The organism is Brevundimonas sp. Root1423, from assembly GCF_001426805.1.
Map to the genome: position 1 here is coordinate 1 of NZ_LMFL01000045.1, position 111,182 is coordinate 111,182.

A 111,182-nucleotide genomic window follows, 5' to 3' on the forward strand; every position below is an offset into this window, starting at 1 on the left:
TCCTTCATCAGCCGGGCCTTGTCGCGCTGCCAGTCGCGCTGGGCCGTGGCCTCGCGCTTGTCGTGCAGCTTCTTGCCCTTGGCCAGGGCGATCTCGATCTTCGCCTTGCCCGCCTCGTTCAGGTACAGCTTGACCGGGATGATGGTCTGGCCGTCGCGCTGGACGGCGCCGATCAGCTTGTCGATCTGCTTGCGGTGCAGCAGCAGCTTCCGGTGCCGGCGCGGCTCGTGGTTGAAGCGGTTGGCCTGTTTGTAGGGCGGGATGTCGGCGTTCACGAGCANGCGCCGATCAGCTTGTCGATCTGCTTGCGGTGCAGCAGCAGCTTCCGGTGCCGGCGCGGCTCGTGGTTGAAGCGGTTGGCCTGTTTGTAGGGCGGGATGTCGGCGTTCACGAGCATGATCTCGCGCCCCTCCACCGCCGCATAGCTCTCGGCGATATTGGCCCGGCCGTCGCGCAGGGCCTTGATCTCGGTGCCCAGCAGCATGATGCCGGCTTCGATGAAGTCCTCGAGGAAATAGTCGAAGCGAGCCCGCCGGTTCTCGGCGATCACCTTCATCTTCGGCGCTGTCGAAGCCATCAGACCAGACCCGCATCCGCCATGGCGCGGTCGATGGCCGGCTTCACGGCCTCGGCGGTGGGAGCCAGCGGCAGACGCACCTCCTCGGTGCATAGCTGGAGGCGCGACAGGGCGTATTTGGTCGGCGACGGAGAGTTGTCGAGGAACAGGCCCTTGTGCAGACCGATCAGCCGGTCCTGCCAGTCGCGCGCGGTGGCGTAGTCGCCGGCGGCGGCGGCCTCGTGCAGGGCGACCATGCCTTCCGGGGCCACGTTGGAGGTCACCGAGATGACCCCGACGCCACCCTGCGCGTGATAGCCGAGGTAGCTGGGGTCGTCGCCCGAGATCAGGTCGAACTGGCCGCCGATATTGGCGCGCATCCAGCTGACGCGGGCGAGGTCGCCCGTCGCATCCTTGATGCCGACGACGTTCGGGTGCGCCGCAAGTCGCGCGACGGTGTCATTGGACATGTCCACGCCGGTGCGGCCGGGCACGTTGTACAGCAGGATCGGCAGCTGGACCGCGTCGGCGACGGCCTCGAAATGCAGCGCCAGACCCTCCTGCGAGGGCCGGTTGTAATAGGGGGTGACGACCAGGGCGCCGTCAGCGCCCGCGGTCTTGGCGAAGCGCGCCAGCTCGATGGTCTTGTCGGTCGCCGACGACCCCGCGCCGGCGATGACGCGGACGCGGCCGGCGGCGACGCGCACGCACAGATCGACCACGCGTTTGTGCTCGTCGAGATGCAGGGACGCGCTCTCGCCCGTCGTGCCCATGGGGACGACGCCGTGAATTCCCGCGGCGATCTGGCGTTCCAGAAGCCGGGTGAAGGCGGCTTCGTCCACCTTTCCGTCACGAAGTGGTGTGATCAGGGCGGTGATCACGCCCTTGAACAAGGGGGCGGTCATTGAGAGAGATGGTCCCCGACCGCAACCGCGACGCATGGAGTTCGGACACGTAATGATCGCTGCCAGCCTCGCGGGCGCTATCGCCCTGCTCGCCCCGCCGCTCGAGACGATGGCGCCCGATGGTCTGTTCGCCCAGGAGCGGCCGTACAGCGCGGTCGCCTCCGGGCCCGTCAGCAACCAGCCACGAACCCTCAATGATCAGGATACGGCCCTCTTCCGCCAGGGTCTGGCCGCGGCCCGGAACCGCGACGTGAGCGGCGCCCGCAACGCCGCGGCGCAGATCGGCGACCCGACCGCGCGCAAGCTGGTCGAATGGGCCCTGCTGGACACCTCTGGCGAGCAACTGCCGTACAGCGATCTGGCCGTCGCCCAAACCAGCTTCGCGGGATGGCCGCGCGCAGACAGCCGGCGCATCGCCGCCGAGAAGGCGCTGGACCTGGCGTCCCCGGGCGCCGAAGCGGTCATGAACCTGTTTTCCGCCGCTCCGCCTGTGACGGTTCAGGGCGCCATCGCCCTGGCCGACGCCATGGAGCAGCGTGGGCGACGGAATGAGGCGCAGGCTCTGATCACCGACTGGTGGCGGACGAAGTCCTTCGACGACGCGGCCCAGACCCGCATTCTCAACCGCTGGGGCGGCGCGCTGACCCAGGACGATCACGAAGCGCGGCTGAACATGCTGCTGCTGGGGCCGCACGGTCCGGCGACGCGGTCGATGGTTTCACGCGTATCTTCGGATCGTCAGGCTGTCGCCAACGCCGTCATGGCCCTCCGTAGCGCCTACAGCCCCGACGCCATCGTGGCGGGCCTGAGCCAGTCGCAGGCACGGGATCCGGCCGTCGCGCTGGAGCGGGTGCGCATCCTGCGGTCGCAGAACCGCCAGTCCGAGGCCTTCCCTCTGCTCAGCGCCCTGCCCGCCGCGCCCTCGCACACCGAGGGCCAGAACACGCTGTGGAGCGAGCGCCGCAACTACTTCCTCGACGCCCTGCAGCAGCGAAACTGGCAGGCGGCCTATGACGCCATGGCCGGTCACGGCTTCCCCTCGGGCGACCGCAAGGTGGACGCCGAGTTCTTCGCCGGCTGGGTCGCGCTGGTGAAGCTGAACGATCCGGCACGCGCCACGACCCATTTCGAAGCCCTGCGCCAGACCTCATCGACCCCGATCACCCAGGGTCGCGCGCTCTACTGGCTGGGCCGCGCCGCCGAGGCGCAAGGCTCCACCCCGGCCGCCGTCCAGTACTACCAGGCCGGTTCACGTCACATCCAGACCTTCTACGGCCAGCTGGCCGCGGAGAAGGCCGGGATGACCTCGATCACCCTGCCCGGCGATCCCGTGCCCTCCGGCGCCGATGTCGCGGCCTTTGAAGACAACCAGATCGTCCGCGCCATGCGCATCCTCGGCGAGACAGGCGAGACCAGCCTGTTCCGGGTCTTCGCCTACCAGCTCGACGACGACCTGCCCGGCGCGGCGCAACTGGCCCTGCTGATGGACATGTCGCGCAACTACGGCGAGGGCTTCACCGCCATGATGGTCGGCCGCGCCGCCAGCCAGCGCGGCTTCCTGATGCCCGAGCGCCAGTACCCCATCCGTATCCCGCCGCAGGTCGCCGGCGCGGCGCCGCTTGAGTTCACCATGGCCATCACGCGCCAGGAATCCAGCTTCGACCCGCGCGCCCGCTCCGGCGCCGACGCACGGGGCATGATGCAGTTCCTGCCGGCGACCGGCGCGGCGGTGGCCCGGCAACTGGGCATGCCCTTCTCGGCCGAGCGGCTGTGGGACCCTGACTTCAACATGACGTTGGGCAGCTATCACCTCGCCGACCTGACCGGGAATTTCGGCGGCTCGATGCTGCTGGCGACGGTCGGCTACAACGCCGGCCCCGCGCGACCGCCCCAGTGGATCGCCCGCTGCGGGGATCCACGCGCCGGAACCGTCGATCCGGTCGACTTCATCGAATGCGCGCCCTTCACTGAAACTCGCAACTACATGATGCGAGTGATGGAAAACATGCAGATTTATCGCGCTCGGCTGAATGGCGGGTCAGGCCAGCTGAGGCTGTCCGAGGACCTGCGGCGCGGCGTACCTGTCGGGGCCGCTCCGTACACCGCCTATGCGCCCGAAACGGACACGACCGCGACGCCCTATCCGGCCAACTGACGTCGGTCGGCCGCCAGCAGCGGTCCGTCGGGTCCATCGACCCAGCGGGCCGTGAGTTCGAACACGCGCGCCATCGTCTCCGGCGACAGGGCGGCCATTGGCGAGGCGTCGGCAGCGACTCCGGCCTGATGCATGACCACGACCCGGTCGGCGAACCGCGCCGCCAGTGTGAGGTCGTGCAGGCTGACCAGAACCGCCTGCCCGCGTCGGGCGCGCGCCTGGAGCCGCTCCAGCACCATCAGCTGGGCGTCGGGATCAAGGCCGGCGGTCGGTTCGTCGACCAGCAGGCCCGGCGCATCAGCGGCGAGGGCCCGGGCCAACAATACGCGAGCGCGCTCCCCGCCCGACATCTCAGCCACGCCGCGGTCTGTCAGGTGACCGGCCTCGACCTCATCGAGAGCCGCGCGGGCGGCGGCGACCGCCTTGTCCGCGGAGAGGAAGGGTGCGCCGAGGGCGGCGATCTCGATGGCGGGCAGGTTCCAGGCGATGCGGCGTTCCTGCGGCAGATAGGCGATCCGCTCAGCCCGCTTCCGGGCCGACAGCACGGCGACGTCGTCGCCCCGCAGACGGACGATTCCACCGGTCAGCGGCAGCAGGCCCGCGAAGGCCCGGATCAGGCTGGACTTGCCGGCCCCGTTGGGACCCACCACGGCCACCAGTTCGCCGGTTTCCACCTGAACGTCAGCGCCGTCCAGCACGGTTCGGGCGCCCAGACGGGCGTCAGCGTCCCACATGGTCAGAAACGCCGTCACAGCCGCCACTCCCGTGCCGCACGCCATGCGATCAGGGCGAAAAGCGGAGCGCCGACCAGGGCGGTGAAGACGCCGAGCTTCAGCTCCTGATCCGTCGGCGTCAGACGCGCCAGCAGGTCGGCTATCACCAGCATCAGCCCGCCTGCGAGAGCCGCCGGCGCCAGCAAGCGGCCAGGATCGCCACGGACGGCGCTGCGCACCAGATGCGGCGCAGCCAGACCGACGAAGCCGATCACCCCCGCAACCGCGACGGCCGCCCCGGTCGCCAGCGCGGCGGCAAGGAGGGCCAACAGTCTCAACCGGGCCATCGGCAGCCCCGAGGTGCGCGCCGTCTCCTCGCCGAGGCTCAGCATGCGGAGGCCGGGCGCGGCGAAGGCGGCAAGGACAGCGGAAATCAGCACCGGCGGCGTCACCCAGGCGACATCGATCCAGCTGCGGTTCTGCACCGAGCCCAGCAGCCAGCTCATCACCTCGGCGGTGGCGATCGGCGACGGCGACAGGTTGAAGATCAGGGCCGTGGCGGCGCCGGCGAAGCTGGACACCGCGACGCCGAACAGGATCAGCGCCTCGGGCGACCGGACCCGGGCCGAAAACAGGATCAGCAGCGTGCCCGCCAACCCTGCTCCGACGAGGGCCGAAAGCTCGACCGCGCCCGGAACCGCAGCCGCGCCCAGCACGATGGCGGCGGCCGCCCCCAGCGCCGCGACCGCCGAAACGCCCAGCACGCCCGGATCGGCCAGCGGGTTCCTCAGGAGACCCTGCATGACAGCGCCCGCAAGACCGAGCGCGGCGCCGACCATCAGCGCCGTGGCCGCGCGCGGAGCCCGAACCTGCCATAGAACCTCGCCGGGACCAGAGGTCGGATCGGCGAAGGCCTGCGCCCACTGGCGGCTGTCGAAGACGCTCTCGCCCAGCAGGACGGCGGCGATGACCGCAATCACGATCAGCAGCGCCAGGCCGACGGTCAGACGCGACGGCCTCACGCGCCGGCCTTCAGCATCGCGGCGGCGTCCGCCGCGAACCAGCCGGGGCAGGTCAGGGCCGCGGCGGGAAGCCGGGCGGCCACGCGCCCACGCGCCAGTCGCTGCAGTACGGGGTGGCGACCCGCCCCCCTCCAGTCGTCGCGCGACTGGTCGAAGAAGCCGAGCACGAACCGGGCCGGCGGGACCAGAACCATCCGCTCGATGCTGACCGGCGCGAAGAAGGGAGCCTCGGCAGCATTGGCGAAGCCCGCCGCAAACAGGATGGCGTCGATCAGCGTTCCCTTCCCGGCCGTAAATCCGCCGGGGGTCAGATATTGCGCCCGCGGTCTCGTTCCGCCATGCGCCGACGTTGCGGGCAGGGTCGCGTCCATGCGGGCGATCAGGGCCTCGCCGCGGTTCGCCGCGCCCAGGCCGATCGACACCTTGCGGATGTCGGCGCGGACGCCGTTGAAGTCGGTCGCATCGTCTATGGTCAGAACCCGCGCGCCGTCAGCCTCGAGACGCGACAACAGGCGGGGCTCGCCGCCCCAGTAGCGGACCACCACATCGGGCTGGAAGGCGATGGCCGCCTCCAGCGTCGGGCGCACGCGCCGCCGTCCGGCAGCAGCGTCCCGCATCCAGGCGTCCGGATCATCGGCCCGGGGCGACAGGGCCAGATCGGCATCGGGCGCGAGGGCGAGAACATACTGATCGGCGCACTGATCCAGCGACAGCACCCGCAGCGGACGCGCCTCGGCCCCGCCCGGCGCGACCAGGATCACACCGGACAGCGCCACGACCGCAAGCCTCATGGCTTCAGCAGACCCGCGAACAGCCCATCGAGCAGCGTTGTGACCAGGGTCTCGCGGTCGACCCAGTCGAAATAGGGCTTGGTGATCACCAGAGACACCACGCCGTGCACCCCGGCCCACAAGGCTTGAGCCGCAGTCCGCGCGTCGCCGCGCAGCTGACCGGCCGCCTCGACGGCCTCGACCGCTGTTTCAAACGACCTGAACAATTGGTGGCCCAGTTCCGTCGCCGCCGACTGGGCCCCTTCACGCAGTTCGATGGGGCGGGTCATATAGACCAGGCGGTAGGCGTTGGGGTTCTCGAAGCCGAAGGCCACATAGGCTTCCAGCATCAGCCGCAGCCGCGTCGCAGGCTCGCCGGGCCGGCTGGTCACGGCCTCGTTGGCCTCCAGCAGGGCTGAAAACGCGCGGCTGCAGATCTCGTGCAGGATCTCGCTCTTTTCCGAGAAATGCATGTAGAGCGCCGTCGACGACAGGCCGACGTCGTCCGCGATCTTGCGGATGGTGGCGCCCTCATAGCCGTGCTCGACAAAGATGCGCTCGGCCGCGGCGAGGATTTCCGCACGGCGCGCGTGGCCCTCGCCTTTCGGCTTTCTCTGCGAGCGGGGATTGAGGGTTACGGCGGTCAAAACGCGCACTCCGGACGAGCTCTACTGAATAGCGGCATTCCCCTGCCCGCGCCAACCGCCTTGCCCTCAGCGAATCACCGCGATAACCATGCGTTGTGGAGAACGACCAGAAAAACAATCTGGAGGTTCGCCGGCGCGAGACCCGGCGGTTCGGCCCGCCGTTCGATCGGAGCGCGGCGAGACGCAGCCTCGCGCCCGTCCAGAGCCTCACTCTTTGCGCACTCGTCGGCCTGGCCGGAGCGTTGATGTGGTTCGAGCCCCGACTGTTCTGGCACAGCCTTGTCGCCGCGGGCGCTTGGGGCTTTCTGGCCGTCGCCGTCTGGCGGCTCATACTGATCCTGCTCAGCGCCGTGCCTGCCCCGCCGACGCCCAAGCCTGCGGTATGGCCGCGCTATACGGTTGTGGCGGCGCTGTATCACGAGGCGGAGGTGGTGGGTCAGTTGATCGAGCGTCTGTCGCGGATCGACTATCCCGCCGACCGCCTGCAGGGCCTGCTGGTGCTTGAGGAGCACGATCACGAGACCATCGCCGCCGCCCTGGCGGGGCCCCGTCCGACCTGGCTGGAGGTCTTCATCGCCCCGCCCGGCCAGCCGCAGACCAAACCGCGGGCCCTGAACTGCGCCCTCGCCCACGCCACGGGCGATCTGCTGACCGTCTATGACGCCGAGGACGATCCCGACCCGCTGCAGCTGCGCGAGGCTGCGGCGCGGTTCGCCGCCGATCCGACCGGCCGGCTGGCCTGCCTGCAGGCCCCGCTGCGCATCCGGCGGCGAGGACGGGCGGCGGACCCCTCCCCATTCCTCGACCGCCAGTTCGCGGCGGAATACGCCAGCCTGTTCGAGACCACCCTGCCCGGCATCGCCCGTCTCGGCCTGCCCTTCCCGCTGGGCGGCACCAGCAACCACTTCCGCACCGATATTCTCAGCGCCGTGGAGGGCTGGGATGCGTGGAACGTCACCGAGGACGCCGATCTCGGCTTTCGCCTGTGGAGCCGGGGCTGGCGGCTGGGCGTCATCTCGCGGCCGACCTGGGAGACGCCGCCCGGCGGCCTCGACAACTGGCTGCCCCAGCGGACCCGCTGGCTGAAGGGCTATATGCAGACCTGGGGCGTGCACACGCGCGCGCCCTGGCGGCTGGGCTGGCGCGGCGCGGCGGCGCTGGTTCTGACGATCGGAGCCGGGCTGGTTTCCGCGGCCCTGCACGGACTGTCGCTGGCGTGGGTCGCCGCGACCGTTCTGGTGTCGCTGATGGCGGGCCTGCCGCCCGAGACGCCGGCCCTGGCCCTCGGCGTGCTGGCGCTGGGAGCCATGTCCGCGTGGCTGTCCTGCTCCATCGGCGCGCGGCGGGCCGGCGTGCCGTATCGGGCCGATGACATGATCGCCGCGCCTGCCTACTGGGCCCTGCTGAGCTTCGCCTTCGTCCATGCCGTGTGGCGGCTGATCCTTGATCCGTACGCTTGGGACAAGACCCGCCATCGGCGCGATGCGCCCGCTGAAACGCAAGACGTGCTGGACGAGACCGCGCCTCTCCGCCTATCAGCCGTGCATGCCGCCGCGCCTGAACCCGTCGCCTGAGACCCTGGTCACCCGCGCCTGGGCCGATTACGCCCTGCTGGATAGCGGCGACGGCCGCAAGCTGGAGCGCTATGGCCGGTTCACGGTTGTCCGTCCGGAGCCCCAGTGCTTCTGGTCGCCGCGCGATCCAACGGCCTTCGACGCCGCCGACGCCGTGTTCGATCCGACCGACGAGGATGAAAGCGGCCGCTGGCGGTTCGCGGGCCATCCGATCGACACCTTCCCCTTGGCCTGGCGCGACGTGCGCTTCACCAGCCGGTTCACGCCGTTCCGTCATCTGGCCTTCTTCCCCGAACAGGCCGCGAACTGGGAATGGCTGGACGGGCGGGTTCGTCAGCTGAAGAAGCCCAAGGTGCTGAACCTGTTCGGCTACACCGGGGTCGCCAGCCTGGCCTGCGCCGCGGCGGGCGCCGAAGTGACCCATGTCGACGCGTCGAAGAAGTCGGTGGCCTGGGCGCGCGAGAACGCCGAACTGTCGGGCCTGTCCGACAAGCCGATCCGCTGGATCGTCGAGGACTGCCGCAAATACGTGGCGCGCGAGGTTCGGCGCGGGTCGAAATACGACGGCATCATTCTCGATCCGCCGAAATACGGCCGCGGGCCCACCGGCGAGGTCTGGCGGCTGTTCGAGGACCTGCCGGGCCTGCTGAAGGATTGCGCGGCCCTGCTTTCGGACGATGCGTCCTTTCTGCTGCTGAACGCCTACGCCGCGCGCATCTCGGGCCTGTCGCTGTCGCACATGATGGCCGAGGCGACGGCGGACCGGGGCGGGACGATCGACTGGGGCGAACTGGCCCTGGCCGAGGACGGATCCGACGGGCGCTCGATCGGCCTGAGCTTCTTCGCGCGATGGTCGGCGTGACAGACCGCCTGATCACCTCCCTGACCAACGATACGGTCAAGGCCGTGCGCGCCCTGCACATGCGCAAGGAGCGCGAGGTGACGGGCCGTTTTCTGGCCGAAGGGCTGAAATTCATCGGCGAGGCGCTGGACCAGAACCGCGCCCCTCGCCTGCTGCTGGTCGGCGAGGACGCGCGGCCGCATCCGATCCTGGACCGCGCCCGCGAGGCCACCCGGGCGGGTGGCGGCGAGGTCGTGGTCGTCACCCACGCCATCCTCGAAAAGATCAGCCGCCGAGAAAATCCTCAGACCGTTCTGGGGGTGTTCGATCAGGTCTACACGCCCCTGTCTGCGATCCAGCCGGCCTCCGCGTCCGCCTGGGTGGCGCTGGAGCAGGTGCGCGATCCGGGCAATCTCGGCACAATCATCCGCACGGCGGATTCCGCCGGCTGCGGCGGCGTGATCCTGATCGGCGACTGCGTCGATCCCTATTCGGTCGAGGCCGTGCGGGCGACGATGGGCTCGGTCTTCGCCGTGGCGATCGCCCGGGCGACGCCGGCGGAGTTCCTCGCGTGGCGGCAGAGCTGGCCGGGCAGCGTCATCGGCACCCGGCTGGACGCGACCCACGGCTATCGCGACGCGGCGATCCAGCATCCAGCCCTGATCCTGATGGGCAATGAGCAGGCCGGGCTGACTGACGCCCTGGCCGCCGCCTGCGACGTCAACGTCAAGATCCCCATGCGCGGCCGGGCCGACAGCCTGAACCTGGCCGTGGCCACCGGGATCATGGTCTATGCGGTGACGGACGCAGCCTGAAAGCGGCGGAGATGACGCGGGATTCACTTGCCGGATCGTCGTGCGCGGGCGAGCGTCGACCCGCCCCCGTCGCCAAGGCTTCCTCGATGCGCGCTGTTTTGTTGCTGTTGTTCGCCGCCGCCTGCGCGTTGCCGGGCGCTGTTTCGGCGCAGGGTACGGAACCTGACGCCGCCGCCTACCGACAGGACGCCCTCTCGATCGAGCCCCTGATCAACAGCCAGTACGCCTATCTCGACCGCTTTTCCGACGGCGCCATGCCAATGAGCCCGGTTCTTCGCGCCGAGGCGGAGGCGGTATCGGACCGACGCAGCCTGTTGCGCTACGCCGAACACGCGGTGGCCGCCCTCGCCGATCATCACGCCATCACTGGCGGCTCATTCGCCGACAGTTGGGGCCTTGTCCCCAGCTATTCGGATCTGTGGGTCGAGCCGGAGGGCGACACATGGCGCATCACGGCCGTTCGCGATGGCTCTCCGGCGGCCCTTGCCGGCGTCCATCCCGGTGACGCGCTCAAAGCTATCGGAGACCTGCCGACCGGCCGCGCCGTCGCCGGTTTCTGGTCCGGGCTTGGCCTTCAGGTGGATGTCGAACGCGCTGGATACGCCGCCCGCGTTCTGGCCGCCGGCCGTCGGGATCGTCCGCGCGATCTGACCATCCGCGGGCGCGACGGTGCCGAGCGGCGGCTGAGCCTGGCCAACCTCTACGCCCTCCGGCCTGACCGCCCGCCCGTGACGGTCAGCGAAGACAGCGGCGACCTGATGATCCGCTTCAACGACTCGCTGGGCGACAGCGAGACGGTCGCCGCCTTCGACGCGGCCATGGCCGGCGCCCGTCCGGGGCAGCGTGTGGTGCTGGATCTGACCGACACGCCCGGCGGCGGAAACACTGTCGTGGCGCGCGCGGTCATGGGGTGGTTTGTCGATGGGCCGGCGGCCTACCAGATCCACAAACTGCCAGCCGAAGAGCGGGAAACGGGCGTGCCGAGGCAGTGGGTCGAACAGGTCCTGCCCCGACCCGGAAAGCGCCACCAAGGGGCCGTGGTGGTTCGAGTGGGCCGGTGGACGGGAAGCATGGGCGAGGGTCTGGCGATCGGAATGGATGCGCTGGGGGCCCAGGTCTCGGGCGGGTCGATGGCCGGCCTGCGGGGCGCAGTTTACGACCATCGGCTGGCGAACTCTGGTCTGGTCATCAAGCTGCCGACGGAACGGCTGTACGCCGTCGACGGAACGCCGCGTGAAGACTTCGCGCCCCGCCCCTAGAAGCTGCGGCCGTCGACGCGCTGGGCGATCCAGCTGAAGGGTTCGATATCGGTCAGGGTGCGGATGTTGACGGCCACCATCGGGCCGTGTGGCCCCGCGCCCCTCGCGAAGGACTGGACCCCGCAGGTGTCGCAGAACAGGTGGCGGATCTTGTGGTTGTTGAACAGATATTCGGTCTGCGGACCGTCCGCCGTCATCCGGAAGGCCTCCGGCGAAACGAAGTTCAGCACCAGCCCCTTGCGGTAGCAGTGCGAGCAGTTGCACTCGATCAGACCTTCCAGATCGGTGTCGACCTCATAGGCGACGGCGCCGCAACGGCACGATCCGGTGTGGGTTTTGACGTCAGCCATCACGCATCCTCCAGAAGCACCACCCCGGGCGCCGATTTGAGCGCGCCGCGCAGGGCGCCGTCCAGCCGGTAGCGGCCCGGCAGCTTGAGCTCGACCTCGCGGCGGCCGTCCAGCGAGGCGATCAGCGAGACCTCGCCGCCCTTGCCCGGCGATTTCGCCTTTTCAAGGCGGCTGCGCAGAGCCTCTGCGTCGGCGGATCTGGCCGAGACGTGGATGCGCAGACCCATGGCGCCGTCGTCGATCAGGTCGTCCAGCCGTGAGGCGTCGTCGCCGAAGAAACGCACCTCGCCGTCGGCCGACTTGGCCCGCACCCGGACCATGATCGAGGCCCCGACCTCCAGCACCTCGCGGCATTTGCGCAGCTGTTCGGGCGGGAACAGGCATTCGAACTCGCCTGTCGGATCGGAGAAGGTGACGAAGGCGAATTTCTCGCCGGACTTGGCGCTGGCCCGCTCCTGACGGCGGCGCACGACCCCGGCCATCTGGAAGGCCTCGTGGCCGCTTTCGGCCAGGGCGGTCGCCTCTGCGACGAAGGTGACGCGCTTGCGCTTCAGGGCGGGCGCCATGTCCTCCAGCGGGTGGCCCGACAGGTAGAAGCCGACGGCGGCCAGTTCCTGGTCCAGCTTCTCGGGCCCGACCCAGGGTTCGACCGGCTTCAGACGCGGGCGGGCGGCGCCGGCCTGATCGCCGCCGAACAGGGAGACCTGCGACGAGGCGCGCTCGGCGGCGACGCTCTGGCAATAGGCCATCAGGGTGTCGGCCTGTTCGAACAGCTGGCGGCGGTTCGAGTGGAAGCTGTCGAAGGCGCCGGCGCGGGCGAGATTTTCCAGCGCCCGCTTGTTGACGCTGCGGGGATCGACGCGTTCGAGGAAGTCGAAGATGTCGGTGAAGCGCCCGCCGGTTTCGCGCACCTCGACCAGATGCTTCATCGCCTCCAGCCCGACGTTGCGGATAGCGCCGAGGGCATAGAGGACCGAGCCGGTCCCCTCGTCCCAGGCGACGTCGAAATCGGCCGACGAACGGTTCACGTCCGGCGACTTCACCGGGACTTCGAAACGCCGACAATCCTGATAGAAGACAGCCAGTTTGTCGGTGTTGCTAAGATCGAGCGACATGGACGCGGCCATGAATTCGACCGGATGGGTCGCCTTCAGCCAGCCCGTCTGGAAGCTGATCAGCGCATAGGCGGCGGCGTGCGACTTGTTGAAGCCGTAGCCGGCGAACTTGGCTACCAGATCGAAGATGCCGCCCGACTGTTCCTCGGAAACGCCCTTTTCCGACGCGCCCGCGATGAAGCGCGCGCGCTGGAAGTCCATCTCCTCCTTCTTCTTCTTGCCCATGGCGCGGCGAAGAAGGTCGGCCTCGCCGAGGGAGTAGCCCGCCAGGACCTGGGCGATCTTCATCACCTGCTCCTGGTAGATGATGACGCCATAGGTCTCGGTCAGCACCTCGGTCAGGGAGGGGTGCAGATAGTCCACCTGCTGTCGGCCGAATTTGCGGTCAATGTAGGTGTCGATCATCTCCATCGGCCCGGGCCGGTAGAGGGAGATCAGGGCTGTGATCTCCTCGATGGAGCCACAGCGCATCTTGCGCAGGGTGTCGCGCATGCCCTGGGATTCCAGCTGGAACACCCCGACGGTCTGGCCCGAGGCCATCAGCTCATAGGTCTTGGGGTCGTCCAGCGGCAGGCCGTTCCAGTCGGGCGCGGCGCCGCGCCGTTCCAGATACTGGCGCGCGCGGTCCAGCACGGTCAGGGTCTTCAGGCCGAGGAAGTCGAACTTCACCAGACCTGCGGCCTCAACCCATTTCATGTTGAACTGGCTGGCCGGGATGGTCGAGCGCGGGTCCTGATACAGCGGCGCCAGTTCGATCAGGGGCCGGTCGCCAATCACGATGCCGGCGGCGTGGGTCGAGGCGTTGCGGTACAGCCCCTCCAGCTCCAGCGCCGTCTCCAGCAGGGTCGCCACGGCCTTGTCGTTGTCGCGGGCCTCGCGCAGGCGCGGCTCGATCTCGATGGCCTGGGCCAGGGTCACGGGGTTGGCCGGGTTGGCCGGCACCATCTTGGCGAGGCGGTCGACCTGGCCCAGCGGCATCTGCAGCACCCGGCCGACGTCGCGCAGCACGGCCCGCGCCTGAAGCGTGCCGAAGGTGATGATCTGGGCCACCCGNCGGTCGACCTGGCCCAGCGGCATCTGCAGCACCCGGCCGACGTCGCGCAGCACGGCCCGCGCCTGAAGCGTGCCGAAGGTGATGATCTGGGCCACCCGGTCCTTGCCGTAGCGGTCCTGGACGTAGTCGATCACCTCTTCSCGCCGCTCYTGGCAGAAGTCGATGTCGAAGTCGGGCATGGAGACGCGTTCGGGGTTCAGGAACCGCTCGAACAGCAGGCCGAAGCGCAGCGGGTCCAGATCGGTGATGGTCAGGGCCCAGGCGACCAGCGAACCGGCGCCCGAACCCCGGCCCGGACCCACGGGGATGCCGTGGNAGGCCGAAGCGCAGCGGGTCCAGATCGGTGATGGTCAGGGCCCAGGCGACCAGCGAACCGGCGCCCGAACCCCGGCCCGGACCCACGGGGATGCCGTGGCTCTTGGCCCATTTGATGAAGTCCGACACGATCAGGAAATAGCCGGGGAACCCCATCTGCTGGATGATGCCGACCTCCCATTCGAGGCGGGTCCAGTATTCCTCCTCGGGCGCGGCGGGGGTGACTTCCAGCAGGCGCGCCTTCAGCCCCTCACGGGCCTGATGCATCAGTTCGTCGGGTTCGGTGCGGCCCGCGCCGGCGTCGAAGCGCGGCAGGATGGGCGCACGGGTCGGCGCCATGAAGGCGCAACGGCGGGCGATCTCGATCGTCGTGTCGCAGGCCTCGGGCAGGTCGGCGAACAGCTCGCGCATGGCCGCGGCTGGCTTGAACCAGTGCTGGCCGGTGATGCGGCGACGGTCTTCCTGACCGGTGAAGGCGCCGTCCGCGATGCACAGCAGGGCGTCGTGCGAGCGCGCCTGCGCCGCCTTCGCGTAGTGGACGTCGTTGGTCGCGACCAAGGGTGCGTCGTTGGCCCAGGCCCATTCGACCAGACCGCGCTCGGCCTGACCTTCGCTGGGCAGGCCGTGGCGCTGGAGCTCGACATAGAAGCGGTCGCCGAAGACGCGCGCCATCTCGGCGAGGGCCGCGGCGGCCTCGTCCGGCCGGGACTGGACGAACAGGGGGTCGACAGGACCGTCGGGCCCGCCCGACAGCAGGATCAGCCCTTCGGACCTTTCCGCCACCATGGTCCAGGGCACGCTGGGCTCATCCGTCGAGCCGGCGTCAAGGAAGGCCGAGGACGACAGGGCGCTGAGGTTCAGCCAGCCCGCCTCGTTCTGGACCAGAAGGACCACTGTCGGGACCTTGGCCCAGCGCTCGTTGATCTTGCCGCCGATGCCCGTGACGGGAAGCGCGCAGGCGATGAGCGGCTGAACCCCGGCGCCCTTGGCCGCTTCGCTGAATTCCAGCGCGCCGAACAGATTGGCCCGGTCGGCGACGCCCACCGCGGGCATGCCTGCATCGGCCGCGAGCGTGGGGACCTTCCCCGCCTTGATCGCGCCCTCCAGCAGTGAGTAGGCCGACCGGACGCGCAGGTGGATGAAGCCCTGATCCCCTGCCCCGCTCACCGTCCGACGTCTCCGTTCATGGTTCGATCAGACCCCGACTCGCGGATGGCTCAAAGCGTCCGTGTCCGCGAAAATTCGTGCGACAGTTTCGGACAGTTCGCCCGGGAAACGCCCGCCGTCAGGCGACCGGCGCCGCGAGCGCGACCTGCCAGCACATCCAGACGAAACCACCGCACGAAGCAAGCGACAGCATATCCCTCATCCAACGCGCCATGATCTTGTCCCCAGATTGCGTGTTCTGTATCTGTTCTATGTTCTTGTTGCGTTCCGGTCAAGGGCATTTGAGGTGAACAGACTCATCCCGCCCTGTAGGGTGTGTTGAACGCCACCCACCATCCGCCCATTCCGGCGGCAGGCGTCGCAGGAGAGCGGTCATGGCCAAGGGTCAGGTACGCAGCAACAAGGAAACCCGGAAACCGAAGGCCGAGAAGCCCAAGCCGGCTGTGTCCGTCGGGAGTTCGCCGTTCACGACTCCGCCCGGGAAGAAATAGCGGACCCATATAACCGCTCATCCCCGCCCTCGCGGGATGAGCGGTTACAGGAATGGCTGCGCCTAGTGCGGCCAGACCTCCTTCAGCACCTCGGCCTGACCGTCGCGGACGCGCACTTCCAGCGCCGGAGTCGCGGGTTGACCCTCCGCGAACAGTTCGTAGATCACGGAGCCGTCGTCTGCCTGGGTGCTTTCGATCACGCGGACGGGCGTGAAACCGGCGCGGGCGCCTTCGACGGCTTCCCTGACGCGCCCCGGGACCTTGTTCCAGGGAAGGTCGCGCTGGACCTCCACAACCTTCCAGCCCGAGGGCGTCTCGAGCAGGTCGAGCTCGATGTCGGAGCCGTCGGCCATCCGGCCCTCGACGTCGTAATAGCGCCTGCCCTCCCGCTCCTTCAGCTCGGCTTCCGAGATGATCATGCCGGGCCGCGCGGTCAGGACGACGGCGCGCACAGCGCCCGGCAGGTCCGGGCCGGCGGTAGGCGTGATCGTCGTTGCAGGGGCCGCCGCAGCTGCTGGCGCAGACGCCGTCGGGGCCTGCGGCCCGGTCCGCTCGCAGGCGGCCAAGCTGATGACACCGGTAGCAACGGCGAAGATGGACAGGGCTCGCGTCATGGCGGCCTCCCGATTTGGCAATGACCACAGTCTAGGCCCGGGAGACCCGCCTGCAAGCCGGGTTTACCCTGGTGCGGTCGACCGTGGGGCTTATGCCGGGACGCAGGCTCTGGCCGCCTCGAAAATGATGGGAAGTCGGGCGTCCCATGTGTGATCGGCCGCCGCCTTTGCCTTGCCGCGCTGGATCATGGGGAAGGCCTGATCCGGATTGTCGAGCAGACCGCGGAGGCGCTCGAAGCCGGCGGGCAGGTCGGTCCAGCGGAACATGGCGATGTCCTTGCCGTCCTCGAACACCTGTTCGTAGTACCGGCTGACGTCGGTGAAGGGCAGCGCGCCTGACAGCAGAATTGTGAAGGGGCGTTCGTGGGAGCCGGCGCCGAAATTGCCGTTGTTGTTCAGGACCACCCTGCTCTGCCGCATCAGCTCGACGACCTTCGGCATCGGCTGGGGCCCCAGATACGTAACGTTTTTGAAGCGGTAGAGCTGGTTCTCCCAGTCCTCGCCGCAGATGGTGACGGGCAGGCCGGTCTTGGCCAGCGCCTTGATGAAGTTGAATCGCCGCGTTGTGCGCACGACCGTGTCGAGGAGGCGGCAGGTGGTGCGGACGTTGATCTGGGCCGGATCCGAAAGGTCGATGCCGATCTCGGCGAGCAGGCCGTCGAGGATTTCATGAGGCGGCGCCCACTCCATGGCCAGGGCCTTCTCCACCGCCCTGTCGAACAGCCTCCGCGTCGCCGGCGGCGCGTTTCTCCAGAGGATATCGGGCCGATGGCAGGTCCCGGACCACAGCAGAGGAATGGGTCGGGCCGCATAGGCCTCCAGTTCCGCATCGTCCGGCGCGGGATCGCAGGCCGCGGGATGAGGAAAGAACCGGACCGTGGGATGGCGGTCGGGCCGTAGATGGCGCGCACGCCCTCGATCTGTGTCGGATCGACCATGAGCAGCGCCGTCTCGGGCGCCGTCCTTTCCAGACGTTCGACGTGATTGAAGACGTAGTCGGTGTGCCAGAGAACATGCGGCGCGCCGAACAGCTGGGCGATGGTGCGCTGATCCCGCCGGTCGCGATATTCGCCCAGTATGTTGATTGTGAAGACGAGGTCGGGTCGTAGACGGGCAGCCAGCCTTTCGACCCGGTCCACAAGATTGGCCCCGTCCATCAGGTCGTCGACGACGACCTCATGGCCGGCGCGGCGCATCGCCTCGGCCGCCAGGTCTGCGAACGTGCGGGTTCCCTCGTACTGGGATTGCCCCTTGATGATCAGGATCAGCATGATCCCGAAGGGTCACATGCGTCACCGGGGGGCGCGGTCCGTCCTGCGACGAACTTTCGGCTAACTGGGCGGCCCTAGTAGGCGTGGCTCTCGGCCGGGCGCTCTTCCAGATGACCGTCCTTCAGGGCGAAGACGCGGTCCATGTGACCGGCCAGCTCCATGTTGTGGGTGGCGATAAGGGCGGCGACGCCGGTCTTCTTGACCAGATCGTGCAGGGCTTCGAACACCGTCTGGCTGGTGGCAGGGTCGAGGTTGCCGGTCGGCTCGTCGGCCAGCAACAGGCGCGGACGGTTGGCGAGGGCGCGGGCCACGGCGACGCGCTGCTGCTCCCCGCCTGACATCTGGGCCGGCTGGTGGGTCAGGCGTTCGCCGAGACCCAGGGCGGTCAGAACTTCGCTCGCCCGCTCCCGCGCCTGGGTCTGGCCGACGCCGGCGATGCGCAATGGCAGGGCGACATTGTCGCGCGCGTCGAACTCGGCCAGCAGATGGTGGAACTGGTAGACGAAACCGATCTTCGCCAGCCGGATGTGGGTGCGCGCCCGCTCGTCGAGGCCGCCGACATCCTCGCCGTCGATGCGGATCTCGCCCGAGGTCGGGCGCTCCAGCAGACCGGCTGCATGCAGCAGGGACGACTTGCCCGAGCCGGACGGGCCGATCAGGCCGACGACCTCGCCGGGCCGCACGTCCAGATCGACGCCCCTGAGCACGGTCAGACCGCCGGACGCCGTTTCGTAGGTGCGGCTCAGGCCGCGGACGGAGAGGACGGGGTTACTCATACCGAAGCGCCTCGACCGGATCCATTTTCGCCGCGCGCCACGAGGGCAGCAGGCTGGCGACGCAGCTCATGAACAGGGACCAGACGGCCACCCAGAAGACGTCGCCCGGATCGACGAGGGCCGGGACGGCGTCCAGCATATAGACGTCTGCGTTGAACAGCTGGACGCCCAGCAGCGCCTCGAGGAAATGCTGGATGGCGCCGATGTTCAGACAGAAGACGAGTCCGAGGAACAGGCCGGTGGCCGTGCCCGCCACGCCGATAGCGGCCCCCGCGACGAAGAAGACGCGCAGCATCGACATCTGGCTGGCCCCGACGGTGCGCAGGATGGCGACGTCGCGGGTCTTGTTCTTCACCAGCATGACGATGCCGGAGATGATGTTCAGGGCCGCGATGGCGACGACGAGGCCGAGGATGATGCTCATGGCCACGCGTTCGACCTTCAACGCGCCCCAGAAGGCGGCGAGACGGTCGCGCCAGTCGCTGGTCAGGGCGTTGGGTCCGGTGGCGGCGCGGACTGCGGGATAGAGGTCGGCGACGCGGTCGGGCTGGTCGACCTTCATTTCGATGACGTCCCAGACACCCTCCTTGCCGAAGAAGAGCTGGGCCTGCTCCAGCGGCATGAAGATGAAGGCGCGGTCGAAGTCGGCCGTGCCCGAGGTGAAGACGCCGCCGATGCGGTAGACCTTCTCCAGCCCGCCCAGATTGCCGAAGGCGCTATCGGCGCCGGTCGGGGAATACAGGGTGATGGGATCGCCGACCCGCAGGCCCATGCCATCGGCCAATGCCTTGCCGATGATGATGTTGTCGCCGCCGTATGCGCCCTGGCCGAAGGTGCGCTTCGCCTCGGCCGAAAGGCTGTCGTAGACATAGGACATGGAGTCCAGGTCCTGCGGGCGGATGCCGCGAACGACCGCTCCGGTCGTCTGGCCGGCGGCGCGGACGAGGCTCTGGTTCTCGGTGACGGGCGAGACGCTGACCACGCCGGGCACACGGCCGATGCGGGTCACAGCGGCCTCGCGGTTCGGGTCGTTCAGGATCTGCCCTTGGACCCGGAAGCCGGCCATGATGCTCATCACCACGATCAGGGCCATGACCGCGAGCGAGATTGCGACGTAGGAGATGATGGCGATCAGGGCGATGCCGCCCTCTTTCCGCCGGGCGCGCAGATAGCGCAGCGCCAGCTCGATCTCCCAGGCCGAGAACGGGCCCGCCGGTCTGGTCGGTTTCGCCGCCGCGACGTCCGTCATCCGCGCACCTTGGCCAGAGCTTCGTCCAGCGGCACGGACAGCTTCTCGCCGGTGGCGCGGCGTTTCAGCTCGACCACGCCGTCCGCCAGACCCTTGGGCCCGATGGTCAGCTGCCACGGAATGCCGATCAGGTCGGCGGTGGCGAATTTGCCGCCCGGGCGCTCGTCGGTGTCGTCGTAGAGGACGTCCTTGCCAAGCGTCTCCAGCTTGGCGACGGCCTCCTCGCAGGCGGCGCAGACGGCCTCGTCATTGGCGCGCAGGTTGATGACCACCACATCGAACGGGGCGACGGAGTCGGGCCAGATGATGCCGCTCTCGTCGTGGCTGGCCTCGATGATGGCGCCCAGCAGGCGGGACACGCCCACGCCGTAGCTGCCCATATGGACCTCGGTGTCCTTGCCGTCGGGCCCGGCGACTTTCGCCTTCATCGGCGCCGAGTATTTGGTGCCGAAATAGAAGATGTGGCCGACCTCGATGCCGCGGGCGGTCAGGCGGTCAGCCTCGGCCGTCTGGCTCTCGAACTGGCCGGCGTCGTGCATTTCCTCGGTCGCGGCGTACATCGAGATGCGCTCGTCGACGATGGCCTGCAGGTCGTCCCAGTCGACGTCCATGCCGGGGGCCGGCATCTCGACCAGCTTGCGGTCGCAGAAGACCTGGCTTTCGCCGGTGTCGGCCAGGACGATGAACTCGTGGCTAAGGTCGCCGCCGATGGGGCCGGTGTCAGCGCGCATCGGCACGGCCTTCAGGCCCATGCGGGCGAAGGTGTTCAGATAGGCATGCGGTTATAGGCCTTGCGGGCCGAGGCCTCGTCGATGTCGAACGAATAGGCGTCCTTCATCAGGAATTCGCGGCCGCGCATGACGCCGAAGCGCGGGCGGCGCTCGTCGCGGAACTTCCACTGGATGTGGAAGAGGTTCAGCGGCAGGGATTTGTAGCTCTTCACGAAGCCGCGGAAGATGTCGGTGATCATCTCCTCATTGGTCGGTCCGTACAGAAGCTCGCGCTCGTGCCGGTCGGTGATGCGCAGCATCTCTGGGCCGTAGGCATCGTAGCGGCCGCTCTCGCGCCACAGGTCGGCCAGTTGCAGGGTGGGCATCAGCAGTTCAACGGCCCCTGCCCGCTCCTGCTCTTCGCGCACGATCTGCTCGACCTTGTTCAGCACCCGCAGGCCCAGCGGCAGCCAGGCGTAGATGCCGGCGGCCTCCTGTTTGATCATCCCGGCGCGCAGCATCAGCTGGTGCGAGACGATCTGGGCGTCCGAGGGCGCCTCCTTGAGCGTGGGCAGGAAATAGCGCGACAGGCGCATGGGCAGAATCCGGGACAGAAGGTGAAGCACCGCTTTAGCCGCTCGGACGGGGCGAAAGCTAGGCGGTCGTCACAAACGCGCGGAATGGATCAGGGATGCGGCAGACCAATACCGTAGCGCGCGGCCAGATACGGGATGATCGCCTGATCCTGCAGGAAGCGTTTGCCGGTCGTTTCGCTGGTCTTCGCTTCGGGCCAGTCGAAGGTTTCGTCGAGGATGAGGATCGGGCAGCTCTGGTGGTCCTCGCCGACCTGTTCGATCACAGCCGGGCGCGGGCGCGGGAAATCGAGGCGCGTGATGTCGAGCTGCGTCGTCAGGTCGGGATAGAAGGCCAGAACGCCCTCGACGACCGAACCGGCCGGGCAGAACCACGGTCCACCGTCGTCGTCGGTCCAGTGCGGGTTGATGAGGAACAGGCGGTCGGTCATCAGGCGATCCTCAGACGGGCGGAGCCAGGTCCGGCAGCGGCATCCAGCCGATGAAGACCAGGAACATCACCAGCGCCCAGACGAGGGCCGCGACCCAGGTCGTGGTGATGAATTTGCGCTTCAGGTCAGGCTTCTCGGGCGCACCCCATTGGGCGCCATCGGTCGGGACGTCGTGCCGTTCCTTCGACGTCCCCAGCGGCAGGACGGCGAACAACACGGTCCACCAGCAGACGAGGTAGATGGCGAACATGGTGATCGGGCCAATGGGCATCAGTGCGCTCCGTCCTTGGGCGTTTCCATCAGTTCGACCAGCACCCCGCCCATGTCCTTGGGATGGACGAAGATGATCGGCGTGCCGTGGGCGCCGATGCGCGGTTCGCCCGTGCCGAGAATGGTCGCCCCTTTCGCCCGCAGGGCGTCGCGAGCGGCGAGGATGTCCTCGACCTCGAAACAAACGTGGTGCTGTCCGCCCTTGGGGTTCTTGGCGAGGAAGCCGTGGATCGGACTGTCGTCGCCCAGCGGCTCGATCAGCTCGATCTGGCTGTTGGGCAGGTCGACGAAACAGACGCGTACCCCCTGCGCCGGCAGGTCGAACGGCTCATGCGCCTTCGTGGCGCCCAGCATGTCGCGGTACAGGGCGACGCTGGCCTCGATCGAGGGAGTGGCGACGCCGACGTGATTGAGTCTTCCGATCATCCCGGTGCTTTAGCGGGTGTCGTCAGCGGGGAGAAGGCGTCGAGACTGTCGCACCGCGACGCCCTCAACGCCTACTGCTGCAGCGGGAACGGGTCCGTCGCCGTGGGCTGCGTCGGCACCGGCATGCGCGGCAGGGGCTCGTCGCTGTTGGCGGCGTTCAGCAGGAAGGCGGCCATGATGATGGCGGCCTGACGCAGGTCCTCGGCGCGCATGTGGTCGTAGCTGTCGATGGAGGTGTGGTGCAGCCGCGACCCGTAGTCGAGCGGGTCCTGGATGAACTGGAAGCCCGGGACGCCGACGGTCTGCATATAGACGTGGTCGGTCGCGCCCGAGGTGCGCATCGACACCGTCGAGGCCCCCATGGCGTTGAACGGCTCCAGCCACTCCTGGAAGATCGGAGCGGCGGCGACATTGCCCTCGGCGTTGATGCCGCGGATCTTGCCCGAGCCGTTGTCGAGGTTGAAGTAGGCGACCAGATCGCCGTGGCCGGCGCGCGGCTGGATCGGCCAGCGCTGACGCCAGGTGCGGTTGTTGGGAAGGCCGTCCAGCTGGGCGTCGTTCAGCGCGGCGCGGGTGGCGACATATTTGTCGACATAGGCCAGCGAGCCCCACAGCCCCTGCTCTTCCCCGCTCCACAGGGCGAAGCGGATGGTGCGCTTGGGACGAACGCCCAGCGCCTTCAGAATGCGCGCGGCTTCCATGACCACGGCGCTGCCGGCGGCGTTGTCGACCGCGCCGTCCGAGGCGACCCAGCTGTCCAGATGGGCGCCGGCCATGACGTATTCGCCCGTACGTGCCGTGCCAGGAATGTCGGCCAGGATGTTGTTGGCGTTGGTGTCTTCCTCATGGAACCGCACCTCGCTCATCAGTTCGAGCGTGGGTTTGGCGTCCTCGGTCAGGGCCAGACGCGCCAGCCGGCGATAGTCTTCGGCGGCCAGTTCCATGCCGGGGGTCAGCCGCTTGTCGTCCATGCGGTAGCCCGAACCGGTGCCGTGCAGCAGGCCGCCGTCACGCTGGGACATGCGGACCCAGGCCAGAGCGCCCTCCTCCTGCAGGAAGGCGTCCATCTGACGGGCGAAGTCCGGGCCCCGCAGGCTTTCCGTCGACGGCGCCGAAACATTGGGCATGTTGTAGGTGTTGGCGTTGCGCAGATCCTCTTCGGTCAGGCGACGGAATGCCGGTTCCAGGGGCTCGGAGCCGGCGGTAGGGCGCGAGACCAGAACGATCTTCCCGGCCAGCTTGCCGCGCCATTTGGCGAAGTCGCCCGCCGTCGCCATCGGGGCGACGACGACCTCGCCGCTGATGACGCCGGGCGTCGAGGGGGTCCAGGCGATCGGGATGGCGCGCAGGTCCAGCGGACGCGGCGCCGTCATGCGGGCGCTCGAGCGGACGATCGACCAGCCGCGGCCGAAGTCGAACGGATCGGCGCGGACGTTGGACAGGCCCCAGTCGCGGAACTGCTGCGCCGTCCACTGTTCGGCCTGACGCATCTGCGGTGAGTTGGTCATCCGGCCGCCGATGCGGTCGGTCAGGTAGGCCGCCGTCTGCATGACCTGGCTGTGGTTCAGCCCCTGATCGATGATGCCGTTGACGGCGACGCGGTCAACGTCCTGCGCGGCGGCGGACGTGGCGAGCGGAACGGCCGTCAAGGCAAGGGCCGTGGCGGACAGAAGAGCGGCTAGACGCATGGAAATCCCCCTGAATCACTGAGTTGCGGGGATAAGACTCCAGCCGCAGCGGCAATGCAAAGGTAGAACGGCGCTGACGTGACAGTCCGTCGCGGCGACCTCGCCGGCTCCGGCTTCGGCCACGAAAAAGGGCCGGCGACCGAAGCCGCCGACCCTCTGTTCGATCATCCCGTAAGGGAGGAGGCCTTACTGGCCGCCGGTCATCTGGGCGACTTCGGTGGCGAAGTCCGGGCCTTCGACCTTCTCGACGCCTTCACCGAGGGCGAGGCGGACGAAGCCGGCCAGGTGCAGGCCGGGGGCGCCCAGCTCCTTGCCCGTGTCGGCGACCAGCTGTTCGATGGTCACGTCCGGGTTCATCACGAACGGCTGTTTGATCAGCACCACGTCCTTCTGGAACTTGTTGATCTGGCCTTCCACGATCTTGGCGATCATGGCTTCCGGCTTGCCTTCTTCCTTGGCCTTTTCGGTCAGGACCTGACGTTCCTTCTCGNTTGATCAGCACCACGTCCTTCTGGAACTTGTTGATCTGGCCTTCCACGATCTTGGCGATCATGGCTTCCGGCTTGCCTTCTTCCTTGGCCTTTTCGGTCAGGACCTGACGTTCCTTCTCGATGGCGGCGGGGTCCAGATCGTCCGTGTTCAGCGACAGCGGAGCGGTCGCGGCCACGTGCATGGCGATCTTGCGGCCCAGTTCGCGCAGGGCGGTCTTGTCGCCGCCGCCGTGCAGGGCGACCAGCACGCCGATNGCCTTTTCGGTCAGGACCTGACGTTCCTTCTCGATCGCGGCGGGGTCCAGATCGTCGGTGTTCAGCGACAGCGGAGCGGTCGCGGCCACGTGCATGGCGATCTTGCGGCCCAGTTCGCGCAGGGCGGTCTTGTCGCCGCCGCCGTGCAGGGCGACCAGCACGCCGATACGGCCGAGGCCCGGCGAGACGGCGTTGTGGACGTAGGACGCGACGACGCCTTCATCGACCGACAGGCGGGCGGCGCGGCGCAGCTGCATGTTCTCGCCGACGGTGGCGATCAGCTGGGTCACTTCGTCTTGGACCGACTTGCCGGCTTCCAGTTCAGCGCCGTGCAGACCTTCGAGCGTGGCGTGCTCAAGGCCCAGCTGGGCGAATTTCTTGGCGGCGTTCTGGAACAGGTCGTTGCGGGCGACGAAGTCGGTCTCGGCGTTGAACTCGATGGCGGCGCCGACTTCACCGGCTCCGACTTCCTTCGAGGCCACGGCGACCAGGCCTTCGGCGGCCACGCCATGCCGACGCCGGACTTGGCGCGCAGTTCCATCACGAGGGCGGCTGTGATCTCGGCCATGGGGTATCTCCTGAAGTCTTGTTCGTAAGCGGGAACGGCCGGGGGATTACCCCGGCCGTATGTCAGTTTCGCCGTCGGTAGAAAGCGGGGTCGGATTAGACCGCGGCTTCCTCGGTTTCGACGGCGTCGTTGGCTTCCGAGGTCGCGGCCTGGGCGGCTTCGTCGGCGACGGCCGGTTCAGCAGCGGCGATCATTTCCTCGGCGACGGCTTCAGCCTCGGCCGGGGCGACCGGGGCTTCAGCGGCCTTGGCGGCCTTCGGAGCCTTGGCTTCGCGCAGCATGGGCTCGTCCGGGTTCACGGCGGCGCCCAGGTCCACGCCGGCCGAAGCCTGACCAGCGGCCAGACCGTCCAGGACGGCGTCGGCGATCAGGTCGCAGTAGGTCTGGATGGCGCGCCGAGTTGGTGTCCAGGATGGCGATGATCGGGATGTTCAGCTTGCGGGCTTCAAGGATGGCGATGGCCTCCTTGTTGGTGTCGATCACGAACATGATGTCCGGGATGGAGCCCATGTCCTTGATGCCGCCCAGCGACAGCTCGAGCTTGTCCTTCTCGCGCTGCAGGTTCAGCAGCTCYTTCTTGACGCGGCCCTCGCCGCCGSCTTCCAGMAGGCCTTCCAGCTCGCGCAGGCGGGCGATCGAGCCCGACACGGTGCGCCAGTTGGTCAGGGTGCCGCCGAGCCAGCGGTTGTTCATGTAGTACTGCGCGCAGCGCTTGGCGGCTTCGGCGACCGGGTCAGCGGCCTGACGCTTGGTGCCGACGAACAGGACGCGACCGCCCTTGGCGGCGACGTCGCGCACGGCGACCAGCGCCTGGTGCAGCAGCGGGATCGACTGCGACAGGTCGATGATGTGGATGTTCGAGCGCGAGCCGAAGATGTAGCGCTCCATCTTCGGGTTCCACCGGTGCGTCTGGTGGCCGAAGTGGGCGCCGGCTTCGAGCAGCGAACGCATGGAGAATTCAGGCAGAGCCATGAGGGGTAGTCCTTTATCCGATTGATCCGCCGCAGGCGCTGTAAAGACCGAAGTCCTCGGAACGGAGCGAGGCGGGATGGGCGCAAAAGGCAAGCGCCGTGGTCAGATCAGGGCAAGGCTCAGTCCGGCGAGACCGGCCAACACAAGGATAGCGGGCGGCGCATACCGGCTTTTGACGACATAGAGCGCAGCGAGGGCGACGCAGGCGATGACGATGGACGCCGCCGGGAGGGGCGAGCCCGTCAGGCCGATCGCCAGGTTGATCGCTGTCGCCGCGATCAGACCGACGACCGCCGCCGCCACGCCGTCCAGCGCGCTGCGGATGCGCGGGTCCGACACCACGGCTTCCAGCCGGTCGTAGAAGATCATGGAAAAAGCGAAGGCCGGGAGGAAGACGCCCGCTGTGATGGCCAGCGCTCCGGCGAGCCCGCCCACGGCGTATCCCGCGAAGGTGGCGAAGATGATCAGAGGCGCTGGCAGCACGTTGGACAGGGCGACTCCGTCCAGAAAGGTCCCGTCGCCCAGCCATCCGCGCCCGACCACGTCCTGACGCAGAAAGGGGATGGCCGTGTACGCCCCGCCGAAGGTCAGCAGTCCCGCCTTGAGTCCCGAGACGAACAGCAGCGGCCACGCGCCCTCCCCGGGGGGTGGGCTTGCCCCGGACACAGGCATCGCCGCCCCGCCCTGCCCCAGACTCCAGACGCCCAGCGCAACTACGCCCGAGGCAAGCAGGAGCGCAGCCTCTCCACGCCGGCCACTGCTGGCGCTAACATGGATCAGGGCGCTGACTGGCAGGATGACCCAGAAAGGCGCGTCCAGCAGGGTCGCGACGCAGGCCACGACCCCGATGGTCCACAGGCCCCGGTCCGTCAGCACATGCTCGCCGATCCGGTGCACGGCGCGGACGATCAGGGCCACGACAGCCGCCTGGGCGCCGACCAGGGCGGCGCCGGCCAAACCGCGGTCGACGTCGAAGCGGAAATAGGCCCAGGCGGCCAGCAGCATCAGCGCGAACCCGGGCAGCATGAACCCCAACCCGGCGAGGAGGCCTCCAATCCGGCCCCTCGCGTGAATGCCGAGATGCACGCAGAGCTCATGCGCCTCCGGTCCGGGCAGGACCTGCATGACGGCTAGCAGCCTGTTGAACCGGGCGGAGGAAACCCACCGCTCCTCCTCGACCAGTTCGCGCCGGATCATGGCGATCTGGGCCACGGGGCCGCCGAAGGCCAGCAATCCGAACCTGAGAAAGCGCAGGAACAGGGCCGGGTAAGACAGATCCGGCGGATGGGGATCGGCGGCCTCGGTCATATGAGCAGGATGCCAGCTTCAGGCTGGCTCGTCAGCCGCCGCTCCCCGATCGCACACGATTACGCCCCACGCGGCTTGGCGCGGCTGGTGGCGTCGGCCTTCGTCGGATCCTCGGGCCAGGGGTGGCGCGGATAACGGCCGCGCATCTCGGCGCGGACGGCGGCCCAGCTTCCGGCCCAGAAGCCGGGCAAGTCCTTTGTAACCTGCACCGGCCGCCGCGCCGGCGACAGCAGGGCGAGGGTCAGGTGGACGCGTCCAGCGCCGACGGTTGGATGGACCGTTACGCCGAACAGCTCCTGCACCCGGATATCCACGCGCGGCCCGCCGTGGGCCGCATAGTCGATGGACGCCGAACCCAGCGGCGTCTGCAGCCGGGCAGGAGCCAGTTCCTCCAGCGCACGCTGGCGGTCCCAGGGGATCAGGGTCTTCAGTCCGGCCTCAAGGGCGGCGTCGGAGATGGCGTCGATCGACTGAACATTATCGAGCAGCGGCCAGAGCCAGGTTTCGCGCCCGGTCCTCAGGCCTTCATCCGAAACGTCGGGCCAACCGGCCTCGAGCCCGCCGAGGAAGGCCAGCCGCGCCCGCAGGCCCGAGGCGCGATCGCCCGATTTCAGATCGGCCAGTCCATCGCGTTCGACCTCCGCCTTGAGCGCCGCCGTGATCGCGGCCCGGTCGGGGGCGCCAACAACCTTCTCGTCCACGACGATCGCGCCGATGCGGCGGATGCGGCGCATGGTCATCCGCCCGGACGGCTCGCGGGTGAGCCGGTCCTCGACCGCGATCCGTTGTTCCAACGCCGCCGGATCGACCGGGACCGCCAGTCGGATGCGGTCGCGCGCGTCGCCCCCGCCCAGTTCAGCCACGGCCAGCCAGGGCTCGCGCGCCAGCAGGTCGGTCGGCTCGACGAAGGCGCCCCGCCCGGAGGCCAGCAGAACCTCGCCCGGCTTGCCACGCGCCTTCGCGACCCGTTCGGGGAAGGCTTCAGCCAACAGGGCGCCCGGGTCGGCCTCGCCGCCCCGACCGCCCCCGGCGGCCCGGGCCCAGCGATCCGCCAGCTTCATGGCGTCGCGCGCTCTGGGCGAGCGGTCCCGATCCAGTTCCCGAAGACGCTCGCGCAGATCGACGTCATGGCCGCCCAGCCCCGGCTCGCTGAGCACAGCCGCCATCCGCGCGCCGAGCGAGGCGTCCCCTGAATCGCTGGCCGCCGCGACCATGTGCGCCAGCCGGGGCGGCAGCGGGATCCGGGTCAGTCTCTGCCCGTGCGTCGTCAGGGCGCCGCCGGCGTCCAGAGCGCCCAACCGTTCCAGCACCTTGCGGGCCTCGGCGAAGGCGCCGGCGGGCGGCTGATCCAGCAGCGCCAGCCCCTCGGTTGTCCGCGCGCCCCAACGGGCGAGATCCAGCGCAAAGGCAGTCAGGTCGGCTTCCAGAATCTCCGGCCGCTGATGCGGGACAAGCCCTCGCGTCGCCTCCTCGTCCCACAGGCGGTAGCAGACGCCAGGCTCAACCCGCCCTGCCCGTCCCCGGCGCTGCTCGGCCGACGAGCGGCTGACCCGCACTGTCGCCAGCCGGGTCAGGCCGCTGGACGCCTCGAAGCGTGGCACACGCGAAAGACCGCCGTCGATGACGACCCGCACACCCTCGATGGTCAGGCTCGTCTCGGCCACCGAAGTCGCCAGCACCACCTTGCGACGGCCGGGTTCGGCGGGACGGATCGCCCGATCCTGTTCTTTCGCATCCAGCGCGCCGTAAAGGGGCGCGATATCGACGGCCGGATCGCGCACGGCGTCCTTCAACCGCTGGGCGATGCGGTGGATTTCGCCCTGCCCCGGCAGGAAGACCAGAACCGACCCGGTCTGCTCGGTCAGGGCCAGACGGACCGCCCGCGCAGCGGCGTCCTCCAGACGCTCGGCGGCGTTGCGGCCCAGATACCGGGTCTCGACCGGAAACATCCGCCCCTCGGCCTCGATCACGGGCGCGCCGCCCAGCAGGGCCGAGACGCCGGTGATATCCAGCGTCGCCGACATGACCAGCAACCGCAGATCCTCGCGCAGCAAGCCTTGCGTCTCCCGCGCCAACGCCAGCCCGAGATCCGCATCCAGCGACCGCTCGTGGAATTCGTCGAACAGCACGGCGCCGACGCCCTCAAGTCCCGGATCATCCAGAATCATCCGGGTGAAGACGCCCTCGGTGATCACCTCGATCCGTGTTCGCGCGCCGATCCGGCTCTGTAGCCGGGTGCGATATCCGACGGTCTCTCCCGCCTGCTCGCCGAGGGAGGCCGCCATCCGTTCGGCCGCCGCGCGCGCCGCCAGTCGCCGGGGCTCCAGCACCAGAACCTTGCTCTCGCCCAGCCACGACTGGTCCAGCAAGGCCAGCGGCACGACCGTGGTCTTGCCGGCGCCTGGCGGCGCCGCAAGGACGACCGCGTTCGTCGCAAACAGCGCGGCCTTCAGGGGCTCCAGAATGGCGTGAATGGGCAGCATATGCCCGGGCATAGACGCTACACCCCCTTTCACGAAAGCGTCTCCGGGCATTCATCAATCGGAAACCGCGTTGCCAGCGCGGTCGTGCGCCGCTAGCGTCCGCGCCATTGAAGGCGGTCCGGGGAGGACTTGCCGTGTATCAGGGGGCGAGACTCGATGTCCGCAGAAGGCCTTAGGCCCAAGGGGAACCGTCTGTTCCTCAAGAAATCCGTAGCCCAGATCCAGAAGGAAGCGGCCAAGAGCGAGCTGAAGCGCTCGCTGGGCCCCATCAATCTGATGAGCCTGGGCATCGGCGCCATCATCGGCGCCGGCATCTTCGTTCTGACCGGTCAGGTCGCCGCTGCAAACGCGGGCCCGGCGATCATGATCAGCTTCATCGTCGCCGGCATTGCCTGCGGTCTGGCGGGCCTGTGCTACGCCGAATTGGCCTCGACCATGCCGGTGTCCGGCTCGGCCTATACCTATGCCTACGGCACCCTCGGCGAAGTCTTCGCCTGGATCATGGGCTGGCTGCTGGTGCTGGAATACGGCGTCGCCGCCTCGACCGTCGCGGTCGGCTGGTCCGGCTATGTCGTCTCGATCCTGCGTGACTTCGGACTGGCCGACGGCCTGTTCCCGATGATCCAGTACGCGGGCGGTGAAGGACCCTCGTGGGCCACGCCGCTGATCCAGGCCGTGACCACGGACGGCGTCGCCAGCTTCCCGATGACCGGCACCTTCAACCTCGTCGCCGCCATCGGCATCGCCGCGGTCTGCAGCCTGCTGGTCCTCGGCGTCAGCGAGTCGGCCTCGATCAACAACGTCATCGTGATGATCAAGATCATCGTACTGCTGACCTTCATCGCGGTGGGGATCCAGTACATCAACCCGGACAACTGGGTGCCGTTCATCCCCGAGAACACGACCGGCAAGTTCGGCGAGTACGGGGCCACCGGCATCCTGCGCGGCGCCTCGATCATCTTCTTCGCCTACGTCGGCTTCGAAGCGGTCTCGACCGCGGCGGCTGAGGCCAAGAACCCGTCCAAGGACGTCCCCGTCGGCATCCTCGGCGCCCTGATCGTCTGCACCCTGATCTACATGGCCGTCGCGGCGGTCATGACGGGCGTGGTGCCCTACCTCGAACTGGCCAGCCCGGCGCCGGTGGCCGTCGCCATCGATCGCATGGGTCTGGAATGGGCCGACACGCCGTTCATCACGCCGGACGGCACGCCGCTGAACCTGATCAGCTTCCTGATCAAGATCGGCGCGATCACCGGCCTGTCCTCGGTCATGCTGGTGCTGTGCTACGGCCAGACGCGGATCTTCTACACCATGGCTCGCGACGGCCTGCTGCCGCGCGCCTTCGCCGTCATCCATCCGAAGTTCCGCACGCCTTGGATCGGCACCATCCTGCTGGGCATCCTGATCGCCGTCGCGGCGTCCTTCCTGCCCATCTCGATCCTCGGCGACCTGGTGTCGCTGGGTACGGCCGTCGCCTTCTCGATCGTCTGCCTGAGCGTGATCTTCCTGCGCATCAAGCACCCCGAGATGGAGCGTCCGTTCAAGGTGCCCGGCGGCATCGTCACCGCTGTGCTGGGCATCCTGTCCTGCCTGGCGCTGGCCGGCTTCAACTTCTGGCCGATGATCCAGCATGCGATGGACGGCAATCCGCTGCCCCTGACCATCCTGGCCGCCTACGCCGCCGTCGGCGCCGTGATCTACATCATCTACGGCTTCTGGCACTCGAAGCTCGCCAAGGGCATCGACATCACCGAGGACGTCAAACTGTCCAGCCCGGCCGCTGCGCTGGGCGGCGATGTGGACAACATCAAGGAAGACTGATCCTCGCGGTCAGCCAGGCCTCAAGCAGCGCGAACGCGCGGTAGGCCCACAAGAAAGCAAAGGCCCGGGAGCGATCCCGGGCCTTTCGCTTTTGTGCGGTCTCGCCTAGAGGCTGTGGCAGACCTGAGCGGATGTGGCGGAACTGGTAGACGCACTGGATTTAGGTTCCAGCGCCGCAAGGCGTGGAGGTTCGAGTCCTCTCATCCGCACCATTCTTGTTGGGCCTATGCTCGCCGCGCGGCGGCTCGCGCCCTGAGGCCCGGAACGGCCCGCCTGAAAAGCGGGCCTTTTCATCGTCGATAATGTTCTTGCTTTGTTCTGTTCTCCAGCTATCCTCCCCTTATGGCTGAAGCGGCGAAAGGACGAGGGGCTCGATCGAATGCGACGAGCCGGTTCGAACCGGAAACCGTGCAGGCCTTCGATGATGGCTGGACGACCGACGACGCCGAGGCGGCGCCCCTGCGCACGACCCTGACGCCCGAGCACGCCCGGACGATCATCGCGCGGAACACCAGTCCGGACATCGGTTTTGACCGGTCCATCAACCCGTACAAGGGCTGCGAACATGGTTGTATCTACTGCTACGCCCGTCCGTCCCATGCCTTCATGGGCCTATCCCCGGGCCTGGATTTCGAGAGCCGCATCTTCTTCAAGCCCGAGGCCGCGCGTCTGCTGGAGCAGGAACTCTCAAAACCCCGCTACGTCTGCAAACGCATCCACATAGGCGGCAACACCGACCCCTATCAGCCGGTCGAACGCGATCTGAAATCGACCCGTTCGATCCTCGAGGTGATGCAGCGGTTCAACCACCCCTTCAGCATCATCACCAAGTCGGTGTTGATCACCCGCGACGCCGACATCCTCGGCGCCATGGGTCGGCAGGGCCTGGCCCAGGCCTGCATCTCCATCACCACCCTCGACCGCGGCCTCGCCCGCGCCATGGAGCCCCGCGCCTCGACCCCGGTGAAACGGCTGGAGGCGATCTCGCGGCTGGCGGATGCGGGTTGTCCGGTAGCGGTCGGTTTCGCCCCGGTCATTCCCGGGCTGAATGACCATGAGCTGGAATCCATACTCGAGGCGTCCGCCAGGGCCGGAGCCACAGCAGCCTTCTATGTGACCCTGCGCCTGCCGCTGGAGATCAAGGACCTGTTCCGCGAGTGGCTGGCCGACGCCCGGCCCGACCGCGCCGCCCGCGTCATGTCCCTGATCCGCCAGACCCGGGGCGGTCGCGACTACGATCCCGACTGGTCCCAGCGGATGAAGGGCACGGGACCGGTGGCCGAGCTGATCGGCGCCCGCTTCCGCGCAGCCGTCAAGCGCTACGGACTCGAAGGGCCCCGTCGCCCCGTGGACGAGACGAAATTCCGCGTGCCGCCCGACATGAAGAAGCAGCTGGACCTGTTCGACCTCGCGTCCTGACGACCCGAGAGAACGCGGTTTCGCAGACAACCCTGTCGTGCCATTATCCCGCCTGTCCGTGGACGCCTCCCCCTCGTCCCGGCTTCAGTACCTTCGAGTTGCGTCTCCACTCGTCGCGTATGTCGCGCGCGGGTTCTCGAACAGGAGGCTGACATGGCCCGGACCATCGTGCTGATCCACGGAGCCTAGCTCAATTCCCGCGCCTGGGAAGGCTTCAAGGCGCGCTACGAAGCCAGGGGTTACACCGTCCTGACGCCGGACTGGCCCTATGACGACCGCCCGCCGGAACAGCTCCGGGCCTCACCGCATCCCGAACTGGCGCGCACAGGTCAGAAGGCGATTGTTGACCACCACGACCGCCTGGTCCGCGCGTTGCCCGAAGCGCCGATCCTGATTGGCCACTCGTTTGGCGGGGTCATCGTCCAGCATCTGGCCAACCGCGGTCTGGGAGCCGCCGCCGTGGCCATCGACCCGGCCCCGACGCCCGGGGTTCCGCTGGGGCCGCATGCGATCAAATCCGCCCTTCCCGTGTTGTGGAACCCCTTCACCGGCGGCCAGCTGAAGGTGATGTCGCGCAAACATTTCGCGACCCGCTTCGCCCAGACGGCCCCGCGCGACCAGGTCGACGCCCTGTACGACCGCTACGTGGTGCCCACGGCGGGCAAGGTCTACTGGGACGGCATCCTGAAGCCCGAACCGATCCACTGGGCGAACCCGAAACGCCCCCGGCTGCTCCTGATCGGCGGCGGCGTAGACCTGATCGCCGATGCCAGCATGACCCGCGCCATCTATGAGAAGCAGAAGCAGGCGCCTTCGCCGACCGAGCTGAAGATCTATCCCGACCGCTCGCACTGGACCGGGATCGACGCGGGGTGGGAAGAGGTGGCCGATTATGCGCTCGACTGGGCCCTGCGCCACGCGCCGGAACGGTCCGCCTAGTCGTCGTAGGCCGCCGACGGGTCGATGGCGCTGGTGACCAGGTCGCGCCAGGTCGGGTCGGAGGCGTCGACCAGATCGACGTCCTCCATCAGGGCCACCGCGCCGCCGCCATCGGGCAGGATCAGGCCCAGGACCTCCATCTCCTCGCCGTCGGGGCCGAGGTGGGTCTCGGCCTGCACGGCCACCGCCGCCTGCCCGGCTTCATCGTCCCACCAGATCACCGGCTGGGGCAGGTCCATGACAATGGGACGCGGGTCGTCGGTGTCGCCGAGTGCGAAGACCGCCCGCCGCGCCTGAACGTCGTCCAGCGTCGCCACCGCCCCGGTGAAGGGCCTCAGACGGGTCCAGTCCTCGGCGTCGAAGCCGCCGCCATCCTCGTCGGGCAGATCGTCGGTCATGGTCATCGCCTATCGCCTGAAAACGCCCACCAGTTCGACATGGGCCGACCAGAGGAATTGATCCACCGGCGTGACCCGCTCCAGCCGGAATCCGGCGTCGATGAGGATGCGCGCGTCGCGGGCGAAGGTCACGGGATTACAGGAAACATAGACGACGCTCCCGGCCTTCGTCCCCGGCAGCTGTTTCGTCTGCTCGATCGCCCCGGCCCGCGGCGGATCCAGCACCACGGCGTCGCAGCCGCGCAGGTCATAAGGCGCCAGCGGCCGCCTGAAGAGGTCGCGCGCCTCGGCGGTAATCAGCTTCAGGCCCCTGGCCGTGCCCATCCCCGCCTTCAGCGCCGCGATGCCCGGCGCTGACCCGTCGGCCGCCAGAACCGGCGCAACGGCCGCCAGCGGGAAGGTGAAGGTCCCGGCGCCGCAGAACAGGTCGGCGATCTTCTTCGCTCCATTCACCGCCTCGACGGCGCGCTCGACCATGGCCGCCTCGGCCTCGGGCACGGCCTGCAGGAAGCCGCCGGCCGGAAGGGGTACGGTGGCGGCGCCGAACATGATCTTCGGCTGACGCTCCATCATCAGGGTCTCGCCGGCGAGGCTGAGGCGCGCCACGTCTGCCGCGGCCGCCGCCTGGATGGCGCGCATCTGCGCATCGCCGGACAGCCCGCCCGAACGCCGCTCGACTCCCGTCACATCGACGTCCAGCCCCGTCAGCGTCCAGGTCACATGCAGCGTCGGCGCCGACTTCGGATGCTCCAGGAAGGGCGCGGCGATCCGCGCCAGGGCCGGGAAGGCCGCCACCAGCCGGGGATCAGCCACGGGGCAGACAGTGACCTCGACCAGCCGCCAGCTCTTGCGCGCCTTGAAGCCGAGCATGACGCGCCCGTCCTCGCCGCGCCGGGCGTGCAGGGCAAGCCGTCGCCGCGTGCCCGGCGGCACGGCGACGGTCGGTTCGATCTCGGTCTCGATCCGCTCGCGCGCCAGGGCCAGCCTCACCTGCTCGGCCTTCCAGTCCAGATAGGGGCCGCTGGCCCAGTGCTGCAGGGAACAGCCGCCGCAGGCGCCATAGTGGGGCGAGGCGGGCGCGACCCGGTCCGGGCTGGCCGTGAGTATTTCGATTGCCTCCAGCCGACCCTCGCGCAGCTCGCCGCGCACCGTCTCACCCGGCAGGGTCAGGGGCGCGAACACGGGACCTTCGGGCGTTTCGGCGATCCCGTCGCCCTGCCCGCCCACGCGCGCGATCGTCAGCGTTTCCGTCATGGACCGTTCCTAGAGGTTCCGGGCCGCCCGGGAAACCTGAACGAAGATGAACGGCGCGCTCAAAAGCCGTTCAGCTTCACACGCCTATCTCTTGCGGACAGAAGCCCAAGGATCGACGCTCATGTTCGCCCGCCTGCCCCTGAAGACCGCCACAACCGCCACCGCCCTCGCAGCCGTGGCCGCCCTGCTGGCCCCTGCCTCGGCCTCGGCCCAGACGTACAGCTATCAGGGCCCGCAGAACTACGGCTCGGGCGCCTATGATCGCGGCTATGACTACGATCAGTCGCGTTACGGCTATCAGGAGCCCGCCTACCGCGACGGCTATGGCCAATGCCGTAGCGACCGCAGCAGCCGTCAGGGCGGCGGTCTCGCCGTTGGAGCCACCCTCGGCGCGGTGGCCGGATCGCAGCTCGCGGCGCGTGGTCGCCGGACGGAAGGCAGCATCCTGGGCGGCGTGCTCGGCGCGGTGATCGGCGCCGGCGTCGGCGGAAGCTCGGCCCGCGACTGTGGCGAGAACTACGGCCGCTACGACTACCGGTACGACGAGCCTCGCTATAGCCAGTCGCAATACGGCTACCAGTCCTACGACCGCGGCTATGAGACCGACCGCTACGAGCGGTCGTACCAGTCCGGCTATGACCAGTCGCGCTACGGTCAGTCCTACGACCCCTATGGCTACAGCCAGTCCGGCTATCAGACCGGCTGCCGCACGGTGGAGGTCCGCAGCCGCGACTACAACGGCCGCTATGTGACCCGCTACGAGCAGTCCTGCCCGAGCCGCTACTGAATCACGGAATTGCGTCGCCGGTTATTTTTCAGCCCCCCTGTCGATCGGCGACGTGACGGAGACCCCCGGTGGAGCAATCCACCGGGGGTTTTTCCATTCTGGGCGCTACCGCAGGCGACGCGGTCGCCCGCTGTTCGAGCGCGTTTGGGTCAGACCCGCTTCGCCCAGAGCAGGTATTCGACGTTCCCGTCCCCGCCCGTGATCGGGCTTTTGGCCGTGTCCTGCACGGCCCACCCCTGCGTCTCCAGCCATTCAGACACAGACTGCAGCGCAGCCTGCTGCGTCGCCGGGTCTTTCACCACGCCCTTTTTCGTCCCGCCCGGCCCGGTCGCCTCGAACTGGGGTTTGACCAGGGTGACCAGGTCCGCTCCCGGCGCGGCGAGAGCGAGCGCGGCCGGCAGCACCTTGGCAAGGCCGATGAAGCTGGCGTCGCAGACGATCAACCCGGGCGGCTGCGGGACAAGATCCAGTGTCAGATCCCGGGCGTCGGTCTGTTCAAGATTGACCACGCGGGTATCCGCGGCGACCCGCGCATGCATCTGGCCCGAACCGACGTCGACGGCGAACACCCGCGCCGCGCCGCGCTTCAGACAGACCTCGGTAAAGCCTCCCGTCGAGGCTCCGACGTCCAGCACCGTCCGCCCGGCGACCTCGACCGGCCACAGGGTCAGGGCATGGTCCAGCTTCAGCGCGCCCCGGCCGACCCAGCCGTGGGCGTCGGCGTAGGTCACGACCGCATCCTCCGCCACCGGCTGGGACGCCGCCTTCGCCGGCGCGCCGTCCACGGTCACGCCGCCGGCCTCGATCGCCGCCTTCGCGCGCGACCGGCTCTCCGCCAGACCACGCGCGACCAGCAGCTGGTCGAGCCGGGTCTTCACCCCACCGCGTCCAGACGCGCCAGAGCCGCCTGCAGCTTCGCCTTGCCGGCCTCGGCCTCGGCCAGCTTCTGGCGCTGTTCATCGACGACTTCGGGGGCCGCGCGGTCCACGAAATTGGGGTTGCCCAGCTTCTTGTTCACATGACCGATGTCGCTGTCGAAGGCGGCGATCTCCTTGGTCAGGCGGGTGCGTTCCGCCGTGACGTCGATGATCCCGGCCAGCGACAGGGCCGCCGTGGCGCCGCCCGAGACGAAGGTCACCGCGCCATTGGGCGCCGCATCCACCGTGGTCAGTTCGCCCGCCCGGCCCAGCGTCAGGATCAGGTCGCGGTGCCGCGTCATCCGCTCCGCTGTCGCCCCCTCGGGCGAGACGAAGGCCAGCGGCGGCTTGGCCGACGGCGGCACATTCATCTCGGCGCGCAGCTGGCGGATTTCGGTGACCAGGTCGACCAGCCAGCCGATCTCGGCCTCGGCCTCGGCGTCGATGAAGGCGTCGGGCAGGTCGGGCCAGGCCGCGCCGATCAGCGTGGCCTCGGCGCGAGGCGCGCCCTCCCCGGCCAGCTTGTCCCACAGCTCTTCGGTGATGAAGGGCATGAAGGGATGCATCAGCTTCAGGGTCTGGTCCAGGGTCCAGGCCGTCATGGCGCGGGTCTCGGCCCTGGCGACCTCGTCCGAGCCCATGAAGACCGGCTTGGCCAGTTCCAGATACCAGTCGCAGAAGACGTTCCAGACGAAGCGGTACAGGGCCGAGGCGGCGTCGTCGAAGCGGCCGCCCTCGATGGCCTCGCTGACGGCGCGCTCGGCCTTGGTCAGTTCGCCGCGGATCCAGCGGTTGATGGTCTGGTCGACATTGGCCGGATCGAAACCCTCGATGCGGCGGGCCTCGTTCATCTGCGAGAAGCGCGCCGCGTTCCACAGTTTGGTGCCGAAGTTGCGATAACCTTCAATACGTTGGCGCGACAACTTGATGTCGCGCGTGCCCGACAGAATGGCCATGGTGAAGCGCAGGGGATCGGCCCCCAGCTCGTCGATGATGCCGAGGGGGTCGATGACGTTCCCCTTGGACTTGCTCATCTTCTGGCCCTTCTCGTCGCGGACGAGGCCGTTGATGATGACGCGTTTGAACGGGACCTCGTCCATGAAGTGCAGGCCCATCATCATCATCCGGGCGACCCAGAAGAAGATGATGTCCGCGGCCGTGACCAGATCGCTGGTCGGATAGAAGCGGCGCAGGTCCTCGGTGTCGTCCGGCCAGCCCATGGTCGAGAACGGCCACAGGGCCGAGCTGAACCAGGTGTCCAGAACGTCTTCGTCCTGGGTCAGGACGACCTCGGAATCATAGTCCGCCATCGCCTGTTCGCGGGCGTCGGCCTCCGTTTCGGCGACGTAGATCTCGCCGTTCGGTCCGTACCAGGCCGGGATGCGGTGGCCCCACCAAAGCTGGCGCGAAATGCACCACGGCTCGATGTTGCGCAGCCATTCGAAATAGATCTTCTCGTAGCTCTTCGGCTCGAAGACCGTCGTGCCGATCAGGACGGCGTTCATCGCCGGCTGGGCCATGGTGTGGGCGTCGACGTACCACTGGTCCGTCAGCCACGGCTCGATGACCACGCCCGAGCGGTCGCCGTGCGGGATGACGTGGCGGGTCTTCTCGATCTCTTTCAGCCAGCCGTCGTCCTCGGCCCTTGCGACGATGGCCTTGCGCGCGGCGAAGCGGTCCATACCTTCGTATTCGGCGGGCACGTCGAGCGTGTCCGCGGCGGTGATGCGGCCGAAGGCGTCCATGATGTTCAGCGCCGCCAGCCCTGCCCGCTTGCCGACCTGGAAGTCGTTGAAGTCGTGCGCCGGGGTGATCTTCACCGCGCCCGAACCCTTGGTCGGATCAGCGTAGTCGTCGGCGACGATGGGGATGCGGCGGCCGACGATGGGCAGGGTCACGAACTTGCCGACCAGCCCCGCATAGCGCGCGTCGTCGGGGTGCACGGCCACGCCGGTGTCGCCCAGCATGGTCTCGGGCCGCGTCGTGGCGACGACGATATAGTCGCGCGTCTCGTATTCGGTGGGCTGCCCATCCCCGTCGTAAGCGACCGGGTGCTGATAGGTCACGCCGTCAGCCAGCGGATAGGCGAAATGCCAGTAGGACCCGTCCATCTCGCGCTGCTCCACCTCGAGGTCCGAGATGGCGGTCTGGAAATGCGGGTCCCAGTTCACCAGCCGCTTGTCGCGATAGATCAGGCCGTCCTTGTGAAGCTGGACAAAGACCTTGCGCACGGCGGCGTTCAGGCCCTCGTCGAGAGTGAAGCGCTCGCGGCTCCAGTCGCAGGACGCGCCCAGCCGGCGCAGCTGCTGGACGATGGTGCCGCCGCTCTCGGCCTTCCATTCCCAGACCTTGGCCAGGAAGGCCTCGCGGCCCATTTCGCGCCGCCCGACATTGCCCGCGGCGGCCAGCTGGCGCTCGACCACCATCTGGGTGGCGATGCCGGCGTGGTCCGTGCCCGGCAGCCACAGCACCGCCTTGCCCTTCATCCGGTGATACCGGGCCAGGATGTCCTGCAGGGTGTTGTTCAGCGCATGGCCGATGTGCAGCGACCCCGTCACATTCGGCGGCGGAATGACGATCGAATAGGCCTCGGCGGCGCCGTCAGTTTTCGGGGCGAACAGGCCGCTGTCCTCCCATTGCTTGTAGATGCGCGGTTCGGCGGCGGTCGGGTCGAAGGTCTTGTCGAGCATTGGAACGGTCTTCAGACAAAAGATTAGGGCGGCCCCGACTGGAGCCGCCCCGGAATGATCTAGCCTTGATCAGGTCGCAGGTGAAGCTAGCCGGCGGTGCGGGCGATGCGTTCGACTTCCTTGCGTACCTGGGTCTCGACGATGGCCGGCAGGTTGGCGTCCAGCCATTCCTTCAGCATCGGGCGCAGCAGGCCGCGCACCATCTCGTCGATGGTCGGGCCCGAGGGGAATTGAACGTCGGCCGGTTCCGGCTTCTTCAGGGTCGAGGCGAATCCGGCGAAGGCGGAGGCCGCGCTGGCCGCAGCGCTGTCGCCCACTAGGGGGTCGTAGGACGCCGTCGCCGCCGGATGATCGGGCGACTGGGTCGCGACCGGCTCGGCGTAGACCGACTCGCTGACGGGGAAGGGTTCCGGCTCGGCGGGGGAGACATCCAGATCACCGATGGTTTCGGCGACCGGGGGCTCATAGGCCTCGGTCAGCTCCAGCACGTCCTCATCGGCGGCCTCGGGCTCCTGCATCGACGGCGTTTCGTCCATCAGGGCGGGCGACGGCGCGGCTTTTGCTTCGGCTTCCGGCTCGGCCGGAGCGGCGGCGGTCGCCGTCTCGGCGGGCGCGTCGTCCTCGGAGATGATCCGGCGGATCGACGCCAGGATTTCCTCCATCGTCGGTTCCTGGGCGGCGGTCGTGTCGGTCATGTCGAAACCCCGGGGCGAATGGCGGCTGGGCCGGCGAACCGCCCCATGTACGGCTGTCGTCGCATCTCAGCCCGCTGGAATCAACGGGCGTTTTTCGCCTGACCGGTTAACCGCCGGGACGAAAGTCGCCCGGCGGGCGATGCCGGCGATGTCAGTCGCGCGGCGCGGTCTGGACGACTTCGGACTTCAGCTGCGTGTCGATCGGCGCGTCAGCCGCGTCGTTGGCCGGCATGATCGAAGGCGCGGCGATCCGGTCGATCGACTCGATCAGACCGTCCCACGGCAGGCCGCCGCGGTTGCGCACGCGGTTGTAGTTGTCCGCCGGATCATAGACCGGGATCGAGGCGTCCAGATCCGGGCCTTCCAGCCGTCCCATGGCGGCCAGCAGATTGGCTTGTGCGACGTATTCATTGCGGCGCGCGCTGGCCAGGGTGACCTCGGCGTTGCGCAGCTCCAGTTCCTGGTTCAGCACGTCCAGCGTGGTGCGCAGGCCGACCTGGGCCTCCTGACGCACGCCCTCGGCGGCGACGGTGGCGGCGCGGACGGCCTCCTGACCCGCCGTCAGCGTCGAACGCGCCGACAGGGACTGGGCGTAGGCCGAGCTGACCGACTGCAGCGTGCTGCGGCGTTCGCCCTCGACGTTGATCTGGGCGACGTTGGCGCGCTCGCGGGCCTGGGCGACCCGGGAACTGTTCAGACCGCCCGTGAACAGCGGCATCGAGAGCGAGGCGCCGGCCTGGAAGGACTGGTTGTCGGCGATGTCGGCCGGGCTGCCGATGTCGTCGGTGTCACCGCCGTAGGAGGCCGTCAGCCGGACCGACGGCAGATATTCCGCCTTGGCCGCCGCCACATTGGCTTCCGCGGCCTGCAGGTTGTAGCCGGCGGCGCGGATGCTGGGATTGTCGACCATGGCGACGTCGAGGGCAGCGTCGAAATCGGTGGGCAGGTTCGGCAGGACCGGCATGGGGGCCAGATCGCCCGGCGCCTGTCCGACGACGGCGGCATAGACGGCGCGCGACACGGACAGCTGGGCCTGGGCGTTGGCCAGATCCGCCTCGGACTGGGCCAGACGGGCTTCGGACTGGGCCACGTCGGTGCGGGTGATCTCGCCCACCTCGAACCGGGCCGACGATTCGTCCAGCTGGCGGCGAAGGACGCCGAGGTTGGACTGGCGGATGCGCAGAACGTCCGTGTCACGGATCACGTCGGCATAGGCCTGGATGACCGAGGCCAGAACCGTCTGCTCGATCTCACGCAGGTTCTCGCGGCCGGCCAGGATGTTGGCTTCCGCCGCCGTGATGCCGTGGCCGATCCGGCCGCCCGACCAGAGCGTCTGCGACAGACCCAGCGAGGCGCCGGCGCTGGTGCCATCCTCGGACGACGCCGGCACATTGATGGTGGTGTCAGGGACGCCGTCGTTGTTCGTGTCGACCTCGCGCGTACCGGCGGCGGTCCTGCTGTAGGCGTAGCCGCCGCGGGCGGTGATATCGAGTTGGGGCCGCAGGCCGGCGCGCGCCTGGACGATCGATTCGTCCAGCGCCCGCTGGCTGGCGCGCTGCGCCAGAAGCGAGGGATTGGTCTGATACGCCAGAGCCAGCGCTTCCTTCAGCGTCTCGGCCCACGCGGGGGCGGCGACGCCGGAGAGGATGGCGATAGCGGCCACCGAGGCCAGCGCGCGCGAACGTTTGAGCATTGTAGTCCTGAGCCCCTGGGCGCGGGGAAGCACGCCCTCTGCATACATAGGTCTGATGCGGGACGGTTTACCCCCGCGCCAGTTAAGTTTTTTTCACGCGAAGGTTCTGCGGATTCCGTCGCTCCGGCGCTACAGCGCGAAGGCTGGCTCCGGAGCCAGGTCGGTGAGAACCGGCGGAGTCGAATCGAAAAGCTCACGACGCGACACGCCCTGCTCGCCGCGGATATAGAGCACCGCCTTGCCGACCGGCCCGCCGCGCTCGACGACCGCCATCCGGCCGCCGATCTTCAGCGCGTTCAGCCAGGCTTCCGGTCGCCCGGGGACGCCCGCTTCGGAAACGATCAGGTCATAGCCCTCGCCCGATGGCGTCGACAGCGGCGCGACGACCGTATGGACGCCCTCCTCCGCCAGCACGGCGCCCGTGACGCCGAACACGGCGTCGTCGGCTTCCTGAGCCGTCACGGCCAGGCCGAGGCGCGCCAGCACCGCCGCGCCATAGGGAGCGGCGATGGCCAAGGCGGTCTCGCCCGGCTTCGCGTCCAGCGCCATCAGCAGCTTGGACAGGTCGCGGGCCATCATCAGCCGGCGGCCGGCCGCGATCTCGGGCTCGATCTCGGCATAGGCGGACCATGCGCGGTCAGCGGGCAGGAAACGTTCGCGCGGCACGGCCAGCAGCGCCGCCTGCAGCGAACGGTCGGTGACGTCGTTCACGCGGACCTGGCTGTCGACCATGACCTTGCGGGCGGCGGCGAAATCCATGGGGCGACGATCCTGCGACTGTGGGCGCCCGGCGACACGCCGGGAAATCTGGCGCGCTTATAGGTCTGTGCGTTGCGGGCGACAATCCGATCTGATAGCGAACGCCCCTCGCGATGGCGAGGTCGTCTCCGGACGACCCAGGGCCTGATGGCGGAGTGGTTACGCAGAGGACTGCAAATCCTTGCACCCGAGTTCGATTCTCGGTCAGGCCTCCATCGCGATTTTCTTCAGAGCGGTCAGACCGGCGCGGTGATCCAGCCGATCACCGAGGCCGCGCTGACGCCGGCCGTGACGATGCCGACCGCCAGCGCGAGGCGCGCATTGCGGTGGATGAAGACGAAAACGCCGCCAAACATGATGAAACCCTCCCGGACGCGGCCACACCGACACAAGCGTGGCGGTTCATCAAGGTGTACAAAGCGTTAATCGCAAATCCGTGATCGTTTCACGCCTGTCGGGTGAAATGATGCAGCGCAATTCCACTGGCGACCGAAACGTTCAGGGAATCGAAGCCGCCGGACATCGGAATTCCAACCGGTCGGCAGCGCGCGATAACCTCCGGCGACAGGCCCGGCCCCTCCGGACCCAGAATCAGCGCCACCCGCCCGCCGCGCGGCATCAGATGCAGCGGCGTCTCGGCTCCGGGGGTCAGGGCCATGACCGAGAAGCCGGCCCGCTCCAGACCGTCGATCATCGCGGACGCGTCCAGCCCCGTCGCCATAGGGGTGCGCAGCACGGCTCCGACGGAGACGCGGATAGCCTTGCGGTAGAAGGGGTCGCAGCAGGTCTGGTCCAGCAGCACCGCCCCGGCTCCGAAGGCGGCGGCGTTGCGGAACAGACCGCCCATGTTGTCGTGGTTGCCGATGCCGCAGGCCGCGACAACGACGGCGTCCGGCCCCAGCGGCGCCAGCACCGCCGCCAGCGTCGCGTGCTCGGGCTTCCGGCCGAGAGCCAGGATGCCGCGGTGCAGGTGGAATCCGGCGATGGCGTCGAGAATCGGCTGGTCGGCGACATGGACCGGGACGTCATCCGGGACCCGGGCGACCACTTCGGCCAGCCCGTCCACCCGTTTCGCATCCAGCAAAAGCGCGACGGGCCGACACAGCGATTGCGGCGACGTCAGCCCGTTCAGCACCACCTCGCCCTCGGCCACGAACAGGCCCTGCCTGCCCGTCAGGTCCCGTTCCTTGATGTCGCGGAAGCCCGCGATGCGCGGATCACAGGGGTCGTCGATGCGGATCACGGCCAAGATCGGATATTTCCCGTTGCGTCACTCTGACTCGCGCTGCTATAGCGCCCGCCTTCCCGAGAGGAAGTGTTCCGCGGTAGCTCAGTGGTAGAGCAGCCGACTGTTAATCGGCTGGTCGTAGGWCGCGCGCGCCGGGCTGAAGAAGTTCGGTGATGGTGGGTGTCCTCGAAGAAGAGAAGACATCCCTCCGATGGATTGAATTGGTTAACCGGGCGTAAACCGTCTCAGGCCGCATCCGGCAGCCAGGTCGACTGCCGCGCGCCGTCAGCCCCCGTCCAGGCGACCCGCCAGCCCTGACCCGCCCGTTCGACGCGCGGCGCGGGGCCCCTTGAAGCATCGCCCGGCCAGTCGAAACGCGCACCGCCCGCCTGGATCTCACCGGGCCCGTCCGCCGATCTCAACATCAGACTCCAGCGCCCCTGCGCGTCCGGCGTGACCCGCACGGCCTCTCCGGCCGCCTGCACCAGCACCGGCGCTCGCCCCGCGGCCCTTCCAGACGCCAGTCGCATGCGGCTGTCGCTGTCGACCGCGCCAAGCGCCGGCGCGCGGTCCAGACGACGCGTCGGCCCGCCGCTGCGCAGGATGGCGATCGGTCCCTGCCCTCCGGCGACGATCAGCAGCCGGTCGGGAGAGGGCGCCGAATCCTGGCCAATCTGCGTCTCGGGCCGCAGCCACAGATCGCCCGCAGGCGCGGTCATGCGGATCTCGAACCGGCCGCGCTCGTCCGCCGCCGCCGCATAGGCCGCGCCCGAATCGCTGCGCAGGACGACGCGCGCGCCCGGTTCGGCCGCGCCGGTGAAGATCAGGCTCGAGGAGGCCCGCTGCACGGCCTGGATCTCGGGCGGCCGGCTCCAGCCCGACGCAGCGCTCTCGACCCCGGCAGGCGCTTCCGGCGGGGCGGGCGGCGCGCAGGCGGCGGCCAGCGACGCCAGAAACGCCGCCAATCCCGCCTTGCCGAACATGGCCCGTTTCATCGCGTCGATCCGACCGCTAGGAGTAGTCCCCCAGATAGCGCGCCCGGGGGGGCGCTGTCTCCCACCGTTCCCGAGGCCCCATGTCCACGCCTGCCATCCAGCCCTTCGACGGAAAGTCCGTCTGCCTGTTCTGCGGTTCATCGGACGCCTCCGACCCCGCCTACACCGAGGCGGCCCGCGCCTTCGGCGAACAGACCGCCCGGGCCGGGTGGCGGCTGGTCTACGGCGGCGGCGGGGTCGGCCTGATGGGCGCATCGGCGCGCGGGGCGCACGAGGCCGGCGGCCGGGTCCTGGGCGTCATGCCGGGCTTCCTGCGCAGCCGCGAGCGCCTGTTCGACGACGTCGAGACCATCGTCGTGCCCTCGATGCACGAGCGCAAGACGATCATGTACGATCAGTCGGACGCCTTCGTGGTCGCGCCGGGCGGCGTCGGCACGCTCGAGGAAGCCATCGAGGTGCTTTCATGGAAGCGACTGGACCTGCATTCCAAACCGGTCATCTTCCTGAATCTGAACGGCTTCTGGGACACCCTGCTGGCCATGCTGGAACACAGCATCGAGTCCGGCATGACCCCGGCCACCTTCCGTCAGGCATGGGTCGTCTGCGACACAGTCGAGGCGGCGATCGAGACCATGAAGGGCGCGGACGCCATGCCGCACTTGAAACATGATCAGCGATAAGTAATCACTGGTCAGTCAGCTGGTGTCCGTGCGTCTCTTTTGGAAACGCGCCTTGACAGTTTCCTATAACAACGGACATTGGCGCTGCGGGAACGATGGTCGTTTCCGCCTGCCCGGAGACCTCCCCATGCGTGCTCTGCTCATCGCCGCGGCCCTGTTCGTCGCCGCTCCCGCCGTCGCCCAGGCTCCGGCCTCGAGCGCTGTTCTGACCGATGCCTCGAAGGCGCCCGCCTCCGCCACTATCATCGACGGCGCTTCCTGGCGCTGCACGGGCGGTTCCTGCACCGCCAACGGCGGCGCCAACCAGCCTGCCCCGCGCGCCTGCCGCCGCGTCGTCGCCCGCTTCGGCGCCGTGTCCTCGTTCAGCTACAAGGGCGTCGCCCTGTCGGCCGAGCAGCTGGCCGTCTGCAACGCCTGATCCGAAAGGATCGGAAACGGAAAAAGGCCGCCCCTCGCAGGGCGGCCTTTTTGTTGGGCGTATGCCTATAAACCGCTCATCCCGGCGAAAGCCGGGACCCAGTACTTTGGGTGATGCAGCGATTCCTCGACCCGCCATTGTCAGTCCTGAGACACCGGCGTCACGCTGGACAGGACTGGGTCCCGGCTTTCGCCGGGATGAACGGAAAGGGAAATCCCGCGCCTACGCCGTTTCGCCCTTGAGCCGCTTCACGATCCGCTCGCGGCCGATCATCGGCGCCAGCGTCGCCATGTCCGGGCCGTGCGACTGGCCCGTGATCATCAGGCGCAGCGGCATGAACAGCGCCTTGCCCTTGGCCCCGGTCGCCTCCTTCACCGCCGCCGTCCACACCGGCCACAGGGTTTCGTCGATAGTTTCCGGCAGGGCCGCCAGCGCCGCCTGGGCGAAGGCTGCATCCTCGATCTCCGGCGTCACCGGTCCGCGAACGATCTTCGCTATATCAACGACATCGGCGAACTTCTGAAGGTTTCCTCGCACGCCGTTCCAGAAGGTTTCGCCCAGATCGGCGTCCAGTTCGACCAGCCGCGGCTGCGCCACGGCGTAGGGCATGGCGTGCAGGGCCTGGGCGTTCAGTCGATCCAGATCGGCAGTGTCATAGCGCGCCGGCGACCGGCCCATCTTGGCGAAGCCGAAGCTCGCGCCGAGGGCGTCGATGGACTCCCCCACCTCCAACGGATCGCTGGTCCCGATGCGGCCCAGGTGGCTGGTGATGGCGATCGGCTCATAGCCCTTGTCGCGCATCTCGGCGATCGACAGCGAGCCCAGACGTTTGGACAAGGCCTGCCCGTCCTCGCCGACCAGCAGGGGCATATGGGCGAACTCGGGGACCGGACCGCCCAACGCCTCGAAGATCTCGATCTGGGCGCCGGTGTTGGTCACGTGGTCCTCGCCGCGGATCACATGGGTGATGGCCATGTCGATATCGTCGACGACCGACGGCAGGGTGTAGAGGAACAGGCCGTCCTCGCGGATCAGCACCGGATCCGACATCGAGGCCGTGTCCACCTCGGCATGGCCGCGCGACAGGTCTTCCCAGGCGACGCGGCGCCCGTCCAGCCTGAAGCGCCAGTGCGGCTTGCGCCCCTCGGCCTCATAGGCCGCCTTTTCCGCGTCCGTCAGCGCCAGACCGGCGCGGTCGTAGATCGGCGGCAGGCCGCGCGACAGCTGCACCTTGCGGCGCCGGTCCAGTTCCTCGGAGGTGTCGTAGCAGGCGTAGAGCCGCCCGGCGGCCTTCAGGCGCGCCGCGGCTTCTTCGTAGCGGTCGAACCGCCTGGATTGATTGTGGCGTTCATCCCAGACGAGGCCGAGCCAGGTCAGGTCGTCCTCGATGCCCTGTTCGAACTCGGGCGTGGAGCGCGCCAGATCGGTATCGTCGATGCGCAGGACAAAGCTTCCGCCCTGCCCTTTGGCGAACATCCAGTTCACGAGAGCGGTGCGGACGTTGCCGACGTGCAGCTTACCCGTCGGCGACGGGGCGAAACGGACCTTGACGGACATTGAGCAGACCTTGAGACGCGAGGCGCGCTAGGTCGCCCCCGAAACCGGCCAAGTCAAGGCGTCGCCGCGTTTGTCAGTCGTCGCGGTGGACGCGTTCACGGCGCTCGTGACGCTCCTGGGCCTCGACCGACAGCGTCGCCGTGGGGCGCGCTTCCAGCCGTCCGAGGCTGATCGGCTCGCCGGTCTCCTCGCAATAGCCGTAAGAGCCGTCCTCGATGCGGCGCAGCGCCTCATCGATCTTGGAGATCAGCTTGCGCTGGCGGTCGCGGGTGCGCAGTTCCAGCGCCCGGTCGGATTCCGACGACGCCCGGTCGACCAGATCCGGATGATTTTCCGTCTCGGCCTTCAGATTGACGACGGTCCCCTTGGACTCACGAAGGATGTCGTCCTTCCAGTCCATCAGCTTGCCCTTGAAGTAGGCGAGCTGCCGCTCGTTCATGAACGGCTCGTCGTCGGTCGGCCTGTACGAGGCCGTGTCGACGATCGCAGACGCCAATGCGGTCATGGTCGCACTCACGCTTTCAAACAGCGCCCCCCTGTGGCGCAGCCCTGCCTATAGGGTCGGCGAAGAGTCGCGGCAACAACGCTCGCAAGACCGTGACCCGTTAAGCTGTGAGTCGCGATGAAAGCGTGACATTTCTTCATCACCCGGCGCTCGGCGACCGAGGCTTTTATCAGCGTTTACGGCGACTTATGCTGCACTGCGGCGTAGCTCGGCCTTGGCGAGCTCGACCGCGGCCCGCAGGTCAATCTGGTCCAGAAGACCGTTCAGCCCGGCGTCGGCGTCGACCGGGCGTTCCTCCCGCAGCGTCCGCGACAGGCGATCCAGCGCGCCCTCGCCCGCTTCGCCCTGCAGCAGGGCCAGCTTCAGTTCTTCCAGCCGGTCCAGCAGGCCTCCGCCGCGGCGAATGGCGCGGCGGCGGCGTTCCGTCACGTCCTCGACGCCCTGCAGGGCCATCAGGGCGGACACGTCGCTGACGTTGGATACGCCGGACGCAGCGGCGGTCGGCCCCGCACCGGTGCTTGATGCCGTAGACGGCAGGGAGAAACCGCCGCTGGCGCGCGCGGGGCGGCTGCCTTGCGGCGACGACGGTCCGGACGGGCCTGTGACCTTCATACGATGCGACTCCAGCACATGCCGGACCATCGTCGGCGCCGCGTCACCGTTTGGTTAACGCCCCGGCAGATTCTGCCGCGGCTTCCGGCACCCGAGCGACCGCCGCCCTTGTTTTTATAGAGGTTTCCGACTGGCACGGCTCTGGCAACGTCGTAAACGCAACAGTACCTGGACGCCCCGCCCATGCAGAAACTGCTCGCCTCCCTCCTGACAGCCGCCGCGCTGGCGGGATTCGCCGCGCCCGCCTCGGCGCAATCGCGGATCAAGGACATCGCGGCCATCGAGGGCGTCCGCACCAACCAGCTGGTCGGCTACGGACTGGTGGTTGGACTGAACGGCACGGGCGACTCCCTGCGCAACTGCCCCTTCACCCGCCAGTCGCTGGAAGGCATGACCGAGCGGCTCGGTGTCAACATCCGCGGCTCGAACGCCAACTCCAAGAACATGGCCGCCATCATGGTGACGGCCGAACTGCCGCCCTTCGCCACGCCGGGCGCCCGCGTCGACGTCAATGTCGCCAGCATGTGCGACGCCAAGAGCCTGCTGGGCGGCACCCTCCTCGTCACCAGCCTGCAGGGCGCAGACGGTCAGGTCTATGCGGTCGCCCAGGGCTCGATCCAGACCGGCGCCGTCTCGGGCGGCGGCGCTTCCGGCTCTTCCGTCACGCGCGGCGTGCCGACCGCCGGCCGCATCGCCTCGGGCGCCACGGTCGAGCGCGAGACCGGCTTCCAGCTGGCCAATATGAACGAGGTGCGGCTGACCCTGCGCAATCCCGACTTCACCACGGCCCAGCGTGTCGCCGCCGCCATCAACCAGACCTATCCCGGCACGGCCCTGGCCGAGAACGGCACCGTCATCGCCCTGCGCGCGCCCGGCCAGATGGGCATGGCCGGCTTCATCAGCATGGTCGAGAACATGCCGGTCCAGGTCGACGCCCCCGCCAAGGTCATCATCGACGAGGTCAACGGCGTCATCGTCATGGGCGAGGCCGTCCGCGTCTCCACCGTCGCCATCGCCCAGGGCAATCTGACCATCTCGGTTCAGGAAAGTCCGCAGGTCAGCCAGCCCGCCCCCTTCAGCCGCGGCGAGACCGTGGTCGTCCCCTCCTCCTCCGTCGCGGTCGAGGAAGAACTGGGCCGCCAGATGCGGATCGTCGGCGGCGGGACCTCGCTGTCCACCCTCGTCAACGGCCTGAACGCGCTCGGCGTCAGCCCGCGCGACATGATCAGCATCCTGCAGGCCATCAAGGCCGCGGGCGCCCTGCAAGCCGATATCGAGGTGATGTGAGCATGGACCCGTTGACTGCCGCCGGAGCCGCCAGCCTGCTCCAACCCGTCGCCGGCGCCGCCGCCCGCGTCGTCACCGACAAGATGCGCGAGACCGCCGAGGCGTTCGAGGCGTCCTTCCTGTCGCAGATGATGAAGCCCATGTTCGAGGGCCTTTCGACCGAGGCTCCCTTCGGCGGCGGCGATGCCGAGGGCTCCTGGCGCGGCTTCCTTGTCGAGGCCATGGCCAAACAGACCGTCAAGGCCGGCGGCATCGGCCTGGCCGATCAGGTCGTCGCCCAGATGCTCAAGATGCAGGAAGCCGGGGAAACCGCCGCATGACCGAAGCCGCCACCGTCAACGCCCGGGCCCGCGTTCGTCAGCTGACCGACCTGACCGCGCGCCTCACCGAACGCCTGGTCGAGGAGTCAAAGGCTTTCGAGGCCCGCCGCCCGCAGGACGCGGCCGCGACCCTGTCCGAGACCCAGCAACTGGCCAATGTCTATCGCCGCGAGTCCGCCCAGGTGAAGGCCGATCCATCGGTGCTCTCCGCCGCGCCGGCCTCTGATCGCATGGCCCTGATCAAGGCGACGGAGGGGTTCGAGGCCGTGCTGTCCCGCCACGCGCGCGCCGTCGAGGCCGCCCGCATCGTCTCCGAAGGACTGGTCAAGACCATCGTGGCCGAGGTCGCCAGCCAGCGTGGTTCGCCCTCCGCCTACGGAGCCTCGGGTCAGGCCAACGCCGGCGACGGCCGCGCCGTCGCCTTCAACCGCAAGGCCTGAGGGCCAACGTCCGCTCGACGCCGATCGCCTCGAGGAAATCGGCGTCGTGACTGACCACCACCAGCGCCCCGTCCCAGGCCCTGAGCGCCGCCTCGACCGCCGCGATCGAGTCCAGATCCAGATGGTTGGTCGGCTCGTCGAGGATCAGCAACTGCGGCGGCTGCACGCCGCTCATCACGCAGGCGAGGGCCGCACGCAGTCGCTCGCCGCCTGACAGGCTCGCCACAACCCGTTGCGCCACCGTGTTGCGGAACAGGAAGCGGGCCAAAGCCGCATGGGCGGCGTTCGGCGTCGCCTCGGGGTTCAGCCGCCGGTACGCCTCGACCAGCGTCTCATCCGGCATCAAAATGTCCGCCGCCTGATCCAGCAGGGCCGAGGCGACCGGCCTTTCGACCCCGCCCGACGACGGCTGCAGGTCTCCCGCTATCAGTTTCAGCAACGTCGTCTTGCCGGCGCCGTTCGGCCCGGTGACCGCCACCCGCTCCGGCCCCGTCAGCCGCAGCGATAGCGGCCCCAGGATCCGCCGCCCATCCGGCGCGTCCCACGCCGCTTCGTGCAGCACCAGCACCGTCCGCCCCGACGCCAGCCCCGTCGGCGGCATTGGAATGTCCAGCGCCCGCACTCGCTCGACCCGTTCACGCGCCACGGCCAGCGCCGCCTCGGCCTCGGCCGCCTTGCGCTCCGCCAGCCGGTTGTCGCGCGCGCCGCTGTTCTCCGCCCGCTCGGCCATGGCCCCCAGCAGGATTTTCGGCTCGGACTTCCTCGCAGCGAAGGCCCGACCCGCCCTGTCGCGCCGCGCCTTCTTCTCCAGCGCCGCCTGGCCTTCGCGCGCCACCCGGCCTGTCTCGCGCTCCGCCGTCTCCAGATCGCGCGCCGCCGCCGCCCGCTCGGCCGCCTTGCGCCCGGCGTAGAGGTCGAAACCGCCCCCTAGATCGCCGCGCCCAGCGACGACAGCTCGACGATCCGGTCCATGGTCCTCAGCAGCTCCCGGTCGTGACTGACCACCACGGCCCCGCCCTTCCACCGCGCCAACACCCCGGCGACAATGGCCCGGCCTTCCGCGTCCAGATGGTTGGTCGGCTCGTCCAGCACCAGCAGGTCAGGCCGGGACAGCAGCAGTGCAGCCAACCCCAGCCGGGTCTGCTCACCGCCGCTCAGCGAGGCGGTCGGCCTCTGCAGGTCCAGTCCCGACAATCCCGTATCCGACAGGGCGGGCTCGATCCGCTCTTCCAGCGTCCAGTCGGCCTCGGCGAGGTCGTCTTCCGACGCGTCGCCGGCCAGAACCCGCGCCACGACCGCCAGCGGCTCTGCGACGCCCAGCGCCTCCGCCGCCGTCTCGCCCGGCCCGGGTTCGCGTCGCTGCTCCAGCCAGCCGATCCGCCCGACGCGCGCCACCGCGCCCTCGGCAGGTTCAGCCAGGCCCGCGATCAGGCGCAGCAGCGTGGTCTTGCCCGCGCCGTTACGGCCGACGACGCCCGTGCGTTCGCGACCGAACGTCAGGCCCAGATTGTCGAAGAGTGTGGAACCGTCAGGCGTGCGGGCCGCGACGCGATCGAGCGTCACGAGTGCGGATGCGGACGGGTTTGGGCTTGGGAGCGAGGGCATAGGCGAGCACGAGCAGCAGAGGAGCGGAAAGGGCGATACCGATTTCCAGCGCGCTGATCATGTTCGTCGGGCCTCCAGTGAACTCACTCGAAGCAGCGAAGATGAGGTCGAAGTCGCCGGGGCGCAAGCCATTTCGGCAATGGCGCCGCTGACGAAGCCGTGTGACGGTGGCCCCGGAGACCGGATCATGCGCCATCGCCCCCTGCTCGCCGCCCTCGCTCTTGGGACCGCCCTGACCGCCTGCGCCCACGCGACGGAGACGGCGTTGGCGCCGCCGGACTACAGCCCCATCGCGGGCGATCCGGCCCCGGCGAACGCCCGTCTCTACGCCGACTGCATCGGCCAGGCCGCTGCGGCGGGAAGCTACCGACGGGCCTCCGACGGCGGCGGCGACGAACTGATCCTGTTCACCTGCACGGGCGCCCCGGCCCGCGCGTTCTACGACGCTCTGGCCCCCTGGAGCGCCCGGATCGGCTCGGCCTTCGAGCACGACGGCCGCAGCTATCGTTCGACGGCGAAGGTGCAGGCGAACATGTTCGGCGTGGATTCATGCTCGGCCGCAAACGGAAGCGACCATCGGTGCGTTCTCACCTTCAACGCCGGCGATTTCGTCGACCAGTGACAGTATCTGTCAGCAGGGCCTTGATGTTCCCACAATGTTCTTGCTGATTTCGCCGAATTGATCCCCATATAGCGGCGTCGCGCCGGACCTCCCCCGGCCCCACCGCGTTCCCGGACTCCATGACCGAAAAGCACAACTTCATCCGCGTGCGCGGCGCGCGCGAGCACAATCTCAAGGGCGTCGACCTCGCTTCGACACCATCTACGCCGAGGGGCAGCGCCGCTACGTCGAGAGTCTGAGCGCCTACGCCCGCCAGTTCCTTGAGCTGATGGGCAAGCCCGACGTCGACCTGATCGAGGGCCTGTCGCCGGCCATCTCCATCGAACAGAAGACCACCTCCAAGAACCCGCGTTCGACCGTCGGCACGGTGACCGAGATCCACGACTACATGCGCCTTCTCTGGGCGCGCGTCGGCGTACCCTATTCGCCCGCGACCGGCCTGCCGATCGAGAGCCAGACCATCTCCATGATGGTCGACAAGCTGACCGCCCTGCCCGACGGCGAGCGTCTGATGCTGCTGGCTCCAGTCGTCCGGGGCCGCAAGGGCGAATACCGCAAGGAGATGGCGGAGTGGCAGCGCGCCGGCTTCCAGCGCGTCAAGATCGACGGCGAGTACTACGCCATCGAGGACGCCCCGACGCTCGACAAGAAGTTCAAGCACGACATCGACATCGTCGTGGACCGGATCGTTACCAAGGAGGGCCTTGAGGGCCGCTACGCCGACAGCCTGCAGACGGCGCTCGGTCTGGCCGATGGCATCGCCGTGGCCGAATGGGCCAATGTCGCCGAGGGCGAGAAGGAGCCGCGCCGGCTGACCTTCTCCGAGAAATTCGCCTGCCCGGTCTCCGGCTTCACCATCAGCGAGATCGAGCCGCGGCTGTTCTCGTTCAACAACCCGTTCGGCGCCTGCCCGGCGTGCGACGGCCTCGGCGTCAAGCTGGCGTTCGACGCCGATCTGGTCATCCCCGACCGCGACAAGACCCTGCACAAGGGCGCCGTCGCACCGTGGTCGCGCGGCCCCTCGCCGCTCTACACCCAGACGCTGCAGTCGCTGAGCCGCCACTACGGCTTCTCGATGGACAAGCCCTGGCGCGAACTGCCCGAGAAGGCCCAGGACGTGATCCTGCGCGGCTCGGGCGGCGACAAGATCAAATTCACCTATGACGACAACGCCCGCAAATACGAGGTCTCCAAGGCCTTCGAGGGCGTCCTGCCGAAGTTCCAGTCCGAGACCCCGTGCGAGGTCTGCCACGGCAAACGCCTCAAGCCCGAGGCCCTGGCGGTCAAGGTCGCCGCCACGGACATCGCCGAGGTGTCCTGGCTGTCGATCAAACAGGCCCATGAATGGTTCACGGCCCTGAACGACAAGCTGACCGACAAGCAGATGGAGATCGGCCGCCGCGTCCTGAAGGAGATCACCGACCGGCTGCGCTTCCTCAACAACGTCGGCCTTGACTACCTCAGCCTGTCGCGCGCCTCGGGCACCCTGTCCGGCGGCGAGAGCCAGCGCGGCTCGGGCCTGACCGGCGTGTTGTATGTGCTCGACGAGCCGTCCATCGGCCTGCACCAGCGCGACAACTCCCGCCTGCTGGAAAGCCTGCGCGGCCTGCGGGACCTCGGCAACTCGGTCCTCGTCGTCGAGCATGACGAGGAGGCCATCCTGACTGCCGACTATGTCATCGACATGGGCCCGGCCGCCGGCATCCACGGGGGCGAGGTCTGCGCCCAGGGCACGCCCGCCGAGGTCATGGCCAATCCGAAGTCCCTGACCGCCAAATACCTGACCGGCGAGCGCGAGATCGAATTGCCGCCCGAGGGCCGCCGCCCCGTCGACCGCAAGAAGATGCTGAAGATCAGCGGCGCGACCGGCAACAATCTGAAGAACGTCACCGGCGAGATCCCCGCCGGCCTGTTCACCTGTGTCACCGGCGTGTCCGGCGGCGGCAAATCGACCTTCACCATCGAGACCCTGTACAAGGCCGCCGCCCGCCGGCTGCACAACGCCTCGGACGCCCCGGCCTCCTTCGACCGCATCGAGGGGCTGGAGATGTTCGACAAGGTCATCGACATCGACCAGTCGCCCATCGGCCGCACCCCGCGCTCGAACCCCGCCACCTACACCGGCGCCTTCGGCCCGATCCGCGACTGGTACGCCGGCCTCCCGGAGTCCAAGGCCCGCGGTTACGGCCCCGGCCGCTTCTCGTTCAACGTCAAGGGCGGCCGCTGCGAAGCCTGCCAGGGCGATGGCCTGATCAAGATCGAGATGCATTTCCTGCCCGACGTCTACGTCACCTGCGACGTCTGCAAGGGCAAACGCTACAACCGCGAAACGCTGGAAATCGTCTTCAAGGGCAAGAGCATATCCGACGTCCTGGACATGACGGTTGAAGAGGCTGCGTCCTTCTTCAAGGCCGTGCCGTCCATCCGCGACAAGATGCTGACCCTGAACCGGGTCGGCCTCGGCTACGTCAAGGTCGGCCAGTCCGCGACCACCCTGTCAGGCGGCGAGGCCCAGCGGGTCAAGCTGTCGAAAGAGCTGTCCAAACGCGCCACGGGCAAGACCCTCTACATCCTCGACGAGCCGACCACGGGCCTGCATTTCGAGGACACGAGGAAGCTGCTCGAGGTGCTTCAGGAGCTGGTCGAGAACGGCAACACCATCGTGGTGATCGAGCACAATCTCGACGTCATCAAGGTGGCCGACTGGCTGCTGGACTTCGGCCCCGAGGGCGGCGACGGCGGCGGCGAGATCGTCGCGGTCGGCACCCCCGAACAGGTCGCCGCCAATCCGGCCAGCTGGACCGGCAAATATCTCAAGGAGGTCCTCGACCGCCACGAGAGCCGCCGCAAGGCCCGCGTCGCCGCCCTGTCCGAAGACAAGCCGGTCCGGGCGAAGAAGCGGGCCTAGGCGGCCGGCGTCGCCCTGCCCGTGATGTCGCGATAGGCGGCGGCGAACGGCGCATACATGATGCCGACCGTCAGGGCCGAGACGATCGCCTCGACCACGGCCTGACCGATCACCCAGGGATTGGTCACGTCGAGGGCTGCGCGAACGGCCTCGGGGTCCTGGCCGGAGCCGAACGACCAGCTTTCCAGACCCGAGATGATGGCCAGCGGCATCGTAACGATCGAAGACAGCAGCTGGATCAGCAGCACCATCACGACCGCCAGAACCGCCATGCCCAGCAACGGCCAGAAGCGGCCCTTGGTCACGGCGAAGGAGTCAAAGAAGGCGAACCGCTTCTCGGCCACGGTGATCGGCGCCGCGAGACTGAGGCGAACGGCCAGCCAGACGAAACCGCAGACAATGGCGAGGAAGCCGACGATCGCCGCGATGGCCGCCACGCCGTCGCCGCCTCCGGTCTTGGCGGCCGCGATCAGCAGGCCCCAGGCCAGGAAGGCGACAAAGGCGCCGAGGCCCATGACCAGCCCCAGGACGAACGTCACCACCAGCACGCGCACCTCGTCCATGCCGAGGCGCAGATAGCCGAAACGATCGCGCGACGGGCTCAGAACGCCGCGCGCCACCGCCGCGCTCAGCATCGCGCCCACGATCAGGCTGACCGGCAGAAGCCAGGCCACCTGGGCCATGATCACGCCGAACTGCGACATCAGGCCCATGATCTGATCGAGGCTGGGCTTGTCGACCGACTCCATCGCCTCCGCCTGCGCGGTCCACGCCTCCAGCGGCCCGATCATGGTGGACAGGGAGAACAGCGCCGTCAGCGTCAGGACGGCGTACAGCAGCGTCCAGGCGACCAGCGCCAGCGGATTGCGCCGAACGAGGCGGAAGCCTTCGAAGGCGGCGTCTGTGGCTGAAAACGCCATGGTACTCTCCTGTCTCTGACCGATGCTGGCTTAGGCGACCGGCGCGGGCTCGTCCACGGGGGACGGCGCTCCGCTTCCGGCCAGCTGCCGGCAGGCCGAGGCGTAGGGGACGACGTGCAAGGTCACCATCGCACCATAGATCATCGCCACGACCAGGGATCCGACCGCAAACCACGGCCAGTTGGCTGCAAACATGGCGGTCAGGCCCTCGAACGGATTGGCTTCCACGCTATCCGACCGAAGCGAAGCCCAGTCGAAGCCGCCCGACATCCCGGCTCCAACGACCATCGAGAAGCCGATGCCGTAGACGACGAACTGGATCACCATGAGCACAAGGAAGAGCAGGAGCATCATGCCGAACAGGCTGCCGGTCTGCCCCCGCCCCAGCCGCCAGCCTTCGGTGAACGCGAAGGTGCGGTACAGCACGCTGGCCGGCATGATCAGACTGACCCGGGCCAATGCGATAAAGACCGCTACAAACGCGGTGACGACCAGACCGGCGATTACCAGCCAATTCATCGGCGAGCCCGCGCCCCAGACGGCGAAGCCGATCGCGCCTCCGATGAGCACCAGGATGATCATGGCTGCATAGATGCCCACGATCAGCGCCAGTCCGACGACTGCGGTCCGCAACTCGTCCATGCCGAGGCGCAGCGAGAAGAAGCGGCTCTCCGCGGGCCGCAGGACGGCGCGCATGATCGCCGTATAGACGACCACGATCAGCAGCAGCTGGATGATGTTGAACAGCCCGGACATGGCCTGGAACTGCATCATCTCCGCAAAAGCCGCTTCATGAGCGGCGCCATCCGCAGGCTGGAGCTCCATGGCGACGACCATGTCGCCCATCATCGGCAATATGAGCACCAGGGCGGCCGCCGACGGCACGACCAGTATCAGACCCCAGACAAACACCGACAACGGCCGCCGGCCGATAAGGCCAAAGGCGTCGTTGATCGCCGTCCCGATTGAAAATCGCGCCATTTCGTCCCCCATCCCGCGCGCAGCCTAGCCCACGACGGCCCGCCCCGCTAGAAGCCGCGCATGACGGAAACCCTGAAGCCCATCCACGTCGTCGGCGGCGGACTCGCCGGCTCGGAAGCCGCCTGGCAGATCGCCAAGGCGGGCGTCCCCGTGGTCCTGCACGAGATGCGCGGCGTCCCCGGCGTGAAGACCGACGCCCACCAGACCGACGGCCTCGCCGAACTCGTCTGCTCCAACTCGTTCCGCTCGGACGACTGGGAATACAACGCCGTCGGCCTGCTTCACGCCGAGATGCGGGCGCTCGATTCCATCATCATGAGCTGCGGCGACGCCCATCAGGTGCCCGCGGGCGGCGCACTGGCCGTCGATCGCGACGGCTTCTCGCAGGCCGTGACGGCAAAGCTGGAAGCCCACCCGCTGATCACCATCGTCCGCGAGGAGATCGCCGGCCTGCCGCCGGAAGAGTGGGACAATGTCATCGTCGCCACCGGCCCCCTGACCTCCCCCGCCCTGGCCGCCGCCATCCTCGAAACGACCGGCGAGGAGAGCCTGAGCTTCTTCGACGCCATCGCCCCCATCGTCCACGCCGACTCCATCGACTTCGACATCGCCTGGCGCCAGTCCCGCTATGACAAGGAAGGCCCGGGCGGAGACGCCGCCGCCTACGTCAACTGCCCGATGGACAAGGTCCAGTACGAGGCCTTCATCGACGCCCTGCTGGATGGTCCCAAGGCCGAGTTCAAGGACTGGGAAAACGTCCCCTATTTTGACGGCTGCCTGCCCATCGAGGTGATGGCGGAACGCGGCCGCGAGACCTTGCGCCACGGCCCGATGAAGCCCGTCGGCCTGACCAATCCGCGCGATCCGCAGGTGAAGTCGTACGCCATCGTCCAGCTGCGTCAGGACAACGCGCTGGGCACCCTGTTCAACATGGTCGGCTTCCAGACCAAGCTGAAGCACGGAGCCCAGGCCGATGTCTTCCGCATGATCCCCGGCCTGCAGGACGCGCAGTTCGCCCGCCTCGGCGGCCTGCACCGCAACACCTTCTTGAACAGCCCGAAGCTGCTGGACCGCCAGCTGCGCCTGAAGGCCATGCCGCGCCTGCGCTTCGCCGGTCAGGTCACCGGCGTCGAGGGCTATGTCGAGAGCGCCGCCATGGGCCTGCTCACCGGCCGCCTCGCCGCCGCGGAACGGCTCGGCAAGCCGCTGGAGGCCCCGCCCGTCCACACGGCCATGGGCGCCCTGGTCGAACACATCACCGGCGGCCATCTGGAAGGCCCCGGCGGCATCTCCAAATTCCAGCCGATGAACATCAACTACGGCCTGCTCCCGCCGCTGGAGGCGCCGAAAGTCGACGAGGCGGGCGTCAAGATCCCGATGAAGGAACGCGGCCGCGCCAAGAAACGGCTGATGAGCATCCGCGCCATGGAAGCGCTGAAAGCCTGGCGGGACGCGTGATGGCGGAGACCGATCTCGACCGCCTGAAGGCACGGCGCGTCACGGCCCTGTACCGGCTCGACCTGATCGCCCGCGGCGCGCAGCTCTCGTACGAGGATGGAACCCCGATCGACATGGCCTCCGAGAAGGATCGCCTCGAGTCTGTCGTCGCCGACCTCGACCGCCGCATCGAGATCCTCGAGCGGCCGCTGAACTAGGTCAGTCCGGCGTCACCGCATCGATCCATCCGGCGGTGTCCGTATACTGCTGGAAAGCCGTCACCTTGCCGTTGGCCACGGTGAAGACATGGGCGAACTGGGCGTCGAGGGGCTCGCGCGTGACGATCTCGGTTCCGGCGTAGCGGCCCAGAACCACCACCCGGTTTCCGCTGGGCAGGAAGGTCTCCGGCGTGATGCGGAAATCCCGGAAGTGGACCCCGATCCGCCCGAATACCCCGTCAAACACCGCGCTGAGTCCCCGGTACGGATTGCGGTCGGCGTAGGGACCGCCCTCGGCCTCCGTCCAGACCACATTCTCGTCCAGCACCCGGGCGATGGCCGGCGCGTCGTTCGCCGCAAAGGCCCGGTACAGCTCTTCCACCACGGCCTGGTTTGCAGCCTCCTGGGCGGGAGCCGCAGTAGCGGCCGGCGCGGTCTGAACCGCAGCGCGGACCGGCCCGCCTGTCAGCAGAAGCGCCGCAATCAGGACGGAACGCATCATCGTATCGACCCCGTGATTTCAACCGTTCGGCGATCCATCAAACGTGCGCCCTTTCCCGACGCCGGTCGATGATGGTTTTCCCTGACTTCGCCTCGGGTCGGCGTCCGGGTGTAGGATGGCGCCCATGCCGTTCAGCGCCATCCCGATGTCGCCGCCCGCACCGAAGGCCGCTCCGGCGCCGACGGACCTCCAGGCCGTCGTCCGTGTCGACCGCCCCCTCGTCTGCGCCATCAACCACGACAAGGACCGCGAGCGCGACGGCCGCACCACGGTCGTGGTCATGCAGCCTTTCGCCTATGAGCACAGCCCGACCGGGCGGACCATCTGGGTGCCGGCGTCCTACGTCACCGACTTCGCCTCCATCCCGCAGGTCGGCCGCTGGCTGATCCCGCCGTTCGGGCGGCACGCCATCGCCGCCGTCGTCCACGACTGGCTGTATTCGGTGGGGGAACCCGGCAAGCGCGGCGAGGCCGACGACATCTTCCGCGAGGCGCTGACCGAACTGGGCGTCGACATGGCCCGACGGAACATCATGCACGGGGCGGTGACCGCCTTCGGCGCCGGCGGCTACGACCGCGCCGAGGCGACCTGGCCGACCCAGTTCATGGATTGGCGCACGGGCAAGCCCCTGCCCCCTCCGGCTCCACGGGCGGCCTTCTTCGGCGAGGGCGACCCTGCGGTCATCGAACGGGTGAAGTCACAGTCTGCCGCGAACTGCGGCCCATAGCAGCCGCAGCCGCCTTCCGGTCGGCCCGGCCTCCGGGCTGCGGGCCAGAGTCGCCGGCAGGACCGCGGGAAACGCCCCGACGGGAAGCGCCCTCGCCGCGCGCCCCGCCTCCGTCAGCGCCGCGCGCGCCTCGTCGAACCGGCCGGTCTGCATCAGACCCCAGACCCGCCCCGCCGGAATTGCGTCGACGGGGTTGTCGGCGCCCAGCACCCTGGCGGCCAGTTGCATGGGCCCGGTGTAGAAGGCGTCCAGATCGTGCGGCTCGCCATGAACCCGGCCGATATGGGCCTCGATCAGGGCGTCGAACGGCGTCCGGTCCAGACCGTGCCGCGCAACGATGTCGGTCAGGGCCTCAAGGACCGGATGGCCCTTGCGCGCCACGCCCGCGAACACCCCGTCCATCTGCTCGCGCCACCAGACGTACCGCATCTCGGCCAGCAACGGCTGGGTGACGCGCGTCGGAATCGCCAGCAGTTCGGCCTCGAAGGCGTACAGGGCGATCAGGTCCGCGCGCAGCCGCTCATCGGCCACGAAGCGGCTGGACAGCCACCGGTCGGGATCGGCGGCGCGAACCTGTTCGTCGAGACTGTTGGCGGGATCAGCCAAACAGCGTCTGGTACATCGCCATCGACGTCAGCATCGGCAGCGACAGCAGCAGGTTGGTCCGGCTGGCCAGCATGGCGATCCGGGCGGCCTTCGCCTTCACGTCATCCGCGGCGGGGACGATGCCGAGCGCGCGCTTCTGGTTCGGCCAGATGATGCCCCAGACGTTGAGGAACATGATGATCGCCAGCCAGACGCCGATCCCCATCAGGGTGAAGCCCTTCTGGTCCTCGGTCAGGCCCTGCGCCAGGCCGAAGGTCAGCACCTCGGCGGCGTAGGCGTGGCCGCGGGTGAACATCACGGCCAGACCGGCCAGCACCGTCACCAGCGCCGACCAGCGGAACCAGAACAGGGCCTCGGGCGCGATATGCTTGCCGATCGCCGGCTTCAGCTCGGCCGGAATGTTGGGCATGACGCGGATCTGGACGAAGTTGAAATAGTACAGCAGCCCGATCCACAGGATGCCGGCCGCGACGTGCAGCCAGCGGAAGGCGGCCTGCCAGAACGCCTCGCCGAAGCCGCCGGACACCTGTCCGAAGGCGAGGATCATGATCCCCGCGAGCACGAGGCTCAGCAGGATGGTCGTGCGGAAATTCGACAGCAGCTTGCCCATGGTCAGCCCCTCCCAAGGCCGTTCGATTCGTTAAGCGGCACCATAGCTCTCCCTCCCCCTTGTGGGGAGGGTGGTCGCAAAGCGACCGGGTGGGGAATGTCAGACGCACCCCACCCTGTCGCCGCTTTGCGCCGACATCCCTCCCCACAAGGGCAAGGGAGAGTTCTGACTACGGCCGCGAGGCCATCCCCAGCTTGACCGGCTTCAGGTCTTCCTTGTCGCGGTTGCCGCGCTTGACGCCCCACAGCAGGATGATCGGCGCGCCGACATAGATCGAAGAATAGGTGCCGACGATGATCCCGAACATCAGGGCGATCGAGAAGCCGAACAGGGCCTCACCGCCGTAGACGGCCAGAGCCGCCAGCACCATGACCGCCGTGATGCCGGTGATGATGGTCCGCGACAGGGTTTCGTTCAGCGACAGGTCGATCACCTCGCGCAGGGGCATGGTCTTGTACTTGCGCAGGTTCTCGCGAAGACGGTCGAACACCACCACGGTGTCGTTCATCGAATAGCCGATGACGGTCAAGATGGCGGCGACCATGGTCAGGCTGAATTCCAGCTTGAACAGCACGATCAGGCCGAAGGTCAGGATCACGTCATGCAGCAGGCCGGCGATCGCGCCGAAGCCGAACTGCGGTTCGAACCGGAACCAGATGTAGGCGAACATAAGCAGGATCGCGACGCCCAGCGCCATCAGACCCGACTGGAACAGCTCGCCCGATACCTTGGAGCCGACGACGCTGACGCCCGAATAGGTCACCTCGCCCACGGCGCCGCTGATGGCGCTCTCGACCTGGTTGACCACGGCGGTCTGGTCGCGGCCTTCCGGCACCTGGAACCGCAGGATGGCGGTCGAGCCGTCGTCGATATTGGTGTCGCGCCGCGCGATGCCCTGCACCTGGACGTCACCCAGATCCAGTCCGTTGGCGGCGCTGCGGACGCGGTCGAGCTCGATCACCTGACCCGCCGGCTTGGACACCTCCATCGAGGCGCCGCCCCGGAAGTCGATGCCCATGTTCAGGCCGGGATAGAAGCAGGAGACGATCGCCGCGACGCACAGCACGACCGACAGGACGGCGGCGTAGCGGGCGTATTTGACGAACTGGAAATTCGTCTTCTGCGGCAGCATTCGGATAAGGGGCCATCCACGCATCGCCATCACTCCGCGATCGGCAGTTTTTTGGGTTTGGCCACTTTCAGCCAGTAGGCCAGCAGCACCTGGGCGACCAGCACGGACGACAGCACCGAGGTGAACACCCCGATCGACAGCGTCCACGCGAAGCCCCGCACGGGACCGGCGCCGAAGATGAACATGATCGCCGCCGCCACCAGGGTGGTGACGTTGGCGTCGATGATGGTGCCCATGGCCTTGTTGAAGCCGGCGTCCATGGAAGCGATCACGCTTCGTCCGGCCCGCGCCTCGTCGCGCATCCGCTCATAGATCAGCACGTTGGCGTCCACCGCCACCGCGAAGGTCAGGATCAGACCGGCGATGCCCGGCAGCGTCAGCGTCGCCTGGGTGAAGCTCATCGCCGCGATGATCAGCAGGCCGTTCAGGACAAGGCCGATCACCGAGATTCCGCCGAACAGGAAGCCGTAGGCCAGGATCATGAACAGCACGATGATGCCAAAGCCGATGGCCGTGGACAGGCCGCCGGCCGAAACCGCGTCCTCGCCCAGTTCGGCGCTGACCGTGCGGCGCTCCTCGACCTTCAGCGGGGCCGGCAGGGCGCCGCCGTTCAGCAGGTTCACCATCTCGGCAGCCTGCTGGATCGTGTAGCTGCCCTCGATGATGCCCGAGCCGCCGGTAATGGCGCTGCGGATGTTCGGGGCCGAGATCACCTTGCCGTCGAGGATGATGGCGAAGGGCTTGCCGATATTGGCGGCCGTGGCCTCGCCGAACCGGCGGGCGCCGGCGCCGTCAAAGCGGAAGCCGATGGCGGTCTGGTTGTTCTGGTCGGCGGTCACCTCGGCCTTGGTCAGGTTCTCGCCCGAGACCAGCACCCGGCGCTTGACCAGATAGAAGGCCGGGCCGCCGGGCTCGGCGCCGGGGATCAGTTCGGAGTCGGGCGGCACGGCCCCGGCCATGGCTTCCTCGACCGAATTCTCGACGTCGACCATCTGGAAGGTCAGTTGGGCCGTCTGGCCGATGACGCGCTCCAGCTGGGCCGGATCGCTCTCGCCCGGCGCCTGGACCACGATGCGGTCCGAGCCCTGACGGGTGATCGAAGGCTCGCGTGTGCCCAGGCTGTCGATCCGGCGGCGCACCACCTCGATCGACTGGGTCACGGCGTCCGAACCCATGGAGTTCAGGGCTGCCTCGGTGAAGCCGTAGCGGATGCGGTCGCTGCCCAGACGCTGGACCGAACGATCCGCCACGCCGGTCGAGCCGGGGCTGACGAGGGCGCGCATCGACTGCAGCGCCAGATCCATCTGCGTCGGGTCGGCCAGGGCGACGATCACGCCGCCCTCCTCGCGCCCGATGCTGTTCACCCCGACCCTGGCCTCGGCCAGAACCGTGCGGGCGTCCTCGCCCAGGTTGGTCAGGCGCTTCTCGCGCATGGCCGGGACGTCGACTTCCAGCAGCAGATACGATCCGCCCTGAAGGTCCAGCCCCAGGTTCAGACCGCTCTTCGGCAGCCAGCCCGGCAGGGCCTCGCGCTGGGCAGGGCTCAGCAGGTTCGGATAGCTGAACAGCAGTCCGAACAGCAGCGACAGGACAAGAAGGATGACCTTCCAGCGCGACAGATGGATCATGCGGGCGTCCCCGACCTTTTCAGAACGGTGTCAGGACTTGGCGATGGTCTTGGTGTCGTTGGCGGCGATCGCGGTGCGGTCACGCACCTGGGTGATCATCTGCTTGACCACTGCGACGTTCACGCCCTGGGCGATCTCGACCATGGCCTGGTCGTTCTCGACGCGGGTGACCTTGCCGATCATGCCGTTGGACAGGACGACCGTGTCGCCGCGCTTCAGACCGGCGACCAGCGCCTGATGGGCCTTCATCTGCTTCTGCTGCGGACGGATCAGCATGAAGTAGAACAGGATGATCACGGGGACGAAGAAGATCAGGGTGCCGAACGGCCCCGCCAGTAGTTCCTGCACGATGGTCTCCGCGAACGTCTCGAGCCGCCCGACGCGGCCCTTGAAAATGAGGCGCGGAAACTAGGGTGCGGCGCTGCACTTTGCAACGCGACGTGTGTCCGCGGCAGCGCTTTGCGTTATCGCGGCAACACGGTCAGCGGATCGACGGCGTTCGGCTGGTCCCCGCGCATGCGCCAGGTCTCGAAATGCACCGAGGGCCTTCCATCTCCCGCGGTCATGCCGACGGTGCCGATCTGCTGCCCGGCGCGGATCTCGTCCCCGTCGCGCACCACGGCCGAGCCCAGGTGCCCATAGACCGAGCGCCAGCCGTCGCGGTGCACCACCAGCACGGTCAGCCCCTGCCCCGCCAGATCGTCGCCGACGTAGCCGACGCGCCCCGCGGCCGCCGCACGCACCTCGGCTCCCGCCGCGGCGCCGATGTTGATGCCGTTGTTGCGCTCGCCCACGCCCACCGGCCCGAAGCGCCGCAGGATGTCGCCGCGCACCGGCCAGTCCAGAGCGACCGTCGTGCTCGCCGCAGCGGATGCAGGAGCCGGAGCGGCGGCCTCAACCGTCGGCGCGGGCGCCGGATCGTAGCGCGAGGCCGGCAGGGCTGCATTGCCCGACGGCGGAGGCGGCGGCGGCGGAGGCGGAGTCCCCGCTTCAGGCACATAGACGCCGCTGGGCGACGGACCGGTCGCATAGGGATCGCCGCCGATATCGACCGCCGTGGCCGGCAGGATCAGCCGTTGCCCCGGCGCGATCGTCGCGCGCGGGCCGAGGGCGTTCAGGTCGATCAGGTTCTGCACCGGCGTCTGGAAACGCCGCCCGATACCCGAGATCGTGTCCCCGGGCTGGATCTCGTAGACGGCGCCCGCCTCGACGGCCCTTGAGCCGGAAGCCGGCGGCGGCGGCGTGCTGAACCCTTCGGAGGCGGGCCCGGCGGCGGGCGTCACAGTTTCGGAATAGACCCGCGACTCCGTGCTGACCGGCGCGGACAGCGCCCCGCCCTCGATGGCCTCGACCGGCGCGGTGCGTGGCGGCGGGACCTCGTCGGCCGGATTTGTGGCCCCGCGCACGCCTTCGCCGCTCGGCGCCGGAGCGGTCGACAACGGCGGAATGGTCGAGACCGACGCACGCGCCGGCGCGGGGGCCGAACCGTCGGCATGGATCGAATAGCGCGGCTCGGCCGGATAGCTGACGCAGGCGGCCAGCGTCATCACCCCGCCCAGCACCGCCAGGACCCTGATCCCGAATCGAATCTTCATGCCGTCTCCCGCCCCGTGGTCGTCATCCGGTGTGCCTCGCCCGTCGCCCCAAGCCAACCCGCCAAAGAGCGCGAAAGTTGGGCGCGAAGGTTAACGGCCCGCCGCGCACGCCCGGCGAACATCAACGAACGAGCGCCGGTTCAACGGCTCGGCGACCTCATCCACTGTAGGGCGGGCGAGACGCGTCTCGCCATACCAGCGCACCTGCGTGTCCTCCCACCGGACGCCTTGCCGCACCAATTCCAGCGCGATGTTCTCAGCCCGGCGCCGGCTCAGGTCCATATTTGCCCCAACGCTCCCGACGGTGTCGGTATGCGCCTCGATGCAGTATTTCGTCTCCCCGGGACGGTAGTCCGCCACGATCGATCGCATTGTCTCGCGCTGGTCTGCGGAAATCGCATCGTCTCCAGACGCAAAATAGGGTCCCCAGTAGTGCCACAGGCCTCCGAACGACCGGCTCCGGTCGATCTCGACGGTCAGGCAATCCGACTCCTCAACTCCGCCTTCAAGGACCTCCATCCGCCCGAAGTCCACGCCTTCGCGCCGAAGTTCCAGTCTGATCTCATATCGTCGACGATCGTTCAGGGAGAGGGTTTCGCCCAACCCTGCCGGGCGACGCTGAACAATATGCGTCGGTCCGACAGCGGCCCCTATCCGGGCGGCGATGCGGCGGACCTCGACATAACCTTCGGGCGTCAGTCGGGTTGTCCCGGGGTCAAAACACACCTGGCCTGAATCCTGCGCCGCGGCCGGATATGCGCGGCACACGCACAGGAGCGTCAGCAGGATCGCAAGGGCTCGCCAGACCATCGCGAGAGGTTGCGCGCATGCCCTGCGGCTGTCACCCCTCCTTGGCCGTCCCCTCGACCAACGGCACGAACCGCACCTCGCTGAGGCTCTCACGGCGGAATGACCCGTCCGGCTGCCCCACATAGCGGTGCAGCATTTGCACCGAGCTGCGCCCCACCGGGCAGACCAGAATCCCGCCCGGCTTCAACTGGTGCAGCAGCTCGGTCGGCTCGCCCGGCGCCGCGGCCGTGACCATGATCCGGTCGAAGGGCGACTGCTCGGGCCAGCCAAGCCCCCCGTCGCCATGCCGGGTGATCACATTGTCGATCTTCAGTTCCTTCAGCCGGCTTTCGGCCTCGGTCAGCAGGCTGCGGTACCGCTCGATGGAATAGACATAGCGGGCCAGCCGGCTCAGCACGGCGGCCTGATAGCCGCTGCCGGTGCCGATCTCCAGCACCCGGTGGCGCGGCTGGACGTCCAGCGCCTGGGTCATCAGGCCGACGATATAGGGCTGGCTGATCGTCTGGGCGCAGTCGATCGGCAGAGCCTGATCCTCCCACGCCTGATCGAGGAATTTCTCATGCACGAAGACGGCGCGGTCGACGGACTCCATGGCCGTCAGCACGCGCGGATCCGTGACCCCCTGCTGCCGAAGGCCGAGGATCAGCCGTCCCGCCCTGTCGTCGTTCAGCTTCATCCGCCGACCATGCCCTTTGGCGGCGCCCCGCCCAGCACGCCCTTCAGGTCGTGGATGCTTGGCGCATGGGTCAGGTCGATATGCAGCGGCGTGACCGAAATCTTGCCCTCGTCCATCGCCCGCAGGTCGGTGCCGGGCGCATGGTCCTGTTTCGAACCGCGGAAGCTCATCCAGTAGTAATCCCGGCCGCGCAGGTCGGTTCGTTTGACCGCATGCATCTCGCCGATGTCGCGGAAGCCCTGACGCGTCACCTCGACCTCCTTCACCTCGTCCGGCGCACGCGCGGGGAAGTTCAGGTTCATGACCACCCCGTCCTGCCATGGCTGGGCGAGCAGGCGGCTGATGATGGCGGGCGCATAGGCCTCGGCCGTCTCCCAGTGGGCGGTGACCTCGTCGTGGAAGCGTTCGAGGCTCTGGCTCAGCGCGATCGAGCGGATGCCGAAGGCCATGCCCTGCAGCGCGCCGGCCACCGTGCCCGAGTACGAGCAATCCTCGCCGACGTTATGGCCCCGGTTCACGCCCGACAGCACCAGATCGGGCCGTTCGGGCATCAGGTCGTTGACGGCCAGAACAACGCAATCGGTCGGCGTCCCGGTCACCGCGAACCGTTTCTCGCCCATGCGATTGACCCGCAGCGGCTCGGTCAGGGTGATGCCCCGGCCCTTGCCCGACTGTTCGACCGCGGGTGCGCACACCCAGATGTCGTCGGACAGGGTGCGCGCGATGCGCTCAAGACACTCCAGGCCCTCGGCCTCGATGCCATCGTCGTTGGTCAGAAGAATGCGCATGCCGCCCGCGCTCTTGCAGTGCGTCGGCCCGTCGCGCAACCGCCTTGGGTCAGTTGGCGGGCCGGATGTCGTCGGCGACCACGACGAAGGCGGCTCCGCAGTCGTTGCGGATGTTCGAGCCCCGGTGTTCGATCCGGTGGTTCGTCGCCTCGTTCCAGGGCACGGCCCGGCCGGTGATCTTCACCTTCTGGCCGCGCAGATCGCCCCGCGCCTGATCCATCTCGCCGCGGGGGGCCGCGCCCGAGACGCAGCCCGGCGCGATCGGACGGCGCGCATCCTGCTCGTCGCCATACAGCTGGAACTCGCCGTTCGAGAACCGGACCCAGCCGATGAACTCGGTCTGGTCGGCGGTGTAGGGCCCGTAGGTCGGGTCAATCAGCGCCGGCGCGGCGGCCAGCGCCGCCAGACTCAGGATCAGGCTCATCATCGGACTAACCTCCAACGTGGGTTATACCACCCATGTAGGGCTGCAGCACGGCCGGCACAGCGATCCGCCCGTCACTTTCCTGATAGTTCTCCATGACAGCGACCAGCGTCCGGCCCACGGCCAGGCCGCTGCCGTTCAGCGTGTGGACGAACTCGGTCTTCTTCTCGCCGTCGCGCTTGAACCGCGCGTCCATCCGCCGGGCCTGGAAGTCCCCGCAGTTCGAGCAGCTGGAAATCTCGCGATACATCCCCTGCGACGGCAGCCAGACCTCGAGGTCGAAGGTCTTCTTCGCCCCGAAGCCCATATCGCCCTTGCAAAGCAGCAACCGGCGGAAAGGCAGTTCCAGCTTGCGCAGGATGGTTTCCGCGCATGCCGTCATCCGCTCGTGCTCGGCCTCGCTGTCCTCGGGACGCGTGATGGACACCATCTCCACCTTGTAGAACTGGTGCTGCCGGATCAGGCCGCGCGTGTCCCTGCCCGCCGAACCCGCCTCGGCCCGGAAACAGGGCGTCAGCGCGGTCAGCCGGATCGGCGTGCGCAGTTCGCTCTCCGGCAGCAACTGCCCCATCACCGTCGCCGTAAGGGACACTTCGGCCGTCGGGATCAGCCAGCGCCCGTCCGTCGTGTGGAAAAGGTCGTCTGCGAATTTGGGCAGCTTGTCCGTGCCATAGGCCGCCGCATCGTTCACAAGCAACGGCGGGTTGACCTCCAGATAGCCGTGCTCATTCGTCTGCACGTCCAGCATGAACTGGCCGATGGCCCGTTCAAGCCGCGCCAGCCCGCCCTTCAGCACCGCGAACCGCGAGCCCGACATCCGCGCCGCCGCCTCGAAGTCCAGCAGGCCCAAGGCCTCGCCCAGGTCGGCGTGATCCTTCGCCGGGCCGCCCTCGCGGGGCTTGCCCCACGGCTGGCCGACCACAACGTTTCCGGTCTCGTCCTCGCCATCAGGCACGTCGTCCGCCGCCAGATTCTTCTGCGCCGACAGCAGGTCGCGCAGTTCGCCGCCCGCCCGCGTCGCTTCCTCGGCCGCCGCGGCGATCTCGCCCTTCAGGCTCTCGACCTCGGCCTTCAGCCGTTCGGCCTCGGCCATGTCCTTCTTCGCCATGGCGGCGCCGATCAGTTTCGAGCTTTCGTTACGCTTCGCCAACGCCGTCTGCTCGGCCGTCTGCGCGGTACGCAGGGCCGTATCCAGCGCCAGAATCCGCTCGACCAGGCCGGCCGCATCATCGACGCCACGCGACGACCAGCCGCTCACGAAGGCGGCGGGATTGTCTCGAATGGCTTTGATGTCGTGCATGGTCGGTCTCTCGGGAAGGAAGCGATGCTCTAGCGGGCGCGGCGGTTTCCGCCAACCCGCCTTCCCTTTTCGCCATATCGGGCGAACGAGGCGGGGGACCGTGAATGATGCTGAAACGGGCGCCAGCAATAAACTTCCAGCCAGACGAACTCGCCGCCCTATCCGGTTGAAGTCGTTGGACGGGAGGCTGGAAGCAGCGTCAGGAACGCGCCGCAGGAAGAACCCGTGCGACAGTAGGCTGTTCGGGTCTTTGACAATCAATTTCCGCCCATCGACCCGTGGGTCCGATGAGACTCATGAGACTCATGAGACTGTTTTTTCGGCGCGCGTCGTGCGCTCGGCGCCCCTCGGCGCCGTCTTTTTCAGACAGCCTAGATCAGCCCGCTCAGCGGCGAACTCGGGCTCGCATACATCCGCCGCGGCATCCGACCGGCCAGATACCCCTGCCGTCCCGCGATCACCGCGTGCTTCATGGCCGACGCCATCATGATCGGATCGGTCGCCCCTGCGATGGCCGTGTTCATCAGCACCGCCTCGCAGCCCAGTTCCATGGCCAGCACCGCGTCCGACGGCGTGCCCACCCCGGCGTCGACCAGCACCGGCACCTTCGCCTGTTCCACGATCAGCCGGATGTTGACCCGGTTCTGGATGCCCAGCCCCGAGCCGATCGGCGCCGCCGCCGGCATGATGGCCGCGGCTCCGGCCTCTTCCAGCCGCCGGCACATCACCACGTCGTCGGTGCAGTAGACCATGACCTGGAAGCCGTCCCTGATCAGCAGGTCCAGGGCCCGCAGCGTCTCGATCATGTCCGGGTACAGGTGCGCCGTGTCCGACAGCACCTCCAGCTTGACCAGATCCCAGCCGCCGGCCTCTCGCGCCAGCCGCAGCGTCCGCACCGCGTCCTCGGCCGTGAAACAGCCGGCGGTGTTGGGCAGGAAGGTGAACCGGTCCGGCTTCACATAGTCGACCAGCATCGGCTGGTTCGGATCAGTCAGGTTCACCCGCCGGACCGCCACGGTCACGATCTCGGCCCCCGCCGCCTCGGCCGCGTCGGCATTCTCCTGATAGGTCTTGTACTTGCCGGTGCCGACGATCAGCCGGCTGTTGAAGGTCCGGCCGGCGACGGTCCAGGAATCTGCGGAAATCTGCGAATGGGCGTTCATGCGGCCGTTCTTAGCCCCCGCCGACGAACTGGACCAGTTCGATCCGGTCCCCCTCGACGAGCGCCGTCGTCGCATGCAGGGACCGGGGCACAATCTCCAGATTGCGCTCGACCGCCACCTTGCGAACGTCCAGCCCCAGTTCCTCGACCAGGGCCAGAATGGTGGTCGCCGCCACCTCGCGGACTTCTCCGTTGACCTGAACGCGCATGCCGTTACGTCACTCTTCGAGCGCTTCGGTTTGATTACCGTCACGCCTCAGCTAAAAGGCCGGTCCGATTCCGGTCGGACCCGCAGTTCCACGAGCTCATGCCCGAACCAACCGTCCTCTACGTCCTGAACGGCCCGAACCTCAACCTGCTTGGGGTGCGCGAACCGGACATCTATGGACATCAGACGCTGGCCGACGTGCAGGCGCTGTGCGAACAGGCCGCCGAGGACGCTACGGTGGTGTTCCGCCAGACCAATCACGAGGGCGAACTGATCGAACAGGTCCAGGAGGCCCGCGAAAAGGCCTCTGCCCTGATCATCAACGCCGCCGGCTACACCCACACCTCCGTGGCCCTGCTGGACGCCCTGAAGGCCCTGACGATCCCGATCGTCGAGGTCCATCTCTCCAATCCGGCGGCGCGCGAGCGCTTCCGCCATCGTTCCTATGTTTCGCCCGTCGCGTCGGGCGTGGTTTCGGGCTTCGGCTCATTCAGCTACGAACTGGCCGTCAAGGCCGCCCTCAAGCTGGTCCGTGAGCGTTCGCAGGAACGCGCCGGGGCCGCGGGCCGTTCGGTTTAAAGGACAACAGAGGCTCACATGGCCGATTCCAAGACCCCCGCCCCCAAGCTCAAGAACGAAGCCGAGATCGACACCACCCTGGTGCGGCAACTGGCCGACATCCTGAACGACACCTCCCTGACCGAGATCGAGGTCGAGCGCGGCGAACTGCGCATCCGCGTCGCCCGTGAAATCGTGGCCGCCCCGGTCATGCAGTACGCCGCCGCTCCCGCCCCCGCAGCCCATGCGCCGGCTCCGGCCGCCGCGGCTCCGGCCGCGATGCCCTCCGATCCCGCCACCATCGTCGCGAAGTCGGGTGAAGAGGTGAAGTCGCCCATGGTCGGCACTGCCTACCTCCAGGCGTCGCCCGAGGCTCCGCCGTTCTGCCAGCCTGGCGACAAGGTCAAGAAGGGCCAGACCCTGCTGATCGTCGAGGCCATGAAGACGATGAACCCGATCCAGTCCCCGCGCGACGGCGTCGTGAAGGAGGTCCTGGTCGGCGACGCCCAGCCGGTCGAGTTCGGCGAGCCGCTCGTCCTGCTCGAGGCGTAAGCCATGTTCACCAAGGTCCTCATCGCGAACCGCGGCGAAATCGCCCTGCGGATCCACCGCGCCTGCAAGGAGATGGGCATCTCCACCGTCGCCGTGCACTCCGAAGCCGACCGTGGCGCCATGTGGGTGCGGCTGGCCGACGAAAGCGTCTGCATCGGCCCGGCGCCGGCGGCCAAATCCTATCTCAACATCCCCTCGATCATCGCGGCGGCTGAAATCACCGGCGCCCAGGCGATCCACCCCGGCTACGGCTTCCTGTCCGAGAACGCCCGCTTCGCGGAGATCGTCGAGGCCCACGGCATGACCTTCATCGGGCCCAAGCCCGAGCACATCCGCATCATGGGCGACAAGATCACCGCCAAACAGACGGTGCTGGACGCGGGCATCCCCTGCGTTCCGGGCTCGAAGGGCGAAGTCGAAACCGTCGAGGCCGCGATCGAGGCGTCGAAAGCCATCGGCTTCCCTCTGATCGTCAAGGCCGCCGCCGGCGGCGGCGGACGCGGCATGAAGGTGGCCCTGACCGCCGACGATCTGGTCGAGGCCGTCCAGACCGCCCAGTCCGAGGCCGCAGCCGCCTTCGGCAACGGCGCCGTCTATATGGAGCGTTACCTCCAGAAGCCGCGCCACATCGAACTGCAGGTCATCGCTGACAGCCACGGCAACGTCGTCCACCTCGGCGAACGTGACTGCTCCCTGCAACGCCGTCACCAGAAGGTGCTGGAAGAGGCTCCCTCGCCCGCCCTGTCGGCCGCCGAGCGCGTGGCCATCGGCGAGACCGTGAACAAGGCGATCGCGGCCATCGGCTACCTCGGCGTGGGCACGATCGAATTCCTCTGGGAAGACGGCGAGTTCTTCTTCATCGAGATGAACACCCGGCTGCAAGTCGAGCATCCGGTTACGGAAATGATCACCGGCGTCGACCTGGTGCGCGAGCAAATCCGCATCGCCGCCGGCCTGCCGCTGTCGTTCCGGCAGGAGGACGTCCACTTCGAGGGCCACGCCATCGAGTGCCGGATCAACGCCGAGAACGCCGAGACCTTCACCCCCTCGCCCGGCACCATCACCGACTTCCACGCCCCGGGCGGTCTGGGCGTGCGGCTGGATAGCGCCATCTACGCCGGCTATTCGATCCCGCCCTATTACGACAGCCTGATCGGCAAGCTGATCGTCCACGGCCGCGGCGGCATCGACACCACCATTCCCCTGTTCCAGAAGCTGCTGCAGGAGCCGGACATCCTCTCCGGCGACTACGACATCCACTGGCTGGAGAACTGGGCCAAACGCCAGAAAGGCGACGCCTGACGGCGTGGTGGACGAGCCCGGCTTCAGCGCCAGCAGCCCGTTCGGCGGATTCGGCCCTGACGAACTGCTCCAGTGCTACGCCACGGGCGTCTTCCCAATGGGCGAGGGTCGCGACGACCCGCGCATCTTTCTGGTCGAACCCGAGCAGCGGGGCGTCATCCCGCTGGACCGGTTCCACATCCCGACCCGGCTGAAGCGCACGGTCCGGTCCAACCCGTTCGAAATCCGGGTCGACACCGCTTTCGACGCCATGCTCGACGCCTGCGCCGCCCCGGCGCCGGGGCGTGAGGACAGCTGGATCAATGGGCCGATCCGCCGCCTCTACATCGAACTGAACGCCCGCGGCCGGGCCCACTCCGTCGAATGCTGGAATGACGAACGACTGGTCGGCGGCCTCTACGGCGTGACCTTGGGCGGGGCCTTCTTCGGCGAGAGCATGTTCAGCCGCGAACGGGACGCATCAAAGGTGGCGCTGGTCCATCTGGTCGCGCGGCTGAGGCGCGGGGGCTGGCGTCTGCTCGACGCCCAGTTCCTGACCGAACATCTGACCCAGTTCGGGGCCGTAGAGACGCCGCAGGCCGCCTATCTGAAAATGCTGAAGGCGGCGCGGACCGTGCAGCCGGATACCCGATCCCTGTTCAAACCGATGACGGGCGCCGAGGCGGTCTTCTACGCCTTGCAGCCCACGACCCAGGCGTCATAGACCGGATGCTGCAGGCCGCTGATCGCGGGCGCCGAGGCGAACATCCAGCCGCGGAAGATCTGGCGGGGTTCGCTGACCTGGATCACGCCGCGCGGCTGAAGCGACACCTCCAGATAGGCCACAGAGTCGGACACCTGCTCGTCGGCTGCTGACACCTCGCAGGCGCGGGCGGTGAAGATCAGGGTCTTCTGGAACCGCACCGGACGGCCGCCGACCTCGACCTCGAACCGCATGGATTCGGCGGTGATCTTGTCGATGGCCTCGACGATGGCGACCCGGCGACGCTGGCGGCGGGCCGGTTCGACCGGCGTCTCCACGCGCTTGACCTCGGGCGTCTCGGCCTTTTCTTCCTCGACCGCATCCTCGTCGATCGGCTCTTCGGCAACGACGATGGCCGGGGCTGGCGGAGTCACCGCGACCGGCGAGGCCGGAGCCGGCGTGCCCTGAGGGGCGGGCTCCACAGGCGCAGGCGGCGTGGGTTGGGCATTGAGCGCGGCGGTCGGGTCCTGAACCGGCACGGCGTCCTGGGGCAGGTCATTCAGGGCCGAAGCGACGACGGCGCCCGACGCACCGAGCGCAAGCACGGCCGCGCCGGCCAGAACGAAGCCGCGACCCGTCATTCCGGGCGCCAGGCTTCGTAGTCGCCCGTCGCGGCCGGACGCTTGCCCTCAGCGGCGAGCGAACCCTGCGGACGCCAGGCCATCGGCGTGCCGGTCAGGTTGGGAAGGTGGTCCTCCTCCCATTTGCGGCGCGGCAGCGGATGTTCGCTGGGCAGTTCGTCAAAGGTGTAGTGCAGCCAGCCGTGCCAGTCCGGCGGAACCTTGGAGGCGTCGGCGTAGCCGTTGTAGGTCACCCAGCGACGCTGGCGGCCGTCATAGCTGCTCTTGTCGCGCGACAGGTAATAGCGGTTGCCGAACTCATCGGTCCCCACGTGCTCGCCGCGCTTGGCGATGGTGAAGAAGGTGCCGATGGTGGCGCCGCTGGTCCAGCCGAAGATTCTGCCTAGCACGTCGGGAAATCCACTCACGATCCGTCGGGCGGCGGAGGCCGGCGACGCAGGCGCAAGCATAGAAACCGGCGAGGCTTCCGTCCAGCGTCCCGGCGCCGTCGCGAACCTCAACATCCTGGGGGTAACCATTCCCCGACACGCCAGATTTATTGCGGTTGACCGACGAAGGCCTCTAGGCTGGCCCACAGGCCACGCCGAGACCGCCGTATGCGCTTTCCCTTCGCTTCACACGCCACCGCCCTGCCGCGCCCCGCGCGCCAGATAGAGCGGTGCGGACGGGTCGTCTCGGTACGTGCACCAGACAGCTGGACCGATGTGCAGATCGAAGCCTGGCTCGACTGGGCCGACGCCGAGGGATTCGCTGTCACCGACGGGGACCCGCTGGCCGAGACCATGGCCGGCTGGGCGGCGAACCTGTCTGCCGCCGATGCGGTCGATCTGACGGCGACGCTCCTGCTGGGATTGGTTTCCCCGGCCTTGCCGGCGCGGGTCACCACGGATGTCCTGAACCTGTCCGATCCCGGCGCAGACGAGACGCTCGCCGCCGAGGGCGCGCGCCGGCGAGCCGGGCGTCGCGCGACCGGCGCAGTCGAGGCGCTGGCGACCGCCCTGGCGGCGGTCTCCGACGCCGTAAGCCGGTGCGAGGGGCCGCGTGCGGACTGCGCCGATCCAGCCTCCAATCCGGCGTTGGCGAGAGCCGCCCTGGCTGCACGACGCAGCGGGGCGTCGGACGCTGACATCCTCCGGGCCATTGCGGGCGAGCAGTTCAGCTCCGTGCCCCTGCCCCTCTCGCCCCCGCCCGTAATCGTCGCCTTGGCGGATCGGGCCATGATCGCTTCGGGCGCGCCGTACACCCTGTTGGCGGCCGAAGCGGCTTTGGAAGGGGATCTACTTCTCACCTTCGAGCCCGACGATGCCGAGAGCGCGGCCAACCTGGCCCGTTCGCCAGCCATCCTGGTGTCCTTGACGGCGCTGCAAGCCATCAGCGGCGCAGCCATCGAGCCCGCGCTCGGCGAACTGGTCCGGCTGTGGTCGCGCGCCCTGACTGCTCAAGGCGCGTCCTCCGTGGCGATCGGCCTCGGCGGGCTGGGCGATCTGATTTTGAAAGAGGGATCGGACGACGCCGGGGCACGGGCCGCCCAGCTGGCCGGAACTGTCACCGCCGCATGCGAGACGGCTCCGTCGCTGTTCGTCGATGACGTGGAGGCGTCATTGCGTCTCGGCCTCAGCCCGCTTTCCGCACTGGAGGTCTGGCAGACCGGAGACGGCGAGATCGTCCGTCGTCTGCGCCCGTCGCTTGCCGCGGCAATCCGCAGGGCCGGCGGCGAAATCGATTCCGCCGAGCGGCATCTGTTCGGACGGCGCACGCTGGTCGACGCGCCGGGCCTCGATCACTCAGCCCTGAGAGCCAGGGGCTTTACGGATATCGAGCTCGAAGCGGTGGAGATCGCCCTGGCGCAGGTCGATGACCTGGGTGACGCCTTCCGTTCGCCGGTGCTCGACGCCGGCTTTGTGCGCGACGTGCTGGGCATTGAGGTCGTTGACGGCAACCTGCTGAGCCAACTGGGCTTCTCCGACGAGGCGGTGCTCGACGCGCAGGCATGGGCTCTCGGACATGCCGATCTGGCCGGATGGACGGAAGCGCCGGAAGCGTTGAAGCCCGTTCTTGCCGATCCCGCAGCTTTTGACGCAAGCCTGCGCGCGATCGTCGAACAGGTCAGTGCGGCCCCGGATGCCGCGCCGACGCTGATCGACTGGCGCACAACGGCGATTCAGGCTGCGCGCCTGCTCGGCGACGCGGCCCGGGAGGGGCGGCGCGCGGTCCGGCTGCAGAGAACGGCACCGCCCGCCGGCCCGCTGCTGAGCCTGACGGAGGCTGAAGAGACGATCCGCCAACGACGCTGGGAGCCGGAAACCCGAGCCGTAGAGCGGGTTGTCGAGAAGGTCATCGAGCGCGATCGCACCCGACGCAAGCTGCCTGACCGCCGCAAGGGCTATATCCAGAAGGCCGCCGTGGGCGGGCACAAGGTCTATATCCACACCGGCGAATACGAGGATGGAGAACTCGGCGAGATCTTCATCGACATGCACAAGGAAGGCGCCGCCTTCCGCAGCCTGATGAACAATTTCGCCATCGCAATCTCGATCGGCCTGCAATACGGCGTGCCGCTGGACGAGTTCGTGGACGCCTTTGTCTTCACCCGGTTCGAGCCGGCAGGTCGCGTCACGGGCAACGATTCAATCCGCTCGGCGACCTCGATCCTCGACTACATCTTCCGCGAGCTGGGCGTGTCGTATCTGGACCGCGGCGAGCTTGCGAATGCTGACGCAGAGAGTCTGAACGCCGATGGTCTGGGGGCCGGAAAGGCCGAAGACGGCGAGCCCGAAACCGTGCCGGCGGCGCGTTTCATCTCCAAGGGGTTCGCCCGCGGCGCGGCGCCTGACAACCTCGTGGTCTTGCCCTTCGGCCAGTCCCGGGGCGCGCCCGCGCCCGTCACGGGAGCCACTGAAGCGGTCGCCTGCCCGTCCTGCGGGGATTTCACCCTGCAACAGCGGGGCGCAGGCTGGACGTGCGACACCTGCGGCGCCGCGCCGTCCATGCAGGGTTGATCAAGGTTTGTGCGCCATGATGGCCTGCATCTTGCATATCCGAAGGCGAGACCGGAGCCCGTCATGAAACCCATCCTGACCGTTACCCTGACCGCCGCCCTCCTGGCCGCCGCCCTGCCCGCCGCAGCGCAGAACGCCGGCCAGATCGCGCGGGTGCGGGGCGGGGCAAGCTGTTCCGGCTGCAACCTGTTCCAGGGCAATTTCGGCGGGCTGGAAGCCCGAGGCCTCAACCTGGCGGGCGCGCGCCTGCGTCAGGCTGATCTCAGCCTCGCGGTGATGAACCGGACACGCTTCTCAAACGCGGACCTTCGCGACGTGGAAGCCTACGGCGGGGTGTTCTCGGGTTCCAATTTCGCGGGCGCGAACCTGTCGAACAGCAGCTTCGTCGGCGCTCATCTGGACGGCGCTTCCTTCTCAGGTGCGACCCTGACAGGGGCCAATTTCTCGGGCGCTTCCTTGCAGGGAGCCACGGGCCTGACCCAGGGCCGCCTGAACCAGGCGTGCGGCGATGAAACCACTCGTCTGCCGGGCGGCCTGACCATCCGTCACTGCTAAGCTGACGGATTGCAGCCCTGCACCTTACCGCGATTTAAGTAGGGTTCATCGGGGTTTGGCCTCATGAGAGGGGTGTGAAAAAACTCGCTGTTTCCATGACCCGCCGCCTTTCCAACGCCAGCCTTGCGCTGGGCGCGGCCGTCGCCGTTCTCGCGAGCGCCGGATCGGCGAGCGCCGAACTGCGGTTCCAGTTTGGTTCACAGGACCGCGACGTGGCGCGGATGGTGTCCCTCGGCGGTTCCTGCAACCGCTGTGAGCTGTCCGGACGCGACCTGACGGGCGCAGCCTTCACCGGCGCCGTCTTCCTCAACGCCACCCTGGTGGGCGCCAATCTTCGCGGCGCCGAGTTGCAGGGCTCGAATTTCACCGGCAGCGACTTCAGCCGGGCCGACCTGACCGGCGCCGAGATGATCGGCGCCAACTTCACAGGCGCCAACTTCAGCAACGCGCAGATGTCCGGCGCCGAGGTTTCGGGCGCCACCCTGGTCCGGGTTCGGATGGCGGGGACGGACCTGAGCGGGGCCGAGTTGAACGGCGCCAATATGAACGGGGCCGTCCTGACCGGCGCTGATCTCTCGTCGACCGAGATGAACGCCACGACCCTGGCGAATGTGAGCGCACGGTCTGCGGACATGCGCAGCGCCGAGATCGCCATGTCGAACCTGTCGAACGGCGACTTCCGCAACGTCTCGTTCCGCGACGCGACGCTGAACGGCGCGCGGCTGACCGGCGGAAACTTCGCCGGGGCCGACTTCCGGGATGCGGAAATGCACCGCACCGACATCCGAGGCGCCGACCTGTCAGGCGCGCGCGGCCTGACGCAGGAGCAGGTCCAGCGGGCCTGCGGCGACGCCAACACCCGCCTGCCCGGCAACCTCACCCCGCGGGTCTGCCGCGGCGTCACCGGGGTCCGTGTGGTCCCGCATCCGCGCGCCGTGCCGACGCCGCCCGCGCCGCCGGTTCCTCCCCGGGTTCGCAATCTCGTGGTCGCCAGCTCCGGCCACTGAAGACAAAGGCCGCCGTCCCCGGGGACAGCGGCCTTTTTCATGCCCGTGATACAGGCCCCGATCAGGGCTTCAGCGGCAGGGCCGCGCGGATGTGCAGTTCCTTGTACTGACGGTCCTGCGCCTCGGCCGGCGCGCTCATCAGAAGGTCCTGGCCCTGCTGGTTCAGCGGGAAGGCGATGACCTCGCGGATCGCCACCTGATTGGCCAGCAGCATGACAATGCGGTCGATGCCGGGGGCCAGACCGCCGTGCGGGGGCGCGCCGTAGCGGAAGGCGTTGAGCATGCCGCCGAACTGGTCCTCGACGACCGAGGCGTCGTAGCCGGCGATCTCGAAGGCCTTGAGCATGATCTCGGCCTTGTGTAGGCGCGGATGGTGAGCGGGTCCTGCGTCTCCAGCGCCTCGAGGCCGCCCTGCGGCATCGAGAAGGGGTTGTGGCTGAAGTCGACCTTCTTCTCTTCCTCGGACCATTCGAACATCGGGAAGTCGACGATCCAGCAGAATTTGAACTGGTCCTCGTCGATCAGCTTCAGCTCGGTGGCCACGCGGGTGCGGGCCAGGCCGGCGAATTTGGCGAAGACCGACGGCAGGCCGGCGGCGAAGAAAGCGGCGTCGCCCTTGCCGAGACCCAGCGCCGTCATCAGGGCGTCGGTCGGCTCCTGACCGAGGTTCTTGGCGATCGGACCGCCCCAAGCCTGCTGGTCGTCGGACCAGAAGATGTAGCCGAGACCGGGCTGACCCTCGCCCTGGGCCCAGGAGTTCATGCGGTCGCAGAAGGCGCGGCTGCCACCGGTCGGGGCCGGGATGGCCCAGACGGCGTTCTTCTCGTCCGCGCCGAGGATCTTGTTGAACAGGCCGAAGCCCCCGTCGCGGAAATGATCCGAGACATCCTGCATCTTGATCGGGTTGCGGGTGTCCGGCTTGTCGGTGCCATACCACTTCATCGACTGTTCGTAGGTCAGGCGCTCGAAGCCCTTGTGCTCGAGGGTCTGGCCGAAGTCGTTGGTGAAGGTCTGCGCGCCATCGATCGGCGAGACCGGCTTGCCGTCGGCGAACTCCTCGAACACGCCGTGCATGACGGGTTCGATGGCGGCGAAGACGTCTTCCTGGGTGACGAAGCTCATCTCGACGTCGAGCTGGTAGAATTCCAGCGAACGGTCGGCGCGCAGGTCCTCGTCGCGGAAGCAGGGGGCGATCTGGAAATAGCGGTCGAAGCCCGAGACCATCAGCAGCTGTTTGAACTGCTGCGGGGCCTGCGGCAGGGCGTAGAATTTGCCCGGGTGCAGGCGCGACGGGACGAGGAAGTCGCGCGCGCCTTCGGGCGACGAGGCCGTCAGGATGGGCGTCTGGTACTCGAGGAAGCCCTGACCGACCATTCGCTGGCGGATCGAGGAGATCACGCGCGAACGCAGGACGATGTTCTTGTGCAGGGTCTCGCGGCGCAGATCGAGATAGCGGTGCTTGAGGCGAATTTCCTCGGGGTATTCCGGCTCGCCGAAGACCGGCAGCGGCAGTTCCGCGGCTTCCGACAGGACCTCGACGCCGGAGACGCGCAGTTCGATCTCGCCGGTGGGCAGGTTGGCGTTCACGACCGAGGCCTCGCGGGCGACGACCTCGCCGTCGACGCGAATGACGCTCTCGGCGCGCAGGCGTTCGACGGCCTCGAAGCCCGGGGTCTCGGGGTGCAGGACCAGCTGGGTCAGGCCGTAGTGATCGCGCAGGTCGATGAACAGCAGGCCGCCGTGGTCGCGCTTGCGGTGGACCCAGCCGGACAGGCGGACATTCGAGCCCGCATCGGTCAAACGGAGGGCGCCGCAGGTGTGGGAGCGGTAGGCGTGCATGGTCGGTACGTCTTGGATTGAGGGCCGCGAGGGCCGCAATTCGGGAGGCCGGAGGGGCGCATCATCGCCCCGGAAAGTCAAGGTTTGCGGCCTCCCGGAGCACGTGTGCGGCGTCCCGCCCGCAAAAAATGTCAAAACCGCCACTCTCGAGACATTCGCCCCTCCTCCATCCTGATCATCCGTATGGAAGCATGGCGGTACGTCAGGATCGGACGCAGGGGTCCAGGAGCCCGCGTCGTGGGCCTTTCAAGCCTGCCCGGGTCGTCTCCATGACCACTGCAACGTTCTGGAGCGCCCTTTGCCCTTGGGGCCCGATCCAAGGGGATCACGGGGCGAGAGTCTCCATTTCCGGTCGTCAAAAGGGCGGACGGGGCGGCGCAGGAGTCTCCATGCGGGCGTCCACAGGCGCGTGGCCTTGTCCACGGGCTTGAAGGAACCTGCGCCGCGGTCTGCTATAGCTGTCCCATTATGACCGCCCGCCCTTCTCCTCCCGGCCAGATGCGACTGCCGCTGCAGAGCGACCTGCCAGACGGGGCGGAGGGCTTCGTCGTGTCCGACTGCAATCGCGCGGCGGTGGCGGCGCTGGAGGACTGGCCGAACCTGATCGGCGGGGCGATGGCCATCTGCGGGCCAGCTGGATGCGGCAAGAGCCGGCTGGCGCAAATCTGGGCCGAACGCGTCGGCGCCGTGGCCCTGCACGGGGCCGAGGCGGCGCTGATCGATCCGATGGAGATCGAGGGCCGACCGGTGCTGCTGGACCGGGCCAAGGACGTGGACGACGAGACCCTGTTCCACCTGATCAACCTGGCCCAGGCCCCGGGCGGCGCCCTGCTGATGGTGGCGCGGTCGGCGCCGTCCAGCTGGGAGGTCGCCCTGCCCGACCTGCGCTCGCGGCTGGACGCGGTGATCAGCGTGCCGATGGAGGCGCCGGATGACGCCGTCCTGGCCGCCATGCTGGATGCGCGCTTCGCAGAACGGGGCATCCGGCCGCAGAAGGACGTGGTGCCCTATCTGCTGCGCCGCATCGACCGGTCGGCGGCGGCGGCGGAGGCCGTGGTCGAGACGCTGGACGCCCTGCACAAGCCGGTGACGCGGGCGCTGGCGCGGGAGGCGCTGGAGGGGACGGACGGGAGTGGGGAGTCGTTCGAGTAGTTCTTCGCCCTTCTCCCCTCCGGGGGAGAAGGTGTCAGGCGGAGCCTGACGGATGAGGGGGATGTCGGCTAACGCTCGCCGCATGCCGACGGATCGCATCCAGCAGGTCGTTCGGGTTTCGCAGGAAACCTTCGTTTGCAAACCGCAAGACGGTGAACCCGGCTTCCGCCAACTTCAGGTCCCGCTCGGCGTCTTCGACCTCTCGAAGGCGATGGACGCCGCCATCGAGCTCAATCACGAGCTTGAGCTCCGCACAGAGAAAATCGGTTATCGACCCGGCCACCGGCGCTTGGCGTCGAAACTTCAGGCCTTCGAACTGCCGTCCCCGCAGCATCTCCCACAGACGGCGCTCCGCACCGGTCATGTCGGAGCGAAGACGACGCGCCTGGCGGGTTCTGTCTTCCGTCTGGTGCAACGCTGAGAGCCCCCTCATCCGACCCGCTTCGCGGGCCACCTTCTCCCCCGGAGGGGAGAAGGATCAAGATGGCCTACAGCCCCAGCTTCGCCTTCAGGATGTCATTCACCGCGGCCGGATTGGCCTTGCCGCCGGTGGCCTTCATGACCTGACCGACGAACCAGCCGAGGGACTGGGGCTTCTCGGCGACGCCGGCGGCCTTGTCGGGGTTGGCGGCGATGATTTCGTCGATCGCCTTTTCGATGGCGCCGGTGTCGGTGACCTGTTTGAGGCCGTGCTTCCCGACGACCTCTGACGGGCTGCCTTCGCCGTTCCAGACGTGGTCGAAGACCTCCTTGGCGATCCTGGAGGAGATGACGTTGGTCTCGATCAGCTCGACCAGCTGGGCCACGTGGGCGGCCGGCAGGGTGTTCTCGCTGAAGTCCTTGCCGTCGGCGGTCAGGCGGGCGGAGACCTCGTTGGTCACCCAGTTGGACACCAGTTTGGCGTCGCGGCCTTTCGCGGCGGCCTCGAAGAAGTCGGCCTTGGCCTGTTCCGAAATCAGGACCACGGCGTCGTATTGCGACAGGCCGTAGTCGGCCATCAGCCGGCGGCGCTTCTCGTCCGGCAGTTCGGGCAGGTTGGCCTTGATGTCGTCGATCCAGGCCTGCTCCAGCTCCAGCGGCAGCAGGTCGGGGTCGGGGAAGTAGCGATAGTCCATCGCCTCTTCCTTGGAGCGCATCGAGCGGGTCTCGCCGGCCGTCGGGTCGTAGAGGCGCGTCTCCTGGATGATCTTGCCGCCGTCCTCGAGGATCTCGATCTGGCGCCGGGCCTCGTAGTTGATCGCCTGGCTGATGAAGCGGAACGAGTTGACGTTCTTGATCTCGCAGCGCGTGCCCAGATGGCTGAAGTCGCCGGTCGCCTTGTATTTGGCGTACTGGCCCTCGCGGCAGACCGAGACGTTGACGTCGGCGCGCAGGTTGCCCTTCTCCATGTCGCCGTCGCAAGTGCCCAGATACATCAGAATGGTTCTGATCTTCTTGACGTAAGCCACGGCTTCTTCAGGAGAACGGATGTCCGGACGCGACACGATCTCCATCAGGGCGGTGCCCGCGCGGTTCAGGTCGACATAGCTCTCGGTCGGCGACAGGTCGTGGATCAGCTTGCCCGCGTCCTGCTCCAGGNGGACGCGACACGATCTCCATCAGGGCGGTGCCCGCGCGGTTCAGGTCGACATAGCTCTCGGTCGGCGACAGGTCGTGGATCAGCTTGCCCGCGTCCTGCTCCAGATGCAGGCGTTCGATGCCGACATTGAAGAAGGAGCCGTCCTCAGCCTCCACCTCGACGACGCCCTCGCCGACGATGGGGAAGTAGAGCTGGCTGATCTGATAGCCGGTGGGCAGGTCGGGGTAGAAATAGTTCTTCCGGTCGAACTGGCTCTTGCGGTTGATCTGCGCGCGCAGACCCAGGCCGGTCTTCACGGCCTGTTCGACGCAGTGGCGGTTCAGGGTCGGCAGCATGCCGGGGAAGCCAGCGTCGACCAGCGACACCTGCTCGTTCGGCCCCGCGCCGAAGCCGACGGCCGCGCCGGAGAACAGCTTGGCCTTCGACGCCACCTGGGCGTGGATCTCCAGCCCCATGACGATTTCCCACGGGCCGGTGCGGCCCTGGATGAGTTTGGTGTTCTCGGTCATGCTCACCACCACTTCTCGGGCTTGGCCACAAACCCCGCCGCGTCTTCCAGCGCGCTCGCGACCTGGAAAACGGTCGCCTCGTCCAGCGCCTTGCCGATGACCTGAAGGCCGAGCGGCAGGCCACCGCTGTCGACGCCGGCGGGCACCGAAATGCCCGGCAGGCCCGCGAGGTTGGCGGTCACGGTGAAGATGTCGTTCAGATACATCTGCAGCGGGTCGATCTGCTTGTCGCCGAGGGCGAAGGCGGCCGACGGGGTGGAAGGCGTCAGGATGGCGTCGACCTTGTCCCAGACGGCGTCGAAATCCATGGCGATCCGGCGCCGGACCTTGAGGGCGCGGACATAATAGGCGTCATAGAATCCGGCCGACAGGACATAGGCCCCGATGGTCAGGCGGCGCTGGACCTCCTTGCCGAAGCCCTCGGCGCGGCTGGTCTCATAGAGGTCGGTGAGGCTGGTCGTGCCCTCGGCGCGGTGGCCGAAGCGCATGCCGTCGTAGCGGGCCAGGTTGGACGAGGCTTCAGCCGGGGCGATGATGTAATAGGCCGGCAGGGCGTATCTGGTGTGCGGCAGGCTGATCTCGACGATCTCGGCGCCGCCGTCCTTCAGCCACTGGACGCCGCGGTCCCACAGCTGCTGAATCTCGGCGGGCATGCCGTCGACGACGTATTCCTTCGGCACGCCGATGCGCAGGCCCTTGACGCCCTTGTTCAGGGATTGGGTCCAGTCGGGCGTCTCGACGTCGAGGCTGGTCGAGTCCCTGACGTCGAACGAGCACATCGAGCGCAGCAGGATGGCGGCATCCTCGACCGTCTTCGTGATCGGGCCGGCCTGGTCCAGCGAACTGGCGAAGGCGACCATGCCGAAGCGGCTGGCGCGGCCGTAGGTGGGCTTGATGCCGACGGTGCCGGTGAAGGCGGCGGGCTGGCGGATCGAGCCGCCGGTGTCAGAGGCCGTGGCGGCCAGACACAGGTCGCCGGCGACGGCCGAGGCCGAGCCGCCGGAGCTGCCGCCCGGGGTCAGGTCGGCGTTGGACGTCGACGACTTCCACGGATTGACCACCGGACCGAAGGCCGAGGTTTCGTTTGACGAGCCCATGGCGAACTCATCCATGTTGAGCTTGCCCAGCATGACCGCGCCGTCGCGCCACAGGTTGGCGGTGACGGTGGACTCATAGGGCGGGACGAAGCCGCGGAGCATGTTGGAGCCGGCCGTGGTCTGGACGCCGTCGGTGCAGAACAGGTCCTTGATGCCCAGCGGCGCGCCTTCCAGCGCCCCGCCCTCGCCTTTCGCCAGTCTGGCGTCGGAGGCGCGGGCCATTTCGAGCGCCTTGTCCGTGGTCTGGACGACGTAGGCATTCAGGCGCGGGTTAGCGGCGTCGATGTTGGCGACGAAGGCTTTGGTGATCTCCTCCGACGAGAAGGATTTCGCCTTCAGGCCGTCGATGGCGGCCTTGAGGGTCAGTTTGGTCAGGTCGGACATTCTATTCGACCACCTTGGGCACGACGAAGAAGCCGTCGGCGGACCGCGGCGCATTGGACAGGACGGCGTCGACCATGCCGCCGTCGGTGACGACGTCGTCGCGCAGACGCATCGGCTGGGCCACGTTCGAGGTCATGGGCTCGACGTTCGTGACGTCGACCTCGTTGAGCTGCTCGATCCAGGCGAGGATGCCGTTCAGCTCCTGGGCCAGCGGCTCAAGGCGTTCCTCGGGGGTCTTGATGCGGGCGAGGTGCGCCACCCGGCGCACGGTCGCGGCGTCGATGGCCATGCGGCCCTCCAATTGCGAAACCTGAGCGGGCGGGATTAGCCGCCCGGCCTCGATTTCACAAGGATTCTGACGTTGCGGGCTCTATTGCGCCGGGGTGACGGTGACCGTGGGCGGGGCGGAGCCGTCTGCGGCCACAGCCCAGCCCACGATGACGCGGCGCGTGCGGCTGCCGATCGAGCCGGCGGCTTCGTCCATGACGCTTTCCTCGATCTCCAGATCAACGCGACCGCGGGCTTCCGACAGGACACGGTATTCGAGGACGTCGCCGAGGCGGAATACGCGCCAGCCCTCGGCCGGGCCCTGGAAGAAGGCCAGGTGGGTGTAGAGGCCGTTCATGGCCGGGTCGCCGCCGCCCGTGCCGAACAGTTTGGCGGTGAGCTGACCCTGCGCCTTCAGTTCGTCGAGCTGAACCACCGCGGCAGCCTGTTGCACGTCGGGCGCCGTTTCGGGCTGGAGCGTCGCGGCGGGACCTGCGGCGGTCAGGGACGCGGCGGCCGGCGCGGGCGTTGCAGCCTGTTCGGCAGCCGGAACGACGTCCTTGCGGGTCTCGACCTGGGTGTCGCAGGCGGCGAGCGCGAGCAAGGCGGCGAGGAAGGTGACGGGCTTCATCGAAAGGTCCCCCAAACAGCGATAGGCCACCTTGCACTTTGACAGGGCGGCTCGCCAGTCCTACCGCCAGACCGTGACAGTTCTCTCGCTCGAAGACCTCGCCGCCTCGACCCCGCCGGGCACGCCCTGGCTGGGGCTGGATCTCGGCGAGAAGACCATCGGCGTGGCCGCGTCCGACACGACGCGGATGATAGCCAGCCCCCTGTCGCTTATCCGCAAGACGAAATTCACCGACGACGCCCATGCGGTGCTGAAACTGATGGACGGGCGCAAGGCTTCGGCTCTGGTCATCGGCCTGCCGCTGAACATGGACGGGACCGAAGGCCCCAGAGCGCAGTCGTGCCGCGCCTTCGCCCGCAATCTGCAGCGTATCCGCGCCGTGCCCTGCGCCTTTCAGGACGAGCGCCTGTCGACCAGCGCGGTGGAGCGGTTCCTGATCGGGGAGCTGGACCTGACACGCAAGCGCCGCGCCGAGGTGGTCGACCGCACCGCCGCCGCGTGGATATTGCAGGGCGCGCTGGACCGGTTGCGCGGCTGATGGGCGCGCTGATCGCGGGCGTGCTGCCGGTCTTCGTGCTGATCGCCATCGGCTATGGCCTGCGCAAGTCCGACTTTCTGCCCGACGCAACCTGGCGGCCGATCGAGAAGCTGTCGATCCATCTGCTGTATCCTGGCTTTCTGATCCCGGCGATCTGGAACGCCGATCTGTCGGGCGGAAGCGCCGGGGCGGCGGGGGCCAGTGCAGTGATCGCGGTGCTGATCGTGGCGGCCGTGACGCTGCTGTCAAAGCCGTTGATCAAGGTCGACGGCCCGGCGTTCACCAGCGTGCTGCAGGGGGTGATCCGCTGGAACAGCTTCGTCTTCCTGCCGGTGATCCAGTCGGTATTCGGCACCGAGGGGCTGGCGCTGGCCGCGGTGATGATCGCGGCCATCATTCCGGTGACCAACATCGTCTGCGTGGTGGCTCTGGCGCGGTGGGGCGCGGACCAGAGGGGCACGCGGCCGCTGGCGTTGGCGAAGGCGGTCTTCTCCAATCCCATACTGCTGGCCTGCCTGATCGGGCTCGCGCTCAATTTCGCCGGCGTGCCGAGGCTGGCGGGGATTTCCGACACGCTGGAGCTGCTGGGCGCGGCCGCCCTGCCGCTGGGGCTGATCGTGGCGGGCGCCGGCCTGAGCTTCGCCGAAGTGGCGCGCAGGAAGTGGACCGTGGCCGGCGTCAGCTTCGTCAAACTGGTGATCATGCCGCCGCTGATGTGGGGGCTGTGCGTGCTGTTGGGCGGTGATGAGCTGGCGCAGGGGGTGGCCCTGCTGTGCGGCGCAGCGCCGGGCGCGGCGGCCAGCTACATCCTCGCGCGGCAGATGGGCGGGGACGCGCCGCTGATGGCCGGGATCGTGGCGCTGACCACGGTCGGAAGCGCGTTGAGCATTCCGATCCTGCTGGCGCTATTCCATCTGGCGTAGATGCGCCCTATAGGCGGGCCTCGATGAGCCAGCCTGCCGCACTCACCGATCTGATTCTCGAGCGGCTGGCGCCGTTCCCGCGCAGCCATTTCCTGTCGGCGGGCGATCTGAACGCCGCCACCACGCCGCCGCTGCTGGATCTGGCCGACGCCTTCGTCGACTTCAACCGCCAATCCTCGAAGTCGCTGGACCTGATGCGCGGGCGCACGGTCATGAACCTGTTCTTCGAGAACTCGACCCGCACCAGCGCCTCGTTCGAGATCGCGGCCAAGCGGCTGGGCGCCGATGTGACAGCCCTGAGCCCCCGCACCTCGTCGGTGGCCAAGGGCGAGACGCTGATCGATACGGCGGCCACGCTGAACGCGATGAAGCCGGACGTGCTGGTAGTCCGTCACGGCGCCTCGGGCGCGGCGGCCCTGCTGGCGCAGAAGGTCGGCTGCGCGGTCGTGAATGCGGGCGACGGGCGCCATGAGCATCCGACACAGGCGCTGCTGGACCTGCTGAGCCTGCGCCGCGCGTTCGGCGACGTGGGCGGGCTGACGGTCGCGATCTGCGGCGACATAGCCCACAGCCGCGTCGCGCGGTCCAATGTGTCGATGCTGTCGATGATGGGCGCGCGGGTGCGGTTGATCGGGCCGCCGACGCTGGTTCCCGGCGACGCTGACCGGTGGGGCTGCGAGGTCTTCCATGACATGCGCGAGGGTCTGAAGGGCTGCGACGTCGTGATGATGCTGCGCCTGCAGCTGGAGCGGATGGAGGGGGCGCTGGTGCCCTCGACCCGCGAGTATTTCCGTTTCTGGGGTCTGGACCGCGAGAAACTGTCCTGGGCCAATCCGGGGGCGAAGGTGATGCATCCGGGGCCAATGAACCGGGGCGTCGAAATCGACTCCGACGTGGCGGACGATCTGACCGTCTCCCTGATTCAGGATCAGGTCGAGATGGGGGTGGCGGCGCGGATGGCCGTGCTGGCGGCCCTGTCTGCGCGGCTGGATGGAGCGTCAGCATGAGCGCGATCGCCATCCTGAATGCGCGGTTGCTGGATCCCGCGACTGACTATGACGGCCCCGGCGCCGTGCTGGTCGAGGACGGCCGGATCACCGAAGTCGTCCATGGAGCCGGCGCGGTTGCGCCAGAGGGCGCGACAGTCATCGACGCGGGCGGCCTGTGCCTGTCGCCGGGGCTGATCGACATCCGTGTCAAGACCGGCGAACCGGGCGCGGAGCCCAAGGAGACGTTGAAGTCGGCCAGCCTGTCGGCGGCGGCGGGCGGCGTGACCACCATCGTCATCCAGCCCGACACCGACCCGGCGCTGGACGATCCGGCGATGATCGAATTCATCCAGCGGCGCGGCGCGGCCCTGAACCTCGTCAACGTCCGGGCGGCGGGCGCGGCCACCAAGGCGCGCGACGGGGTCCGCATGGCCGAGATCGGCCTGATGGACGAGGCCGGCGCGCTTTATTTCACCGACGTCGACAAGGTCATCGCCAATACCAGGACGCTGCAGCGGGTGATGAGCTACGCCGCCGCCTTCAACGCCCTGATTTCCTGCCGTCCGGCCGAGCCGTGGCTGAGCGAGGGGTCGGTGGCGACCTCGGGCGAATTGGCGACACGGCTGGGTCTGGCCTCGGCGCCAGCCATCGCGGAACGCATCCAGCTGGAGCGCGATCTCGCCCTCGTCGAACAGACGGGCGCGCGCTTCCTTGTCGACCAGATTTCGACCGAGGGCGCGCTGGAGACGTTGGCGCGAGCTCGCGCAAAAGGGCTGGAGGTCGCCGCCTCGGTGTCGATCAACCACCTGTGCTTCAACGAGATCGACATCGGCGATTACCGGACCTTCTACCGGCTGGACCCGCCGCTGCGTCCCGAGAGCGACCGGCAGGCCCTGATCGAGGCCGTTCGGGACGGGCTGATCGACGCCATCACCAGCGCCCACGCCCCCGCCCCCGCCGAGGACAAGCGTCGGCCGTTCGCCGAGGCGACTCCGGGCGCGGTCGGGCTGGAGACCCTGCTGGCGGCCGCCCTGTCGCTGCACCACGAGGACGGGCTGGACCTGCTGGACATCCTGCGGCCCTTGACGCTCGGGCCGGCGACCCTGCTGGGACTGGACGCCGGCGTACTGACCGCGGGCGCGCCCGCCGACCTGACCCTGTTCGATCCGGGTGCGCCGATCGTGGTCGATGCGGATGCGCTGAAGTCGAAATCGAAAAACTCCCCCTTCGACGGACGCCGTCTTCAAGGCCGGGTGTTGCTTACCGTCGTCGGCGGACGCATCGTCCACGACGCACGCTAAGAGGGAGCGAATCACTTGCAGGATCTGGTCGGACCCGCTCTCGGGACGCTCGCCCTCGTGGCGGTCGGCGGCTACCTGCTGGGCTCCATTCCGTTCGGGGTGATCCTGACGCGCCTCGTCACGGGCGAGGACGTGCGCAGCATCGGTTCGGGCAACATCGGCGCGACCAATGTGCTGCGGACCGGCCGCAAGGATCTGGCCTTCGCCACCCTGATCCTGGACGCCGGCAAGGGGGCCGTCGCCCTGCTGATTGCGCGACAGCTGTTCGACAGCGAAGTCGCGGGGGCCATCGCCGGAGGCGCGGCCTTCCTCGGCCACCTGTTCCCCGTCTGGCTGGGCTTCAAGGGCGGCAAGGGCGTGGCGACCTTCTTTGGCCTGCTGCTGGCCGCCTGCTGGCCGCTGGGTCTGCTGGCGGGCGCCACCTGGCTGCTGGTCGCGGCCCTGTTCCGGATGTCCTCGCTCGCGGCCCTGATCGCCGCGGTCGCCGCGCCGGTCTACGCCATCCTGCCGCTGACGGCGCTCGGCCTGCCCGCGCCGGCGCCGGTCGCGGCCCTGTCGGTGTTCACCGCGGCCCTGATCTGGATCCGCCACCATGAGAACATCGCCCGCCTGCTGAAGGGGACGGAACCCCGCATCGGCGCCAAAAAGGGGTGAGCCCCTCGCCGCCCCTGTCGGAGGCGGAGCGATTCGCGCGGCTGAGGCTGGCGCGCACCGACCGGGTCGGCCCGGTGACCTTCCGCCAGTTGCTGGACCGGTACGGAACGGCGGAACGCGCGCTGGAGGCCCTGCCCGAACTGGTGCGGCGCGCAGGCGGCAAGGGTGAAGGCCCGCCTGCCGTTGGCCTGATTGAACAGGAACTCGCCGCAGGCGACCGGATCGGCGCGCGGCTGCTGGCGCTGGGCGACGCAGACTTTCCCGAACCGCTCGCGGCGACCGACCCACCGCCGCCCGTGCTGTGGACCATAGGCGACGCCAGCCTGATGCGCCGGCCCTGCATCGCCATCGTCGGCGCCCGGATCGCCTCGGCGGGCGGCCAGCGGATCGCACGCGGGCTGGCGCAGCAACTGGGCCAGGCCGGGCATGTCGTCGTCTCGGGTCTGGCGCGCGGGATCGACGCGGCGGCGCACGCCGGGTCGCTGCCGACGGGCACAGTTGCGGTGCTGGGCGGCGGGGTGGATGACATCTATCCGCCGGACAACGCCGACCTCTATCGCCAGATCGTCGACCAGGGCTGCGTCGTTTCCGAAAGCCCGGTCGGGGCGCGGGCGCAGGCGAAGGATTTCCCGCGCCGGAACCGCATCATCTCGGGCCTGTCGCGCGGGGTGATCGTCGTCGAGGCGGAGCTGAGGTCCGGTTCGCTGATCACGGCGCGGCTGGCGGCGGAACAGGGCCGCGACGTCTTCGCCGTGCCGGGCTCGCCGCTTGATCCCCGCTCGAAGGGGCCGAATGAGCTGCTGCGGCAGGGCGCCATCCTGTGCGAGGGGCTGGAAGACGTGGAGCGCGCCTTCTCGACCTTGCGTACGCTGCGGGAGCCCGGGGCTGACGATCCTTTCCGGGGCGCGCCGGACGAGATCGACGCGGCGCTGATCGAACGGGTCGCAGCCCTGCTGTCGCCCACGCCGACGCCGCGCGACGAGCTGGCGCGGGCGACGGGTGCTCCGGTCGGGGCTGTGGCGGCGGCCCTGCTGGAGCTCAGCCTGGCGGGGCGGGCGACGCTGTTGTCCGGCGGCCTGGCGTCCAGCTAGGCGCTGCGTTTGAGGGGCGTAGCCACCACGACAGGATGGACCAGCGGACGGTTCGAGAGCACCACGGCCGCCTCCAGCGCCTGCGCCAGTGCCTCGTCGCCCGCCTCCCGCGCCATCAGAGCCAGTTGCCCGGCGAAGTCGCCGACGTATTCCCGGACCGGGTCACGCGCCGGAGCGCCCACGGTTCGACGGGAAGACGGCGCAACGGGCGGGACAGTCCGGTCGGTCATGTCTGACTCCTGTAGACGCGTCGGGTTATGCACAACTTCTACGTGTTTTACAAGATCAAACGCCGTATTACGGGTTGCGGTTCTGATACGCCGATTGACAGCGAGGCTCGCTCCAACCACGTTCCGCCCCCTTTCCGCCAAGGCCCCCTCCCCGCATGAACCTCGTCGTCGTCGAGAGCCCCGCAAAGGCCAAGACCATCAACAAATATCTGGGCCCGGACTTCACCGTCCTGGCGTCCTACGGGCATGTCCGCGACCTGCCGTCCAAGGACGGGTCGGTGCTGCCCGACGACGACTTCGCCATGACGTGGGAGATCGACGCCAAGGCCTCCAAGCGGCTGAGCGAGATCGCCGAGGTCGCCAAGAAGTCCGACCGCGTCATCCTGGCCACCGACCCCGACCGCGAGGGCGAGGCCACGTCGAGCGGGTCACCTTCAACGCCATCACCAAGAGCGCCGTGCTCGAGGCGATGGCCAATCCGCGCCAGATCGACATGGAGCTGGTCGAGGCCTATCTGGCCCGCCGCGCGCTGGACTATCTGGTGGGCTTCACCCTGTCGCCCGTGCTGTGGCGCAAGCTGCCCGGCGCGCGGTCGGCCGGCCGGGTGCAGTCGGTCGCCCTGCGCATCGTCGTCGATCGCGAGATGGAGATCGAGAAGTTCAAGGCGCAGGAATACTGGTCCGTCGAGGCCGACCTGAACGCCGACAGCCCGCCTTTCACCACCCGGCTGGTCAAGCACGCCGGCAAGCGGGTGCAGCGGCTGGACATCACGTCGGAAGCCATGGCGACGGCGGCGCGGGACGCCATCAACGCCGGGACCTTCACCATCGCCTCGGTGGAGAAGAAGCCGGTCAAGCGCGCCCCGGCTCCGCCGTTCATGACCTCGACCCTGCAGCAGGAAGCCTCGCGCAAGCTGGGCTTCACGGCGCAGCGGACGATGCAGGCGGCGCAGAAACTGTATGAGGGCGTCGACGATCAGGGCGGTCTGATCACCTATATGCGGACCGACGGCCTGTCAGTCAGTCCCGAGGGCATCGCCCAGGCGCGCGAGGTCATCGGCGACCGGTTCGGGCCAGCCTACGTTCCGGAACAACCCCGCTATTACAAGACCAAAGCCAAGAACGCTCAGGAAGCGCACGAAGCGATTCGTCCGACCAACATGACCCGGGCGCCCGAGACCCTGCGTCTCGATGGCGACCTGCAGAAGCTGTACGAACTGATCTGGAAGCGGACCATCGCCAGCCAGATGGAGTCCGCCCGTCTGGACCGGACTACGGTCGAGATCGAGGAGCCCACGGGCCAGACGGGCCTGCGCGCCACCGGTCAGGTCGTGGCCTTCGACGGCTTTATGGCCGTCTACGAAGAGGGCCGTGACGACAAGCCCAAGGACGGCGCGGAAGACGAGGACGAGACCACCCGCCTGCCCGCTCTGAAGGAAGGCGCTGTGGCCAGGGTCGAGGCCATACGCACCGAACAGCATTTCACCGAGCCGCCCCCGCGCTATTCGGAAGCGACGCTGGTGAAGAAGCTGGAAGAACTGGGCATCGGCCGTCCGTCGACCTACGCCTCGATCCTGACGACGCTGCGCGACCGCGAATACGTCCGTACCGACAAGAACCGCTTCTATCCCGAGGACAAGGGACGGCTGGTCACGGCCTTCCTCGAGGAGTTCTTCGCCAAATGGGTGGAGTACGACTTCACCGCGGCGCTGGAGACCCGGCTGGACGAGGTTTCGGCCGGCGAACTGAACTGGAAGGTGCTGCTGCGCGAGTTCTGGTCCGACTTCTATGTCGCGACCCAGGCCGCGGGCGAACTGCGCACCACGGCGATCCTCGACGCCCTGAACGAGTCGCTGGGTCATCACATCTTCCCGCAGAAGGAAGACGGGTCCGATCCGCGCGAATGCCCGCTGTGCAAACAGGGCCAGTTGAGCCTGAAGACCAGCCGGTTCGGCGCCTTCATCGGCTGTTCGCGCTATCCCGACTGCAAGTTCACGCGGCCCGTGGCCACGCCTGACGCGGCCGACGGCGGTGCAGATGGCGGCGATCGGGAACTGGGCGTCGATCCGGTCACGGGCCAGCCCGTGTCGCTGAAGATCGGCCGCTTCGGGCCGTATGTGGAAACCACGCCGCCCGGCGAGGAGAAGCCGAAACGCTCGTCCCTGCCGAAGGGCTGGTCTCCGGCGTCGCTGAGCCTCGAGCAGGCGGTGCTGCACGCCGGGACCTACGCCAATGTCGCCGACATCGACGAGGTGTTCGAGGTCGGGCTGAACCGCGCGGTCGTGCTGCTGGCCGAGAAGCGGGCGGGCAAGTTCGCCGGACGCGGCGCGGCTGCGGCGCCGCTGAAGGATCTGGGCGCCCACCCGGAGACGGGCGAGCCTATTCACGTCATGGCGGGCCGCTTCGGCCCTTATGTGAAGTCGGGCAAGATCAACGCCACCCTGCCCAAGGGCACGGCGCCGGAAGATCTGACGCTGGAAGACGCCCTGCCCCTGCTGGCGGCGCGGGCTCTGGCGGCGCCGTCCAAGGGCAAGAAGGCTCCGGCCAAGAAGGCGGCGGCGAAGAAGCCCGCGGCCAAGAAACCGGCCGCGAAGAAGGCTGCGGTGAAGAAGCCGGCCAAGCCGAAGGCCTGATCCAGCGTTCTCCCTCCCCTTCATGGGGAGGGACGGCGGAGCGGAGCGGAGCCCGGGTGGGGCAGTGTGAACCTGCCGCTGTCCGCGCCGGAGGCTGCAATTCCCCACCCGGATCGCTACGCGATCGTCCCTCCCCACTTCGGGGGAGGGAGAGGTGGTGCGTTCACCGCTTCAGCAACCTGTCTCGCGCCGCGTTCAGCCGCGACGCCAAACCTTCCGTCCCGCCCTGATCAGGATGGGCGCGGCCCATCAGGCGTTTCCAGGCGGCGTTGATGTCCTGAACCGTGGCGTCGGCCGATACGCCGAGGATGGCGCGGGCTTCCTTGTCGCTGATCGCATCGCTGCGGGGCGGTACGGAGCGCTGTCGGGAGGCGATCGTCAGCCACAGGCTCGCGCCGATCAGGCCGACAGCGGGGACCCAGGCGCCGCGGGAGGCCAGCAGAACCCCGCCGGCCAGCATCACCGCGCTGAACAGGGTGGCGGCGACCCGCCACTGGCCCCGGCCTCTTCCCTCGCTCTGGCGGCCCAGCCGGACCAGGGCCCAGACGGCGATCGCAGCGAGGGCCAGCCAGATCAGGCTCAAGACGTCATGCCGCCGCGTCGAGCGGGGCGTCCAGCGCGCCGCCGTCGAGGCCGAGCGCGTGCATCAGACTGCGCATCTCCTGACGAGCGGCGACGTGGGCCAGGGACACGGCCACGGGCCGGATATCGTTGGACAGGTCCGCGACGGTCAGGCCGAACGGGAACAGCTCGCGATAGATGACGCGGTCGCGCAGGCCGGGGCCCATGCGGAAGCCGACGCGGCGCGCCAGCTTCTCCATCCGCTCTTCCAGACGCTGGCGGTTGCGGGCGGCCGCGACGGCGAGGCGGTTGGTGACCACGATCCAGTCGATCTGGGCATGACGGCCCTGGGTGATGGCGCGCTGCTTGCGGGCCTCCCAGACGCTCTCGGAATAGATCGAGGGCTTGAGCAGGTCGAGGGTGACCGGATCGACCGAACCCAGCAGGTCGAAGTCGACGAAGCTGTCGTTCATCGGGGTGACGATCTGGTCGGCGAGGCCGTGCGCCGTGCGCGACAGCAGGGTGTCGCCGCCCGGTGTGTCGATCAGGATGACGTCCGAAGAGGCCTTGGCTTCGGCGAAGGCGGCTTCGAACCGGGCCAGCTGTTCGGCCTCGTCGGCGCGGGCGAGGACCTTGCCGTCGCCCATGTCGGGCTCGACCGGCATGGGCAGGGGTTGGCCGTTGGCCGCCGTCCAGGCGGCGCGGTTGGCGAAGAATTTGGCCATCGACCGCTGGCGCAGGTCCAGATCGATGATGGCGACGCGCTTTCCGGCGTGCAGCAGGGCGGTGACGATGTGGATGGCGAGCGTGGACTTGCCCGCTCCGCCCTTTTCGTTGCCGACGACGATGACCGTGGGGTCAGCCATGGAGACTCATACCTGTGTGGGGCCGCCGACTCAGACGCGCGGCCAGAACAGGCAGAATCGCGGCCGGCGGGGCCGGCGTCAACGCAGACGGACCGAAGGTCTGTGGATGCCGGCTAGACGGCGCGGCGGCACCAGGGATCGTCGATCCCGGCGGCGGCGCACACAGCGGCGGCGCCGGCGGCGGGCGTGCGCACCTTCAGCCGGGTCAGACTGCGACCGCCGACATCGACGGCCTCATAGACGGGCGACAGGCCGTCGAGGGCCCAGGCCGCCTGTCCTGCCTTGAGACGGGTCCAGGCTTCGCGCGCCGAGGCTTCGCTGGAATAGGCGCCCAGTTGCACCAGACCGCGCGCGGCGGCCGGAGCAGCGGTTGCAGCGGCCGGACTGGCCTGAAGAGCGGGACGAAGACCGGCGCGTGACGCGGCGGCGTCAATACGGGTCGAGACCTGCTGGACGGCGGCGTCAGCCATCGCGGGCGCGGCCGCAGCCACGAGACGCGGGGCGTTGCGTTCGACCATGCCGTTCAAATCGGCGTCACGGGCGTCCCAGAGGGCGTGAGGATCCAGAACCTCGACGCGAATGGCGGGGCGCAGACGAGTATCGGTCGCCGTGCGTTGCATCGCAGGCGTCGCCTCGACGCGCGGACCGTCGTCGAGCGGGATGGCGGCGACGGATTCGGCCATGTTCTCGAAACGGTGCGGGTCGGCGTCGACCATGCCGCAGGCGGTCAGGCCCGAGGCGGCGAGAAGGACAAGCACTGGACGGATCAGGAGGCTCGGCGTCATAAGCCAACCCTTGCATGGCGGGTTTTGCCGCACGGTTCACAAGCAGGCTTAAGCCGAAGGGTTAATCCGTTCATCATGACCGAGCCCACGTCCCTTCCCGTCGTCCGCACCATTGCCGCACTGCGCGAACAGGTCAGCGCGTGGAAGCGGCAAGGGTTCACCGTCGGCTTCGTTCCGACCATGGGAGCGTTGCACGAAGGTCACTTGACCCTTGTTCGGGAAGCCGGCCGCCGGACGGACCGCATCGTCGCCAGCGTTTTCGTCAACCCGACCCAGTTCGCGGCGCATGAGGATCTGGGCACCTATCCCCGGCGCGAGGCGCAGGACGCCGAAATGCTGGCGGGCGCCGGCTGCCACCTGCTGTTCGCCCCGACGGTCGAGGAAATGTACCCGGAAGGCTTCGTCACGGCCGTCAGCGTCGGCGGTCCATCCGCGGGGCTGGAAACCGACTTCCGGCCGCACTTCTTCGGCGGCGTGGCCGTGGTGGTGGCCAAGCTGCTCAATCAGGCCCAGGCCGACGTGGCTGTGTTCGGCGAGAAGGACTATCAGCAGCTGATGGTCGTGCGACGCATGGCGCGCGATCTGGACATCCCGACCGACATCGTCGGCTCGCCGACCGAGCGGGACGGCCACGGACTGGCCCTGTCATCGCGCAACGCCTACCTCAGCGAGGCCGAGCTGGAGACCGCGCGGCGGCTGAACGGCGTGCTGGCCGAGGCCGGCATACAGGCGTCGGCGCGGCTTCCGCTGGCCGTGGTCGAACGCGACGCCCATGCGGCGCTGCTGAAGGCCGGGTTCGAACGCATCGACTATGTCGCTGTCCGTCGCGCCGACGATCTGGCGCCGTTCGGCGACGGGTTCGTGGATGCGCCCGCCCGCATTCTGGCGGCGGCGTGGCTGGGGCGGACCCGTCTGATCGACAATATGGCGGTCGCCGCGCCGTCCTAGGCCAGCTTCAGGTCCATCGGTCCGCCGATCCATTCGACAGCCGCCTTGCGGCGCGCGTCCGCTGCGGCCGACGGGTCGCCCAGCACTGTCTCGGCCTCGGCGAGGACGAAATAGCTGTACGGGTCGCCGGGCCAGTCCTCGAGCAGTTCAAGAATCTTCGCCTTTGCGCCCGCCGCATCGCCCTTCAGAAGCATGGCGGCGGCGAGGCTGCGACGCGTCGGGTACCAGAGGATCGGCGGGTCGCCGCCCTCGGAATCGCCACTGGCCTGAATTTCAGCCGCCCGGGTGAAGGCGGCGATGGCCGCGTCGGCGTTGCCCTCGATCATGGCGGCGCGGCCTTCCAGCACGCGCTGCGAGACCTCGGTGAACTCGTTGCGCATCTTGCCCTGAGGCCCGGCGGCGAAGTCGGGCGCCCCCCGAAGGGCGGCGATCGCCACGGCCTCGGCGCGGACGGCCGCCGCGTCCCCTGCCCGCGCCGCGGCCTCGCCCCGGGCGAAGCGCCAGCTGACGCGCAGCATGGGATGGCGTTCTGCCGGCTCGGTCAGCGAGGCGACCTTCTCCGGCGAGCCGAAGCGGCCGTAGATGGCATAGGCATTGTTGGCCATGGCCTGACGCCAGACATTGGTCGCGGGAATTTCGGGATAGGTGGCCAGGAACCAGTCGGCCAGCTTCAGCCCCTCCTCGCCGCCGCCCGCCATCAGCGCGCCGCCCATGCCGAAGTGGATGTTGTGCCCGTGCAGCGGCATGCCGGGCACGCCCCCCGGCGGCCGCGCCAGCCCGTCGTAGCGCCGGTCGAGCGCCACGGCGTTGACGTTGGACATCATGGCGTCCTTGTACCGGCCCACGCGATAGAAGGTGTGCGACGGCATATGCACCAGATGGCTGGCGCCGGGGGCGAGCGCCGCCAGACGCTCGCCATAGGGAATGGCCTTGTGCGGATCGTCCGACCATTCGGTCAGATGGATATACAGGTGGATGGCGCCGGGATCGTTGGGGGCCTGGGCGAGGGTCTGTTCGAGAATCGTCATGGCGCGGGTAATGCCGGGATCGGCGGCCTTGCCGTCGTGATCCCACCATTCATCAGCGTTCAGCATCCATGCGTCCGCCGTGAGTGCGGCCACCGTGACGTCGGTCGGATTGTTGCGAGCGATCCGGTCCATCGACTGGGCGAACCGGCGGCTGCGCGAGGATTTCCAGCCCGAATAGCGCTGGACGAGTGCGTCAATCATCTGGCGCTGCATCGGCGTCGCCTTGCGTGACATCCGGCGGGCTTCCCGCGCGGCCTTGAGCGCGGCGGCGAGGCTTTCGTCGTCGTTTCCGCCGCCATTCAGATTGGGGCCCAGCGCCCATGCCTCGCCCCAGGCGCACATGGCGCAGGCCGGATCCAGCAGCCGGGCCTTGCGGAAGGCGCGCACAGACTCCTTGTGCTCGAACGCCCAGCGCAGGCGGACACCATGGTTGAACCAGGCCTGGGCCTCGGGGTTGGCCGTGTCGATGGTGAAGCCGCCCGTTCCGAAGCCGTCGACCATGACCATGTCGGCGACCGGCGTGCCGGCGTTGGCCGAGCCAGCCTGACCGCAGACCTGCGGACGTTCCAGCAGGGCGCGCACGGCGCTGTCGGCGGTCGCATCGGCGACGGCGGCCGGTCCGATCAGGGCGGCGGTCAACGCCACCCCGGCCATAAGCATCCTGCGCATCAACCCGTCTCCCCGTCCCTCACGCCACCCTGCCGCGAAAGACGGGGAACGCCAAGCGGGATCAGCCGCAGTCGACGCGTTCGATGATGCCGGTGGCCTGATTGAAGCGGACGTTCAGCCGGTCAGGACGCAGATCCTTGGTCGTCGGACAGGTGGTGCAGACGACGCGGACGTTGGCGTCGGCCGGGAACGACACCGCCCCGACGTGGGAGCCGATCAGCGACTGCGACGCCGCCGCGTCACAGCGTTGCGGAATCGGGGTCGTTTCGGGCGTATCGACCGGCGCGCACGCCGCCAGCGTCAGGCCCGTAGCCCAGAGAAGCGCCCTCATCCGCATTTGACCTCGCGGATGATCCCGGTGCGTTCCTCGTAGAGGATGTTGAGGCGCGAGGGGCTGTAGTCCATCGTCACCGGACAGGTGGTGCAGGTCACGCGCCAGTTCTCGTTGGCGGGCTTGGCCGGCAGTTCGGAGCGGTTGCGGCCGACGTAGCGCTGGTACTGGTCCGCCCGACACTGGGTGGGACCGTCCGACGGCGTCGTCGGGGCGGTCGGTTCGACCGGAGCGCAGGCGGCCATCAGGCTGGCGGCCCCGAGGATGGGTGCAAGGGTCTTCATCGGCGGAGTCTCCCTGGGTGCGTCAGCCGCAGCGGACCTGTTCCACGATCTGCGTCTGCTCGTTGAAGAAGATGTTCAGGCGCTGGGGCGCATAGTCCTCGGTCACGGGGCAGGTCGTGCAGGTGACCCGACGGTTCACAACATCAACAGGAACGGGAATGTCGGTCTTCGGTTTCCCGACCAGCCACTGAAGCTCGCCCGCCCGGCACATGTCCACGGTCGGATAGGTGGGCTGGGACCCGACCGGCGGGTTCAGCTGGGCCTGCTCAATGGCGCGCGGCGCCGAGGCGTCAGAAGCCGGCGTCGTACAGGCCGCCAGCGCCGTCAGGGCGATCAGGCCGCCTTTTCCCAGCGACCTTCGGGCGACTGTTTCCAGTAAGCGAGGTTCGCGCCCTGATCCTTCAGCGTCTTCCAGCGGACCCGCGCGCCCGACAGCGCCTCGTCGTTCCGTCCGTCGAAGATGATGAAGCATCGGTCGAAGCCTTTCGTGTCGCCCAGTTCAGCACTGTCCACGATGAACAGCGCCTGAGCCGCGTTCGGGTTCTCGGTCGAGTCGGTCAGCAGGATGGGCTGACGCGCCGCCTCGGGCTCGCCGGCGCGGCCATGGGCGAGGAAACTGTCGTCGCGGTACGTCCACAGCCGCTCGTCGATATCGTCGAGCAGATGCGGGTCGGATGCCCGGACGAGCGCCTTCCAGCCCCGCTCCCGCGTCTTTTCCAGCAGACCGGGCAGGACCTGGTCCAGCGTCGAGCGCTCGAGATGGTAGAACCAGATTTCCGGCGTTGCGTCAGACACCCGGTTCTACCTCTCGAAATGGATCAGGACTCGTAGGAGTCAGCCACCATCCGGTCGAGCGTGCGCACGCCCCAGCCCACGGCGCCGTCCGGCACGGTCGGGCTCTTGGAATCCTTGACCCAGGCCGTCGGCGCGATGTCGATGTGAGCCCAGGGCGTGCCGTTGGTGAAGCGCTGCAGGAACAGGGCGGCAGTGATCGAGCCGCCCGCGCGGCCGTTGCCGGTGTTCTTCACATCGGCGATCGGGGTGTCGATGTGGCGCTCGTAGGCGGCCGGGATCGGCATCCGCCAGGCGTTCTCGCCGACCTTGGGAGCAGCGGCCAGGAAGTTGTTGGCCAGTTCGTCCGAGTTGGAGAAGACGCCGGCGTATTCCAGACCCAGAGCGACGATCATGGCGCCCGTCAGAGTGGCCAGGTCGAGCATGAATTTCGGCTTGAAACGCTCCTGGGTATACCAGAGGCAGTCGGCCAGAACGAGGCGGCCCTCGGCGTCGGTGTTCAGGACCTCGACCGACTGGCCCGACAGGGACATGACCACATCGCCCGGACGCTGGGCCGCGCCGTCGGGCATGTTCTCGACCAGACCGATGACACCGATGGCGTTGACCTTCGCCTTGCGGCCGGCCAGCGCATGCATGAGGCCGGACACGGCGGCGGCGCCGCCCATGTCCCATTTCATTTCTTCCATGCCGTCGGCCGGCTTGATGGAGATGCCGCCGGTGTCGAAGCAGACGCCCTTGCCGACGAAGGCGATGGGCTGTTCGCCCTTCTTGCCGCCGTTCCATTTCATGATGGCGACCTGGCTTTCGCGCACGCTGCCCATGCCGACGGCCAGCAGGGTGTTGAAGCCGAGCTTGGTCAGTTCCTTCTCGCCGAGAATTTCGACCTCGAGGCCGAGTTTTTCGAGACCCTTCACGCGCTTGGCGAACTCTTCCGGGTACAGGATGTTGGCGGGTTCGCTGACCAGATCGCGCGAGAACTCCACGGCCTCGGCCACCGCGGCGAAGGAGGCGTAGGCGGTCTCGGCGGCCTTCGGGTCGGCAGCGACGACCTTGATCGTCTCGATCGACGGCGTCTTCTCGGGCTTCAGCGTCGTGCGGTATTTGAGGAAGCGGTAGCTGGCCAGACGGGCGGCGAAGGCGGCGCGCGCGGCCTGGGCGGCCGACAGGTGCGAGGCGTCGATGGTCAGGGCGGTCGCGCCCGACATCTTCACCGCGTGATAGGCGGCGCCGGCGGCGGCCTCCAGGGCGAGGTCGTCGAACTTGCCCGGATCTCCCGCGCCGGTCAGCACGATGGTCGAGGCGTCAACGCCCGCGGGGGCGGCGACGACAAGGGTGCTGTTCGATCCACCGGTGAAGCGGCTCGCGGCCATGGCGCGGGTGAGCGCCCCGGACGTCGCGGCGTCGAGCTGGCTGCCCGCACCGACGAAGGCCCGGCCTTCGTTGACGAGGACGGCGAGAACCTCAGGGGCGCTCGCGGACGCGACGAATTCGATCTTCATTTACTGCTCCCGCCGGGCATTACGCACCCGGTGATGGTGTCGACAAGGATGAGCGCGCGCGGTTTCACCGGCGCGGTCGGGTGTGTATTAGATGCTCTCCCTCGCCGCCGCCTGCAACGGGCGATTTCTCCCGAACATGACCCTGATCCAAGGCTATCTTTTCCGGCAGATCGCGCGTCCCGTCGTCGGCGCGTGCGCAGCGCTGACCGGAATCGGCATTCTCAGCCAGAGCCTGGATCAGCTGGAGGTCATCGTCGAACGCGGTCAGAGCCTGTGGGTGATGATCAAACTGACCCTGTTGGCTGTGCCGCAGCTGCTGGCGGTGATTGTGCCGATCGGCATGTTCGTGGGCGCCCTGATCGCCCTGACGCGGCTGCAGCGCGAGCAGGAACTGACCGCCGTCTTCGCCTCGGGCGTGACGCGCTGGTCGGCGATCCGGCCGGCGATCCGGCTGGCGGTGATCGCCGCCCTGCTGACCCTGTTGATCACCACGGTGCTGCAGCCCTGGGGCCAGCGTCAGGCCCGCGCCGAGGCCTTCGCCATCCGCACCGATCTGGCCGCCGTGCTGATCGAGGAGGGCCGTTTCGTGCAGGGCCCCGAAGGCCTGACCGTCTACGTCCAGCAGATCGAACAGAACGGCCTGTTGAAGAACCTGTTCGTCTACGTCGACGAGGGCGACAAGGTCACGACATGGGACGCCGCCGAGGCCCGGTTCGGACGAATCGACGGCACGCCCGTGCTGACCCTGCTGAACGGGTCGCGGCAGAGCTATTCGTCGCGCGGCGTGCTGGAATACATCTCGTTCGGGCGCACCGTGGTCGACCTTGCCCCCTATGCGAACCTGACAGACCGGATTCGCTACAAGCCGTCGGACCTGTATCTGCCGCAGCTATTCAATCCGTCGCCCCAGGACCTCGAGACCGTGGGATCGGCCGGTGAACTGGTGGCCGAGGGCCATTCGCGCCTGTCCACCCCCCTGTACGCCTTGATGGCCATGGCGATGGCCCTGACCGCGATCATGGGGGGCCAGTTCAGCCGCACGGGCTACAGCCTGCGAATCGCCAAGGCCGCCGGCGCCTTCCTGATCGTACGCGTGGCCGGCTACGGCATCGTGTCCGCGAGCGCGTGGAACGGATGGCTGAACATCTTCCAGTATCTGCTGCCGATCCTCGCGACCGTTATCGCGCTGAGGCTGCTGTTCCGGGCGCTGAAGCCCCGCCACAGCCGCTCATGGCCCATGCTGGACCAGCTGAAGGCGAGGTTCGCGTGAGCCGTATCGCCCTGCCCGTTCCGTGGCTCCGCCTCGGCCGTATCGAGCGTTATGTCCTGCTCCAGCAGGCGCGCTCTCTGGCCGTTGCGATGGGCATCATCAGCGCCCTGATCATGCTGATCGACTTCGTGGAGATTTCGCGCGGAGTCGGATCCGACGTCGATCTGTCGGCGCCCCACATCCTCGGCCTGATGTTGCTGAAGTCGCCGCAGGTGATCGTCCAGCTGCTTCCGTTCGTCTTCCTGTTCGGGACGCTGGCGGCCTTCGTCGGGCTGAACCGGCGCAGCGAGCTGATCGCCATGCGGGCGGCCGGCGTCTCGGCCTGGCGGTTCGTCCTGCCCGCGGCCGGCGCGGCCCTGATGTTCGGCGTGCTGACGGTGGCTGCGCTGGGACCGCTGGCCGCCTCAGCGGACGGCCTGTTCCAGCGCGAGCGGTCGCGCCTGTCCGGATCGGCGACCGCGGGCGACGCCGAACAGGCCATCTGGATCCGTGAAGGCGATGACACCCGGCAGATGGTCATCCGCGGAGCCCGGCAGGACCGCACCAACGCCCGCCTGCTGGGCGTGAGTTTCTTCATCTACACGACCGACACGGCGGGGATGCGCACCTTCTCCGAGCGGATCGACGCCGCCTCGGCCACGCTCGCCGCCGGCCGCTGGCGTCTGGTCGACGCGGTCGGGGCCCAGATCGGCCAGCGCGCCGTGCGTTACGCGACGCTGGATCTGCCTTCGAGCCTTGCGGATGACGAGGCGTTCGAGCGGTTCGCCCGCCCCCAGTCCACCTCCTTCTGGTCCCTGCCGGGGCAGATCGCGCGTGTTGAGGACGCGGGTTTCTCGTCCACGGCCTACCGGCTGCGATTGCAGCAGCTTCTGGCGACGCCCCTTATGTTCGCGGCCATGTCCATTCTGGCCGCCGCCTTCTCGCTGAGACTGATGCGGCTGGGCGATCTGGCGAGGATGAGCGTCGCGGCCGTGGTGCTCGGATTCGGCTTCTTCTTCGTCAATCAGGCCGCCTCGGCCTTTGGTTCGGCCGAGGTCATCCCGCCTTGGCTGGCGGCATGGCTGCCGCCTTTGTTGACCGCGCTCGCCGCCTTCACCTTGCTGTTCTATACCGAAGACGGCTAAGCGAACCCTCGTCGCCCCTCCACGGCCAGAGTGATTTTTTGCATGCAGCGTGACCGCCGCGCGCCCGACACGGCAGCCTTGCGCCGCCGGCTTCTGGCCGGCGCGGCCGCCGTCGCCCTGACCATGTCGGCATCGATCGCACACGCGCAGACGGCGCCCGCCGCGGCCACACCGCCGCCGAACGTGGCCGGCCCCGACGGCCTGACCCCGGACGCGCTCTATCTCGAGGCCGACGCCGCCTCGCGCGAAGGCGATGTCATCACCGCCAGCGGCGCCGATGACAGCCGGGTTCTGGCGCGATTCCGGGGCTCGACCCTGAGAGCCGGCGAGATCAGCTATGATCTGGCGCAGGGCGTCGCGACGGCCAATCGTCGGGTCGAGTTCACCGACGCCGGCGGCACGGTGATCTTCGCCAGCTATCTCGAGCTCGACTCGGACATGAAGGCGGGCGTCGCGGTCGACCTCGCCAGCCGCTTCGCCAACGGCAGCAGCCTGATGGCCGCGACCGCCGTGCGGCGGAGCGAAAACGTCAACGAGCTGAACTACGCGATCTTCACGCCCTGCCCTATCTGCGACGCGGAAGGACGGCCGAAACAGCCCAGCATCTCGATCCAGGCGGAGAAGGTCGTCCAGAACGAGGAACTGCGGGCGGTCCTGTATCGCAACGCCGTTTTCCGGCTGGGCGGCGTGCCGGTGCTCTACCTGCCTTACTTCGCCCATCCGGATCCGACGGTTGAGCGCGCCTCGGGCTTTCTGGTCCCCATTCCCAGCTATGACGACGGGCGGGGCCTGAGCCTGGAGACGCCCTATCTGCGCGTCATCTCGCCGTCGGAAGACTGGCTGATCAGCCCCCAGTTCAACACCGACGTGGCGCCCTTCCTGAACCTCCAGTGGCGCCGCCGGTTCTCGAACGCGACCGTGGTGGCCCGGGCGGGCTATACCTACGAAGAGAATTTCGGCGACTTCGACGGCGCCGACCCCGATTCCCTGCCCGACATTCCGATCGAGGCCGAGCACCGCAGCTATCTGCTGGCGTATGGCCGGTTCGATCCCGAGGGTCCGTGGCGCGCCGGTTTCACCGCCGAGCGGACGTCGGACAAGACACTGTTCGACCGCTACGACATCCACGATCCGTATCAGGACAATGGCCTCTACTACGGCGACCGTCGCCGGTTGATCAGTCAGGTCTATGCCGAGCGCCAGACCCTGCGGTCCTATTTCTCGATCGCCGCCTTTGACCTGCAGAGCCTTCGCGTGGCCGTGCCGAACGAGGACGCGCCGGGCCTGAACGAATTCGAGGCCGACGGCAGCCTGCCGTTCGTCGCGCCGTTGATCGAGGCGCGTTGGGAGCCTGACGGTCCCGTGCTCGGCGGCCGCCTGAGGCTGCGGAGCACCGCTGTCTCGCTGTATCGCGACAACTATGTCGGCAGCCCGGTCCTGCGGCCCGAAGCCATACCGCCCGGATCGGTCGTCGGCCTGCCCGGCGTGGACAGCCGCCGGATTTCGGGCCAGGCCGAGTGGCGCCGGACCATGATCTCCCGCGCCGGGATCCGGTGGGAACCCTTCGTCGACGTGCGGGCCGACGCCTATTCGGTCTCCGATCTGCCGCCCGGCATGGGCCTGGACGATGAAACCATCACGCGCGGACGCGCCACCGCCGGTCTGGATGTCAGCTATCCACTGATCCGGCGCATGAGCGACACCGCCGATCTGATCCTCGAGCCGATGGCGCAGTTTTCGGCGTCAACCGATCCGGATCTGGACCCCAGTATTCCGAACGAGGACAGCCAGACGCTGGAACTCGACCAGAGCTCACTGTTCCGGACCGACCGATTCCCCGGCTACGACCTGCTGGAGGGCGGTTTGCGCTTTACGGCCGGCATGCGGGCCACCATGCGCTGGGATGAAGGCCGGGAAGCCAGCCTGTTCGTCGGGCGCAGCCTGCGCGACGCCGAGGAGCCCGGGTTCCGGGTCCCCGTGCCCGACGCGCCGAACCTGCTCTACGATCCTTCAGGACTCGCGACGACCACGTCGGACTGGGTCGTTCAGGGGACGTTCGCGCCTTCCGACCGTATTCGCGGCTGGGGCCACGCCACGATCGATTCGTCGGGCGAGGTGCGCCGCGCCGAAGTGTCTGCCGACGGACGCTGGGGCCGCCGTAATCTGGCGACCGTGAGCTACATCATCGACCGGTCCAATCCGGTCGAAGGTCCGCTGAATCGCAACTACGAATTCGTCCAGCTGTCAGGCCAGCAGTTCATCTACGGCAACTGGGGCGTGACCGTCGCCGGCATCGCTGATCTCGAACAGGACGAGATCACCCGCTCCGATATCGGACTGCTGTTCGATGACGATTGTTTCCGGTTCGAACTCGGCTGGCGGCGCGACAACACCCGCGTCCGCCCCACCGGCCCCTCAGAGGGCATCTATGTGCGCCTAAACCTCGCCACTTTCGGCGGTACAGGGTATTGACGCTGCGACAGGCGCTGGACGCCGCGTGACCCGGGGGCGCGCGGAAAGATTATCCGGATTGAATCCGGGCCAACGCCGCTTGAGGAATACGGACTGACATGGGTTTGATGCGTTATATGACGGGCGTGGCGATGGCCGCCCTCCTGGCCGGTACGGCCGTGGCGCAGACCGCGCCGGTACAGGCCCCGGCCGCCGCTGGCACCCTGAATCCGGCGGCCGAGGCGGCCCCGGTCGCGGCGCCGGTCGCACCGGCGTTCCAGATGTCCGACGGCATCCTGGCCACGGTCAATGACAGCGTCATCACGGGCTTCGACCTGCGTCAGCGCATGCTGCTGCTGATCGCCATGACCCAGGTCCAGCCGACGCCCGAAAATATCCCCGCCATTCAACAGCAGGCCCTGAACCTGCTGGTCGACGAGCGGCTGCAGGCCCAGGAGCTGACCAAGTACGAAGACCTCGTCGTCTCCGACGAAGAAGTCGACGCAGAACTGGCCACGATGGCCCAGGAAGTCGGCGCCTCGCCGGCGACCTATATCGAATTCCTCGCCCAGGGCGGTATCCGCCCCTCGACCCTGCGCGAACAGCTCCGCACCCAGATCGGCTGGGGGCAGCTGGTCGGCGGCCGCTTCCAGAGCCGCGCCCGGGTCAGCAAGGCCGCAATCGACGCCGCCCTGCGCCAGGCCTCCGAAGCCGCGTCGAAGAAGCAGTATCTGATCGGCGAAATCTACATCGAGGCCAGCCGCGTGGGCGGCCCGCAGGCCGCGCTGAATGGCGCGACCCAGCTGGTGCAGCAGATGGTCCAGGGCGCGCCCTTCCAGGCGGTCGCCCAGCAGTTCTCGGCCGCCCCGTCGGCCACCCGCGGCGGCGACGCCGGCTGGGTCGTCGAAGGCACCATGCAGCCGGCCCTGCAGCAGGCGCTGGATCAACTCGAGGTCGGCCAGCTGTCGCGGCCCATCCCCGTCGATGGCGGGGTCTACATCGTCTATATGCGCGACAAGCGCGACGGCGCCTCGGCCAGCCTGGTTCAGATGAAGCAGATCATGGTCGAGCTGCCGGAAACCGCCAGCGATGCGGACGTGGCCGCCGCTACGGCCCGTCTGGAAGCCCTGCGGCCGCAACTGACCTGCGACACCATGTTGGCGCGCGCGACGTCCGAACAGGGCCTTCTGGGCTCCGATCTGGGCGAGGCCGATGTGCAGAACCTGGCGCCGCAGTTCCAGCAGGTGGCCCGTTCCGCCGAGGTCGGCTCTGTCAGCACCCCGGTCCGCACGCCGCTGGGCGTCCACCTGCTGGGCGTCTGCGGACGCCGCGCCGGCGGGGTCGAGGCGCCTGACGCCCGCGCGGTGGAAGGCCAGCTGTTCCGCCAGAACCTCTCGACCCTGGCCAAGCGTTACATGCGCGACCTGCGTGAGGACGCCCTCATCGAGATGAAGTGATGACCGGGCCCGCGCCGCTGGCCCTCTCGATGGGCGAACCGGCGGGCGTGGGACCCGAGATCATCGCCGCGGCCTGGACGGCCCTGAAGGCCGAAGGCCCGGTCTTTGTCGTCGTGGGCGACGCCGCCCTGCTGCGCGCGCAGGGCCAGCCGGTACAGACCGTCCTGGCGGGTTCGGAGGCGGCCGCCGTATTCGGACGCGCCATACCGGTGCTGGACATCCCCCTGCCCGCCGCGGTCACAGCCGGACGGCCCGAGGCCGCCAATGCCGGCGCCGTCGCCGACTGGATCGAGCAGGCGGTCAATCTCGCCATGTCGGGTGAGGCGTCCGGCGTGGTCACCGCCCCGATCGCCAAGGCCCCGCTCTACGCCGCCGGCTTCCGCTTCCCCGGACACACCGAGTTCATCGCCGAACTGACCGCCGATGCGCCGTTCTCCGGCACGCGGGGCCCGGTCATGATGCTGACGGCGAAGGACCTGCGCGCCTGTCTGGTCACGATCCATTCGCCGCTGGCCGAGGTGCCGGAATTGGTCACGGTCGAGCGGGTCACCCGCACGGCGCGGGTCGTACAGGAAGCCCTGAAGCGCGACTTCGGCGTCGCGGCGCCCCGGCTGGCGCTGGCCGCCCTGAACCCGCATGCGGGCGAAGGCGGCTCAATCGGGCTGGAGGAGATCGAGGTGCTGGCCCCGGCGGTCGCGCTGTTGCGCGCCGAGGGGATCACGATCACCGATCCCCTGCCCGCCGACACCCTGTTCCACGACGACGCGCGCGCGACCTACGATGCAGTCGTGTGCCTCTACCACGACCAGGCCCTGATCCCGGTCAAGACGCTGGACTTCTGGGGCGGGGTCAACACGACCCTGGGCCTGCCCGTC

Annotated in this window: 101 protein-coding genes, 2 tRNA genes and 14 pseudogenes (1 of these 117 running past the window's edge); 42 read left to right on the plus strand and 75 right to left on the minus strand. The window is 68.3% G+C overall.

The window, feature by feature from the left end:
• From smpB (ASD25_RS21580) to dapA, 3 genes and pseudogenes are all read right to left on the minus strand, one after another.
• The coding region (gene smpB / locus ASD25_RS21580; RefSeq protein WP_162252103.1) for an SsrA-binding protein at positions 1-280 on the minus strand (280 nt) is incomplete at both ends.
• A gap of 1 nt (position 281) precedes the next feature.
• Positions 282-556, minus strand: a pseudogene (gene smpB, locus ASD25_RS21585) (SsrA-binding protein SmpB); the annotation flags it as partial.
• 20 nt (positions 557-576) lie between these two features.
• Positions 577-1,461, minus strand: a complete 885-nt coding sequence (dapA, locus tag ASD25_RS21590; RefSeq protein WP_056620245.1) for a 4-hydroxy-tetrahydrodipicolinate synthase — start codon at positions 1,459-1,461, stop codon at positions 577-579.
• A gap of 52 nt (positions 1,462-1,513) precedes the next feature.
• Between dapA and ASD25_RS21595 the strand changes: the two genes are divergently transcribed.
• Positions 1,514-3,616 (plus strand): lytic transglycosylase domain-containing protein, encoded by a 2,103-nt coding sequence (locus ASD25_RS21595; protein ID WP_235562832.1) that lies wholly within the window; start codon positions 1,514-1,516, stop codon positions 3,614-3,616.
• On the opposite strand, the gene ASD25_RS21600 is transcribed toward ASD25_RS21595, so the two are convergent.
• Genes ASD25_RS21600 through ASD25_RS21615 form a run of 4 tightly spaced genes read right to left on the minus strand, consistent with a single transcriptional unit; the run spans position 3,601 to position 6,777 of the window.
• Positions 3,601-4,368 (minus strand): ABC transporter ATP-binding protein, encoded by a 768-nt coding sequence (locus ASD25_RS21600; RefSeq protein ID WP_056621345.1) that lies wholly within the window; start codon positions 4,366-4,368, stop codon positions 3,601-3,603. The genes ASD25_RS21595 and ASD25_RS21600 overlap by 16 nt on opposite strands.
• On the minus strand, positions 4,365-5,351 hold the full coding sequence (locus ASD25_RS21605; protein ID WP_082572546.1) for an iron ABC transporter permease: 987 nt from the start codon (positions 5,349-5,351) through the stop codon (positions 4,365-4,367). Before ASD25_RS21605 ends, ASD25_RS21600 begins: the two co-directional genes overlap by 4 nt.
• Positions 5,348-6,142, minus strand: a complete 795-nt coding sequence (locus tag ASD25_RS21610) for an ABC transporter substrate-binding protein (protein ID WP_056620250.1) — start codon at positions 6,140-6,142, stop codon at positions 5,348-5,350. The genes ASD25_RS21605 and ASD25_RS21610 overlap by 4 nt, the downstream gene beginning before the upstream one ends.
• Positions 6,139-6,777 (minus strand): TetR/AcrR family transcriptional regulator, encoded by a 639-nt coding sequence (locus ASD25_RS21615; RefSeq protein WP_369816654.1) that lies wholly within the window; start codon positions 6,775-6,777, stop codon positions 6,139-6,141. Before ASD25_RS21615 ends, ASD25_RS21610 begins: the two co-directional genes overlap by 4 nt.
• A gap of 236 nt (positions 6,778-7,013) precedes the next feature.
• Between ASD25_RS21615 and ASD25_RS21620 the strand changes: the two genes are divergently transcribed.
• From ASD25_RS21620 to ASD25_RS21635, 4 genes are all read left to right on the plus strand, one after another.
• The gene (locus ASD25_RS21620) at positions 7,014-8,342 is read left to right on the plus strand and encodes a glycosyltransferase family 2 protein (protein ID WP_082572609.1); all 1,329 of its coding nucleotides are present in this window, start codon (positions 7,014-7,016) and stop codon (positions 8,340-8,342) included.
• Entirely contained in the window at positions 8,314-9,204 is an 891-nt protein-coding gene (locus ASD25_RS21625; protein WP_056620254.1) for a class I SAM-dependent methyltransferase, read from the plus strand. The genes ASD25_RS21620 and ASD25_RS21625 overlap by 29 nt, the downstream gene beginning before the upstream one ends.
• Entirely contained in the window at positions 9,192-9,998 is an 807-nt protein-coding gene (locus ASD25_RS21630; RefSeq protein WP_056620256.1) for an RNA methyltransferase, read from the plus strand. The genes ASD25_RS21625 and ASD25_RS21630 overlap by 13 nt, the downstream gene beginning before the upstream one ends.
• Before the next feature lie 86 nt (positions 9,999-10,084).
• A complete protein-coding gene (locus tag ASD25_RS21635; protein WP_056620259.1) occupies positions 10,085-11,257 on the plus strand; it encodes a S41 family peptidase in 1,173 nt (390 codons plus the stop codon).
• On the opposite strand, the gene ASD25_RS21640 is transcribed toward ASD25_RS21635, so the two are convergent.
• The 19 genes and pseudogenes from ASD25_RS21640 to hrpB all read right to left on the minus strand — a co-directional run bounded on the left by ASD25_RS21640 (position 11,254) and on the right by hrpB (position 29,854).
• On the minus strand, positions 11,254-11,607 hold the full coding sequence (locus tag ASD25_RS21640) for a GFA family protein (RefSeq protein ID WP_056620263.1): 354 nt from the start codon (positions 11,605-11,607) through the stop codon (positions 11,254-11,256). The two genes, ASD25_RS21635 and ASD25_RS21640, sit on opposite strands and share 4 nt — an antisense overlap.
• The coding region (dnaE, locus tag ASD25_RS32305) for a DNA polymerase III subunit alpha (RefSeq protein WP_235562833.1) at positions 11,607-13,775 on the minus strand (2,169 nt) is incomplete at its 5' end. The genes ASD25_RS21640 and dnaE, both read right to left, overlap by 1 nt.
• 1 nt (position 13,776) lies before the next feature.
• Positions 13,777-14,091 (minus strand): annotated as a pseudogene (locus tag ASD25_RS32310) (hypothetical protein); the annotation flags it as partial.
• Position 14,092: 1 nt separating this feature from the next.
• Positions 14,093-15,258, minus strand: a pseudogene (locus tag ASD25_RS32315) (PHP domain-containing protein); the annotation flags it as partial.
• A 553-nt stretch (positions 15,259-15,811) separates the two neighbouring features.
• Positions 15,812-16,363, minus strand: coding sequence for a PepSY-like domain-containing protein (locus tag ASD25_RS21650; protein WP_235562835.1), 552 nt, complete (start codon positions 16,361-16,363; stop codon positions 15,812-15,814).
• A gap of 90 nt (positions 16,364-16,453) precedes the next feature.
• Positions 16,454-17,071: a glycosyltransferase gene (locus ASD25_RS21655; RefSeq protein WP_056620266.1), complete on the minus strand. Its 618-nt coding sequence runs from the start codon at positions 17,069-17,071 to the stop codon at positions 16,454-16,456.
• 637 nt (positions 17,072-17,708) lie between these two features.
• Positions 17,709-18,410 carry an ABC transporter ATP-binding protein gene (locus ASD25_RS21660; RefSeq protein ID WP_056620268.1) on the minus strand — a complete coding sequence of 234 codons (702 nt, stop codon included), beginning with the start codon at positions 18,408-18,410 and terminating at the stop codon, positions 17,709-17,711.
• Positions 18,403-19,659, minus strand: a complete 1,257-nt coding sequence (locus ASD25_RS21665; RefSeq protein ID WP_056620271.1) for a lipoprotein-releasing ABC transporter permease subunit — start codon at positions 19,657-19,659, stop codon at positions 18,403-18,405. The genes ASD25_RS21660 and ASD25_RS21665 overlap by 8 nt, the downstream gene beginning before the upstream one ends.
• Positions 19,656-20,965 (minus strand): annotated as a pseudogene (gene proS / locus ASD25_RS21670) (proline--tRNA ligase). The gene ASD25_RS21665 and the pseudogene proS overlap by 4 nt, the downstream one beginning before the upstream one ends.
• 89 nt (positions 20,966-21,054) lie before the next feature.
• On the minus strand, positions 21,055-21,393 hold the full coding sequence (locus tag ASD25_RS21675) for a DUF3088 family protein (protein WP_056620273.1): 339 nt from the start codon (positions 21,391-21,393) through the stop codon (positions 21,055-21,057).
• Between the two features lie 10 nt (positions 21,394-21,403).
• Complete coding sequence (locus ASD25_RS21680) at positions 21,404-21,664, minus strand: DUF1467 family protein (RefSeq protein WP_082572548.1); 261 nt, start codon at positions 21,662-21,664, stop codon at positions 21,404-21,406.
• The gene (mce, locus tag ASD25_RS21685; RefSeq protein WP_056620275.1) at positions 21,664-22,089 is read right to left on the minus strand and encodes a methylmalonyl-CoA epimerase; all 426 of its coding nucleotides are present in this window, start codon (positions 22,087-22,089) and stop codon (positions 21,664-21,666) included. The genes ASD25_RS21680 and mce overlap by 1 nt, the downstream gene beginning before the upstream one ends.
• 71 nt (positions 22,090-22,160) lie before the next feature.
• On the minus strand, positions 22,161-23,777 hold the full coding sequence (locus ASD25_RS21690) for a M20/M25/M40 family metallo-hydrolase (RefSeq protein ID WP_056620277.1): 1,617 nt from the start codon (positions 23,775-23,777) through the stop codon (positions 22,161-22,163).
• A 186-nt stretch (positions 23,778-23,963) separates the two neighbouring features.
• A pseudogene (locus ASD25_RS21695) lies at positions 23,964-24,267 on the minus strand (elongation factor Ts); the annotation flags it as partial.
• A gap of 1 nt (position 24,268) precedes the next feature.
• Positions 24,269-24,450, minus strand: a pseudogene (locus tag ASD25_RS32325) (elongation factor Ts); the annotation flags it as partial.
• 73 nt (positions 24,451-24,523) lie between these two features.
• Positions 24,524-25,091 (minus strand): annotated as a pseudogene (gene tsf / locus ASD25_RS29690) (translation elongation factor Ts); the annotation flags it as partial.
• A 95-nt stretch (positions 25,092-25,186) separates the two neighbouring features.
• Positions 25,187-26,063: pseudogene (gene rpsB, locus ASD25_RS21705) on the minus strand (30S ribosomal protein S2).
• A 102-nt stretch (positions 26,064-26,165) separates the two neighbouring features.
• Complete coding sequence (chrA, locus tag ASD25_RS21710) at positions 26,166-27,371, minus strand: chromate efflux transporter (protein ID WP_056620285.1); 1,206 nt, start codon at positions 27,369-27,371, stop codon at positions 26,166-26,168.
• A gap of 59 nt (positions 27,372-27,430) precedes the next feature.
• Positions 27,431-29,854, minus strand: a complete 2,424-nt coding sequence (gene hrpB, locus ASD25_RS21715) for an ATP-dependent helicase HrpB (protein ID WP_056620286.1) — start codon at positions 29,852-29,854, stop codon at positions 27,431-27,433.
• Positions 29,855-30,010: 156 nt separating this feature from the next.
• Here hrpB and ASD25_RS21720 point away from each other — a divergent pair, with 156 nt between their 5' ends.
• The 4 genes and pseudogenes from ASD25_RS21720 to ASD25_RS21735 all read left to right on the plus strand — a co-directional run.
• Positions 30,011-31,675, plus strand: coding sequence for an amino acid permease (locus ASD25_RS21720; protein ID WP_056620295.1), 1,665 nt, complete (start codon positions 30,011-30,013; stop codon positions 31,673-31,675).
• A 127-nt stretch (positions 31,676-31,802) separates the two neighbouring features.
• Positions 31,803-31,887 (plus strand) — tRNA-Leu (locus ASD25_RS21725).
• 130 nt (positions 31,888-32,017) lie between these two features.
• A complete protein-coding gene (locus ASD25_RS21730) occupies positions 32,018-33,094 on the plus strand; it encodes a PA0069 family radical SAM protein (RefSeq protein WP_056620297.1) in 1,077 nt (358 codons plus the stop codon).
• 207 nt (positions 33,095-33,301) lie between these two features.
• Positions 33,302-34,033: pseudogene (locus ASD25_RS21735) on the plus strand (alpha/beta fold hydrolase); the annotation flags it as partial.
• Here ASD25_RS21735 and ASD25_RS21740 read toward each other — a convergent pair.
• Both ASD25_RS21740 and ASD25_RS21745 read right to left on the minus strand, forming a co-directional pair.
• Positions 34,030-34,431, minus strand: a complete 402-nt coding sequence (locus ASD25_RS21740) for a hypothetical protein (protein WP_056621353.1) — start codon at positions 34,429-34,431, stop codon at positions 34,030-34,032. The pseudogene ASD25_RS21735 and the gene ASD25_RS21740 overlap by 4 nt on opposite strands.
• Positions 34,432-34,440: 9 nt before the next feature.
• Positions 34,441-35,685, minus strand: coding sequence for a class I SAM-dependent RNA methyltransferase (locus tag ASD25_RS21745; protein ID WP_056620299.1), 1,245 nt, complete (start codon positions 35,683-35,685; stop codon positions 34,441-34,443).
• A 121-nt stretch (positions 35,686-35,806) separates the two neighbouring features.
• On the opposite strand from ASD25_RS21745, the gene ASD25_RS21750 reads away from it, so the two are divergent.
• Positions 35,807-36,472: a hypothetical protein gene (locus ASD25_RS21750; protein ID WP_056620302.1), complete on the plus strand. Its 666-nt coding sequence runs from the start codon at positions 35,807-35,809 to the stop codon at positions 36,470-36,472.
• A 149-nt stretch (positions 36,473-36,621) separates the two neighbouring features.
• Here ASD25_RS21750 and ASD25_RS21755 read toward each other — a convergent pair whose 3' ends face one another.
• From ASD25_RS21755 to ASD25_RS21775, 5 genes are all read right to left on the minus strand, one after another.
• Positions 36,622-37,350, minus strand: coding sequence for a TlyA family RNA methyltransferase (locus tag ASD25_RS21755; RefSeq protein WP_056620305.1), 729 nt, complete (start codon positions 37,348-37,350; stop codon positions 36,622-36,624).
• On the minus strand, positions 37,347-40,079 hold the full coding sequence (locus ASD25_RS21760) for a valine--tRNA ligase (RefSeq protein ID WP_056620307.1): 2,733 nt from the start codon (positions 40,077-40,079) through the stop codon (positions 37,347-37,349). Before ASD25_RS21760 ends, ASD25_RS21755 begins: the two co-directional genes overlap by 4 nt.
• Before the next feature lie 86 nt (positions 40,080-40,165).
• Positions 40,166-40,774, minus strand: coding sequence for a DUF2497 domain-containing protein (locus tag ASD25_RS21765; protein WP_056620384.1), 609 nt, complete (start codon positions 40,772-40,774; stop codon positions 40,166-40,168).
• 151 nt (positions 40,775-40,925) lie between these two features.
• Complete coding sequence (locus ASD25_RS21770) at positions 40,926-42,467, minus strand: TolC family outer membrane protein (RefSeq protein WP_056620387.1); 1,542 nt, start codon at positions 42,465-42,467, stop codon at positions 40,926-40,928.
• Positions 42,468-42,596: 129 nt separating this feature from the next.
• On the minus strand, positions 42,597-43,226 hold the full coding sequence (locus ASD25_RS21775) for a protein-L-isoaspartate O-methyltransferase (protein ID WP_056620389.1): 630 nt from the start codon (positions 43,224-43,226) through the stop codon (positions 42,597-42,599).
• 141 nt (positions 43,227-43,367) lie between these two features.
• On the opposite strand from ASD25_RS21775, the gene ASD25_RS21780 reads away from it, so the two are divergent.
• Positions 43,368-43,441: transfer RNA gene (locus ASD25_RS21780), tRNA-Cys, on the plus strand.
• A 230-nt stretch (positions 43,442-43,671) separates the two neighbouring features.
• Here the strand turns inward: ASD25_RS21780 and ASD25_RS21785 are convergent.
• Together ASD25_RS21785 and ASD25_RS21790 are read right to left on the minus strand one after the other, a co-directional pair.
• Positions 43,672-44,475 carry an RNA methyltransferase gene (locus ASD25_RS21785; protein WP_056620391.1) on the minus strand — a complete coding sequence of 268 codons (804 nt, stop codon included), beginning with the start codon at positions 44,473-44,475 and terminating at the stop codon, positions 43,672-43,674.
• A gap of 224 nt (positions 44,476-44,699) precedes the next feature.
• Positions 44,700-45,449: a hypothetical protein gene (locus ASD25_RS21790; protein ID WP_056620392.1), complete on the minus strand. Its 750-nt coding sequence runs from the start codon at positions 45,447-45,449 to the stop codon at positions 44,700-44,702.
• Between the two features lie 80 nt (positions 45,450-45,529).
• Here ASD25_RS21790 and ASD25_RS21795 point away from each other — a divergent pair, with 80 nt between their 5' ends.
• Entirely contained in the window at positions 45,530-46,129 is a 600-nt protein-coding gene (locus ASD25_RS21795) for a TIGR00730 family Rossman fold protein (RefSeq protein ID WP_056620394.1), read from the plus strand.
• Between the two features lie 127 nt (positions 46,130-46,256).
• The gene (locus ASD25_RS21800) at positions 46,257-46,547 is read left to right on the plus strand and encodes a hypothetical protein (protein WP_056620396.1); all 291 of its coding nucleotides are present in this window, start codon (positions 46,257-46,259) and stop codon (positions 46,545-46,547) included.
• 222 nt (positions 46,548-46,769) lie between these two features.
• Here the strand turns inward: ASD25_RS21800 and gltX are convergent, their stop codons facing one another.
• The 3 genes from gltX to ASD25_RS21815 all read right to left on the minus strand — a co-directional run bounded on the left by gltX (position 46,770) and on the right by ASD25_RS21815 (position 49,221).
• Positions 46,770-48,104 (minus strand): glutamate--tRNA ligase, encoded by a 1,335-nt coding sequence (gltX, locus tag ASD25_RS21805; protein ID WP_056620398.1) that lies wholly within the window; start codon positions 48,102-48,104, stop codon positions 46,770-46,772.
• Positions 48,105-48,177: 73 nt separating this feature from the next.
• Positions 48,178-48,609 (minus strand): RNA polymerase-binding protein DksA, encoded by a 432-nt coding sequence (gene dksA / locus ASD25_RS21810; RefSeq protein ID WP_056620399.1) that lies wholly within the window; start codon positions 48,607-48,609, stop codon positions 48,178-48,180.
• Positions 48,610-48,795: 186 nt separating this feature from the next.
• Complete coding sequence (locus tag ASD25_RS21815; protein WP_056620401.1) at positions 48,796-49,221, minus strand: flagellar assembly protein FliX; 426 nt, start codon at positions 49,219-49,221, stop codon at positions 48,796-48,798.
• 183 nt (positions 49,222-49,404) lie between these two features.
• On the opposite strand from ASD25_RS21815, the gene ASD25_RS21820 reads away from it, so the two are divergent.
• The 3 genes from ASD25_RS21820 to ASD25_RS21830 are packed head-to-tail and all read left to right on the plus strand — an operon-like array spanning position 49,405 to position 51,268.
• Complete coding sequence (locus tag ASD25_RS21820; protein WP_056620406.1) at positions 49,405-50,508, plus strand: flagellar basal body P-ring protein FlgI; 1,104 nt, start codon at positions 49,405-49,407, stop codon at positions 50,506-50,508.
• Between the two features lie 2 nt (positions 50,509-50,510).
• On the plus strand, positions 50,511-50,828 hold the full coding sequence (locus tag ASD25_RS21825) for a rod-binding protein (protein WP_056620408.1): 318 nt from the start codon (positions 50,511-50,513) through the stop codon (positions 50,826-50,828).
• Positions 50,825-51,268: a hypothetical protein gene (locus ASD25_RS21830; RefSeq protein ID WP_056620411.1), complete on the plus strand. Its 444-nt coding sequence runs from the start codon at positions 50,825-50,827 to the stop codon at positions 51,266-51,268. The genes ASD25_RS21825 and ASD25_RS21830 overlap by 4 nt, the downstream gene beginning before the upstream one ends.
• Here the strand turns inward: ASD25_RS21830 and ASD25_RS33350 are convergent.
• From ASD25_RS33350 to ASD25_RS31045, 3 genes are all read right to left on the minus strand, one after another.
• A complete protein-coding gene (locus ASD25_RS33350) occupies positions 51,252-52,103 on the minus strand; it encodes an ATP-binding cassette domain-containing protein (RefSeq protein ID WP_369816658.1) in 852 nt (283 codons plus the stop codon). The two genes, ASD25_RS21830 and ASD25_RS33350, sit on opposite strands and share 17 nt — an antisense overlap.
• Before the next feature lie 92 nt (positions 52,104-52,195).
• Positions 52,196-52,831 carry an ATP-binding cassette domain-containing protein gene (locus ASD25_RS33355; protein ID WP_235562836.1) on the minus strand — a complete coding sequence of 212 codons (636 nt, stop codon included), beginning with the start codon at positions 52,829-52,831 and terminating at the stop codon, positions 52,196-52,198.
• Positions 52,797-53,069 (minus strand): hypothetical protein, encoded by a 273-nt coding sequence (locus tag ASD25_RS31045; RefSeq protein WP_162252093.1) that lies wholly within the window; start codon positions 53,067-53,069, stop codon positions 52,797-52,799. Before ASD25_RS31045 ends, ASD25_RS33355 begins: the two co-directional genes overlap by 35 nt.
• On the opposite strand from ASD25_RS31045, the gene ASD25_RS21840 reads away from it, so the two are divergent.
• Together ASD25_RS21840 and uvrA are read left to right on the plus strand one after the other, a co-directional pair.
• Complete coding sequence (locus tag ASD25_RS21840; RefSeq protein WP_056620414.1) at positions 53,061-53,495, plus strand: hypothetical protein; 435 nt, start codon at positions 53,061-53,063, stop codon at positions 53,493-53,495. The two genes, ASD25_RS31045 and ASD25_RS21840, sit on opposite strands and share 9 nt — an antisense overlap.
• Before the next feature lie 119 nt (positions 53,496-53,614).
• Positions 53,615-56,403: pseudogene (gene uvrA / locus ASD25_RS21845) on the plus strand (excinuclease ABC subunit UvrA).
• Here uvrA and ASD25_RS21850 read toward each other — a convergent pair.
• Together ASD25_RS21850 and ASD25_RS21855 are read right to left on the minus strand one after the other, a co-directional pair.
• The gene (locus ASD25_RS21850; RefSeq protein ID WP_056620417.1) at positions 56,400-57,323 is read right to left on the minus strand and encodes a hypothetical protein; all 924 of its coding nucleotides are present in this window, start codon (positions 57,321-57,323) and stop codon (positions 56,400-56,402) included. The pseudogene uvrA and the gene ASD25_RS21850 sit on opposite strands and share 4 nt — an antisense overlap.
• Before the next feature lie 30 nt (positions 57,324-57,353).
• The gene (locus tag ASD25_RS21855) at positions 57,354-58,304 is read right to left on the minus strand and encodes a hypothetical protein (RefSeq protein ID WP_056620420.1); all 951 of its coding nucleotides are present in this window, start codon (positions 58,302-58,304) and stop codon (positions 57,354-57,356) included.
• A gap of 60 nt (positions 58,305-58,364) precedes the next feature.
• Here ASD25_RS21855 and trmFO point away from each other — a divergent pair, with 60 nt between their 5' ends.
• Positions 58,365-59,762, plus strand: a complete 1,398-nt coding sequence (gene trmFO, locus ASD25_RS21860) for a methylenetetrahydrofolate--tRNA-(uracil(54)-C(5))-methyltransferase (FADH(2)-oxidizing) TrmFO (protein ID WP_056620423.1) — start codon at positions 58,365-58,367, stop codon at positions 59,760-59,762.
• Positions 59,762-59,959, plus strand: coding sequence for a hypothetical protein (locus ASD25_RS21865; RefSeq protein ID WP_056620426.1), 198 nt, complete (start codon positions 59,762-59,764; stop codon positions 59,957-59,959). The genes trmFO and ASD25_RS21865 overlap by 1 nt, the downstream gene beginning before the upstream one ends.
• Position 59,960: 1 nt before the next feature.
• On the opposite strand, the gene ASD25_RS21870 is transcribed toward ASD25_RS21865, so the two are convergent.
• Positions 59,961-60,458 (minus strand): nuclear transport factor 2 family protein, encoded by a 498-nt coding sequence (locus ASD25_RS21870; RefSeq protein WP_235562837.1) that lies wholly within the window; start codon positions 60,456-60,458, stop codon positions 59,961-59,963.
• Positions 60,459-60,585: 127 nt separating this feature from the next.
• On the opposite strand from ASD25_RS21870, the gene ASD25_RS21875 reads away from it, so the two are divergent.
• Positions 60,586-61,188 carry a DUF1353 domain-containing protein gene (locus ASD25_RS21875; RefSeq protein ID WP_056620430.1) on the plus strand — a complete coding sequence of 201 codons (603 nt, stop codon included), beginning with the start codon at positions 60,586-60,588 and terminating at the stop codon, positions 61,186-61,188.
• Here ASD25_RS21875 and ASD25_RS21880 read toward each other — a convergent pair.
• The 13 genes from ASD25_RS21880 to thiS form a co-directional block, all read right to left on the minus strand.
• Positions 61,159-61,794, minus strand: coding sequence for a squalene/phytoene synthase family protein (locus tag ASD25_RS21880; RefSeq protein WP_056620433.1), 636 nt, complete (start codon positions 61,792-61,794; stop codon positions 61,159-61,161). The two genes, ASD25_RS21875 and ASD25_RS21880, sit on opposite strands and share 30 nt — an antisense overlap.
• Positions 61,787-62,404, minus strand: coding sequence for a hypothetical protein (locus ASD25_RS21885; RefSeq protein WP_056620435.1), 618 nt, complete (start codon positions 62,402-62,404; stop codon positions 61,787-61,789). The genes ASD25_RS21880 and ASD25_RS21885 overlap by 8 nt, the downstream gene beginning before the upstream one ends.
• 169 nt (positions 62,405-62,573) lie before the next feature.
• Complete coding sequence (secF, locus tag ASD25_RS21890; protein ID WP_056620437.1) at positions 62,574-63,566, minus strand: protein translocase subunit SecF; 993 nt, start codon at positions 63,564-63,566, stop codon at positions 62,574-62,576.
• The gene (gene secD / locus ASD25_RS21895) at positions 63,566-65,164 is read right to left on the minus strand and encodes a protein translocase subunit SecD (RefSeq protein ID WP_056620439.1); all 1,599 of its coding nucleotides are present in this window, start codon (positions 65,162-65,164) and stop codon (positions 63,566-63,568) included. The genes secF and secD overlap by 1 nt, the downstream gene beginning before the upstream one ends.
• A gap of 30 nt (positions 65,165-65,194) precedes the next feature.
• Positions 65,195-65,512, minus strand: a complete 318-nt coding sequence (yajC, locus tag ASD25_RS21900; protein ID WP_156389418.1) for a preprotein translocase subunit YajC — start codon at positions 65,510-65,512, stop codon at positions 65,195-65,197.
• Between the two features lie 116 nt (positions 65,513-65,628).
• Entirely contained in the window at positions 65,629-66,759 is a 1,131-nt protein-coding gene (locus ASD25_RS21905; protein WP_056620441.1) for a M23 family metallopeptidase, read from the minus strand.
• Positions 66,760-66,849: 90 nt separating this feature from the next.
• The gene (locus ASD25_RS29700; protein ID WP_162252094.1) at positions 66,850-67,569 is read right to left on the minus strand and encodes an OmpA family protein; all 720 of its coding nucleotides are present in this window, start codon (positions 67,567-67,569) and stop codon (positions 66,850-66,852) included.
• 31 nt (positions 67,570-67,600) lie between these two features.
• On the minus strand, positions 67,601-68,245 hold the full coding sequence (locus ASD25_RS21915; RefSeq protein ID WP_056620445.1) for a protein-L-isoaspartate(D-aspartate) O-methyltransferase: 645 nt from the start codon (positions 68,243-68,245) through the stop codon (positions 67,601-67,603).
• Entirely contained in the window at positions 68,242-69,033 is a 792-nt protein-coding gene (gene surE / locus ASD25_RS21920) for a 5'/3'-nucleotidase SurE (RefSeq protein WP_056621358.1), read from the minus strand. Before surE ends, ASD25_RS21915 begins: the two co-directional genes overlap by 4 nt.
• Positions 69,034-69,082: 49 nt before the next feature.
• Positions 69,083-69,457 (minus strand): hypothetical protein, encoded by a 375-nt coding sequence (locus ASD25_RS21925; protein WP_156389419.1) that lies wholly within the window; start codon positions 69,455-69,457, stop codon positions 69,083-69,085.
• A gap of 7 nt (positions 69,458-69,464) precedes the next feature.
• Positions 69,465-70,757 (minus strand): serine--tRNA ligase, encoded by a 1,293-nt coding sequence (gene serS, locus ASD25_RS21930; RefSeq protein WP_056620449.1) that lies wholly within the window; start codon positions 70,755-70,757, stop codon positions 69,465-69,467.
• A 371-nt stretch (positions 70,758-71,128) separates the two neighbouring features.
• Positions 71,129-71,920 (minus strand): thiazole synthase, encoded by a 792-nt coding sequence (locus tag ASD25_RS21935; RefSeq protein WP_056620451.1) that lies wholly within the window; start codon positions 71,918-71,920, stop codon positions 71,129-71,131.
• A 10-nt stretch (positions 71,921-71,930) separates the two neighbouring features.
• Positions 71,931-72,128: a sulfur carrier protein ThiS gene (gene thiS, locus ASD25_RS21940; protein WP_056620453.1), complete on the minus strand. Its 198-nt coding sequence runs from the start codon at positions 72,126-72,128 to the stop codon at positions 71,931-71,933.
• 98 nt (positions 72,129-72,226) lie between these two features.
• Between thiS and aroQ the strand changes: the two genes are divergently transcribed.
• The 4 genes from aroQ (at position 72,227) to aat (ending at position 75,242) form a co-directional block, all read left to right on the plus strand.
• Complete coding sequence (aroQ, locus tag ASD25_RS21945) at positions 72,227-72,706, plus strand: type II 3-dehydroquinate dehydratase (RefSeq protein WP_056620455.1); 480 nt, start codon at positions 72,227-72,229, stop codon at positions 72,704-72,706.
• A gap of 18 nt (positions 72,707-72,724) precedes the next feature.
• Positions 72,725-73,237 (plus strand): acetyl-CoA carboxylase biotin carboxyl carrier protein, encoded by a 513-nt coding sequence (accB, locus tag ASD25_RS21950; RefSeq protein WP_056620457.1) that lies wholly within the window; start codon positions 72,725-72,727, stop codon positions 73,235-73,237.
• A 3-nt stretch (positions 73,238-73,240) separates the two neighbouring features.
• A complete protein-coding gene (gene accC / locus ASD25_RS21955; RefSeq protein ID WP_056620459.1) occupies positions 73,241-74,539 on the plus strand; it encodes an acetyl-CoA carboxylase biotin carboxylase subunit in 1,299 nt (432 codons plus the stop codon).
• A gap of 97 nt (positions 74,540-74,636) precedes the next feature.
• Positions 74,637-75,242 carry a leucyl/phenylalanyl-tRNA--protein transferase gene (gene aat / locus ASD25_RS21960; protein WP_235562875.1) on the plus strand — a complete coding sequence of 202 codons (606 nt, stop codon included), beginning with the start codon at positions 74,637-74,639 and terminating at the stop codon, positions 75,240-75,242.
• Here the strand turns inward: aat and ASD25_RS21965 are convergent.
• Positions 75,209-75,862, minus strand: a complete 654-nt coding sequence (locus ASD25_RS21965; RefSeq protein ID WP_056620462.1) for a DUF2155 domain-containing protein — start codon at positions 75,860-75,862, stop codon at positions 75,209-75,211. The genes aat and ASD25_RS21965 overlap by 34 nt on opposite strands.
• Entirely contained in the window at positions 75,859-76,251 is a 393-nt protein-coding gene (locus ASD25_RS21970; protein WP_056620464.1) for an NADH:ubiquinone oxidoreductase subunit NDUFA12, read from the minus strand. Before ASD25_RS21970 ends, ASD25_RS21965 begins: the two co-directional genes overlap by 4 nt.
• A gap of 393 nt (positions 76,252-76,644) precedes the next feature.
• On the opposite strand from ASD25_RS21970, the gene ASD25_RS21975 reads away from it, so the two are divergent.
• The 3 genes from ASD25_RS21975 to ASD25_RS21985 all read left to right on the plus strand — a co-directional run bounded on the left by ASD25_RS21975 (position 76,645) and on the right by ASD25_RS21985 (position 80,423).
• On the plus strand, positions 76,645-78,861 hold the full coding sequence (locus ASD25_RS21975) for a TSCPD domain-containing protein (RefSeq protein ID WP_235562838.1): 2,217 nt from the start codon (positions 76,645-76,647) through the stop codon (positions 78,859-78,861).
• A gap of 63 nt (positions 78,862-78,924) precedes the next feature.
• Positions 78,925-79,416, plus strand: a complete 492-nt coding sequence (locus tag ASD25_RS21980) for a pentapeptide repeat-containing protein (RefSeq protein ID WP_056620468.1) — start codon at positions 78,925-78,927, stop codon at positions 79,414-79,416.
• Between the two features lie 95 nt (positions 79,417-79,511).
• A complete protein-coding gene (locus ASD25_RS21985; RefSeq protein WP_200943689.1) occupies positions 79,512-80,423 on the plus strand; it encodes a pentapeptide repeat-containing protein in 912 nt (303 codons plus the stop codon).
• Between the two features lie 61 nt (positions 80,424-80,484).
• Here ASD25_RS21985 and aspS read toward each other — a convergent pair.
• Positions 80,485-82,262, minus strand: a pseudogene (gene aspS / locus ASD25_RS21990) (aspartate--tRNA ligase).
• 468 nt (positions 82,263-82,730) lie between these two features.
• Between aspS and ASD25_RS21995 the strand changes: the two are divergent.
• Entirely contained in the window at positions 82,731-83,414 is a 684-nt protein-coding gene (locus ASD25_RS21995) for a DnaA ATPase domain-containing protein (RefSeq protein WP_056620472.1), read from the plus strand.
• Positions 83,415-83,448: 34 nt separating this feature from the next.
• Here the strand turns inward: ASD25_RS21995 and ASD25_RS29705 are convergent, their stop codons facing one another.
• The 6 genes and pseudogenes from ASD25_RS29705 to ASD25_RS22020 form a co-directional block, all read right to left on the minus strand.
• Entirely contained in the window at positions 83,449-83,847 is a 399-nt protein-coding gene (locus tag ASD25_RS29705) for a DUF559 domain-containing protein (RefSeq protein ID WP_082572554.1), read from the minus strand.
• A 55-nt stretch (positions 83,848-83,902) separates the two neighbouring features.
• Positions 83,903-84,992, minus strand: a pseudogene (gene gatB / locus ASD25_RS22005) (Asp-tRNA(Asn)/Glu-tRNA(Gln) amidotransferase subunit GatB); the annotation flags it as partial.
• Between the two features lies 1 nt (position 84,993).
• Positions 84,994-85,502: pseudogene (gatB, locus tag ASD25_RS33360) on the minus strand (Asp-tRNA(Asn)/Glu-tRNA(Gln) amidotransferase GatCAB subunit B); the annotation flags it as partial.
• Between the two features lie 2 nt (positions 85,503-85,504).
• Positions 85,505-86,983, minus strand: coding sequence for an Asp-tRNA(Asn)/Glu-tRNA(Gln) amidotransferase subunit GatA (gatA, locus tag ASD25_RS22010; protein WP_056620477.1), 1,479 nt, complete (start codon positions 86,981-86,983; stop codon positions 85,505-85,507).
• A gap of 1 nt (position 86,984) precedes the next feature.
• Positions 86,985-87,272 (minus strand): Asp-tRNA(Asn)/Glu-tRNA(Gln) amidotransferase subunit GatC, encoded by a 288-nt coding sequence (gene gatC, locus ASD25_RS22015; protein ID WP_056620479.1) that lies wholly within the window; start codon positions 87,270-87,272, stop codon positions 86,985-86,987.
• 81 nt (positions 87,273-87,353) lie between these two features.
• A complete protein-coding gene (locus ASD25_RS22020) occupies positions 87,354-87,881 on the minus strand; it encodes a hypothetical protein (protein ID WP_056620481.1) in 528 nt (175 codons plus the stop codon).
• Positions 87,882-87,954: 73 nt separating this feature from the next.
• Here ASD25_RS22020 and ruvX point away from each other — a divergent pair, with 73 nt between their 5' ends.
• The 6 genes from ruvX to dprA are packed head-to-tail and all read left to right on the plus strand — an operon-like array spanning position 87,955 to position 93,377.
• Entirely contained in the window at positions 87,955-88,419 is a 465-nt protein-coding gene (ruvX, locus tag ASD25_RS22025) for a Holliday junction resolvase RuvX (protein WP_056620483.1), read from the plus strand.
• Entirely contained in the window at positions 88,419-89,342 is a 924-nt protein-coding gene (locus tag ASD25_RS22030; protein ID WP_056620485.1) for an AEC family transporter, read from the plus strand. The genes ruvX and ASD25_RS22030 overlap by 1 nt, the downstream gene beginning before the upstream one ends.
• Before the next feature lie 23 nt (positions 89,343-89,365).
• Positions 89,366-90,349, plus strand: a complete 984-nt coding sequence (locus tag ASD25_RS22035) for an aspartate carbamoyltransferase catalytic subunit (RefSeq protein ID WP_056620487.1) — start codon at positions 89,366-89,368, stop codon at positions 90,347-90,349.
• On the plus strand, positions 90,346-91,632 hold the full coding sequence (pyrC, locus tag ASD25_RS22040; protein ID WP_056620489.1) for a dihydroorotase: 1,287 nt from the start codon (positions 90,346-90,348) through the stop codon (positions 91,630-91,632). Before ASD25_RS22035 ends, pyrC begins: the two co-directional genes overlap by 4 nt.
• Before the next feature lie 15 nt (positions 91,633-91,647).
• Positions 91,648-92,286 (plus strand): glycerol-3-phosphate 1-O-acyltransferase PlsY, encoded by a 639-nt coding sequence (gene plsY / locus ASD25_RS22045; RefSeq protein ID WP_056620491.1) that lies wholly within the window; start codon positions 91,648-91,650, stop codon positions 92,284-92,286.
• Positions 92,283-93,377, plus strand: a complete 1,095-nt coding sequence (dprA, locus tag ASD25_RS22050; RefSeq protein ID WP_056620493.1) for a DNA-processing protein DprA — start codon at positions 92,283-92,285, stop codon at positions 93,375-93,377. Before plsY ends, dprA begins: the two co-directional genes overlap by 4 nt.
• Here dprA and ASD25_RS22055 read toward each other — a convergent pair.
• Positions 93,374-93,607: a hypothetical protein gene (locus ASD25_RS22055; RefSeq protein WP_156389420.1), complete on the minus strand. Its 234-nt coding sequence runs from the start codon at positions 93,605-93,607 to the stop codon at positions 93,374-93,376. The two genes, dprA and ASD25_RS22055, sit on opposite strands and share 4 nt — an antisense overlap.
• Positions 93,608-93,762: 155 nt before the next feature.
• Here ASD25_RS22055 and topA point away from each other — a divergent pair.
• A pseudogene (gene topA / locus ASD25_RS22060) lies at positions 93,763-96,239 on the plus strand (type I DNA topoisomerase).
• 163 nt (positions 96,240-96,402) lie between these two features.
• Here topA and ASD25_RS22065 read toward each other — a convergent pair.
• The 3 genes from ASD25_RS22065 to ASD25_RS22075 all read right to left on the minus strand — a co-directional run bounded on the left by ASD25_RS22065 (position 96,403) and on the right by ASD25_RS22075 (position 98,424).
• Positions 96,403-96,822, minus strand: a complete 420-nt coding sequence (locus tag ASD25_RS22065; RefSeq protein ID WP_056620497.1) for a molecular chaperone DnaJ — start codon at positions 96,820-96,822, stop codon at positions 96,403-96,405.
• A gap of 4 nt (positions 96,823-96,826) precedes the next feature.
• The gene (locus ASD25_RS22070; RefSeq protein ID WP_056620501.1) at positions 96,827-97,666 is read right to left on the minus strand and encodes a division plane positioning ATPase MipZ; all 840 of its coding nucleotides are present in this window, start codon (positions 97,664-97,666) and stop codon (positions 96,827-96,829) included.
• A gap of 113 nt (positions 97,667-97,779) precedes the next feature.
• Positions 97,780-98,424: an SPOR domain-containing protein gene (locus tag ASD25_RS22075; protein WP_156389421.1), complete on the minus strand. Its 645-nt coding sequence runs from the start codon at positions 98,422-98,424 to the stop codon at positions 97,780-97,782.
• 102 nt (positions 98,425-98,526) lie between these two features.
• Here ASD25_RS22075 and panC point away from each other — a divergent pair, with 102 nt between their 5' ends.
• Positions 98,527-99,399 (plus strand): pantoate--beta-alanine ligase, encoded by an 873-nt coding sequence (gene panC, locus ASD25_RS22080; RefSeq protein ID WP_056620504.1) that lies wholly within the window; start codon positions 98,527-98,529, stop codon positions 99,397-99,399.
• On the opposite strand, the gene ASD25_RS22085 is transcribed toward panC, so the two are convergent.
• From ASD25_RS22085 to ASD25_RS22110, 5 genes are all read right to left on the minus strand, one after another.
• Positions 99,396-101,096, minus strand: coding sequence for a hypothetical protein (locus ASD25_RS22085; protein WP_056620506.1), 1,701 nt, complete (start codon positions 101,094-101,096; stop codon positions 99,396-99,398). The two genes, panC and ASD25_RS22085, sit on opposite strands and share 4 nt — an antisense overlap.
• 61 nt (positions 101,097-101,157) lie before the next feature.
• Positions 101,158-101,427 carry a hypothetical protein gene (locus ASD25_RS22090; RefSeq protein WP_056620508.1) on the minus strand — a complete coding sequence of 90 codons (270 nt, stop codon included), beginning with the start codon at positions 101,425-101,427 and terminating at the stop codon, positions 101,158-101,160.
• The gene (locus ASD25_RS22095) at positions 101,424-101,711 is read right to left on the minus strand and encodes an I78 family peptidase inhibitor (protein ID WP_056620510.1); all 288 of its coding nucleotides are present in this window, start codon (positions 101,709-101,711) and stop codon (positions 101,424-101,426) included. Before ASD25_RS22095 ends, ASD25_RS22090 begins: the two co-directional genes overlap by 4 nt.
• A 333-nt stretch (positions 101,712-102,044) precedes the next feature.
• Positions 102,045-102,506 (minus strand): DNA polymerase III subunit chi, encoded by a 462-nt coding sequence (locus ASD25_RS22105; RefSeq protein ID WP_056620514.1) that lies wholly within the window; start codon positions 102,504-102,506, stop codon positions 102,045-102,047.
• A 23-nt stretch (positions 102,507-102,529) separates the two neighbouring features.
• Complete coding sequence (locus ASD25_RS22110; RefSeq protein ID WP_056620516.1) at positions 102,530-104,005, minus strand: leucyl aminopeptidase; 1,476 nt, start codon at positions 104,003-104,005, stop codon at positions 102,530-102,532.
• Between the two features lie 136 nt (positions 104,006-104,141).
• On the opposite strand from ASD25_RS22110, the gene ASD25_RS22115 reads away from it, so the two are divergent.
• From ASD25_RS22115 to pdxA, 5 genes are all read left to right on the plus strand, one after another.
• Positions 104,142-105,275 (plus strand): LptF/LptG family permease, encoded by a 1,134-nt coding sequence (locus tag ASD25_RS22115; RefSeq protein ID WP_056620518.1) that lies wholly within the window; start codon positions 104,142-104,144, stop codon positions 105,273-105,275.
• Complete coding sequence (lptG, locus tag ASD25_RS22120) at positions 105,272-106,399, plus strand: LPS export ABC transporter permease LptG (RefSeq protein WP_235562840.1); 1,128 nt, start codon at positions 105,272-105,274, stop codon at positions 106,397-106,399. The genes ASD25_RS22115 and lptG overlap by 4 nt, the downstream gene beginning before the upstream one ends.
• A gap of 42 nt (positions 106,400-106,441) precedes the next feature.
• The gene (locus ASD25_RS22125) at positions 106,442-108,871 is read left to right on the plus strand and encodes an LPS-assembly protein LptD (RefSeq protein WP_056620519.1); all 2,430 of its coding nucleotides are present in this window, start codon (positions 106,442-106,444) and stop codon (positions 108,869-108,871) included.
• Positions 108,872-108,978: 107 nt separating this feature from the next.
• The gene (locus tag ASD25_RS22130; protein ID WP_235562841.1) at positions 108,979-110,307 is read left to right on the plus strand and encodes a peptidylprolyl isomerase; all 1,329 of its coding nucleotides are present in this window, start codon (positions 108,979-108,981) and stop codon (positions 110,305-110,307) included.
• Positions 110,307-111,182, plus strand: the 5' portion of a protein-coding gene (pdxA, locus tag ASD25_RS22135) for a 4-hydroxythreonine-4-phosphate dehydrogenase PdxA (protein WP_056620521.1). 126 nt of this gene lie beyond the right edge of the window; only the first 876 of its 1,002 coding nucleotides appear in the window; its start codon is at positions 110,307-110,309; its stop codon lies off the right edge, out of view. Before ASD25_RS22130 ends, pdxA begins: the two co-directional genes overlap by 1 nt.

Excerpts from the sequence above, each read along its gene's own strand:
- dapA (WP_056620245.1), bottom strand. The coding sequence starts at position 1,461 with ATGACCGCCCCCTTGTTCAAGGGCGTGATCACCGCCCTGATCACACCA.
- ASD25_RS21595 (WP_235562832.1), top strand. The coding sequence starts at position 1,514 with ATGATCGCTGCCAGCCTCGCGGGCGCTATCGCCCTGCTCGCCCCGCCG.
- ASD25_RS21610 (WP_056620250.1), bottom strand. The coding sequence starts at position 6,142 with ATGAGGCTTGCGGTCGTGGCGCTGTCCGGTGTGATCCTGGTCGCGCCG.
- ASD25_RS21620 (WP_082572609.1), top strand. The coding sequence starts at position 7,014 with ATGTGGTTCGAGCCCCGACTGTTCTGGCACAGCCTTGTCGCCGCGGGC.
- ASD25_RS21625 (WP_056620254.1), top strand. The coding sequence starts at position 8,314 with ATGCCGCCGCGCCTGAACCCGTCGCCTGAGACCCTGGTCACCCGCGCC.
- ASD25_RS21630 (WP_056620256.1), top strand. The coding sequence starts at position 9,192 with ATGGTCGGCGTGACAGACCGCCTGATCACCTCCCTGACCAACGATACG.
- ASD25_RS21635 (WP_056620259.1), top strand. The coding sequence starts at position 10,085 with ATGCGCGCTGTTTTGTTGCTGTTGTTCGCCGCCGCCTGCGCGTTGCCG.
- ASD25_RS21640 (WP_056620263.1), bottom strand. The coding sequence starts at position 11,607 with ATGGCTGACGTCAAAACCCACACCGGATCGTGCCGTTGCGGCGCCGTC.
- ASD25_RS21650 (WP_235562835.1), bottom strand. The coding sequence starts at position 16,363 with ATGACGCGAGCCCTGTCCATCTTCGCCGTTGCTACCGGTGTCATCAGC.
- ASD25_RS21660 (WP_056620268.1), bottom strand. The coding sequence starts at position 18,410 with ATGAGTAACCCCGTCCTCTCCGTCCGCGGCCTGAGCCGCACCTACGAA.
- ASD25_RS21665 (WP_056620271.1), bottom strand. The coding sequence starts at position 19,659 with ATGACGGACGTCGCGGCGGCGAAACCGACCAGACCGGCGGGCCCGTTC.
- ASD25_RS21675 (WP_056620273.1), bottom strand. The coding sequence starts at position 21,393 with ATGACCGACCGCCTGTTCCTCATCAACCCGCACTGGACCGACGACGAC.
- ASD25_RS21680 (WP_082572548.1), bottom strand. The coding sequence starts at position 21,664 with ATGCCCATTGGCCCGATCACCATGTTCGCCATCTACCTCGTCTGCTGG.
- mce (WP_056620275.1), bottom strand. The coding sequence starts at position 22,089 with ATGATCGGAAGACTCAATCACGTCGGCGTCGCCACTCCCTCGATCGAG.
- ASD25_RS21690 (WP_056620277.1), bottom strand. The coding sequence starts at position 23,777 with ATGCGTCTAGCCGCTCTTCTGTCCGCCACGGCCCTTGCCTTGACGGCC.
- chrA (WP_056620285.1), bottom strand. The coding sequence starts at position 27,371 with ATGACCGAGGCCGCCGATCCCCATCCGCCGGATCTGTCTTACCCGGCC.
- hrpB (WP_056620286.1), bottom strand. The coding sequence starts at position 29,854 with ATGCTGCCCATTCACGCCATTCTGGAGCCCCTGAAGGCCGCGCTGTTT.
- ASD25_RS21720 (WP_056620295.1), top strand. The coding sequence starts at position 30,011 with ATGTCCGCAGAAGGCCTTAGGCCCAAGGGGAACCGTCTGTTCCTCAAG.
- ASD25_RS21730 (WP_056620297.1), top strand. The coding sequence starts at position 32,018 with ATGGCTGAAGCGGCGAAAGGACGAGGGGCTCGATCGAATGCGACGAGC.
- ASD25_RS21740 (WP_056621353.1), bottom strand. The coding sequence starts at position 34,431 with ATGACCGACGATCTGCCCGACGAGGATGGCGGCGGCTTCGACGCCGAG.
- ASD25_RS21745 (WP_056620299.1), bottom strand. The coding sequence starts at position 35,685 with ATGACGGAAACGCTGACGATCGCGCGCGTGGGCGGGCAGGGCGACGGG.
- ASD25_RS21750 (WP_056620302.1), top strand. The coding sequence starts at position 35,807 with ATGTTCGCCCGCCTGCCCCTGAAGACCGCCACAACCGCCACCGCCCTC.
- ASD25_RS21760 (WP_056620307.1), bottom strand. The coding sequence starts at position 40,079 with ATGCTCGACAAGACCTTCGACCCGACCGCCGCCGAACCGCGCATCTAC.
- ASD25_RS21765 (WP_056620384.1), bottom strand. The coding sequence starts at position 40,774 with ATGACCGACACGACCGCCGCCCAGGAACCGACGATGGAGGAAATCCTG.
- ASD25_RS21770 (WP_056620387.1), bottom strand. The coding sequence starts at position 42,467 with ATGCTCAAACGTTCGCGCGCGCTGGCCTCGGTGGCCGCTATCGCCATC.
- ASD25_RS21775 (WP_056620389.1), bottom strand. The coding sequence starts at position 43,226 with ATGGATTTCGCCGCCGCCCGCAAGGTCATGGTCGACAGCCAGGTCCGC.
- ASD25_RS21790 (WP_056620392.1), bottom strand. The coding sequence starts at position 45,449 with ATGAAACGGGCCATGTTCGGCAAGGCGGGATTGGCGGCGTTTCTGGCG.
- ASD25_RS21795 (WP_056620394.1), top strand. The coding sequence starts at position 45,530 with ATGTCCACGCCTGCCATCCAGCCCTTCGACGGAAAGTCCGTCTGCCTG.
- ASD25_RS21800 (WP_056620396.1), top strand. The coding sequence starts at position 46,257 with ATGCGTGCTCTGCTCATCGCCGCGGCCCTGTTCGTCGCCGCTCCCGCC.
- gltX (WP_056620398.1), bottom strand. The coding sequence starts at position 48,104 with ATGTCCGTCAAGGTCCGTTTCGCCCCGTCGCCGACGGGTAAGCTGCAC.
- dksA (WP_056620399.1), bottom strand. The coding sequence starts at position 48,609 with ATGACCGCATTGGCGTCTGCGATCGTCGACACGGCCTCGTACAGGCCG.
- ASD25_RS21815 (WP_056620401.1), bottom strand. The coding sequence starts at position 49,221 with ATGAAGGTCACAGGCCCGTCCGGACCGTCGTCGCCGCAAGGCAGCCGC.
- ASD25_RS21820 (WP_056620406.1), top strand. The coding sequence starts at position 49,405 with ATGCAGAAACTGCTCGCCTCCCTCCTGACAGCCGCCGCGCTGGCGGGA.
- ASD25_RS21825 (WP_056620408.1), top strand. The coding sequence starts at position 50,511 with ATGGACCCGTTGACTGCCGCCGGAGCCGCCAGCCTGCTCCAACCCGTC.
- ASD25_RS21830 (WP_056620411.1), top strand. The coding sequence starts at position 50,825 with ATGACCGAAGCCGCCACCGTCAACGCCCGGGCCCGCGTTCGTCAGCTG.
- ASD25_RS21840 (WP_056620414.1), top strand. The coding sequence starts at position 53,061 with ATGCGCCATCGCCCCCTGCTCGCCGCCCTCGCTCTTGGGACCGCCCTG.
- ASD25_RS31045 (WP_162252093.1), bottom strand. The coding sequence starts at position 53,069 with ATGGCGCATGATCCGGTCTCCGGGGCCACCGTCACACGGCTTCGTCAG.
- ASD25_RS21850 (WP_056620417.1), bottom strand. The coding sequence starts at position 57,323 with ATGGCGTTTTCAGCCACAGACGCCGCCTTCGAAGGCTTCCGCCTCGTT.
- ASD25_RS21855 (WP_056620420.1), bottom strand. The coding sequence starts at position 58,304 with ATGGCGCGATTTTCAATCGGGACGGCGATCAACGACGCCTTTGGCCTT.
- trmFO (WP_056620423.1), top strand. The coding sequence starts at position 58,365 with ATGACGGAAACCCTGAAGCCCATCCACGTCGTCGGCGGCGGACTCGCC.
- ASD25_RS21865 (WP_056620426.1), top strand. The coding sequence starts at position 59,762 with ATGGCGGAGACCGATCTCGACCGCCTGAAGGCACGGCGCGTCACGGCC.
- ASD25_RS21870 (WP_235562837.1), bottom strand. The coding sequence starts at position 60,458 with ATGCGTTCCGTCCTGATTGCGGCGCTTCTGCTGACAGGCGGGCCGGTC.
- ASD25_RS21875 (WP_056620430.1), top strand. The coding sequence starts at position 60,586 with ATGCCGTTCAGCGCCATCCCGATGTCGCCGCCCGCACCGAAGGCCGCT.
- ASD25_RS21885 (WP_056620435.1), bottom strand. The coding sequence starts at position 62,404 with ATGGGCAAGCTGCTGTCGAATTTCCGCACGACCATCCTGCTGAGCCTC.
- secF (WP_056620437.1), bottom strand. The coding sequence starts at position 63,566 with ATGGCGATGCGTGGATGGCCCCTTATCCGAATGCTGCCGCAGAAGACG.
- secD (WP_056620439.1), bottom strand. The coding sequence starts at position 65,164 with ATGATCCATCTGTCGCGCTGGAAGGTCATCCTTCTTGTCCTGTCGCTG.
- ASD25_RS21905 (WP_056620441.1), bottom strand. The coding sequence starts at position 66,759 with ATGAAGATTCGATTCGGGATCAGGGTCCTGGCGGTGCTGGGCGGGGTG.
- ASD25_RS29700 (WP_162252094.1), bottom strand. The coding sequence starts at position 67,569 with ATGGTCTGGCGAGCCCTTGCGATCCTGCTGACGCTCCTGTGCGTGTGC.
- ASD25_RS21915 (WP_056620445.1), bottom strand. The coding sequence starts at position 68,245 with ATGAAGCTGAACGACGACAGGGCGGGACGGCTGATCCTCGGCCTTCGG.
- surE (WP_056621358.1), bottom strand. The coding sequence starts at position 69,033 with ATGCGCATTCTTCTGACCAACGACGATGGCATCGAGGCCGAGGGCCTG.
- ASD25_RS21925 (WP_156389419.1), bottom strand. The coding sequence starts at position 69,457 with ATGAGCCTGATCCTGAGTCTGGCGGCGCTGGCCGCCGCGCCGGCGCTG.
- serS (WP_056620449.1), bottom strand. The coding sequence starts at position 70,757 with ATGCACGACATCAAAGCCATTCGAGACAATCCCGCCGCCTTCGTGAGC.
- ASD25_RS21935 (WP_056620451.1), bottom strand. The coding sequence starts at position 71,920 with ATGAACGCCCATTCGCAGATTTCCGCAGATTCCTGGACCGTCGCCGGC.
- thiS (WP_056620453.1), bottom strand. The coding sequence starts at position 72,128 with ATGCGCGTTCAGGTCAACGGAGAAGTCCGCGAGGTGGCGGCGACCACC.
- aroQ (WP_056620455.1), top strand. The coding sequence starts at position 72,227 with ATGCCCGAACCAACCGTCCTCTACGTCCTGAACGGCCCGAACCTCAAC.
- accB (WP_056620457.1), top strand. The coding sequence starts at position 72,725 with ATGGCCGATTCCAAGACCCCCGCCCCCAAGCTCAAGAACGAAGCCGAG.
- accC (WP_056620459.1), top strand. The coding sequence starts at position 73,241 with ATGTTCACCAAGGTCCTCATCGCGAACCGCGGCGAAATCGCCCTGCGG.
- aat (WP_235562875.1), top strand. The coding sequence starts at position 74,637 with ATGGGCGAGGGTCGCGACGACCCGCGCATCTTTCTGGTCGAACCCGAG.
- ASD25_RS21965 (WP_056620462.1), bottom strand. The coding sequence starts at position 75,862 with ATGACGGGTCGCGGCTTCGTTCTGGCCGGCGCGGCCGTGCTTGCGCTC.
- ASD25_RS21975 (WP_235562838.1), top strand. The coding sequence starts at position 76,645 with ATGGCCGGCTGGGCGGCGAACCTGTCTGCCGCCGATGCGGTCGATCTG.
- ASD25_RS21980 (WP_056620468.1), top strand. The coding sequence starts at position 78,925 with ATGAAACCCATCCTGACCGTTACCCTGACCGCCGCCCTCCTGGCCGCC.
- ASD25_RS21985 (WP_200943689.1), top strand. The coding sequence starts at position 79,512 with ATGACCCGCCGCCTTTCCAACGCCAGCCTTGCGCTGGGCGCGGCCGTC.
- ASD25_RS21995 (WP_056620472.1), top strand. The coding sequence starts at position 82,731 with ATGACCGCCCGCCCTTCTCCTCCCGGCCAGATGCGACTGCCGCTGCAG.
- ASD25_RS29705 (WP_082572554.1), bottom strand. The coding sequence starts at position 83,847 with ATGAGGGGGCTCTCAGCGTTGCACCAGACGGAAGACAGAACCCGCCAG.
- gatA (WP_056620477.1), bottom strand. The coding sequence starts at position 86,983 with ATGTCCGACCTGACCAAACTGACCCTCAAGGCCGCCATCGACGGCCTG.
- gatC (WP_056620479.1), bottom strand. The coding sequence starts at position 87,272 with ATGGCCATCGACGCCGCGACCGTGCGCCGGGTGGCGCACCTCGCCCGC.
- ASD25_RS22020 (WP_056620481.1), bottom strand. The coding sequence starts at position 87,881 with ATGAAGCCCGTCACCTTCCTCGCCGCCTTGCTCGCGCTCGCCGCCTGC.
- ASD25_RS22030 (WP_056620485.1), top strand. The coding sequence starts at position 88,419 with ATGGGCGCGCTGATCGCGGGCGTGCTGCCGGTCTTCGTGCTGATCGCC.
- ASD25_RS22035 (WP_056620487.1), top strand. The coding sequence starts at position 89,366 with ATGAGCCAGCCTGCCGCACTCACCGATCTGATTCTCGAGCGGCTGGCG.
- pyrC (WP_056620489.1), top strand. The coding sequence starts at position 90,346 with ATGAGCGCGATCGCCATCCTGAATGCGCGGTTGCTGGATCCCGCGACT.
- ASD25_RS22055 (WP_156389420.1), bottom strand. The coding sequence starts at position 93,607 with ATGACCGACCGGACTGTCCCGCCCGTTGCGCCGTCTTCCCGTCGAACC.
- ASD25_RS22070 (WP_056620501.1), bottom strand. The coding sequence starts at position 97,666 with ATGGCTGACCCCACGGTCATCGTCGTCGGCAACGAAAAGGGCGGAGCG.
- panC (WP_056620504.1), top strand. The coding sequence starts at position 98,527 with ATGACCGAGCCCACGTCCCTTCCCGTCGTCCGCACCATTGCCGCACTG.
- ASD25_RS22085 (WP_056620506.1), bottom strand. The coding sequence starts at position 101,096 with ATGCGCAGGATGCTTATGGCCGGGGTGGCGTTGACCGCCGCCCTGATC.
- ASD25_RS22090 (WP_056620508.1), bottom strand. The coding sequence starts at position 101,427 with ATGAGGGCGCTTCTCTGGGCTACGGGCCTGACGCTGGCGGCGTGCGCG.
- ASD25_RS22095 (WP_056620510.1), bottom strand. The coding sequence starts at position 101,711 with ATGAAGACCCTTGCACCCATCCTCGGGGCCGCCAGCCTGATGGCCGCC.
- ASD25_RS22110 (WP_056620516.1), bottom strand. The coding sequence starts at position 104,005 with ATGAAGATCGAATTCGTCGCGTCCGCGAGCGCCCCTGAGGTTCTCGCC.
- ASD25_RS22115 (WP_056620518.1), top strand. The coding sequence starts at position 104,142 with ATGACCCTGATCCAAGGCTATCTTTTCCGGCAGATCGCGCGTCCCGTC.
- ASD25_RS22125 (WP_056620519.1), top strand. The coding sequence starts at position 106,442 with ATGCAGCGTGACCGCCGCGCGCCCGACACGGCAGCCTTGCGCCGCCGG.
- ASD25_RS22130 (WP_235562841.1), top strand. The coding sequence starts at position 108,979 with ATGCGTTATATGACGGGCGTGGCGATGGCCGCCCTCCTGGCCGGTACG.